This is a genomic window from Pseudanabaena sp. BC1403, assembly GCF_002914585.1.
Lineage (GTDB): Bacteria > Cyanobacteriota > Cyanobacteriia > Pseudanabaenales > Pseudanabaenaceae > Pseudanabaena.
Genome location: NZ_PDDM01000015.1, coordinates 57,672 through 145,172 on the forward strand (window position 1 = coordinate 57,672; position 87,501 = coordinate 145,172).

At 42.3% G+C, this 87,501-nt stretch carries 77 protein-coding genes and 1 pseudogene (1 of these 78 cut by a window edge); 37 read left to right on the forward strand and 41 right to left on the reverse strand.

Going from position 1 to position 87,501, the window contains the following annotated elements; translation table 11 throughout:
* The 5 genes from CQ839_RS14530 to CQ839_RS14550 form a co-directional block, all read left to right on the forward strand.
* Nucleotides 1-1,562: the 3' portion of a DUF4157 domain-containing protein gene (locus CQ839_RS14530; RefSeq protein WP_258040743.1), read on the forward strand. Its footprint begins 496 nt before the window's first position; the window shows 1,562 of its 2,058 coding nt (coding positions 497-2,058); the start codon falls outside the window, past its left edge; it ends in the stop codon at nt 1,560-1,562.
* Nucleotides 1,563-1,801: 239 nt separating this feature from the next.
* On the forward strand, nt 1,802-1,996 hold the full coding sequence (locus CQ839_RS14535) for a YbjN domain-containing protein (protein ID WP_219817787.1): 195 nt from the start codon (nt 1,802-1,804) through the stop codon (nt 1,994-1,996).
* A 278-nt stretch (nt 1,997-2,274) separates the two neighbouring features.
* The gene (locus CQ839_RS14540) at nt 2,275-2,727 is read left to right on the forward strand and encodes an Hsp20/alpha crystallin family protein (protein ID WP_103669010.1); all 453 of its coding nucleotides are present in this window, start codon (nt 2,275-2,277) and stop codon (nt 2,725-2,727) included.
* Between the two features lie 313 nt (nt 2,728-3,040).
* Entirely contained in the window at nt 3,041-4,603 is a 1,563-nt protein-coding gene (locus CQ839_RS14545) for a serine/threonine-protein kinase (protein ID WP_103669011.1), read from the forward strand.
* Between the two features lie 191 nt (nt 4,604-4,794).
* Entirely contained in the window at nt 4,795-6,279 is a 1,485-nt protein-coding gene (locus CQ839_RS14550; RefSeq protein ID WP_146048744.1) for a glycosyl hydrolase family 57, read from the forward strand.
* 258 nt (nt 6,280-6,537) lie between these two features.
* On the opposite strand, the gene nadB is transcribed toward CQ839_RS14550, so the two are convergent.
* The 4 genes from nadB to CQ839_RS14570 form a co-directional block, all read right to left on the reverse strand.
* The gene (nadB, locus tag CQ839_RS14555) at nt 6,538-8,118 is read right to left on the reverse strand and encodes an L-aspartate oxidase (RefSeq protein ID WP_103669013.1); all 1,581 of its coding nucleotides are present in this window, start codon (nt 8,116-8,118) and stop codon (nt 6,538-6,540) included.
* 526 nt (nt 8,119-8,644) lie between these two features.
* On the reverse strand, nt 8,645-10,912 hold the full coding sequence (locus CQ839_RS14560; RefSeq protein WP_103669014.1) for an ATP-binding protein: 2,268 nt from the start codon (nt 10,910-10,912) through the stop codon (nt 8,645-8,647).
* A 9-nt stretch (nt 10,913-10,921) separates the two neighbouring features.
* The gene (locus CQ839_RS14565) at nt 10,922-11,803 is read right to left on the reverse strand and encodes a substrate-binding domain-containing protein (protein ID WP_103669015.1); all 882 of its coding nucleotides are present in this window, start codon (nt 11,801-11,803) and stop codon (nt 10,922-10,924) included.
* A gap of 103 nt (nt 11,804-11,906) precedes the next feature.
* Nucleotides 11,907-12,860 (reverse strand): ABC transporter permease subunit, encoded by a 954-nt coding sequence (locus CQ839_RS14570; RefSeq protein ID WP_103669016.1) that lies wholly within the window; start codon nt 12,858-12,860, stop codon nt 11,907-11,909.
* A gap of 390 nt (nt 12,861-13,250) precedes the next feature.
* On the opposite strand from CQ839_RS14570, the gene CQ839_RS14575 reads away from it, so the two are divergent.
* Entirely contained in the window at nt 13,251-14,165 is a 915-nt protein-coding gene (locus CQ839_RS14575) for a TIGR04168 family protein (RefSeq protein WP_103669017.1), read from the forward strand.
* Between the two features lie 99 nt (nt 14,166-14,264).
* On the opposite strand, the gene CQ839_RS14580 is transcribed toward CQ839_RS14575, so the two are convergent.
* The gene (locus CQ839_RS14580; protein WP_103669018.1) at nt 14,265-15,203 is read right to left on the reverse strand and encodes a MoxR family ATPase; all 939 of its coding nucleotides are present in this window, start codon (nt 15,201-15,203) and stop codon (nt 14,265-14,267) included.
* Between the two features lie 164 nt (nt 15,204-15,367).
* Here CQ839_RS14580 and CQ839_RS14585 point away from each other — a divergent pair, with 164 nt between their 5' ends.
* On the forward strand, nt 15,368-16,732 hold the full coding sequence (locus tag CQ839_RS14585) for a DUF3084 domain-containing protein (RefSeq protein ID WP_103669019.1): 1,365 nt from the start codon (nt 15,368-15,370) through the stop codon (nt 16,730-16,732).
* Between the two features lie 22 nt (nt 16,733-16,754).
* On the forward strand, nt 16,755-18,146 hold the full coding sequence (locus tag CQ839_RS14590) for an MFS transporter (protein WP_103669020.1): 1,392 nt from the start codon (nt 16,755-16,757) through the stop codon (nt 18,144-18,146).
* Between the two features lie 8 nt (nt 18,147-18,154).
* Here the strand turns inward: CQ839_RS14590 and CQ839_RS14595 are convergent, their stop codons facing one another.
* From CQ839_RS14595 to CQ839_RS14605, 3 genes are all read right to left on the reverse strand, one after another.
* Nucleotides 18,155-18,868: a glycoside hydrolase family protein gene (locus CQ839_RS14595; RefSeq protein ID WP_103669021.1), complete on the reverse strand. Its 714-nt coding sequence runs from the start codon at nt 18,866-18,868 to the stop codon at nt 18,155-18,157.
* A gap of 161 nt (nt 18,869-19,029) precedes the next feature.
* A complete protein-coding gene (locus tag CQ839_RS14600; RefSeq protein ID WP_103669022.1) occupies nt 19,030-22,185 on the reverse strand; it encodes an efflux RND transporter permease subunit in 3,156 nt (1,051 codons plus the stop codon).
* A gap of 5 nt (nt 22,186-22,190) precedes the next feature.
* Nucleotides 22,191-22,853 carry a cobalt transporter gene (locus tag CQ839_RS14605; protein ID WP_103669023.1) on the reverse strand — a complete coding sequence of 221 codons (663 nt, stop codon included), beginning with the start codon at nt 22,851-22,853 and terminating at the stop codon, nt 22,191-22,193.
* Nucleotides 22,854-22,989: 136 nt separating this feature from the next.
* On the opposite strand from CQ839_RS14605, the gene rppA reads away from it, so the two are divergent.
* The 3 genes from rppA to CQ839_RS14620 all read left to right on the forward strand — a co-directional run bounded on the left by rppA (nt 22,990) and on the right by CQ839_RS14620 (nt 25,466).
* Nucleotides 22,990-23,688: a two-component system response regulator RppA gene (rppA, locus tag CQ839_RS14610; RefSeq protein ID WP_103669082.1), complete on the forward strand. Its 699-nt coding sequence runs from the start codon at nt 22,990-22,992 to the stop codon at nt 23,686-23,688.
* A 35-nt stretch (nt 23,689-23,723) separates the two neighbouring features.
* Nucleotides 23,724-25,103, forward strand: a complete 1,380-nt coding sequence (gene rppB, locus CQ839_RS14615; RefSeq protein WP_103669083.1) for a two-component system sensor histidine kinase RppB — start codon at nt 23,724-23,726, stop codon at nt 25,101-25,103.
* 72 nt (nt 25,104-25,175) lie between these two features.
* On the forward strand, nt 25,176-25,466 hold the full coding sequence (locus CQ839_RS14620) for a hypothetical protein (protein WP_103669024.1): 291 nt from the start codon (nt 25,176-25,178) through the stop codon (nt 25,464-25,466).
* A gap of 70 nt (nt 25,467-25,536) precedes the next feature.
* Here CQ839_RS14620 and CQ839_RS14625 read toward each other — a convergent pair whose 3' ends face one another.
* Both CQ839_RS14625 and CQ839_RS14630 read right to left on the reverse strand, forming a co-directional pair.
* Nucleotides 25,537-26,178 carry a hypothetical protein gene (locus tag CQ839_RS14625; protein ID WP_103669025.1) on the reverse strand — a complete coding sequence of 214 codons (642 nt, stop codon included), beginning with the start codon at nt 26,176-26,178 and terminating at the stop codon, nt 25,537-25,539.
* A 210-nt stretch (nt 26,179-26,388) separates the two neighbouring features.
* Entirely contained in the window at nt 26,389-27,456 is a 1,068-nt protein-coding gene (locus CQ839_RS14630; protein ID WP_103669026.1) for a hypothetical protein, read from the reverse strand.
* 435 nt (nt 27,457-27,891) lie between these two features.
* Here CQ839_RS14630 and CQ839_RS14635 point away from each other — a divergent pair, with 435 nt between their 5' ends.
* Nucleotides 27,892-29,043 carry a UDP-sulfoquinovose synthase gene (locus CQ839_RS14635; protein WP_103669027.1) on the forward strand — a complete coding sequence of 384 codons (1,152 nt, stop codon included), beginning with the start codon at nt 27,892-27,894 and terminating at the stop codon, nt 29,041-29,043.
* A 174-nt stretch (nt 29,044-29,217) separates the two neighbouring features.
* Nucleotides 29,218-29,595 carry a response regulator transcription factor gene (locus tag CQ839_RS14640; protein WP_103669028.1) on the forward strand — a complete coding sequence of 126 codons (378 nt, stop codon included), beginning with the start codon at nt 29,218-29,220 and terminating at the stop codon, nt 29,593-29,595.
* Nucleotides 29,596-29,635: 40 nt separating this feature from the next.
* On the opposite strand, the gene CQ839_RS14645 is transcribed toward CQ839_RS14640, so the two are convergent.
* Nucleotides 29,636-30,256 carry a rhomboid family intramembrane serine protease gene (locus tag CQ839_RS14645; protein WP_103669029.1) on the reverse strand — a complete coding sequence of 207 codons (621 nt, stop codon included), beginning with the start codon at nt 30,254-30,256 and terminating at the stop codon, nt 29,636-29,638.
* A gap of 174 nt (nt 30,257-30,430) precedes the next feature.
* Complete coding sequence (locus tag CQ839_RS25165; RefSeq protein WP_181016208.1) at nt 30,431-30,589, reverse strand: hypothetical protein; 159 nt, start codon at nt 30,587-30,589, stop codon at nt 30,431-30,433.
* Between the two features lie 495 nt (nt 30,590-31,084).
* On the opposite strand from CQ839_RS25165, the gene CQ839_RS14650 reads away from it, so the two are divergent.
* Nucleotides 31,085-31,603 (forward strand): RNA-binding protein, encoded by a 519-nt coding sequence (locus CQ839_RS14650; protein WP_103669030.1) that lies wholly within the window; start codon nt 31,085-31,087, stop codon nt 31,601-31,603.
* A gap of 342 nt (nt 31,604-31,945) precedes the next feature.
* Here CQ839_RS14650 and CQ839_RS14655 read toward each other — a convergent pair whose 3' ends face one another.
* Entirely contained in the window at nt 31,946-33,265 is a 1,320-nt protein-coding gene (locus CQ839_RS14655) for a YdcF family protein (protein WP_146048745.1), read from the reverse strand.
* Between the two features lie 432 nt (nt 33,266-33,697).
* On the opposite strand from CQ839_RS14655, the gene lipA reads away from it, so the two are divergent.
* Nucleotides 33,698-34,558 carry a lipoyl synthase gene (lipA, locus tag CQ839_RS14660; RefSeq protein WP_103669032.1) on the forward strand — a complete coding sequence of 287 codons (861 nt, stop codon included), beginning with the start codon at nt 33,698-33,700 and terminating at the stop codon, nt 34,556-34,558.
* A 271-nt stretch (nt 34,559-34,829) separates the two neighbouring features.
* Here lipA and CQ839_RS14665 read toward each other — a convergent pair whose 3' ends face one another.
* The 6 genes and pseudogenes from CQ839_RS14665 to CQ839_RS14690 form a co-directional block, all read right to left on the reverse strand.
* On the reverse strand, nt 34,830-35,990 hold the full coding sequence (locus CQ839_RS14665) for a 5-(carboxyamino)imidazole ribonucleotide synthase (RefSeq protein WP_103669033.1): 1,161 nt from the start codon (nt 35,988-35,990) through the stop codon (nt 34,830-34,832).
* A gap of 159 nt (nt 35,991-36,149) precedes the next feature.
* Nucleotides 36,150-36,798 (reverse strand): annotated as a pseudogene (locus tag CQ839_RS14670) (YhcG family protein); the annotation flags it as partial.
* A gap of 67 nt (nt 36,799-36,865) precedes the next feature.
* Entirely contained in the window at nt 36,866-37,222 is a 357-nt protein-coding gene (locus tag CQ839_RS14675; RefSeq protein WP_103669034.1) for a DUF86 domain-containing protein, read from the reverse strand.
* Complete coding sequence (locus tag CQ839_RS14680) at nt 37,212-37,532, reverse strand: nucleotidyltransferase family protein (RefSeq protein WP_103669035.1); 321 nt, start codon at nt 37,530-37,532, stop codon at nt 37,212-37,214. Before CQ839_RS14680 ends, CQ839_RS14675 begins: the two co-directional genes overlap by 11 nt.
* Nucleotides 37,533-37,654: 122 nt before the next feature.
* A complete protein-coding gene (locus CQ839_RS14685) occupies nt 37,655-38,053 on the reverse strand; it encodes a type II toxin-antitoxin system VapC family toxin (RefSeq protein ID WP_103669036.1) in 399 nt (132 codons plus the stop codon).
* Nucleotides 38,050-38,328, reverse strand: coding sequence for a prevent-host-death protein (locus CQ839_RS14690; RefSeq protein ID WP_103669037.1), 279 nt, complete (start codon nt 38,326-38,328; stop codon nt 38,050-38,052). Before CQ839_RS14690 ends, CQ839_RS14685 begins: the two co-directional genes overlap by 4 nt.
* 243 nt (nt 38,329-38,571) lie before the next feature.
* Here CQ839_RS14690 and CQ839_RS14695 point away from each other — a divergent pair, with 243 nt between their 5' ends.
* Both CQ839_RS14695 and CQ839_RS14700 read left to right on the forward strand, forming a co-directional pair.
* Complete coding sequence (locus CQ839_RS14695; RefSeq protein ID WP_103669038.1) at nt 38,572-38,892, forward strand: hypothetical protein; 321 nt, start codon at nt 38,572-38,574, stop codon at nt 38,890-38,892.
* The gene (locus CQ839_RS14700) at nt 38,811-39,254 is read left to right on the forward strand and encodes an HNH endonuclease (protein ID WP_103669084.1); all 444 of its coding nucleotides are present in this window, start codon (nt 38,811-38,813) and stop codon (nt 39,252-39,254) included. The genes CQ839_RS14695 and CQ839_RS14700 overlap by 82 nt, the downstream gene beginning before the upstream one ends.
* Before the next feature lie 44 nt (nt 39,255-39,298).
* Here the strand turns inward: CQ839_RS14700 and CQ839_RS14705 are convergent, their stop codons facing one another.
* The 3 genes from CQ839_RS14705 to CQ839_RS14715 all read right to left on the reverse strand — a co-directional run bounded on the left by CQ839_RS14705 (nt 39,299) and on the right by CQ839_RS14715 (nt 44,029).
* A complete protein-coding gene (locus tag CQ839_RS14705; RefSeq protein ID WP_219817788.1) occupies nt 39,299-41,215 on the reverse strand; it encodes an AAA family ATPase in 1,917 nt (638 codons plus the stop codon).
* Nucleotides 41,216-42,150: 935 nt separating this feature from the next.
* Nucleotides 42,151-43,701, reverse strand: a complete 1,551-nt coding sequence (locus CQ839_RS14710) for a trypsin-like peptidase domain-containing protein (RefSeq protein ID WP_103669039.1) — start codon at nt 43,699-43,701, stop codon at nt 42,151-42,153.
* On the reverse strand, nt 43,694-44,029 hold the full coding sequence (locus CQ839_RS14715) for a CU044_2847 family protein (RefSeq protein WP_103669040.1): 336 nt from the start codon (nt 44,027-44,029) through the stop codon (nt 43,694-43,696). The genes CQ839_RS14710 and CQ839_RS14715 overlap by 8 nt, the downstream gene beginning before the upstream one ends.
* 166 nt (nt 44,030-44,195) lie before the next feature.
* Here CQ839_RS14715 and CQ839_RS14720 point away from each other — a divergent pair, with 166 nt between their 5' ends.
* From CQ839_RS14720 to CQ839_RS14730, 3 genes are all read left to right on the forward strand, one after another.
* Nucleotides 44,196-44,942 (forward strand): hypothetical protein, encoded by a 747-nt coding sequence (locus tag CQ839_RS14720; RefSeq protein ID WP_146048746.1) that lies wholly within the window; start codon nt 44,196-44,198, stop codon nt 44,940-44,942.
* Nucleotides 44,943-45,207: 265 nt separating this feature from the next.
* On the forward strand, nt 45,208-46,368 hold the full coding sequence (locus CQ839_RS14725; RefSeq protein WP_103669042.1) for a cache domain-containing protein: 1,161 nt from the start codon (nt 45,208-45,210) through the stop codon (nt 46,366-46,368).
* Nucleotides 46,361-47,659, forward strand: coding sequence for a hypothetical protein (locus CQ839_RS14730; RefSeq protein WP_103669043.1), 1,299 nt, complete (start codon nt 46,361-46,363; stop codon nt 47,657-47,659). The genes CQ839_RS14725 and CQ839_RS14730 overlap by 8 nt, the downstream gene beginning before the upstream one ends.
* A 47-nt stretch (nt 47,660-47,706) precedes the next feature.
* Here the strand turns inward: CQ839_RS14730 and CQ839_RS14735 are convergent, their stop codons facing one another.
* Complete coding sequence (locus CQ839_RS14735; protein WP_103669044.1) at nt 47,707-48,228, reverse strand: adenine phosphoribosyltransferase; 522 nt, start codon at nt 48,226-48,228, stop codon at nt 47,707-47,709.
* 317 nt (nt 48,229-48,545) lie between these two features.
* Between CQ839_RS14735 and hpxO the strand changes: the two genes are divergently transcribed.
* From hpxO to puuE, 3 genes are all read left to right on the forward strand, one after another.
* The gene (gene hpxO, locus CQ839_RS14740) at nt 48,546-49,715 is read left to right on the forward strand and encodes an FAD-dependent urate hydroxylase HpxO (RefSeq protein ID WP_103669086.1); all 1,170 of its coding nucleotides are present in this window, start codon (nt 48,546-48,548) and stop codon (nt 49,713-49,715) included.
* Nucleotides 49,712-50,212 carry a 2-oxo-4-hydroxy-4-carboxy-5-ureidoimidazoline decarboxylase gene (gene uraD / locus CQ839_RS14745; RefSeq protein WP_103669045.1) on the forward strand — a complete coding sequence of 167 codons (501 nt, stop codon included), beginning with the start codon at nt 49,712-49,714 and terminating at the stop codon, nt 50,210-50,212. Before hpxO ends, uraD begins: the two co-directional genes overlap by 4 nt.
* Before the next feature lie 98 nt (nt 50,213-50,310).
* On the forward strand, nt 50,311-51,219 hold the full coding sequence (gene puuE, locus CQ839_RS14755) for an allantoinase PuuE (RefSeq protein ID WP_103669047.1): 909 nt from the start codon (nt 50,311-50,313) through the stop codon (nt 51,217-51,219).
* Nucleotides 51,220-51,350: 131 nt separating this feature from the next.
* Here puuE and tmpT read toward each other — a convergent pair whose 3' ends face one another.
* The 3 genes from tmpT to tatC form a co-directional block, all read right to left on the reverse strand.
* Nucleotides 51,351-51,989 (reverse strand): thiopurine S-methyltransferase, encoded by a 639-nt coding sequence (tmpT, locus tag CQ839_RS14760; protein WP_103669048.1) that lies wholly within the window; start codon nt 51,987-51,989, stop codon nt 51,351-51,353.
* A gap of 417 nt (nt 51,990-52,406) precedes the next feature.
* Nucleotides 52,407-54,017, reverse strand: a complete 1,611-nt coding sequence (cimA, locus tag CQ839_RS14765; RefSeq protein ID WP_103669049.1) for a citramalate synthase — start codon at nt 54,015-54,017, stop codon at nt 52,407-52,409.
* 95 nt (nt 54,018-54,112) lie between these two features.
* Nucleotides 54,113-54,943, reverse strand: coding sequence for a twin-arginine translocase subunit TatC (tatC, locus tag CQ839_RS14770; RefSeq protein ID WP_103669050.1), 831 nt, complete (start codon nt 54,941-54,943; stop codon nt 54,113-54,115).
* Nucleotides 54,944-55,213: 270 nt separating this feature from the next.
* Here tatC and CQ839_RS14775 point away from each other — a divergent pair, with 270 nt between their 5' ends.
* From CQ839_RS14775 to CQ839_RS14785, 3 genes are all read left to right on the forward strand, one after another.
* Nucleotides 55,214-55,609 carry a hypothetical protein gene (locus CQ839_RS14775; protein WP_103669051.1) on the forward strand — a complete coding sequence of 132 codons (396 nt, stop codon included), beginning with the start codon at nt 55,214-55,216 and terminating at the stop codon, nt 55,607-55,609.
* A gap of 281 nt (nt 55,610-55,890) precedes the next feature.
* Nucleotides 55,891-56,118, forward strand: a complete 228-nt coding sequence (locus CQ839_RS14780) for a hypothetical protein (protein WP_103669052.1) — start codon at nt 55,891-55,893, stop codon at nt 56,116-56,118.
* A gap of 98 nt (nt 56,119-56,216) precedes the next feature.
* Nucleotides 56,217-57,086, forward strand: coding sequence for a HEAT repeat domain-containing protein (locus tag CQ839_RS14785; protein WP_103669053.1), 870 nt, complete (start codon nt 56,217-56,219; stop codon nt 57,084-57,086).
* A 40-nt stretch (nt 57,087-57,126) separates the two neighbouring features.
* Here the strand turns inward: CQ839_RS14785 and CQ839_RS14790 are convergent, their stop codons facing one another.
* From CQ839_RS14790 to CQ839_RS14800, 3 genes are all read right to left on the reverse strand, one after another.
* The gene (locus tag CQ839_RS14790; RefSeq protein ID WP_103669054.1) at nt 57,127-57,285 is read right to left on the reverse strand and encodes a bestrophin family ion channel; all 159 of its coding nucleotides are present in this window, start codon (nt 57,283-57,285) and stop codon (nt 57,127-57,129) included.
* A 62-nt stretch (nt 57,286-57,347) separates the two neighbouring features.
* Entirely contained in the window at nt 57,348-57,764 is a 417-nt protein-coding gene (gene ruvX / locus CQ839_RS14795; protein WP_103669055.1) for a Holliday junction resolvase RuvX, read from the reverse strand.
* Between the two features lie 118 nt (nt 57,765-57,882).
* The gene (locus CQ839_RS14800; RefSeq protein ID WP_103669087.1) at nt 57,883-58,524 is read right to left on the reverse strand and encodes a bifunctional 4-hydroxy-2-oxoglutarate aldolase/2-dehydro-3-deoxy-phosphogluconate aldolase; all 642 of its coding nucleotides are present in this window, start codon (nt 58,522-58,524) and stop codon (nt 57,883-57,885) included.
* 331 nt (nt 58,525-58,855) lie between these two features.
* On the opposite strand from CQ839_RS14800, the gene bcp reads away from it, so the two are divergent.
* From bcp to CQ839_RS14815, 3 genes are all read left to right on the forward strand, one after another.
* Nucleotides 58,856-59,311: a thioredoxin-dependent thiol peroxidase gene (gene bcp, locus CQ839_RS14805; RefSeq protein ID WP_103669056.1), complete on the forward strand. Its 456-nt coding sequence runs from the start codon at nt 58,856-58,858 to the stop codon at nt 59,309-59,311.
* 75 nt (nt 59,312-59,386) lie between these two features.
* Entirely contained in the window at nt 59,387-60,262 is an 876-nt protein-coding gene (gene folP / locus CQ839_RS14810; RefSeq protein WP_258040745.1) for a dihydropteroate synthase, read from the forward strand.
* A 158-nt stretch (nt 60,263-60,420) separates the two neighbouring features.
* Nucleotides 60,421-61,524: a phosphotransacetylase family protein gene (locus CQ839_RS14815; protein WP_103669058.1), complete on the forward strand. Its 1,104-nt coding sequence runs from the start codon at nt 60,421-60,423 to the stop codon at nt 61,522-61,524.
* 65 nt (nt 61,525-61,589) lie between these two features.
* On the opposite strand, the gene CQ839_RS14820 is transcribed toward CQ839_RS14815, so the two are convergent.
* The 6 genes from CQ839_RS14820 to CQ839_RS14845 all read right to left on the reverse strand — a co-directional run bounded on the left by CQ839_RS14820 (nt 61,590) and on the right by CQ839_RS14845 (nt 68,274).
* Nucleotides 61,590-61,820 carry a TIGR02450 family Trp-rich protein gene (locus tag CQ839_RS14820; RefSeq protein WP_103669059.1) on the reverse strand — a complete coding sequence of 77 codons (231 nt, stop codon included), beginning with the start codon at nt 61,818-61,820 and terminating at the stop codon, nt 61,590-61,592.
* A 40-nt stretch (nt 61,821-61,860) separates the two neighbouring features.
* Nucleotides 61,861-62,106 carry a DUF3134 domain-containing protein gene (locus tag CQ839_RS14825; protein WP_103669060.1) on the reverse strand — a complete coding sequence of 82 codons (246 nt, stop codon included), beginning with the start codon at nt 62,104-62,106 and terminating at the stop codon, nt 61,861-61,863.
* 76 nt (nt 62,107-62,182) lie between these two features.
* On the reverse strand, nt 62,183-62,521 hold the full coding sequence (locus CQ839_RS14830; protein WP_103669061.1) for a YbaB/EbfC family nucleoid-associated protein: 339 nt from the start codon (nt 62,519-62,521) through the stop codon (nt 62,183-62,185).
* 657 nt (nt 62,522-63,178) lie between these two features.
* The gene (locus CQ839_RS14835; RefSeq protein WP_103669062.1) at nt 63,179-64,093 is read right to left on the reverse strand and encodes an EAL domain-containing protein; all 915 of its coding nucleotides are present in this window, start codon (nt 64,091-64,093) and stop codon (nt 63,179-63,181) included.
* A gap of 193 nt (nt 64,094-64,286) precedes the next feature.
* The gene (gene thrC, locus CQ839_RS14840; RefSeq protein WP_103669063.1) at nt 64,287-65,594 is read right to left on the reverse strand and encodes a threonine synthase; all 1,308 of its coding nucleotides are present in this window, start codon (nt 65,592-65,594) and stop codon (nt 64,287-64,289) included.
* A 283-nt stretch (nt 65,595-65,877) separates the two neighbouring features.
* Nucleotides 65,878-68,274 carry a GH36-type glycosyl hydrolase domain-containing protein gene (locus tag CQ839_RS14845; protein ID WP_103669064.1) on the reverse strand — a complete coding sequence of 799 codons (2,397 nt, stop codon included), beginning with the start codon at nt 68,272-68,274 and terminating at the stop codon, nt 65,878-65,880.
* Nucleotides 68,275-68,409: 135 nt separating this feature from the next.
* Here CQ839_RS14845 and CQ839_RS14850 point away from each other — a divergent pair, with 135 nt between their 5' ends.
* From CQ839_RS14850 to recF, 3 genes are all read left to right on the forward strand, one after another.
* Nucleotides 68,410-68,988, forward strand: a complete 579-nt coding sequence (locus tag CQ839_RS14850) for an EndoU domain-containing protein (protein WP_103669065.1) — start codon at nt 68,410-68,412, stop codon at nt 68,986-68,988.
* 231 nt (nt 68,989-69,219) lie between these two features.
* Nucleotides 69,220-69,546 (forward strand): YacL family protein, encoded by a 327-nt coding sequence (locus CQ839_RS14855; protein WP_103669066.1) that lies wholly within the window; start codon nt 69,220-69,222, stop codon nt 69,544-69,546.
* 152 nt (nt 69,547-69,698) lie between these two features.
* On the forward strand, nt 69,699-70,829 hold the full coding sequence (recF, locus tag CQ839_RS14860) for a DNA replication/repair protein RecF (protein ID WP_103669067.1): 1,131 nt from the start codon (nt 69,699-69,701) through the stop codon (nt 70,827-70,829).
* Nucleotides 70,830-70,883: 54 nt separating this feature from the next.
* Here recF and CQ839_RS14865 read toward each other — a convergent pair whose 3' ends face one another.
* Both CQ839_RS14865 and CQ839_RS14870 read right to left on the reverse strand, forming a co-directional pair.
* Nucleotides 70,884-71,264 (reverse strand): AbrB family transcriptional regulator, encoded by a 381-nt coding sequence (locus CQ839_RS14865; RefSeq protein WP_103669068.1) that lies wholly within the window; start codon nt 71,262-71,264, stop codon nt 70,884-70,886.
* Nucleotides 71,265-71,773: 509 nt separating this feature from the next.
* Nucleotides 71,774-72,481, reverse strand: coding sequence for a M15 family metallopeptidase (locus CQ839_RS14870; RefSeq protein WP_103669069.1), 708 nt, complete (start codon nt 72,479-72,481; stop codon nt 71,774-71,776).
* Nucleotides 72,482-72,956: 475 nt separating this feature from the next.
* Here CQ839_RS14870 and murA point away from each other — a divergent pair, with 475 nt between their 5' ends.
* Together murA and folK are read left to right on the forward strand one after the other, a co-directional pair.
* Entirely contained in the window at nt 72,957-74,348 is a 1,392-nt protein-coding gene (gene murA / locus CQ839_RS14875) for a UDP-N-acetylglucosamine 1-carboxyvinyltransferase (RefSeq protein ID WP_103669070.1), read from the forward strand.
* Nucleotides 74,349-74,402: 54 nt separating this feature from the next.
* Nucleotides 74,403-74,957: a 2-amino-4-hydroxy-6-hydroxymethyldihydropteridine diphosphokinase gene (gene folK, locus CQ839_RS14880; RefSeq protein ID WP_103669071.1), complete on the forward strand. Its 555-nt coding sequence runs from the start codon at nt 74,403-74,405 to the stop codon at nt 74,955-74,957.
* Between the two features lie 179 nt (nt 74,958-75,136).
* Here folK and CQ839_RS14885 read toward each other — a convergent pair whose 3' ends face one another.
* Together CQ839_RS14885 and uraH are read right to left on the reverse strand one after the other, a co-directional pair.
* On the reverse strand, nt 75,137-77,020 hold the full coding sequence (locus CQ839_RS14885) for an iron uptake porin (RefSeq protein ID WP_258040746.1): 1,884 nt from the start codon (nt 77,018-77,020) through the stop codon (nt 75,137-75,139).
* A 197-nt stretch (nt 77,021-77,217) separates the two neighbouring features.
* Nucleotides 77,218-77,577 carry a hydroxyisourate hydrolase gene (gene uraH / locus CQ839_RS14890; protein WP_103669072.1) on the reverse strand — a complete coding sequence of 120 codons (360 nt, stop codon included), beginning with the start codon at nt 77,575-77,577 and terminating at the stop codon, nt 77,218-77,220.
* A 130-nt stretch (nt 77,578-77,707) separates the two neighbouring features.
* Here uraH and CQ839_RS14895 point away from each other — a divergent pair, with 130 nt between their 5' ends.
* The 3 genes from CQ839_RS14895 (at nt 77,708) to CQ839_RS14905 (ending at nt 86,722) form a co-directional block, all read left to right on the forward strand.
* Nucleotides 77,708-78,100 (forward strand): gamma-glutamylcyclotransferase, encoded by a 393-nt coding sequence (locus CQ839_RS14895; protein WP_103669073.1) that lies wholly within the window; start codon nt 77,708-77,710, stop codon nt 78,098-78,100.
* Between the two features lie 327 nt (nt 78,101-78,427).
* Complete coding sequence (locus CQ839_RS14900) at nt 78,428-83,914, forward strand: ATP-binding sensor histidine kinase (protein ID WP_103669074.1); 5,487 nt, start codon at nt 78,428-78,430, stop codon at nt 83,912-83,914.
* Between the two features lie 540 nt (nt 83,915-84,454).
* On the forward strand, nt 84,455-86,722 hold the full coding sequence (locus CQ839_RS14905) for an ATP-binding protein (RefSeq protein ID WP_103669075.1): 2,268 nt from the start codon (nt 84,455-84,457) through the stop codon (nt 86,720-86,722).
* 123 nt (nt 86,723-86,845) lie between these two features.
* On the opposite strand, the gene CQ839_RS14910 is transcribed toward CQ839_RS14905, so the two are convergent.
* Both CQ839_RS14910 and CQ839_RS14915 read right to left on the reverse strand, forming a co-directional pair.
* Nucleotides 86,846-87,073, reverse strand: coding sequence for a type II toxin-antitoxin system HicB family antitoxin (locus CQ839_RS14910; protein WP_103669076.1), 228 nt, complete (start codon nt 87,071-87,073; stop codon nt 86,846-86,848).
* 2 nt (nt 87,074-87,075) lie between these two features.
* Nucleotides 87,076-87,303 carry a type II toxin-antitoxin system HicA family toxin gene (locus CQ839_RS14915; RefSeq protein WP_103669077.1) on the reverse strand — a complete coding sequence of 76 codons (228 nt, stop codon included), beginning with the start codon at nt 87,301-87,303 and terminating at the stop codon, nt 87,076-87,078.
* Nucleotides 87,304-87,501: the final 198 nt, after the last annotated feature.

Sequence of the window (87,501 nt, forward strand, 5' to 3'; positions counted from 1 at the left end):
CAATCCAACGAGAAGAGTCAATGGAAGAAGAGGATGAAGAATTGCAAATGAAGTCTTTGGTGCAGAGACGTGAAAATATTGGTGGGGGAGAAGCATCAATAGATTTAGAGTCATCAATTCAAAGTGCAAGGGGTAGTGGTCAGTCTCTCGATTCCAATCTGCAAGCAAAGATGGGTGAAGCAATGGGAGCAGATTTTAGCGGTGTAAAAGTCCATACAGATTCACAGTCCGATCAATTAAATAAATCGATTCAAGCAAAGGCTTTTACAACTGGACAAGACGTGTTTTTTCGGCAGGGGGCATATGAGCCGAGTAGCAAAGGTGGTCAGGAGTTGATTGCCCATGAGTTGACCCATGTCGTTCAGCAAAATGGCGCTCAAAATGTAGCAAATAGATCTACAAATAAATCTAAATTGTCGAGAAAACCAGAGCGATCGCAAGGGACTCAAGTTCCTGCCTCCCCGATTAAGCTTTCTTTGTCTAGTCTCAGTCACGATCAAACTATCCAAAGACTAAGTTTACATGACACTGACTGGAATAAAGTTACAAGATTTAGAGCAAGTGAAGGGGGAGTTGGTGGAGTCATATTTGTGTCAGACAACAAATCCACGCTCGTTGTCAAGCCTAACGTTAGAGAGAAGGATGAGGAGATGATTGCGTCCCATCTCCACGGATCGATGGCATCAACTAAAAAAAATGACAGGGGAGGGAAGTGGAATATCGCGAATTTAGATAGGCGCTTTGCAATCCACAAAGATGTGGTCGGAATCCAAGCTCGAGCCGCTCATTTTATGGATGATTTAGATCCTCGCACTCTTACATTATTGGAGGCTGTGGCAGTTAATACAACGATGATTCAAGAAGCAGCACAAGGAGTCAGCGGTTTCGGTGAAATAATGCAAGATCAAACAAAAGATGGAGGTCATATTAAATCTGCAAACGATCGCATAATTAGCAAAAAAGATAAGGTAAACAAAAACAGTCCTCTCAAACTTCTTACCCAAGATCCTTCCTTTGCCATAGCATTGGGTCGTCTTGCCGCAGCAGATATCTTTCTTGGAAACTTTGATAGGATTGTGGGATCGGCAAATCTTGATAACTTACTTATGAATATGTCCCAAGGAAAGATATATCCAATTGACAATGTCGATCCAGCCAGTAGGGTGAAGTTTACAGAGCAAGTGGGTGCTCAAAAAATCACTCTACAGGACTGGCTGAATCATCCTTTAGTCACTATGTTTATTGGTGGGCATTATAACGCAATTGCTACAGAAGCGTGGGATTCAGGTCAGAACAGTATTAATACTCATATAAAATTTATTGATGAAATCATTACTGGAGAGAAAGCAGGTGCAAATCCAAGGGAATATAACGTAAACCAAAATGAAAGAGTCGCGGTTACAAATAAGCTAAATAATCACTTGCAAGTAATCATGGCTAACTTTGCGCAGGGATTAGCGATCGGAAGACAAGAGATAATAAATACTGGACCGCTTCAGAATACAGGTCAGTTGAATAATGATAGTGTAACGCTATACAACGATCGCTTGAATGCATTGTAATTGCTATAGTAGGCTCAATAGGCGTTTCGGGGAGGTGCTCTAGCGTAAATGGCTGAAATACTTGAAGCACAATGGTTTTAGCCTCGGAGGTCTTTGATGTCTGAAATACCCATCATTAAAAGCATTGAGCCGTTTATCAAGGTTGAACTCCCCGAAACACCTATAGAGCCTTATATTTTTAGCTGTGGCGGGTTTGAAAGCAAATTGCTGTAGATACTTATATGCAATGTGATTAACTGTTGGGTATCTTTTCAGATGGAGAGATTCGTTCTAAAACCAGCATCGATGTCAGTGGCGATCGCATTACATTTGCATTATTAAGGAAATTGATCTATACCAACGTTTTGACAATGGATCAATACCTCCCAGCGATTATGTCGGTGATTTATGGTAATGCTAATCCCAAACAGGCGATCGCACAAATTGAGAATTAGTGCGATCGCCGATCACATAGAGTGGGCTTTACTTAAGCTCCTGACCCCCTCTCTGAGTAATGGTTCTAGTGATTTTAATTGTTGTTACCCAATAGGTCTGATTTAAAAAGCCTTTTCGGAGAACCACACTTCAAAAGTGTGGTTCTCCTACTGCTCATAGCTTTGCAGTTATTTCATAATGAACCTGTGAACGAAATCGAAGCACGAAATATCAACTTAATTCTTAATCTACTTCTGAACGTTCCATCGTTGTTTTGAAATAGTTAAAGGTGATATTTATGTTAGTACGTTGGCAACCTTTCCAAGAAATGGAAGAAGTTCGTCGTCAATTTGATCGCTTATTCCGTGAGTTTGCACCATTAGATCAGGAAACCACGAAAGGCGGATGGGTTCCTGCTAGTGAGCTACGGGATGATGGCGACTATTTAACTCTGAGACTCACACTTCCTGAAATCGAAGCAAAGGATCTTGACATCCAAGTGACCAAGGATTCGATCTCAGTTGCTGGTGAACGCCATTTAGAACGCAAGGAAGAGTCTAACAAAGGCTATTACTGGAGTGAAATGAGCTATGGTAAATTCCGACGTGTATTTGCTTTACCTGTAGCGATCGAACATGAACAAGTGAAGGCAGATTACACCAATGGCATCCTCACCTTGACTTTACCTAAAGCTAATGAAGTCAAAGCTTTCAAGGTCAACGTCACTGGCGATCTGCCTGCTTCTTCCTAATTAAAGAAATGGTGTGCAAAGCACACCATTTGTATTACAGCAGTCCATAATTCTACTTATAACTGACGTGCCATCCCCAGACTTCCGCCATCGTAGGAATTCCTGCCCCGTAACACCAGTTATAACAACCCCAATAAAAAGAAGGTGGCGCTTAGCGCCACCTTCTTTTTATTGGGAATCTAGGGATAATGATCTATGAGAAATTGACCCTGTAATCTCTCAATTTCTTGCGATCTTATAAATTATTTAGAATTGCTATATAATTTGTTCATTCTAGAATGGCTATTAACAGGTTTGACTGGGGAATATAACGATGGAACTACATCCAGAGCTTACAGAATATGGCTATGAAATAATCCAAGTATTGGGGCATAATTATGGCTCTGCACGAAGCACTTACCTTGCCAAAAAAATTGCCAATCAACAATTGGTAGTGGTCAAGTTATTTCGATTCCCTAAATCAGCAAACCAGTTCTCAACCTACGAGAAAGCTATTGCCCGTGAAGCGCAGATCTTGAGCCAGCTTCAGCATCCCATGATCCCTTGCTATCTCAACAGGTTTGATATCCCAGATGGCTACTGTATTGTGCAGGAGTATATCGAGGCGCAATCCCTCGCTAACCAACATAGCTTTAACCTACAGCAGATCCAACATATTGCGATCGCGGCATTAGAAGTTCTAGTTTACCTTCAAAGCCAGACTCCGCCAATTATTCATCGAGATCTAAAACCAGAGAATTTATTGGTTAGTGACGACTTAAAACTTTATCTAGTTGATTTTGGCTTTGCCCGTATAGGAATGACGGATGTTGCTATGAGCAGTGTTGCAGCAGGCACATTTGGCTTTATGGCTCCAGAACAGTTGCGAAATAGTAATCTCAGCAAGGCAACTGATCTGTACGGTTTGGGTATGACCCTAGTGTGCTTATTGACAGGCATTCGATCGATTCAAATCGATCACTTGATTGATGAAACCAATCAGATCGAGTTTCAGCATTTGCTAACCAATGTGAATCCGCGCTTTGTGCAATGGCTGAAAAAAATGACAGCTCCGCGATTGAAGGATCGTTATAGTGAGGCATCGATAGCTTTAGCTAATCTACATCAAGTTGGAAATATTGGAGCATCTGCTAAAGCTATTACTAGCAGATGGCGAAGAATGCCGATTTATCTATTGCCAGTTACCGCGATCGCATCTCTATTTGCGATTTTCCCCAATCCTTCCTCAGAAAATCTTTCCAGTAATTCCCAAATTACCCCCTCCTCAAGCCCTGCATCCCTTCCATTACCTTCCCTTTATCCCTGTAATAAGTATCGTCATTTAAAATTGACAAAGACAGAGGCGCAAGATGTAAGCGATTCCATCGTAAAGTTGCAAATTTACCGCAAATGTCGAGGATGTAATTTTAGGGGTGCTCGATTTATTTCTGAAGATTTAATAGGTGTGGATCTCCAGAATGCGGATTTAACAGGTGCGAATCTCATTCAAGTTAATTTGTCAGGATCGAATCTCAAAGGGGCAAAACTTGAAGGAACAGATTTTTCGCAGGCTAATTTGGAGAATGTAGATTTTTCGGAGACAACTTCCAACTGTGCAGACTTTGGTCAAGCTGAGTTACAAAAAGCAAAGCTAGTCAGAGCAAACCTCAGAGCAGCAAACTTTTCTCAAGCAAATATGGCAAGTTCCGATCTGTCATATGCAAACCTGACTTCTGCTGATCTAACTCAGACGGATTTATCGAAAGCTAATCTGAATTATGCTAATTTAACGAATACAAACCTGTTACAAACAGTTCTCAAAAATGCAACCATGCAAGAGGTTATCATTAAAAATACAAAAATTGAGCAAACAGATTTTCCCAATGGAGACAATTAGATGGGCTCAAGTTTTTGAAATCAGTCCCCTTAAAGTCGAGAATCCTAGATTCTGCCTACATAGCAGGTGGGATCTAGGATTCTCGACTTTGGGCTTTAATTATGATTAGCTACTTACATACTGTTTTTTCGCAAAGCGATGTAGGCTAATCTGAAAGTCGCTGTAAATTTAATATTGAGGTTTTACAAGTTTTGATTACAACTACACCATCAAGCTTTGTCGCCTCTGATTTCCCAGCTATTTGCGGAAACGAAGACGTAATTCAACGCGCTGTGCAAGATGATGCACCAGTATTTCTATCTAATAACAATCTTCGCCTTGAAGAGATTACCTCAGCCTTTGCCTGTGCATTGCATATGCATCAGCCGACTATTCCCGCAGGAGCAAATGGAGCGCTAATTTGTAATCTGCAAAATATGTTTGAACATCAGGGCGAAGGTGATAACCACAACGCTTCTGTGTTTGCATGGTGCTATAGCCGTATGGGAGATTTTATCCCCCAATTAGTTGCAGAGGGCAGCAATCCTCGGATTATGTTGGACTATTCAGGAAATCTGCTCTGGGGATTGCAGCAAATGCAACGCCATGACATTTTGGATAATCTTAAACGCATTACCTGCGATCGCCAATATCAACCCTATGTAGAATGGCTGGGTACGATGTGGAGTCATGCGGTAATTCCATCTACGCCAATTCCCGATGTGAAGCTACATATTCAAGCATGGCAAAGTCATTTTGCCTCGATTTTTGGCATTGATGCTCTGAAGCGTGTTAAAGGTTTTTCTCCGCCAGAGATGCATCTTCCCAATCATCCCGACACTCTCTATGAATACATCAAAGCACTAAAAGAATGTGGCTATCGTTGGCTCATGGTTCAAGAACATTCCGTGGAATGTCTTGATGGTTCAGGACTAACTCAAGATCAGAAATATTTACCTAATCGCTTAGTGGCGATGAATTCCAATGGCGAATCGATTAGTATCACTGCGCTAATTAAAACTCAAGGCTCAGATACGAAGCTTGTCGCTCAAATGCAGCCTTATCATGAGGCAAAAGGTCGTAGCAAACAGATGCTTGGTAATATTTCCGTACCTTCTCTCGTTTCGCAAATTGCCGATGGTGAGAATGGAGGCGTGATGATGAACGAATTTCCCCGTGATTATCCTTTGGTCTGGGATCAACTTAAAAATAATGGTCGTGGAAGTTCAGGTGTTGTGGGACTAAATGGAACTGAATATCTCGAAATGATCGAAGCGGCTGGTGTCAGTCCCCTTGATTACCCTGCCATTCAAGCAGTTCAACAGTATAAAGTCTGGAATAGGGTAGATCAAAGCTGCGATCGCAATAATCTCAATACTGCCGCAGTGGAAAGTGCAATTACCGAGCTAAAAGCGAGCGACCATCAATTCCACATGGATGGCGCATCATGGACAAATAGTATGAGTTGGGTGCATGGCTACGAAAATGTATTGGAGCCAATGAATAAACTCAGTGCCAAGTTCCATGAAAAATACGATCCACTCGTAGCGCAAGATCCCTCAATTACTACGCGATCGGATTACCAGCAAGCTTTGCTCTACAATCTCTTGGTTCAAACCAGTTGCTTCCGCTATTGGGGACAGGGAACATGGACAGACTATGCTCGTGAACTCTATCGACGTGGCGAAGCTTTGTAATTCAAAGTTAGCTGTAGCCCAGATTTTGCTTTGTCCCAATCCTCAAAATGACAACACCATTTTAAGAATCCAAAGGTCTTACTAGCTGATGTTATACCAATTCACAAAAGTGTGACAACACTTCTGTATCCCCCAACCCCTTCTCCTTGCAAGGAGAAGGGGAGCCAGAGCTTTTTCTTGTTCCCCTCTCCTTTGCAAGGAGAGGGTCTAGGGTGAGGTTTTAGAAACTTCCACGTAATATCAGTTAATAACTCTCTTTTAAAGCAAAGCATTAGAGCGTCTGATTTCTTGACCTTCGATAATTGTGTGGAGCTGCCAACTAGGGTCAGTATCAGGGAAATCGGAACGATAATGAGCACCGCGACTTTCGGTGCGAAATAGAGCCGATCGCATTAACAAATACGCATAGTCCGCCAGATTGCGGGTTTCGATCCATAGGCGTGAAGGTTCAGCAAGTTCCGCTAATTCAGTTTGCCATGCAGAAATTTGGGTCAAAGCAATTTCTAATTCAGATTGAATTCGACAGATTCCTGCCGCTTGCCAACTCAGATTTTGAATCCCATATTTAATCTCTTGAATAGTTGCCGAATAATTATGATCTTCTAATTTGGGTGCGATCGCCTTCGGAACATTAAAAACATGAGTTTGCTGAGAGCAGACCTGTTCTGCCAAACGTTCCCCAAATACAAAGCATTCCAAAAGAGAATTGCTCGCTAGGCGGTTAGCGCCATGTACGCCTGTACTGGCAGTTTCCCCAACTGCATACAGCCCCGCAATGGAAGTGGCTCCATAGGAGTCCACGACAATACCGCCCATACAATAATGGGCTGCGGGAGTTACAGGAATCGGGGCGGAGAAAATATCAATTTGCCACTGCTGACAGATTTTGATGATATTGGGAAAGCGATGGGCGATTCTCTCACTAGGAATTGACTGTAAATCCAGAAATACTGTGGGTTCTTTGGTTTTCTGGAGATGGTTAAATATGGCTCGACTGACAACATCTCTAGGAGCTAGTTCGCCCTTGGGATGATAATTAAATGCAAAGCGATCGCCTTGATGGTCGATCAAATGCGCCCCTTCTCCACGCACTGCTTCGCTGATGAGAAATCTTGGGGCGTTAGGCAAAGCGAGGGCAGTTGGATGAAACTGTACAAATTCTATATCTCGAATCATGGCTCCTGCACGCCATGCGATCGCGACACCATCACCTGTGCTCGATGGTGGATTAGTATTTTGCGAAAATACTTGAGCACCGCCACCTGTTGCCAAGACTACCACTGGCGAAATCAAGCAGCTAATTTCCTGCTCTTGATCTAGATAAAAAACACCGCCACAGCGTCCTTGTTCTAAGTAAAGATCTAACACTAGGGTAGTACTCAAAATCTCAATACTAGGACTTTGCAGTACTGCTGCTGCAAGTTTTGACACCAACGCTCGACCTGTAGTATCTGCTGAGTGCAATACCCTACGTCTCGAGTGGGCAGCTTCTAAGGTTAATGCCAAGCTGCCATCTTCATCGCGATCGAAGTCTACGCCCAAGGCGATCAGTTGTTGAATTTGTCGAGGTGCGGCGTTAACCAATACATCTACTGCCTCGGTTTCACATAAACCAACTCCAGCGACCAATGTATCTTTGCCGTGAAACTGGGGTGCATCATTTTTGTCGATAACTGCTGCAATCCCACCTTGCGCCCAGTCACTAGCTGAAGTTGACAAGTTATCTTTAGTCACTAAACCAACCCGCCAGTTTGGTGCTAAATCTGTAAGTCGTAGCGCAGTATAAAGTCCAGCAGCACCGCTGCCGATGATCAAAGCATCAAACCTTGTTTGGTTCATTAAGTAAAGCCATGTAGTCAATAATCGACATTATCTCACTAGATCAAGATCATTGTTTTGGGGCAATTATGATTTCTACAGCAGCAGTTCTCATTATAAAAATTGGTTGTTTGAAAGCCCGCCGTTGGCGGGCTTTCAAACAACCAATTTTGGTGTTTCCAGCGCCGAAGGCGCTGGAAACACCAAAATTGGTTTCATAATGAGAATTGCTGTTTCTACAGCAAACAAGGAGAAGGTCTAGGGGTGTGTTTCGTGGAACGCAGATGATAATCTCTTGCTGGTAGCGAAGCAGGGTAACCACGGGGGAATTGCCCCTAACCCAAAATTTATGCCAAAGCACAAAGTGGCGTAGCCACTTTGTGCTTTTAAAACCCTTACAGGGTTTGCTTTTTATTTCACAGAAGTGTTGTCACACTTTTGTGAATTGGTATTAGAGGTTTCCGTAGGGGCAGCGGATGGTGCGTGCCAGCCCCCAACCTATGTCATTACAGGAATTCCTTCCACGTAACGTTAGGAATTAAGTTGCTTAAAGTATGTTCGGGCAAAGGCTTTGGATCAACATATTTAGCTCTTTGAGCTTTACAGGTTTACTGATATATTCGGTTGCTCCAGCATTTAGGCATTTTTCGCGATCGCCTGGCATTGCTAATGCTGTCATGGCAACAATCGGAATATGATTGCCTCCCAATTGCCGAATCTGCTGGATTGCCTCTAAACCATTCATAACTGGCATCTGAATATCCATCAAAATAATATCAGGATGATGTGTTTGGTTCATATCAACTGCTTCTTGTCCATTTTCGGCAACTATCAAACGATATCCATGAGCTTTGAGATAGCTAGAGATGGTTTCGATGTTTGCCTGATGATCTTCTGCTAGCAAAATTAAGCGCGATCGCATGGATACTTCCTCAGATTTAAGTTCTAGATTGAGCGGATTCTGTGCGATCGGTTTAGGAGTAATTCGAGGGGATTCGTCACAGGGGAGAGCAACTGTAAATTGACTTCCTCTTCCAAATTCGCTACTTACTTCTACTGTGCCTCCATGCAGTTCCACAATGCGTTGGACGAGGGCAAGCCCTAGTCCAGTACCCTCATATTTGCGGTTTAAAGAGCTATCAATTTGCACAAAGCGCTGAAATAGTTTATCAAGATGTTCAGGAGCAATGCCAATGCCAGTATCAATTACACTAATCCGAACGGAAGACTGATTAGTGCTTTTAACAGGCGGTTCATGGGTCACCGTCAAGCTCACACTTCCATTCTCTGGAGTGAATTTCACAGCATTGTTGAGTAGATTAATTAGAACTTGGAGAATGCGCCGTTCATCTAACATGAGGTTAGGTAGATTTGGGGCAATCTCTGCGGAAATCTGAATCTGCTTTTGAGAAGCTTGGGGTTGAATAAATGCGATACTGGACTGGCAAAGCTGCGAGATCGCAGTTGATGTATAGCTTAATTTCAAATATCCAGACTCAATCATGCTTAAATCAATGATGTCGTTGATGAGACTTAATAAATGATTGCCGCTACTCTCGATAGTTTGCAAAGCATCTCGCTGTTCATTATTAATCTCCCCAAACATTTCTTCTTGCAAAATTTCCGTCATTCCCAAAACGGCATTGAGAGGAGTACGAAGTTCGTGACTCATTGTAGCAAGAAACTCGTCCTTGAGACGATTTGCCCGAGTTAATTCTTCGTTGGTGCTTTCTATCTTTTGCAACTGTTGACTCAGTTGTTGATCGCGAGATGTGAGCTGCTCAGCCATACTGTTAAAACCTTCAGCTAAGATCCCCACTTCATCTTGGGCATCAACAGCAATGCGGATCGCTAAGTTCCCTGTGGCTAGCTCTTCGGCAGCTTTGGTCAATCTTTTGATGCGGCGACTGAGAGATTGGGTAATCTGAAAACCTCCGATGGTTACGGCTACGATCAAAATACTTCCCAATGCACCAAAGCTACCTACAACAATCCATAATCGCTGTCCAGCCTGTTCTATCTCTTGTGTAGATTTCAATACAGCAATTTTGAGGGTTGCTTGATCAAAGCTTGGGAGTTCAATGGTTTTAATCAAGTATTCTGAGCCTCTAACCATGATCTTTGTGGGAGGATTATCAGCTTCAGGAAATTGCCAAGCCCGATCGCGATCAAGCGGCAAGGTCGCAGCGGTTATGCGATCGCGCTTAAAAGTCACCAGTTCGATGGATGTATCACCACGAATTGACTGGAGCAGGGTGTCGTCAATGGCAATCCCATCAACTAATCCAGCTAATACTTTTTGAGATGATTTGATCGAGATCAATACCACCATTGTTGTTGGAGATCCATCCTTGCCAAAAGCAAAGCCAGACAACTCCAACCCTGTCTTGGCAGCAATGTTGATGGCGGTGTCCTCTAATGTGATCTGTCCTAAAGTTCCTAGCTGAGAAGACACTAAAATTTGACCATCCGCGTCAATAATTCTTAGCAAATCTAGTTTTAAAGCAGCTTGAAGGGGTAGCACTTTTCTGAGGAGTAAGTCACGATCGCCAGCCTCAACTGCATTGATAACTTCTTTCTCTTCACTCACCAAGCGAGTTTTTAATTTGAGTGTTTCTTGCCTTTGCTTAAGTGATTCTTGCAGTAACCCACCTAGATCTATGATTTCCTTCTGAGCCGATTGTTCTAAATTGTTTCTGGCAAAATAACCAAAGCCGACAGTTCCAGCAGTCCATAGGCTTAGGAACGCCAATAACAGAGGTGATAGCAATTTGAGGGAAACTGGTAACCGCGTATATCTAGCTTTGATTGCCATACATTGCTCTTATTTTTTTGCGCTGGAGTTCACAGCAATAAAACCAGACTGCTCTATGGCATTTATTCCTGACGAACTGAAGATGTATTCTATAAAAGTTTGGGTAGCCTCTGAAGGATTTTTATGCCAAATCATTGAAATCTCTCTCACCATTACATACTTACCTGCTTTGACATTTTCTGGTGTCGGTTCAATCCCATTAAGGATGAGGCGGTTAACGGGCAGCTTTTGAGAAACTGCCTGAGCAACAGAAAAAGTGCCAATACTGTAAGGTGTGCTTTGGATGGTCTTGATCAATTCCCCCTCTTTACGGAGCACGACTGCTTCTGGTGAATTCTTTAACTCTGATCCTAGGTAATGTTTGCGAAGTAGTCGTTTGGCTGATTCATCTTCTGGGCGATCGAGCAGCACTATTTTTGCATCGGGCCCCCCTAGTTGCTTCCAGTTGGTTACAGTTCCACTATAAATGCCTTTGAGGTCTTCGGTGGTAAGATTCTTAACACCCGTAACGCTAGGGTGAGTGGCAACCACAAGCGCATCTTTGGCGACTTCACGGACTTCCAAAGTCCCATCATTTTCTTTTGGCTTTAATACTTTAGAAATTACCCCGACATCGACAACTTTCAGTTTAACCCCATCAATGATATTTTCAGATTGCCCTGGTTCTAATTGCGTAATTTTGACAGTGTTGGCAGTACTTGTGTAGCTAGTTATAAGTACATTTAGCAGGTTGACGGTGCTGCTTGACCCGCCCACTTTAAGCGAGGCTTGGGTTTGATTTGCCGCAGTTGTGGTCGTTGTTGGTTTGGGGGCAATAGTTTCGGGCGTGCAACTAGAAAGTCCTTGCAACGCGATCGCACTTAAAGTGAGGACAACTAATTTTTGAAGCATTCTGTAAATTTTTTTTAATTTCAGTATGATACTTTATTTTAAAAGCCAATTTCTAGGAAAATCCACCAATGGCGGGTTTTCCTAAAAATCGGCTTTATTAGTTTTAGCGCTCAACAATTTGGAACTGGCGATTGAGTAAATTCATGCTTGCGGAAATGCTCAAACTCATGGCGAGATATACTCCCATGATAATCAGAATCACATTTACAGGTCTGCCAGTTTGATTAATTGTTGTAGATGCTATTCGATAAATATCGGTATAACCGATCGCGATCGCCAGACTAGAATTTTTAGCAATGTTCACATATTGACTAGTCAACGATGGAATAATGACGCGCAATGCTTGTGGTAAAACAATTTTTCGCATTGTTTGGAAGTTACTTAATCCCAAAGCTTTAGCAGCTTCCGTTTGACCTTTAGGAACTGAGAGAATTCCACCACGCACAATTTCAGCAATGAAGGCACTGGAAAACATGGTTAAGCCTAGGACTAGAGCGCAAAACTCCGAACTCAAAGTCATTTTTAAAGCCGCGATCGTGATGCCATCTTTAGCGAGAGTAGCAAATCCCAACGAGATGCGATCGCTAGCAGATGGAAGCGTCAAAAAGATGGCTGAGTACCAGAAAAATAGTTGTAATAGTAGTGGTGTATTACGGAGGATTTCCACATAAACCCGCGCAAGTTGCTTGACTAGCCAATTATTCGACAGCCGCGAAACTCCAACCGTTACTCCAACAACTGTGGCGGAAATAATACTGACAGCGATCGCTTTCAGAGAATTCAGCAATCCGACCTGCAAAGCAACCGTATAACTATCCGAAGCCTTATAAGGGAATGGCGAATCGGCAATGTCAAAGGAGGCAGGATCGCCGAGAAAATCAAAGCTAATCGCTAGCCCTGAATTTCGCATGTTTCTAGCAAGGGTATTCCATGCCAAAATGCTGCAAGTAATTACGATCACTAAAAAAATTAATTGGGTGATCGTGCGCCAATTCCAGAAATTTGTCTTTAAATTATTTTGCCAACTTGTCGCGAACTTCGTATTACTTGCAGGCATTGCCCGAATCGCTCCTAAAACTTACTTTTAATACCAATTCACAAAAGTGTGACAACACTTCTGTGAATTAAAAACCAAACCCTGTAAGGGTTTTAAAAACACAAAATGGCTGCGCCAATTTGTGTTTTGGTATAATCTATGGATTTAGATTAGTTAACATTCTATTTTATTTTGTTGTGATTGCGATCTATTTCATTCCCAAACAAGTATAGCGGGTTTCATTTTGCCGTAGGCAAAATGAAAACTCCAAACCCTTATTATGTTTTTTTTTGCAAATGACTGCGTACTTATTTTATGCTACCAAAAGAGAGTTGCACCGCAACTCTCTTTTGGTTTGACTGGCTGTAGCTATATGATAATTATGTAGTATCCATTTTTAGCAATTAGGTCATGTCAGATTCGTTAATCAAAATAGCCGTTGTTGGGGATGTTCATGATTTGTGGCAGCCTGTTGAGGAGCGCTTAGCTCTCCAGTCTTTGGGAGTTGATTTAGTTCTATTTGTCGGTGACTTTGGTAATGAGTCAGTAGAAGTTGTAAGGGCGATCGCTAATCTTGATATTCCTAAAGCAGTTATTTTAGGCAATCATGACTCATGGTATAGCGCCTTAGATAATAGCAACAATTCCAAGAAAAACAAATGCCCATACGATCGCACTAAGGAAGATCGTGTGCAACAGCAATTAGATATTTTAGGCGAAATGCATGTCGGTTATAGTTGGTTAGACTTTCCTGAATTAAAGCTCTCCGTGGTCGGCGCACGTCCATTTAGTTGGGGAGGTTCTAAATGGAAAAAAGAAGTTTTTTATCGCGATCGCTATAACATCCAAAACTTTGCAGAATCGTCAAGACGTATTGCCGAATCTGTTGCTAATGCTGCCTATGACAAAATAATCTTTTTAGGGCATAATGGCCCTTATGGACTGGGAAATAAGGAGCATTCTATTTGTGGCAAAGATTGGAAGGTTGGCGGCGGTGACTATGGAGATCCCGATTTTGCAGAAGCGCTTTCTCAATCCTATCAAATGAAAAAAATAGTTCCCTTAGTTACATTTGGGCATATGCATCACCATTTGCATCTCAATTCTCATCGTACTCGTGACGCGATCGCAACTAACAATATGGGGACTATTTTTCTGAATGCCGCTTGTTCTCCGAGAATTGTCAAAAACAATGATACAGATTGCCGTAACTTCTCTATCGTCAGCTTAGAATCTGGTCAGATCACCCAAATATCTCTTGTATGGCTAAATTCGCACTGTCAAATAGTTAGCGAGAAGATTTTATACCAATTCTCGAAAGTATAGCCACACTTTCGAGAATTAAAACTAAACCCCAAAATGCAAAGCGCCCACTTAGTGGGCGCTTTGCATTTTGGGGTTTTAAGCTTTTTTGCCTACTCCAATTTAAGGAACGGATACAACATCTAGTAATCGCTGAATAATCTTCTTAGGTGATCGCCTTCCTGCCGCCATAATGCGATGTCCTAAAACGAAGGGGGCAAGGAACTTCACATCATCAGGTAAAACATAATCAGACTTGCGATCGCGATCGAGCATTTGCTTAATAAAGGCATAACTCTGAGCTGATCGCAGCAACGCCGTCGTACCTCTAGGACTTACGCCAAGGGTGATTTCTTCATCATTACGAGTCGCACGGACAACATTAACAATATATTGGCTAGTCGCATCACTGACAGGAACTTTGGCGCAAAATTGCCGAATTTCTAGTACTTCTTCAGGAGTGATACAAGCTTCTAATTGAGCAGAACCAATTTTTCCGACCTGCATCCGTTTCAGCATTTCCAACTCTTCTGCTTCGTTGGGATAGCCAATGCTGAAAGACAAGGCAAAGCGATCAAGCTGAGCCTCGGGTAAAGGGAAAGTCCCTTGATATTCAATCGGGTTTTGAGTTGCGATCGCAAAAAATGGTGAGGGAACTTTCCGTGATATGCCATCAACGGTGACTTGACTCTCTTCCATTACCTCTAGCAATGCTGACTGGGTTCGTGGAGTCGCCCGATTAATTTCATCAGCTAGCAACACATTTGCAAATACTGGCCCTGGCAAAAACTGAAATTCACCTTTTTGGGGATTCCAAATATTTGTCCCCGTAATATCGGTGGGCAATAGATCGGGAGTGCATTGCACACGCTGAAATTTTCCAGATATAGAAGCAGCCAGTGATTTGGCGAGTAAGGTCTTGCCCACTCCAGGCACATCTTCTAGTAATGCATGACCACCTGAGAATAGTGCTACCAAGACCAGCTGGATGGCCTCATCTTTACCAACGATCGCCTTCGCCAGATTATCAACTAACTGTTGTACTTTGAGTTGCTTTTCCATGTTCCCCATCAAGCTTGTGAAGATCGAATTTTGCAATATTTGTCATACTAGCCTATTGCGGCTCGCTTGCCCACGAAAGCAGTAGAGGCAATTCATGAATTGCCTCTACTGCTTTCGTGGGCGTGGATCTGCTAGAATCTACAGTGTGAGGACTAAGGAGTTACATGGCTGGATATACGCTGATTTTAGCGATTTTGATCTTAGGAGGCATGATCGCAACTTTAGGCGATCGCATTGGCACTAAGGTTGGAAAAGCACGGCTTAGTATATTCAAATTGAGGCCGCGTGACACTGCCACAGTCGTCACAATCGCTACAGGAGGAATGATTTCCGCCTCAACCTTAGGAATTTTATTGCTATTAAGCGGACAGCTACGGGATGGATTATTTCGCCTCGAAAGTATTCGCTCAGAGCTATCTAGTAGCCAAGAACAAAAGCAAAAAATCGAAGTCGAACTAAATGCCGCGAAAACCGAACAGGAAAAAGCTCAACAACGTTTAGGGGAAATTAATAAGTCTTTAGTTCAAGCTTTGCGGAAACAGGCGGAGACTCAGGCCTTATTACAGTCAGTCGAGAGCAAATTTGCCCAAGCTGACGAGCAACTCCAAAAAGCCTCGCAGCAGGAAGCCGACCTTCGCGATCGCATCCAGAGCTTGAGTGCAGAGCAAGAAAATCTCCAAGCCGAAAGTAATCAGCTTCGGGATGAAAAAGATCGAATATCCACAGAGCTTGCCAGTATTTCCCGCGATCGCGAAACTCTAAAACAAAGAGTCGATGAATCAGAGCAACGCTTAGTAGAAATCGAAAAACAACGGGTAGCTCTTGGCTCAGAAGTTGCATCTTTAGAATCCGCTAGGGAGCAATTGCTGATCAGTCTTGAAGCTCTACGTAAGGGTAACGTTGCTATTTTTGCCGACCAAATTTTATCAATAGGGGTTGTGCGCCCCAATCTGAGCCAAGCTGAGTTACGTCAAGCCAGTAGCCAACTAATCCTCCAAGCCGAGCGAAATGCCCGTGAACTGTTAGATTTTCTTCCTAATCAAGCCCCCCAAGAACCAGTCATTAAAATTACGGAAGCACAGATCGAGGGACTACTCAATCGGATCAAAGATGGAAAAAGCTATGTGATTCGTATTCTTTCCGCTGGTAATTTTCTAAAACGCGAAACCAGAGTTGCGATCGCTGCTGATGTCACCCTAAATCGCCAAATATTTGCGGCTGGCGCGGAAATTGCCTCCCTACAATTTGCCCCTGACCTATCACCACAGGCCCTCGCATCGAGGGTTGAGCAACTATTTTTGTTAGTTAGTTTTCGTGCTCGTCGTGAGGGAGTTCTAGCTAACCCAATTACAGGCAAAGTCGGCAATTTCCCCCCTGACGCTTTGACTGAGCTTTTTAAAGTAGTGAGTGAGCTTAAGACTCCCTATGAAATTAAGGCTGTAGCCAAGGAAGCTATTTTTCCTGCGAGTTCTCTGATTTTAGAGCTAGTTATTCGTCAAAATGGTGTTGAAATTGGGCGATTTAGTTAGCAATTTGCGGTTTAGTTAGATTATGACAAGCTTTACTTTCTTTCAAAGTCTACGAAATACTGCTTTTGCAAGACTCTATGCTGCTCAAACAATTAGTTTGTTTGGTGATGCTTTAACATGGTTAGGGTTAGCTTTACTGGCTTTTGAGTTGGCGGGGAAAGATAGTGGAGTCGTCCTTTCGGTAGCGCTGACTTTAAGAGTGACGGCTTTTGTGATCTTATCTCCACTAGCAGGGGCGATCGCCGATCGCCTAGATCGCAAGAATATTCTCATCATTACCCACATAGCGCGTATGGCGATCGTGGGAACACTCCCATTTGTAAATGCAATTTGGCAGATTTATGTCTTAGTTTTTGCTCTAAATGTATTCAATGCTTTTTTTACACCCACCTATCAAGCCACCATTCCTTTAGTAACTGGGAAAAAAGATTATGCACAGGCGATCGCGCTTTCGGCGGCTACCTATCATTTATTAGGGGTGCTAGGTCCTGGGCTTGCAGGAGGCATCTCGAATTGGTTCGGAGCAAGACAGATATTTTTTTTAGATGCAATTTCATTTTTTATCGCCGCAATTTTAATTTTTACAATTCCCAGTCAACTTAAAGTACAGCAAAATGAAAATATTGAGGCAAATGCAGGTGTTGTTCGTAAAATTTTAAACGATATTAAAGAGGGAACCACCCGCCTATTTGGAGATCAATTTATTCGATATGCGCTCTTATTACAACTTGTAGCCTCGATCGCTGGCGCACAAATTTTAGTTAATACAGTTGGCTATGTGCAGGGAAATTTAAAGTTTGGCAACTTGGAATATGGTTGGGTGATGTCTGCATTTGGGATTGGCGCAACTATAGCTGCCCTGATGGTTGGGGCTATTGGCAAAAAATGGGAACGCACAACCTTAGCCGCTTTAGGCGCAGTCCTGATTACGGCAGTAATCCTTCCTGCTAATTATGTGAGCTTGGCTCCTTTAATGTTGCTGTGGGCGATCGCAGGTATAGGGCAAGTTCTGGTAAACCTTCCGACTCAGACTTTAATTGCCGATCTCATTCCTAGCAACTTACAAGGTCGAGTCTATGGCGCACATTTTGCATGGAGTCATCTATGGTGGGCGATCGCCTACCCGATCGCAGGTTGGTTAGGCAGTCACACTGACAATCAATCTTTTTTGTATGGAGGCTTAATCGGATTTGTGCTGTTTGCGGGAGTGCAATTACGATTAGCGCCAAAAAACCACGAACATGAACACGAATATTTATCCCACGAACACGAGCATTATCATGATAACCCTCATCAGCACGAACATCCTGAAGGAATATTGGTAACTGAGCCACATATCCATACTTATGAGCATTTACCGATGCGCCATCGCCACGCTCACTATGCGGACATTCACCATTTACACAGCTACTAAAAAATGATTCAGTTTTTGACAACTCTGCGCATAGAAGCAAGTTCTTCAGCTAAAAATTTGCGATAAAGCTTGGGTAAAAAAGGTGTCATTAAATTATCTTCAATTCCGTCGCCTAAGCTAGTCCAAACCCCAGACAACTCAACCAAAGCATCTTCAACCCGATCTTTTTTAAGTAAAGTTAGGATGTCAGTATTCCATTGGTGATGATCTTTTAGCCAGCGATAGACAACTATATCTTGGTATTCTGGCTTAAAGCTATAAATTACACCATCAGGAGTTTCATAGGGATTGGGATGATATTTAGAAGCTTTTTCTAGCCAAGTAGAGGTTAGAAATTGGTATCGCCCTGATGCTGTCGAACATTTCCCTTTATTCACTTGAGTTTTGATCGGGATACATTGATCAGGGTGTTGACTCAAATCATGGACATGATCGCCACCGTATAAAAGCGCATAGGTGTTTTTACCACTGGACTCGCTTGCAGAAATAGTTCTCATCAAAGCACGAATATGGGGATCACCAGTGGTCATGACCAGTGGCGGTACATCTTCGGAAACTTGCAGATATTTGGTGTTTCTGAGGATATTCTGGGCATTTTGAATGAACCAGACTAAGGCAACTAGGCTCAGAATTGAGGCAATATCCCAAATCTTTTGCTTTTTGCTATATGCCTTATTTTCGCTATTTTGATTATTTTTTTGTTTAGAACGATAGAAGAACATAGAGATAATCTTTAAATAACCTGTCTGCGTTTCAAGGTATAGATTCCCTTAAAAAGGGAAGAGAATTTTCTTCTTCTCCATTTTAAGGGGGATTGAGGGGGATCTTAGGTAACTCATGGTATGACGGATAACTTGTGTGTGAGGGTTCCACCTCATACAGGTTATTTAACTAATACCTGAGAACGCTCATCTACCTCAATTTCTTCCTCAAGCTTGGTCGCTTGTTGTTTAGGAATCATGAACTTACCAAACTTGGCATAGATAGCAGGAATTACCAACAGAGTTAAGGCGGTAGAGGTAAACAAGCCACCTAAAACCACGATCGCTAAAGGCTGGAGAATCTCATTCCCAGAATCACCAGCTAACACTAGAGGCAATGTCCCCAATGCCGAGGTCAGAGCGGTCATCAAAATGGCATCAATTCTTTCTAGGGAACCTTTGACAATTGTTTCTTTGAGAGGGATGCCTTGGGCAAATTTGTTGTTGTAGTTGTCTACAAGCAGTAAGCCATTACGGACAGCCACACCAAAAAGGGTAATGAAGCCCACAAGAGAAGCAACGGACATGACCCCGCCACTGAGGATGATCGAGACTATGCCTCCCACCAAAGCTAAAGGCAGATTGAGCATAATCGCGATCGTAGCAGGGAGGGATTTCACCGAGAAGAACATCAAAACCGCAATGACGATCGCTGCCAAAATACTAAATATTAGCAAGTTATTTGTGGCTCGTTGTTCCGATTCAAACTGACCGCCATACTTGATGAAATAACCATTAGGCAACTTCACTTGTTGATTAATTTGAGCTTGAATATCACCGACCACACTGCCCAGATCACGCTCAGCAACATTGGCAGAGACGACAATCAGCCGTGAGACATTTTCTCGGTTCACAACATTAGCTCCCATACCATAATCAACCTTGGCTACATCTTGAAGAGAAATAGTTTGTCCAGTGGGGGTAGTAATAGGGATATTGCGAATCGCATCTAAGTTACTACGACTATTTTCTGCTAAGGATACGGTGATATCAATTAGTTGTTGGTTGTCAGCAACTTGGGATACTACTCGACCATTGAGTGCTATTTCCACCACCTCCGAGAGTTGCTCCATGCTAAGTCCATAAGTGGCAGCAGCAGGGCGGTTATATTGGATTTTCACTTGGCGAATTGGTAGTTGCGGTTCTAGCTGGAGATCGACAACCCCTTTAATCGGCTGAATCACATCCCGCACTTGTTCGCCAATCTTCCGAAGTTCGGCTAGATCGGAACCAAAGATTTTGACGGCGATCGCACTTCTAACACCCGATAGAACTTCATCCATACGATGCGAAATAAATCCACCAATATTTGAAGCTACTCCTGGCAATTTATTAAAAGCCTCTCGTAGTTGTTTAATGCTAGATTCTCGGTCTTCCAAAGCGCGATCGCTCAGTTCTACATCAACGTGAGCCATACTCACCCCTGCCCCGTCAGCATCACCAGGAGCGCGTCCAGCCCGAACTTGAACCCATTCGTAGAGGGGATTATCTTTGAGGGAAGTGTACAAAGCCATCCCAGCTCGGTTAGTCATATCTAGGGAAACTCCAGGGAATAAGACCATAGAGTTAACCATTGATTTCTCTTGAAATTCTGGCAGAAATACCCGTCCTAGGGAAGGAACGATCGCAAAGGCTGCCACGAGAGAGGCTAGAGCCACACCAAGAATGATTTGGGGCGCTCGAATCGATAGATTAAGTAAGGGACGATAGAGATTTTGCGCCCAACGAGAAATCAAGGTATTTTCTTGGGGTAGGGTTTGACCTGCCAACAAAATGGTACAAAGAGCTGGGGTGAGCGTCATGGCGACAATCAAGGAAGCGGCGATCGACAGCAAATAAGCCCAACCCATCGGCGCAAAAATATTTCCTTCTACCCCTGTCAAGCTAAAAATCGGTGCGAAGACCACAATAATAATTACTGTGGAAAAAACTACAGCTAGACGCACTTCGACAAAGGCATCAAATACTACCTTAAAAGAGGGTTTTGGGTACTCTTGTTTCTGATTTTCTCGAAGCTTGCGATAACAGTTTTCCATATAGACGATCGAGTCATCGACAAAACCGCCTAGGGCAACCACTAAACCGCCTAGTGTCATGGTGTTGATCCCTAAACCGAAAGAGCGCATCATCATCATCCCAATTAACAAGGACAGGGGAATAGCACTCAAGGTAATCAGAGCCGTGCGCCAATTCATCAAAAACAGCAGCATGATTACCGAGACAATAATAATCCCTTCCACCAGAGAACTGCTGACATTGCCGATTGCCGCATCAATAAAATTAGCTTGGCGAAATGTTCGTGCTAACTGGACATCCGCAGGAAAAGTCTTTTGCAATGATGCCATCACTGCTTCTACCGATCGCGTCACCGTGGGCGTGTCGATTTCGGGCTGCTTATTGATCATCATCACGATCGCAGGTTGACCATTAAAACTGCCATCGCCACGCTTTAAGGCCGCACCAGTCTTAACCTGAGCAACATCACGCAACAGGATCGGCTTACCATCATTGACCTTCACCACTGACTGTTGCAGATCGCTAATGGAATTGACTTTACCAATCCCTCTGACTAGCACCTCTTGACCACCACCAATCAGGAAACCCGCAGGAGCACTAGAGTTTGCACCCTTAGCGGCTTCAGCTACTTCGGTGAGGGATACATTTAGCGATCGCAATTTGGCAGGATCGACTAGCACCTGTTCTTGGCGTTCATCACCGCCATAGACCGTTACCTGAGTCACCCCTGCCACTGAAAGTATTTGATTTTTGAAGGTGCTGTCAACAAGGCTGCGCAAATCCATCAATGAGGTTTTGCCTTGACCATTGACCGTAAATGCATATTGCAAAATCGTACCTAGCGGCGAAGCGAGTGGCGAAATTTCTGGCGGATGCACATTTTCAGGCAGTTGGTTAGTGACCTGTTGTAATCGCTCTGTCACCGATTGACGCGCTTTGTAAATGTCAGCATCTTGATCGAATACTACATTCACCATTGATAGCCCCACCTTGGATGATGATCGCACAATTGTCACCCCTGGTAAGCCATTGACTGCGCTCTCAATGGGGATCGTGATTTGCGATTCCACTTCTTCGGGCGCAAGTCCCGTTGCTTCGGTGTGAATATCGACTTGAGGCGGTGCAAATTCGGGGAACACATCTAGGGGCATTTGTGTAACCGTGAAAACGCCCCAAAATGTGATAAGAACTGAGCAAATGACTATCAACCAACGCTGAATGATCGATCCTTTCAATATTTGGTCTAAAAGAGAGTTAAACATTTAAATTAGCCCTTCTTACCATTGCCACGAGTCACCGCAAAAACAAGCACACCTGCGGCGATTAATAATGCACCACCACCTGCGATCGAGGCTTGCATGATCGGAAATTCACCTTCGTGGCTATGGGGTTTACCCTCTGCATGGGCTTGAGCATGGGCTGGATCTGTGCTGTTTTTAGCTGCATCGGTTGCGGTCGCATCGGTTTTAGCAATAGGAGCTTTCGATGGACTCGCAGCAGTAGTATTGGGCTTAGTTTTACGAGACTCGGCATAGAGGGAGAGACTGCCTTGAGTAACCAGCTTTTCGCCAACGGACAAACCATCGGTAATCTCGATTAAATCGCCCTTAGTTGAGCCAGTTTTCACAGGTACTGGCTCATAGAAATCTTGATACTGCACAAATACTAATTGCTTGCCATCGGCATCCACCAACGCTGTTACGGGAATCAGCACCGCCTTACTACCACCCTTGTCGGAGGCGATCGCCTTGACCTCAATGCCCAACTGTTTATCGGTAGTGGCATTTACCTTTACTCTCTCAATGCCACCCGTTGCCTGAAATTCATCGCCATGTCCAACATGGGCAAGGGCGATCGCAGGGGTACTCAGGGTCAAAGCTGCCGCCAGTAATGGGCTAAATATGGGGCTAAATAGAGAAAACTTTTTCATGGGATATCCTCACAAGCACTTAATAATTCAATGAACTTAATAAATTCTTAAGTAGTTTGTCAGAGGCGCGATGAAATCGAGGTGAAAAGCAAATTGTTTCGCTACAATCAAGCTCGTGGTTGATTTGCCTAATGCAATGCGAATTTTGCTTGTAGAAGATGAAATAGACTTGGGGACAGCAATTAAGCAGGTCTTAGTTTGTGAAAAATATGTCGTGGATTGGGTAACTGATGGCGCTCAAGCTTGGTACTATCTCGAAAATCAATGGACAGACTATTCTGTAGCGATTTTTGATTTGCTATTACCAAAACTGTCAGGGCTAGAACTCTGCCAAAAATTGCGATCGCATCAAAATCCTTTACCCGTACTAATGCTCACTGCCCTCGGTCAACCCGAAAATCGCATCGCAGGGTTAGATGCAGGAGCTGATGACTATTTGGTAAAGCCTTTTGTGATGGAAGAACTTTTAGCAAGGTTACGCGCATTACAAAGGCGATCGCCCCAATTGCAACCTCAAGCGCTTACAGTTGGCAAATTTTCCCTAGATTATGCGAATAACGCCCTATTAGTAGCGACAGATGCTCAAGAGCATTTACCACAGGCGATTCCCTTAACAACTAAAGAATTTCAAATTCTCACCTATCTCATGCAAAATTGCGATCGCATTATTTCGGGGAGCAAAATCCGTAACCAACTCTGGGATCTTGATGAAGAACCAGTTAGCAATGTGGTCGCCGCCCAAATGCGTCTATTGCGGCGCAAGTTAGCTAACTATGGCTGTGATTGCCCGATTGAAACAATTCCCAGTCAAGGCTATCGATTTAATACCCATTAATGGGCGGCGCGAAGCGCCGCCCATCACGATCAATTATGAACACCCATCTATTATTTCGTCGTAGCCGAACTCGTCTCGCCTTTTGGTATGCGGGAGTGATGGCTGTAATCTTGAGTTTATCGGGATTTAGTATGTATCGCTTTCTGATTCAATCCAATTGGGAAGCGATGGAACGGGAAATGGAATCGATCGCAGGGACTTTACACGATAGTTTAGAACCGATGTTACCTGCTTCCGAAGCGCCAACTTCTATTTTACGGCGGATTTTGCCAGAACTCTGTTTAGTAGATCAGCCTTGTAATATCAGCCCCACGCTGATTCAACGCCATACCACAGGCATTAGCGATCGCAGTACTTATTACATTCGGCTCTTCAATCATCAAGGGAAACTCCTCGCCTTTTCACCTAGCCAAATTATTCCCGAACTGCCTCAGCATTTAATAACTACACCTTGGCAAACCTTTGAAAGTTCTCAGGGTATCCGCTATCACCAGTTCACGATTATCTTGCATAGCCATGATGTGAAGAATCAAACCCATCGACACAGTACTCAACCATCTTGGGGATACTTGCAACTCGGTCGGAATTTAGAACCATTTGATGCGGAAGTAAAGCGCATCAAACTAATTTTAGCGATCGGTTTTCCGATCGCATTGTTGTTAATTGCCCTCTCTAGTTGGTGGCTATCTAAATTAGCAATGCAGCCCATTTATCAGTCCTATCAACAGCAGCAACAGTTCACCGCCAATGCTGCCCACGAATTGCGATCGCCTCTAGCAAGTCTCCTCGCTACCGTCGAAGCGATCTTACGAGTACCGCAAGTTAATCCCGAAGATACGCAAACAATGCTTTACAAAGTAGAAAAGCAGGGAAGGCGTTTGAGTAATTTAATTGCTGATTTACTATTTCTATCTAGCCTTGAGCAAAACTCATCCCCAAAGCCTTGGCAACGCTGTTGCTTAAATGATTTGATTAGCGACTTGACCGAAGAATTTTTAGAACTTGCCGCAGCATCTAATATTGATTTAACTAATCAAATGCCCGATCACGAGATTTATGTTTTGGGCAATGAATCTGAACTTTATCGCCTTGTTTCCAACTTAATTGCCAATGCAATTCAGTACATGCCTAGTAATGGTCTTGTTGAAATCAGCCTATTTGAAGAAGATCGCAAAGCATTAATTACTGTGAAAGATACGGGAATCGGGATTGCTCCAGCCGAACAAACGCGCATTTTTGATCGCTTTTATCGTATCGATAGCGATCGCTCTAGTAAAACAGGCGGAACGGGATTGGGCTTGGCAATTGTGCAAGCGATCGCCAAAAGACATAAGGCAAATCTCAAAGTTACTAGTCAAGTTGATAAGGGCAGTCTCTTCACTTTGGAATTAGAGATCGCCCCGTATAGCAAATAGAGCTTTTGACAGAAAATCTAGATACTTGCACTAATACTCCTGCACACTTTAGTTTTTAAGTAAAATACATCTATGGCAAAAATATCTCTGTGCGATCGCTGTAATTTTTACTCTCACAGCCAGCTTTTGGTCTGTGCAGTACATCCTTATGGGCCAGAGTGGGGACTTTGCTCAGATTTCATCTCGGCGGAGCTATGGGAACCCGACGATCCCCATAGTTATGATCCTGCTATGGAAGCAGAATGTGGCTGGCATCCAATCTTTACAGGTAAATGTCCAGAATGCCGCACAGCCTTTTCGCGAATGAGGATGCCGCCAGAGCAATGGCGCTGTAAGTGCTGTGGCTGGGAAGATGATTTATAACCCAAACCCTAATGTTTGCGCCCCTGCGGGGCGCAAACATTAGGGTTTGGGGATTCTTTGCGAATTTTGATTACTCTTTGAAATGGCTACCGTAGATATCGCGCCCCTTAACATTGTTAATCGTATTCAACACTGCCTCCGAAGCTGCCATAATATCTCTCTCTTCGCCACCGAGATATAAACGCCCAAAGCTACCAACTGCCACAATTTCCAGAATATTAATCGAGGCAGCTTTTTCGGCTTCGTTAGCCGCAAGAGCCGCATAGGCAGCAGGTTCCACTTCCATGATGTACAGAGTTTGCCCAGACAACAACATCTGCCCTCGCCGAAAGCGATTAATTAACTGGGTTTGATGTGCGTCAATATTACGAATAATTTGACTAGATAGTAATCTAGGCTTAATCCGATCTTCTTCGGTTACGCCCAGCATCTCCAAAATGGCTCGACCAGCGGCTTGGGTTTCTCCTTGACTTGACGAATGAATTTCTAGTAGTCCATACAAGCGCTCAACAATTTGCACACCTGGACGTACTGAAGTTGATTTCAGAGCTACATCGGTAATGCGGTTAATTTCAACACCTGGGGAAATCTCGATCCAGAGGGATGTGTCACCTGGTAAGGGTAAAAATCCTTGTGCGACCGTTCCTAAATAAGCAGCATGTTGTTTTTGAAGATTGTCTAAGTAGACGTAGCTGCGTAAATCGATAGCCAAAAAAATTTTCTCCCACGAGGCTTTTACTGGGCTTTTCTAGCTGTCTGAATCAAAAAATTAGTTAGCTACCCAATATGTAATTTTATAGCAATAGCAACAAAAAGAGAGAGGACGCTTCGCACCCTCTCTCTTTTTTGTTGCTACGCAAAATTAAACCCAAAACCAAGATATTTACCGCCCGCTACGCGGGCGGTAAATATCTTGGTTTTGTTATAAGCCTGCTTGAGCTTTAGCCACTACTTGACCATCTTTAAACTCAATGATTGCATTACTACCTTGAGGGTTTTTCCAAGAATAAACCTGCCCAATACTATTGTTTGAGTTATTCTCGGCGATAACCTTACCAGATGTACCAAAAACTTTTTCCACCTGCTCAATAGTCATTCCTTTTTGAATGCGATTAAACTTTTCCAAGGTTATAACCTGTTCTTGTTCCTGCTCATTTGGATTGGTGATCGGCTCAACCGAAGAAAGATTAGCTTTGGGTGTAGTTTGGGGAGTCGTGGCAGATGGTTGGATAGTCTCGGTAGGAATACTTTTTGCTGTAGTTGTTATATTTTTTGCTTCTTTATTTTGAACTGATGGGGTTGCTAATGATGAGGAATCACTTGACTCAATAGCGGCTTTTGATGTAATAGCCCTGACTGATGCACCAATTCCCAATCCTAGAGCGACAATCGATAAGCCTACAAACAACAACTGCCAATAATTACTATCAGATTGAGGTTGCGATCTATTAGCTTTGACAATATCAGTTGATGCAATTGTTAAGGCATTAGTAAGAGGTTGCTTCTCCTTATCAGAAGCTAAAAGATGTTTTTTAGCTTCTGAATTTGTTGGTGCAATTTTCTTGATCGCATTCTGCAAGACAGAATGCTTAGAAAGCTGTGGCTCTGGCGATCGCGCTTCTTGCTGCTTACGATCCAGATCTGGATCTATTTCTGTAAATGATGTCAGTGACGATCTTGGAAGATCTAGCATAAATTGCTCCGTCCATAGCAGTTGCTGCTCATGCGTTTCTTCACCATTGCGCCAACAGTGAATCCTAAATTTAGCTACCGATTCTATATGCAAATTTTGAAGTTTGCTATGGACTAATGTCAGCAATTTTTCTTTGTCAATGGCAGATTCTGTCCGAATTTGTAGCTCTAAAGTGCTATCGACAATATCTACGGCAACATGAAGCTGCTCGATGTTAAGGGGCTGTAACGCCTGACAAATAATTTCGGCGATCGCCTTTGGATCTCGTTTATGGGCAAGTTCGGCAATCGAAAGCATACTTGACAATTGTCCTAGGCTAACTAATGAATAGCTTTATAGCTCTTCTTGGCTATCTTAATTTCAATACATTACACTTGCCGACTAAAAGCTGTGATCGGCTAAATTGCGTGATTACATCAAAATACGTTCAAATTTTGGTGCAAGTTTTGCGTGATTTATCTATGAATATACACTATATATCTGTAAATTTCGCTTAGGACACAAACCTCAAAAAAGGTTGGCGCGGCTTTGTGGCATTATCCTTTGTTGAGGTTTGTGCTTTAACTAATTCAAGCCTCTCTACAGCAATCCTCAAAACACAAACATTCCATGTATGTGTTTCTCGACACATACAACTAAAGGAATTTCAGTCATGTCCATCACAAACGAGATAAATCCTGATAGGGTTAATTTGGAAACTGTAACTCAAATTTTTTCTAACCCAGAGAATTCATGAAAGTACTGGTAATTGGTGGCGACGGTTATTGCGGATGGGCGACAGCTTTACATCTTGCCAATAAAGGATATGAAGTTGGTGTGCTTGATAGCTTAATTCGTCGGCATTGGGACAATGAGTTAGGTGTTGCGACGCTCACACCGATCGCCTCTATTCAAGAGCGCATATACAAGTGGCAAGCTGTTTCAGGTCAAAAAATTGACTTGTTTATTGGTGACATCACTAATTATGAATTTTTACAGAATACATTCCGTGTTTTTGAACCTGATGCACTAGTCCATTTTGGTGAACAACGCTCAGCACCATTCTCGATGATTGATCGCGAACATGCTGTACTTACCCAAGTCAATAACGTAGTTGGAACGCTCAATTTACTTTATGCGATTAAAGAACATAATCCCGACTGCCACCTAGTTAAGCTGGGGACGATGGGTGAGTATGGCACTCCTAATATTGATATCGAAGAAGGCTATATCACCATTGAGCATAACGGACGTAAAGACACGCTTCCTTACCCTAAGCAACCTGGAAGTTTTTATCACCTCAGCAAGGTTCATGATAGCCACAATATTCAATTTGCTTGTCGGACATGGGGCTTGCGGGCGACTGATCTCAACCAAGGCGTAGTCTATGGAGTGCTTACGGAAGAAACTGGCACTGACGAGTTACTGATTAATCGTCTCGATTATGACGGCGTATTTGGTACAGCACTTAACCGTTTTTGCATCCAAGCTGCAATTGGACATCCTCTGACGGTCTATGGTTCGGGCGGACAAACCCGTAGTTTTCTCGATATTCGGGACACGGTGCGCTGTATTGAACTAGCGATCGCTACGCCTGCGGAGGCTGGCAAAATGAGAGTATTCAACCAATTTACCGAGCTTTTCTCGATTCGCGATCTTGCTTTTATGGTGCAGAAAGCTGGGCAAACTCTTGGGATCAAAGTCGAAGTCCAAAATATTGACAATCCACGAGTTGAGCTAGAAGAGCATTATTTCAATGCCAAAAACACCAATCTTCTCGATCTGGGCTTACAACCTCATTTTCTATCCGATGCCTTAATCGACTCCTTACTCAACTTTGCAGTCAAATATCGCGATCGCATTGACCAGAAGCAAATTTTGCCAAAGGTAAAATGGCGCGGCTAATATCGCTGTTGCCCAGTACCAAACCCAAAATAAAGTGGCAGCGTTTCGCGCCGCCACTTTATTTTGGGTTTGGGGTTTGTGTTTAGTCCCTGCGATAGAAGATTTAAATTAAAAAAAGAAGTATCTTAGATTACATAACAGAGTTATTGTCAAGCCCTTCTTACCGAACCTACCATGACAGCTTCAACAAAAACCTTGCGAGTTTTGGTGGTGGATGACCACGAACTGACCCGATGCACTTTACAGCTAGCTCTTTCACTACAATCTTGTATTGGCACTGTAGAGGTTGCAACTAATGGCAAAGAAGCGATCGCCAAAGTTCATAAACACGAACCAGATGTCGTAGTCATGGATCTGCACATGCCAGTGATGGACGGATGGACAGCATCCAACGCCATCAAAACCGAATATCCTCATATTAAGATTGTTGCTTATTCAGCCGCCGATGGAGGAAAAGCTCAAGCTCTTTCCAATGGAGCAAACATTGATGCTTTTTGTGACAAAGGAGCCTGTACTCGTAGTTTGCTAGAAGCAATCAGAAGCGTTGCTTAAACCCAATAAAAAAGAGTCGGCGTTTTACGCCGACTCTTTTTTATTGGGCAGTTTTGCTTGGTGATAATAGTTTTGCCGCAATGATGCCACCAATAAAACCAAATAAATGCCCTTCCCATGAAATATAAGATCTGGTCGGCAATACACCCCAGATCATTCCTCCGTAACCGATCGCAATTGCAATCGAAATAGCGATCGCCACGAAGCTTTTTTCAAAATATCCACGGAATAGCAAATAGCCAAAATAGCCGAAAATCACCCCACTTACACCAATATGGGTGGAACAAGGTCTACCAACTAACCAAGTCCCTAAACCACCCACCAATGCCGACATAAAAGACACAAAATAAAAATCTTTAATGTTTCGCAACATCACAAACCATCCAAGGACAGCAAATGGGGCTGTGTTAGCCAAAACGTGATAGAAACCTCCATGCAGAAATGGCGCAAACAGAATACCGCGCAAACCAATAAAGCTATGTGGGACAATTCCTAGAGCATTAAGACCACGGCTCAAGCCACAGCCATTGGCAATTACTAAAATCTTTTCAAGGAGTACTTCATTTAAGATGACGATAATCCAAAAAGTTGCTACCAAACCCGCCAAGATTTTAACTTGAGTTTTTAGCTCTCCACTAATAGTTTGCAGCTGTTGCTTCACGATTTTTACCCCACGAAAGTGATTGCATCTCTAACCGATTAGATTATAAATAATCTTTACTACGTCTTTCCCAATAAATAGTTAGTGGTGAGCCTTCGCGGCTCACCACTAACTATTAGGTTATGTTTTGGCTATAGCCTGATACATCCTACGGGTGGGGCAAGATCTATCAGTCTAGAGTTTCTCAATAATTCGTACATTGATGTATTGATCGTTTTTTAACTTTTCTTTGATCCGCTTTTCCACATCCTGTTCTTGTTTCTTTTGAGCATCATTAAGAGCCTGACCAATCCATAAACAGTAACTAAGAATAAAAATCCCGAAAAATTCCATGTAAATACCATGCAAATTTATGGAAGCGGATAATACTATAGTTAAATTTTATTCGTCAAGTAATTAACCTCAAAAAACATCAAAACTTAATATTTAAATCATGGCTGTCTCAGCTTCAAAAGAAACAAGAGAGATTTGCAGCGCTAAATGCTGCAAATCTCTCTTGTTTTTGATTGCGCCCGAAAAATCAGTTCTAAATTACAAAACCAAAATTGGTTTTGTTGATGTCCAAGTTCGCGATCGCTATATATGCTTTTTGATATTGATTGAATTTTGATACTTTCATTACATTTTATTTTTAAGACAAGCATTTTGTATGTTATGTTGATACATGGCACAAGAGTGTCGTATCAAGTTGATTAATCGCAGGTAGCACGTAATCAATAGCTCCAATTTAAGCTAACAAGTAGCAAACAAGTTTTTTAAACAAGTTTTTTGTAGCGGCTGCTCTAGTCACCTGCTGAAGATTTTATAGCGTAGAGGTTTTCTATTATCATGTCCATTCGCCTTTATGTTGGCAACTTGCCAGCAGAATTAGATCGCCAAGCTCTAGAAAAAATTTTCAATGAATCAGGTGATTCAGTATCGTTGAAAGTTATAACTGATCGCAAAACAGGCAAATGCCGTGGTTTTGGCTTTGTCACTGTCGACTCTGATGAAGTTGCTGACGTAGTCATTGAGAAGTTTAATGGCTATGATTTCAACGGTGCTGTATTAAAGCTAGAAAAAGCTTTGCCTCGTACCAAAGGTAAAGCCGAAGATGGTTCTGATTTGGAAGATGTTTCTTCTGATGACTCCTCTCAGTCAGAGAGCGAATCTCCAATAACAAGTACAGTTGCTGCACCAGTTAAAGCCGCAGCAAAACGCAAAAAGCGTAGCAATAACAACAAGAAAACTACTGGAAGTGTATCTAGTTCTAGTGGATCTTCTGAAGCTCATCAACCTGACCCACGTTGGGCATCTGACCTAGAGCGTTTAAAACAGCTTCTAGAAGCTCAGGGCGCAGCTAAGTAAGAAATAAACAATAAAAAAGCCTCGCTAAGCGAGGCTTTTTTATTTAACCGAAAATAGAGTTGCGGTGCAAAGCGCCGCAACTCTATTTTCGGTTTTATACCAATTCACAAGAGTGTGACAACATTTCTGTGAATTAAAAAACAAACCCTGTAAGGGTTTTAAAACAGCAATTCTCATTATGCAACCGATTTTGGTGTTTCCAGCGCCTTTGGCGCTGGAAACACCAAAATCGGTTGTTTGAAAGCCCGCCAACGGCGGGCTTTCAAACAACCGATTTTTATAATGAGAATTTCTGGTTTTAAAAGCACAAAATGGCGTAGCCGTTTTGTGCTTTGGTATTATTTAGACTGGTTGCTTGGGATAATAAGAACGCTCATCTGTTAACGGTGGACGCAGCCAAAATCTGAGGGTGTAAAATACTAATTCTTTAACTTCAGTCCACACTCGCTCAGATTTGACGAAAGCTTCGGCGTTAAAAAGAAAATACTGTGGTTTGAGTCTAAACTGCTTACCAATTGGCCAAGGACATTGCTCGCCTAGGTTACTGTGGCTATCGGATGGATAGCTAGCAGTTGTTAATGATGCATTAAGATCTTGGTTTCTAAAAGACAAAAAAGCACGAGTTGCTTCAGTGGGAGAAGTGATTAACAAGATTCTTCTGCTGTTGCGGGTATCTTCAGCAATTAGCTTGTTTTTTTCTAGAGATTTGATTAGTTTGCTAATTTCATCGCCACTGCTTCGCACCGTTATGCCAGATGGCTCAATAATCACAAAAGAACGAATTGAAGAGATATTTGGGAAACTAGTCAAAGCACTACACATTTGATCAGCTTCGGTTAGGTCAACTTGAGGGATACCTTCGCTAGGGGCGGCTCTATTGGTAAAGTAGCCCTCATAGCGAGGGTCATACTGCAATCCAATGTTGGGTATGCCCACTCGGCTAGCGATCGCATCTCTGACATTTTCTTTGGTGCGCGTTGGCGGTGATTCTGGTGGAGTAAGACAGGCGTACCCTTTTGTCGGGGGGTATGATGTTCGTCTACCCCCACTTAAGATGATGTATGGTTTCTTTTGGATATCAGCCTCATTCCATAATCTGATTGCTTCTTGGAGACGTGGCTCATAGGGAGGATTTTCGGCAAGGACGACAATGAGATCGTAAACTCCTCGCCTAAAATCCAATAGTTCTTGTTCTGTCAAATTACGAACTGGACGACGATAAGACTGCTCGATCGCATTTGAGCCTTGTTGTTCTAAGTAACAGGTAAATAGTTCTGAGGTAGCGTTGTTAGTGGCGATCGCAAAGATCAGTAAAACTATTAATATTTCTTTCCTAACTGTAGCAACTTTCTCGTTAGCAGCTTTATTGTCAACCTTTTCCCCACTTTTAACGTTGAGATTTTTGAGTCTGAGCCAATAGTTAAAAAATAGCAATAGCAGCAAAAGCCCAACTAGCGTAAATGGGAACGTGAGAAACTCAACAACAGTTTTGGGGATCGGCTCTTCCACAAATCTGAAGTTCGCAAAAATGATCGCAATTAACGCTGTAAATATTACTAATCCAAATAGACGAAACCAGTCCTTGGGAATAGCCCTAAACAGAATTACAAAAATTGGGATTGCAATAATCCAAATCAGAATATTGGTTAATAGATCAAACACTACCCCTCCAAAATTCTTTACTGTTGCTTGTTCAGTAAAAAACAAGAGAGAATAGGCGCGTCGCGCCTATTCTCTCTTGTTTTTTACTTGTGTCCCACGCATCATGACGGCTATTAAAATGTATCAGTGCAATATGCTAGTCAATAGGGGTACATCTGTAAAGGGTTTTAATCAGGTTTTATGAGACTTTTTCTGACAAACCTACAAATTTGAGGTGTGACAAAGACAGCAATTCTCAATATGAAACCGAATTTAGTGTTTCTAGCGCCAAAGGCGCTAGAAACACTAAATTCGGTTTTTGAAAGCCCGCCGTAGGCGGGCTTTCAAAAACCGAATTTTATAATGACAATTGCTGATACAAAGCGTTGCTTCTCATTTATAAGTTTTAATAGGAGAGGTACAAAGTACCTCTCCTATTTTTTATATAACGATATGCCCGCCAAAGAAGAGTTACGGTTACCCAGTTGGTTGCGACCACAAATCGGCAAAGCTAGTGAAATCTCTGAAGTTCAGCAAATTATTAAGCAGCGAGGGATTCATACTATTTGTGAAGAGGGGCGATGTCCAAATCGAGCGGAATGCTATGCCCAAAAGACGGCAACTTTTTTGTTGATGGGGCCAACTTGTACTCGTGCTTGTGGTTTTTGCCAAGTCGATAAAGGTCATCAACCGATGCCACTCGATCCTGATGAGGCGAGAAAAGTGGCGGAGGCGGTAAATTTATTGGGCTTAGATTATGTGGTGCTGACTTCGGTAGCACGAGATGATTTGGCGGATCAGGGAGCTGGGTGTTTTGTGGATACGATGCAGGAGATTAGGAGATCGCGTCCAAATGTAAAAATCGAAGTACTCACTCCCGACTTTCGGGGCGATCGCCGTTGCATTGAGATGGTGACTTTGGCTGAGCCAGTTTGCTATAACCATAATATTGAGACAGTAAGGCGTTTGCAGGGGAAAGTGCGGCGTGGTGCTAAGTACGAGCGATCGCTATCGGTTTTGGCAATGGTGAAGGAGATCGATCCGCGCATTATTACAAAATCAGGGCTGATGGTGGGGCATGGTGAAACCTTGGAGGAGCTAAAGGAGACAATGCAAGATTTATATGCGATCGGATGCAGTTCCCTGACAATTGGGCAGTATTTGCGTCCATCCCTTGAACATTTGCCTGTGCAGAAATATTGGACTCCTGAAGAATTTGACGAGCTAGGAGCGATCGCAAAACAGATTGGGTTTGCCCATGTGCGATCGGGAGCTTTGGTACGCAGTTCCTATCATGCCAGCCAAACTGTATAAAAGGTGGTGCTTCGCACCACCTTTTATACGAAATTACGCGAAAAAAAAGCGGGTAAATGGCAACGTCAGTAAATCCATTTCCCGCCAACTCTTGTTCAATGAAACAATTGAGACGCATATATAACTTCCCACGAAGCTAAAAGGGTTTTCATCGGCTAAAGCGCTTATTTGAAATGCTTTCTATATAAGCATTTTGGCTTGATTCACCAAATTCCCAAATATGTAAGGATGCGCCCCGCAGGGGCGCATCCTTACATATTTGGGTTTGGTATTAATTGCTATACCAAATGTGTTCGATGCGATCGCTAATATCTATAGCAATATCGTGAGTTTCTGCCAAAATCGTAACGTGACCAAGCTTGCGCCCAATTGCCGATCGCGTTTTGTTATACCAATGTATATGCGTATTCGGGAAGCTTGCGATCGTCTTGCGTTTGTCTAAATAATCAGCATCTATACCCGAAGCATTCTCAAACCCCAGTAAATTAACCATTACAGCCACAGGTTCAATCATCGATACATTACCGAGTTGCCTTCCACTGACAACACGGAGTAACTGCTCGAATTGCGAAGTTTGACAACCTTCAATGGTGTAATGCCCTGAATTATGGGTGCGTGGCGCAATTTCGTTAACGCTAACTTCTCCTGCGGCTGTTAAAAAGAATTCGATTCCAAATACACCGATCGCATCAAGGGTGGTCACAATTTGCTTGGCAATGTTTTCCACTTTTTCTCTAACTTTGGGATCAACACGAGCTGGAGCGATCGTGCGACGACAAACTTGATTGGTTTGCAGAGTTTCGACAACTGGATAAATGACGATCTCTCCTGATTCCGATCGCGCCACAATGACAGCAAGTTCGCGCTCAAAGGGAATGAAAGCTTCTGCGATCGCAGGAGATTTATGCATACTTTCCCAAGCCGCTCGCAATTCTATTTCATTGCCAATAACCCATGTTCCTTTGCCGTCATAGCCATGTCGTCGCGCTTTGAGAACTAAGGGATAGCTGAGGTGATCGGCAGATGCTAAAAGTTCTAATTCTGTATCGACACTATAAAATTCGGGTGTGGGAATCTGATGATCGCGAAAATGTTGGCGTTGGTTCAGCTTATCGACGGAGATCGCCAAGGTTTCTAATTTTGGTAAAAACAATAAGCCGCGATCGCCAGTCTGATTGATGAGTTTTTGTAGAGAAACTAGATCGACAAATTCATTCTCAAAGGTAATTACTTGGCAATACTCAGCAAGCTTGGCTGTTGCGCTAGCATCAGCAACTTCTCCATAAATTACGCGATCGGCAACATTTACGGCTGTGTCATCAGAACTTGCAGCTTGAATAGCTAATTCAACGCCAAGATGTTTGGCTGCGATCGCCATCATCCACGCAAGTTGTCCGCCACCAATCACCCCAATTTTTTGCCGAGTAGCCACTACAAAATCCCTAAATCAATCTAAACCACAATTCTAGGTTACCGTGAGATTGGCGCTAATGAGTCCCTGTCCCATCGCTGTAAATCTCAATCTGATAAGTAATTGCTTTCCGTTTCTATCATTTCAACTGTTGCCAATTCTGCTTCTAATTGTTCGATCAAAAGCAAATCCTGTCCCAAGTTCCAATAGAAAACTACGAATGCTATCAAGTAAAGCTTTCTCTAGATCTCGCTCTTGGGCATTTTGCGCCAAAGTTAAGAAATCAAATGTGTAGGGATCTTTAATCAGTTGTTGGGCTAAATTGGATTGTGGCTGGGGCAAGGTTAACTCAAAATTGGTAATTGCTTTTCCCTGACGTTGGTAGAGTTTTGTCTCGATCTGGTGTTCCAACGGCTCGACTCCAACCATTGGCGATTGTTTCTTGCATGTACCAAATGCGCTCTGGTTTTGGTTTTACCTTGTCGAGCAGAATGCAATTATGAAACCAAGGAATTTGTGCAGCAACTTGCTGCACTATTTGTTCGTCTGCCCAAGTATCGGCAAATGCTCGCATATATTTTAGATTGCGAGACGAGAAGCCCTTCATTTCGGGAAATTCTTGTTTGAGGTCTTTGGCTAGGCGATCGATTACCTTGGTTCCCCAGCCTTCTTGCCCCTGTCGCTGCAAAATTTCGCGTCCAATTTGCCAATAGAGTAATACCAGTTCTCGGTTTACGGCTAAGGCGGCTTTGATTTGTGCTGAACGTATGCGACTTTTTAGATCTCGCAATAGTTGCTCGTAGTCTGCGGGGACAATTTGATTAGGCATAAATCTGAGAATGGAATATTACAAGTCGCGATCGCTACTTTCATATTTTGCCATCTAGCGATCGAGATCAATTAATTAGCAAATCAATTTCGTGTTGAAGAATGATTTCTAGTTCCTCAATCAAAGGAGGTAAATCTTTTGTTACGGTATCCCAAACAATACTTTCATCAATTCCAAAATATTCATGTACTAGCCGATTTCGCATAGTAATAATATCGATCCAAGGTAATCGGGGATAACGCTCTCTAATTTCTGTAGTGAGTTTGCTGGCTGCCTCACCAATGATTTCTAAATCTTTGACTAAAGCTAATAGGAGTAAGCGATCGCTTTCAAGCTCTTCTCTACTTTTACCGTTAGCAAATGTGATCGCTTCTTTTGCTGCGTCGATCATGTGATGTAGGCGAGTTATGTTATCAATTGCCATATTGCACTACAGCCTCATTAATCACGAGATCGCGAATATATGGACTTAATTCCTTAGGGGTTCTCAAATCGATTTTTCTACCTGAAAATAATACTGATAATTCGCGTTCCATACGTGCGAGGTCTAAGAAGCTAACTTTGCGATCGCTGAGAAAACTTACTAAAATATCAACGTCACTATCAGGTCGAAAGTCTTGCCGTAAAACTGAACCAAACAAGGAAAGTTTAGCAATCCCATTTTTTTGACAAAATTGCGTGATTTCTTCCTTAGAAATAGCAAAGGGTAAATTTGTCGCTTTTATAACTGTCATAGTTTTTTGTGAGAAATTTTGCGATCGCTACTTTCATATTTTGCCATAGGCTAGCAAACATTCAGTTTGACTTCTCTCTGACCCAGCGTTCGATTAAGGGGACTTCAAATTTATAGTACTCGTCATTCAATAAACGGATTCAAGATTTGAATATTACAACCTTCAAAATCACGAGTATTGCGCGTAACCAGAATTAGATCGTGAACTTCAGCAGTCGCAGCAATAAGAATGTCAGCTTGAGAGCGAGAAATTCCTTTTGTTCTGAAGTTGCCACGCATTAGCCCTGCACATTGAGCTATTTCAGGTGTTACTGGTAATATTTGGCATGAATAACTTAGAAAATGCTGAAACCAATCTTGAATCTTTGCATTCGGCTTTGCTGTTAGTCCGTAAGTGATTTCTTCAATCGTAATTACACTTATGGCTATGAACGTAATATTTTGACTCCAATCAACTACGCCAGAATTTGGGCGAGGTCTAGCTAGCTCACTGATAATATTTGTATCGCAGAGAAAGGTCATGGCAGCATTTCCGCAAAGGGGTTAGGTCGATCGCAACGTGGGCTAATCTCGAAGGTATAGTTTTCCGCAATACAAATCTGTCGTAATTCATCGAAGGTATCGGCTAGGGAAGTCCGTTTTTGCTGTTGTTGCCATGTGAGAAATTCTTGAAATAGGTCAGCACGAATTACCGCAGCAACAAAGCGATCGCGCTGATAAATTAGTTGAGGAGTTTGTCCAGAAGCATTAACAACTTCCAAAAATTGTTCTTGTGCTTCTTCAATTTTCCAAGTCATAGGTTTTTAGTCCTTACGATAAATAGGTTTTTTACATAATATTCGCGTAATACTCATGAGCTTTGCCACAAAATAAATGCGCGATCGCTACTTTCATATTTTGCCATAGGCTAGCAAATATTCAGTTTGACTTCTCTCTGACTCAGTAATCGCTTAATGGCATTTTAAATTTGTACTGGTTATTGACTTTCTCGATATTGCGCTATCCTAAATAAAGTTTCTTAGAAAGATACGAGGTGAGAAATGATTACCCAATCAATGGTGCAGCCATCGTCACTTATACCTGTAGGGATGAATATTGTTCCTTTAGGTAATGTCTTTCTATTTCGTCTCACAGATGATTTGCAAGATCGCCTAGAAAATCTTTTAGATCGAAAGAAAGCAGATGCCCTCACCAATGAGCAAATCGCTGAACTTGAAGGTATTACGGAACTGTCTCGCATTTTTACTCTGATTAATGCCCAAATTGCTGAAAAAGCCTCATGGTGTCCTCTCAAGCCCGAAAATTTGTCCGAGAACGCGCCCGAAGTCTCTGTGAATACTGCCATTCACCAGAATATCTAAACAGCGATCGCTTTACAATGGAACATCTTCTACCACAATCTTTAGGCGGTACTGATGATGTGGATAATCTGGCTCTTGCTTGTTCTCGATGCAATAGTCGCCGTTATAATTTCATAACTGGTATCGATCCTGAGACGGAAAGAGAAATAGCTCTTTTTAACCCACGGCAACAGAACTGGGCAGAGCATTATGTTTGGTCGGTTGATAGATTACAGATTGTTGGCAAAACCGCAGTTGGTCGTGCTACTTGCCACAGATTAGATCTCAATGACGATCGCCACAATGACAGATTTATCATCCGAGCGAGAGCGTTATGGCTCAGAGGTGGTTGGCATCCTCCCGATGGTGATCCTTGTTTGTAAACTGCGATCGCTACTTTCATATTCTGCCATAGGCGAGAATATATTTAGCTTGACTTCTCTCTGACCCAGCGTTCGATTAAGGGGACTTCAAATTTGTATTGGTTATCGATTTTCTCGATGATGTGATAGCGGAGCATTCTTTGTAGAGATTTTTGGGCTGCTTCGTTGGTGGGGTGGGGTTGTTGTCCTTGGGCTAGGGCTAGGAGTTGTTGTTGTCCTGCGGTGATTTCGGTGGGGTTTGTGCCTGTGAATTGTTCCCAGACGTTGGTGAAGTAGCCGATGCCGTTGATGTAGGCTTCGGGGATGGCGGACTGGAGGAGGGTGGGGGTGACGAGTTGGGTGTGAGTGGTGTTGGCTAGTTGTACGAGTACCCAGCCGAGGAGTTGGAGGAGGTAGGGATGGCAACGGGTGAGGGTGAGGATTTGGTCTACGATGCCTGTGTCATATTCGAGGGTGAATTCGGGATCGGGATTGAGGAGTAGTTCTCTGGCTTCGTCGGGGTTGAGGTAGGTCATCTCGATGGGCATGGCGCTAATGAAGTAGCTGCTCCAATTGGTTCCGAGTTCGTCTAGGGTTTGGACTCCAGAGAAGAGGAAACTGAGGCGCGATTGATGTTGGATCAGGCTGCGGAGTTGATCAAAGAGCCTGTTGCTAATACGTCCCTGTTCCATTGCTATGCCGATCGCTTCAAATTCATCGATATTCAGCAGGATACGTCTGTCGCCTAGTTGGGTTAGGGCGGTGTCGAGCCAGTCTTCGAGTTGGGTGTAAGGACTGAGGCGAAATTCTTCGCGTTTGGGTGGGGCGGGTAGGAGTACTTGTTGGCTACGGGCATCGCGGTGGATGGCACGAACGATGGTGAAGCAAAAGTCGGCTTCGCTTTGGCTGGCGGATTGGCTTTGGAGGTCGATGTATACTGGTAAAACGTCACTGGTTAGGAGGCGCGGTAAGTTGAGCAGGAAGGAGCTTTTGCCACAGCGTCGGGGACCATGCAGGATGATGGTGGGACGGTTGCGATCGAGGATTTGGCGGACGATTTGATCGGCAAAGGCGGAACGTCCTTTAAATAGTTGCGCTCTGTCGCGGGTGAGGGGATTGCCATACTGAAAGGGGTTAAGGATTTCGCCTTGGGATTGGCGTTGGAGTTGTTCTAGTTCTTGCTGGATGATGGTTTGCCACTGTTTGATTACGTTTTGCCAGCGTGGGATGGCTTTGCTTTTGACTAGTCCTGATAGTTGGGAATTTAATGTGGATAGTTGGTCAAGGATGCGTTCTAAGCCGCGTTCGCGGAGGGCAATACTTCCTGCTTGGAGGGCTGCTTCGATATTTTGAGCATATTTTTGGAAGGTGGGGAGAAGTTCAACGTTGAGGGATTTAGTATCTAATAGTTCAGTTTGGTATAGGGAGGGAACGAGTAGGGGTAAGATGGCGTGGTTGGGTGTGGCTGTGGTGATGAGTTCGGGAATGGTGTGAATGGCGGTTAATTGATCGGCGACTAGTTGCGGTAAGGCGTTTTTAATTGTTTGTTGGAATCCATAGAGGGGCTGCTTTTGGATGGATTGAAAAATTGGTAGGGCTTCTAGGGGATTTTGGCGAAAGGCGGCGATGAGGATGCGATCGTGATTGGGTAAGGGGAGCCAGAGTAGTTCGCTAGTAAAGGGTGGTAATCTTCTTAAAACATCGAATGGATATTGTGTAACACGATAAGAGATAGTATTTACTAGTTTGAATATAAATGATATAAATTCAGGGTAAATTCTATAATAAGCAAGTAATGTAATTGAGAAAGATAGCAAAATCAGCCAACTTTCATCCTCAATTCTAAATGCAGTCATAATAATAGCAGCAATTATTCCCAACCATTTTTCTTTCGTAGTAGAAAGACTCACTCCAACCAGCCAACAGGCGAAGAAAAACATAGGTAATGGTAAAGCACCTATATTTGTAATGATGCTCATCATAACGCCTACAGTTATGCCCAAAACAATACTTACAAGAATGATCCCAATGTTATAACAAACGCTGTAACAAATTCTGTACGAATAGTTCGTAATATTTTCAACGTTATATCGAATGCTATAATTAACTTTTTGAGATATGTAACCAGATCTAAATGTAAGAAAAGAATACACAATGCTAATAATAATATTGCTGGCAATATCAATACTGGTTAATAAAAAAGCACAAACAACAACCGAAACTGAGAGTGTAATAGTTATTCCAATAACATTTATCAATATTTTTTCTAATTCAAAGGCTTTTCGATATGAGAGTAAAATAATACCTAAGCATCCAGCAACTGATAAAGTAAATACCCAGTTTTGAGTTCCTATCCAAATACAACTGACTGAAATAAGTATAAAGACAAATATTAGTAGTCTTTTTTTTGTTAATAGTGAGCTATGTTCTAAACTTAAAAGAGTAATTGTTAGGATAAATCCTAGACTGCTAATTAATAATAATCCTATAAAATTCTGCGATACAAGTAGTGAGAATTCAATAAATTTGATCAGACCTGTAACAAAGAAAGTAGGGTTTACTAAATAAACTAGGGCAAAAATTAATGGAAAATGAAAATCTATTTGGAAAACTAGACTTATACCATAAGTTGCCAAAAGAATAATTGGGAATAATAACAAATCCAAGGATCGACCATAAAAGATAATCTCTATAATAAGAGGCAAGCTAAAAAGGCAAACAATTTGAATGAATTGGAATAGAAAGCGCCGATTTGTCTGACTAAAAAGAATATCTTGAAAGGTTGTGTCTGGTCTGTATCCATAACGCTCCTCAACAGGACTCCATTCATTCATCCTCTCCTGCAACCGAGAAGGAAAAAACATCGCCCAATACCACAACTCCCAACTCTCCCTCAACCACAACTTCAAAGCCTCATTCATCGCAAACCTCGCACAAACTCCGCAAACACATCACTAAACAACTCCCCATTAGTTCCCAACAACCCATACCGTTGCAACCAATCCCGCGTCACAGGAGCCGCCGCAGTTGCCGATTTCCCCGCCGCCACTCTCAAAGCATGACGTTCCAAATCAGACAGATCATAAAAAATCCCCGCCCAATGCGAATGCACCTGAAATAGAAACTCCCTTTTTACCACTTCCACATCACCATGCTGCCAAATCAACGCCGCCGCCATCTGTGTATAAAAAGGCAACCGCCCCGCCAAATTATTAACCAAATTCAGCGTGTCCGTCCCACAACTAGAAAAGCCATCTCGCAATAACTTCTCCCATGCCTCAATCTCTAACGCCCCCAACACCGTCGTACTAAAAATATTTCCAAACGGTGAAGTTAAACCCAAATTTTTATAAATCTCACTAAGCGGATGCCGACTCGCCACCACCAGCGAAAACAAACCCGCCCCAGCCTTCGATCGCCAATCCTCACCCCAATCTTGAAACTTATCCAACCGATAACCAATACTTTCCAACTCATCCAAAATCACAATCAATCGATAACCCTCATCTCTCAGTTCCAGCAAAGCATCCTCGACCTCATAGGGATCGATATTATCACCCCTACCCCAAGGCGCTGTCCCAACCTGTGCTTTAATACCACGCCTCAATCCTTCCATCAGTCCATAAGGATCGTGAAACTTACTATCTTGCAAATCCAACAACACAATTAACGGCTGTTGCGAATCCTGAAAGAAAACTTGCGGACGTTCCTTGATATAGCGCAAAAACGAACTCTTGCCACTGCGCCGCAACCCGACAATATTCACACATTGCGCCGAAATTGCCCCAATCCGATTTTTGACATCGGCGATCGCACTCACCCGACCATAAAAGCGATCGGGCGACACAGGCGCACCATACTGAAACGGATTCACATCACCCCGTTGCTGCTGGTGAAACTGACGATTTTGAGTCGCAAGATCGGGAAAATACTCAAACACTGTCGCGATCGGAATTCCACCACCACCCAAGGGCAAACTGCGATCTTCCGTATATTTAACAACACCACAAACCTTACCCGTAGCAGGATTGAGCAACGGCGCACCACTTAACCCCGAGCGAACCCTGCCATCACTAAACTTAATCTTCGGCGGCACATCACCATTCAGCCCATCGTATCGCAACGTTACAGGCGCACCATTCGGGTCAATATCAGGATAGCCATAGGCAAAAAGATCGTCAAAAGCAGCGATCGCCCCATCCAACTCCACACAGGCTAAAGCTTCCAACGTCTCAAATTGCAACAGAGCCAGATCGACAGGATCGGGAAAAGACTGTAAAACCTTCGCCACTGCAAAATCCTCTTGGTTTTGCCATCTCACCTTAATCGGGCGATCGCCAGCATTTTTAACCACATGATGACAGGTCAAAATCAGCCCCGCCGCCACAAAGAAACCTGTACCGTGAGTATTATCAATACTTAGCTTCACCGTACAAGTATGGAGATTGTCAGGACTGAGACTAGCCAATGGTCTTCACCGTCCCTATTTCCTTTGTCCATTCTAGCGAAATTTCTAGATTTGCCTTACCACTACCTTTGACCAGTACGGCTGTTAACTGACCCGCCTCAACCGCTAACTCCATACCAAACTTCACCGTCGCCTTATTAGGTTTAGCACGATTAATCGGCTCAGCGATCGCTTGGACAATTCCGCCGAGCGCATCAGTTACCGCTTTAAACTTACTGGCTTCATTTGCCACATCCTCACGCCCAGTTTGTGTTACCTCAACCAGAATCGTAGTTCCATCTTCCAGTTGTACAGGGATATTTTGAGTGCGAGTTTCTGAGTCATTCATTTTAGTTTCAAGCTTGTTAACATCAAAATTTTAGTTTAGTTGATTTTCTCAATAAAACCACAAAAAAATGTCATATAGTTCTGAAGAAAAACTCAATAGACTTCATTTACAAAAATAACGCCAGAAGCTGATAATTATTGTATCTAGTCATTGTGGTGAGCATGATATGGGAATAATGAAGGCTAAGGTTGCGACAAAACTGAAAGTGCGCCCAGTGGATTCAGCACAACTCACAAAACCTAACGAAACGATAGATGTCCCCGTTGGTAAAACCTATGGATTTGATAAATTTGAACCTGCTGACAATGGACATGTCAAAGTAATTTTAGCGGCTGGTAGTGGAACTTACTTCGTTTTTCCACCACATTGGGAAGGACTAGTACCTGACGCTCCTCAAATTGTCAGTAAAAAACAAGCTGAATCATTCTTTGGCAGACAAATTACAGATGCTCAACTTCAAGATTTGAACTCCTGTTTAGTTCGCTACAAGATTACTACCGCGCCTAGATTGCGGCATTTTCTTAGTCAAATTGCCCACGAGTCTGGTGGCTTGCAATATACACAAGAATTTGCCGATGGTAAGGATTATGAAGGTCGCCAAGATTTGGGGAATGTGAATCCAGGTGACGGACCAAAATATAAAGGGGCTGGAGTGATTCAGCTTACAGGGCGGGCTAATTATCAGGCTTTTAGTAAGGCGATCGCTGATCCTAAAGTGATGGATGGAGTCGCCTATGTTGCATCAAAATATCCATTTACCAGTGCTGGGTTTTGGTGGTCTAACAACAATATGAATGCCCTATGCGATCGCGGTGCAAGTGTCGAAGAAGTGACTTTACGTGTGAATGGTGGCTATAACGGTCTAGACGATCGCAAATATTACTTTGACAAAGCTCGCGGTATTTTTGCCTAACAGCAAAGGAAAAGACAGTGCTAAGCACTGTCTTTTCCTTTGCTGGATTTGATTTTTAATGCACAAAAGGGTCGGCACACTTTTGTGCATTGGGGTTTAGACATCAAAAAAAATAACAACTACAACAATTTGCGACCAAACAAACTACTATAAATTTTTGAAACTGTTGCAAAGCAACAGTTTCAAAAATTTATTAATTATGGCTTGAGCACAATTCGCTTTAAGAAATGGAATCAGCCTCCTGTAGATTAACTGCAAGCAAAATATGAATATTAAGTGGAAGTCTCAACTGTTGTTGTTTATGGTGGCTATAACCACTTCGATCGTGTCGGCATATTCGGGGTTTCAGGCTAACAATGCCATGATCGAAAGTGCGAAGAAACGAGAACTGAATGTTACATCCACATTGATCCAGAGCAACATCGCCGAACAGATTAACAAAGCCTCCGCCCGCGCTTCATTAGTGTCTTCATTGCCATCGATCAAGCAAGCTTTTCGGGCAAAAAACCGCGAAGAGATCGCAAATCGTCTATTGCCAGCCATGATTGTCCAACGCGATCAGTTTGGAATCAGAGAGGGGCAGTTTATCTTGCCACCTGCGATCTCTTTCTTGCGTATCTATGCTCTTAAGGATGGACATGGTGAAGATCTGAGTGGATTTCGTCAGATGCTACTGGTAGCTAATCGCACTGGGGAACCTCAACGCGGTATGGAAATCGGTCGGCGCGGGCTTAGCATTCGCGCAGTCTATCCAGTCAAAGATGATGAGGGGTTGATCGGTAGCTTTGAAATAGGCTTAAGTTTCTCATCGGTGCTCTCACAAACTAAGACAAATACAGGCTTTGATGTGGGTGTGTTCATCGACGATAAATTGATGACTGAGGTCGCCAAATTGCAGCCTCGTCCAGATAGTGAGCGCATCATTGGTGGATACCAAGCCGTCGAAGTCACAGACTGGGCGGCTCTCAAGCCACTACTATCTCCCGCAGTCTTTGCCAAGGCGCGTGATGTTTCTGTTGAACTTCTCACCGTCAATGGCAATGACTACGGACTGGTCTTAGTGCCCGTGCTGGACTACAAGGGTGAACGTATCGGTGCGGTAGTGGCAGTTCGAGACTTTAGTGAATTCCAGAATCAGCAAAGGTGGGCACTCACAGGCACAGTTGCAATGGCAGGATTACAGATAGTGTTGCTGACTGGTGCTTTGTTAATCGTGGTTAATGCCATGTTGCTCAAGCCCTTTGCCGCGATCGCAAGTGCCAGCAACGAACTAGCCGATGGAAATCCAGCCCCTGATCTCGAAGATTTGGCAAACCGCCGCGATGAGATTGGCGGCATGGCGCGATCGCTACAAACTCTTGTTGTCTCTAAAGGGAATGGAAAGGGCAATACTAAAGATGCTGTGAAGGAGTCAAAAAATGCGTAGACCATGGAAATTTTCGCTATCCCACATCCTCACCATTTTTTTATTGTGCATTTCCTTCACTTTTGCTACCTATATTGGGGCAGGAGCAAACATCGCAACGACCGCTATCTTTGCGCAATCTAATCCTGAAGCGACAAATAATCCCACAACACCTGCACCTAATCAGTCAGTGGCAAACCCCACAGTTACTGATGCAGCAAAGCCTCCAGCAAACAAAGATGGTGCTGCTAATCCAACAAAGCCGCCAGTTAAAGATATCGCCAAAAAAACTACTACACCAGACGAAAACCCACTGGGGATGAATAATCTTGTTCCTTTTCCTTCTAATGTGGCTCTCCCTATAAATGTAGGTGTAGCCTTATTTGTAAATAACATCAGCAAAATCAGCGAAGCTAGTAATACCTTTGAGAGTCAGTTTGATTTAAGGTACAACTGGAAAGATCCTCGCTTAGCCTTCGATACTGGCGAGATGGGAACTAATCGTTTGGAGTTTGGACAAGAAGCTGCTGTAGCAAAATTAGCCACCATCTGGAACCCGCAGATTAAAATCACTAACATCATCGAGAAAGATGCTCAAATCGTTCCAGGCTTATTCATTCATTATGATGGTGAAGTAGAGCTCATCCAGCGTGTCAAGGCGACCTTTGAGACCAAATTAAATTTAGATGCTTTCCCCTTTGACACCCAGTCTCTGCTAGTAGCCATGTTGTCATCTAAATACAATTCTAATCAGATTGCAATGACTCAGGATCAGAATGATCTGAACGAATCAGGACTCGATCCAGACCTCAAAGTTAATGGATGGAAGCCACAGGGAATATCCTTTAAAATGACACAGCTACGCGCTTGGAATGGAGCATTTCTCCGTCAGATTGAAGCTCGCGTAGGTATGAAACGTATCCCGAATGCGATTCTAGGCTCGATCTTCACACCATTCTTCTTGACTTTAATCGTACCGACGATCTTTACATTCTTCGCAAATGTAGACTTAGCGCCCCGTCTAGTCGCATGGAGTGGCTCAATCTTGGCATTAGTGGCGCTTACCTTCACATTTTCAGTGCGATACCCTTGGCTCGGCAGCAACAGCCTCGTATCGCAGATATTCACCGCAGGACATGCCTTTCAGCTTGTCTCCGTACTTTTATCGATAACACTGTTTAACCCAGATGTAGCTAAAAAGATGGATCGGTTCATAGTTGCCGAACTCGTCAGCTATCTACGGTGGCTTGTTCCTGTCGGCTTCTTGGGGGTCTTGATCACTAAGTCTCTACTCACAGCTTTCGACTGGTAATGCGATCGCCTAGTCTAAAAAAAGCGGCGCTTCGCGCCGCTTTTTTGTTAATAATTTACTAAGGAAAAAATTGGCACTTCTGGTAATGCTTTCCTGCCATTGAGAAAATCCAGCTCAATCAAAAATCCATAGCCAATTAGTTCTGCCCCTGATTGCTCGACCAGTTTGGCGGCAGCAGCAGCCGTTCCACCTGTGGCTATCACATCATCGATAATAATCACTCGCTTACCTGAAGAGATCGCATCTTGATGCATCTCTAAGGTATCAGTTCCATATTCCAAAGCGTATTCAACTCGAAATACTGCTGCTGGTAATTTTTTGGGTTTACGGACAGGTACAAAGCCACAACCTAAAGCCATCGCCATTGGTGCGCCAAGGATAAAGCCTCGTGATTCAATGCCGATAATACAGTCAATCTCTCCAATATTCAGTTCTGCAAATTTTGTTTTAAAGCCTTGGATAACGGCTGTTAGTCCCTGAGGATGTGCTAACAAAGGCGTAATATCTCGAAACATGATGCCTTGCTGTGGAAAATCAGGAATATCACGAATAATGCTTTTAAAATCCATAGGGTTGCTTGCTGCTAGAGAGTCTCACAATTTTATCGGTATGCGCGATCGCATTTACAGCAATTTGTTTTCAAACCCGCCACAAATAAAAATATACAATCTATTGCGGGGCTTCGCCCTGCGCCCCTTTTTGTAGCAGGTTTGATCGACAACTGCTGTAACACAAGAGTATCGTAGTTTCATAACCTAAAAATAAAGAACCGATTTTTTGTGGCGCAGCGAAGCCACGCCACAAAAAATCGGTTCTTTATTGAAATTTTGATGTGCATCAAAAAACATGCATGTATACTGTATGCAAAGTATATGGGTTTGTTGCGATGTATGGCTTAAAAGCAATTGTCATCGGTGCAGGTATTGGTGGGCTTACTACAGGAATTGCCTTGCGACAAGCTGGTTATGAAGTAGAAATTTATGATCGGGTGCGCGATTTGCGTCCGATCGGCTCAGGAATCTCGCTCTGGTCAAATGGAGTCAAAGTCCTCAATCGTCTTGGTCTCAGCCAAAAGTTAGCTGCGATCGGTGGAGAGATGCATTACATGGAGTACCGCTTTCTGTCGGGTAATGTTCTTAATCATATTTCATTGCAACCATTAGTTGAAGAAGTTGGGCAACGTCCCTACCCTGTCGCAAGGCGGGATTTACAAAATGTGCTTTTAGAGGCTTTTGTATCTGCGGGTGGCAAGCTAACACTTGGGGCTAAGTGCATCGGTATTGTGGAAGGCTTTCGTGATGTCACGGCAAAATTTGAGGATGGCAGCACAGCCACGGGAGATCTATTGGTAGCCGCAGATGGTGTGCGTTCTCTCTTGCGTCAGTATATTCTCAACGAATCCGTAGAACCTAAATACGCTGGCTATGTTAACTGGAATGGGCTAGTTCCTATTAGTACAGATCTTGCCGCAGCAGATACTTGGTCGATTTATGTAGGTGAGCATAAACGCGCTTCGCTGATGCCTTTAGCAGGCGATCGCTTCTATTTCTTTTTCGATGTGCCATTACCACTGGGAACTGTTAACGATTGCGCTAATTACAAAAGCGAATTGAAGCAACATTTTCAAGGCTGGGCTGAGCCTGTACAGTTACTAATCGATCGCATCGAGCCTGAATCTGTAGCCCGTTTAGAAATACATGATGTCGGGCCGATCGCAAAGATGGTCAAAGGCAGAGTAGCTCTGCTCGGTGATGCTGCCCATGCCACTTGTCCAGATCTTGGTCAAGGTGGATGTCAAGCGATCGAAGATGGCTGGGTGTTAGCCAACTATCTGATATCCACGAATTTAAGCGTTCCCGACGCACTCCGACGCTACGAAACTGAGCGCAAAGTCCGCACCACTGAAGTTGTCAACAAAGCGAGAAATCGTGCCGAAACAATTCATGGGAAAGATCCTGAAATCACCCAAAAATGGTACGACCAACTCTCTCAAGAAGATCCCTTGGATGTAACTAAAGCGATCGCTAAAATTATTAATGGAGGGCCATTACATTGAGTTATACGATTATTATGCTCAACCAGATGAGCCAATCAGAATTTATAGAAGCCATCGGTTCTATCTTTGAACACACGCCAGAAATAGCCGCCGAAGCATGGCGATCGCAGCCTTTTGCCGATGTTCAGAATTTACATCAAGTGATGGCTGCGATCGTTTTGAAAATGAGCGATGATGCGCAATTAAAGCTAATCTGCGCCCACCCCGATCTTGGCAGTAAGTTCAAAATGGCAGAAGCTTCAGTACAGGAGCAATCTACCGTCGGACTCGATCAACTCTCTACCACAGAATACGATCGCTTCCAATATCTTAACCAAGCCTATAAAGACAAGTTCGCATTCCCTTTCATCATTGCTGTCCGCAACCACACCAAAGATAGTATCCTCAAAGCTTTTGAGCAAAGGCTGCTAAACAATCTGGAAGTTGAGAAAAAACAAGCGATCGCTGAAATTATCGAAATTGCTAGATGGCGGTTGGTTTTGGCAACTAGCAGTTAGGGAATTACGAATTAGGAATTACGAATTAGGAATTACGAATTACCCAATCACCAAGTACCAATCACCAATCACCAATCACCAATTACCAATATTCAACTATGACATACCCAAGAGACATGATTGGCTACGGGAGATTCATTCCCGATGCAAAATGGAAAGATAATGCTCGTGTTGCTGTCCAGTTTGTAATTAATTACGAAGAAGGCGGTGAAACATGTATTCTGCATGGTGACGGTGCATCTGAGACTTTCCTGTCAGAAATTGTGGGCGCAGTTCCCTTTAATGGACTGCGACATATGAATATGGAATCTTGTTATGAATATGGAAGTCGTGCAGGATTTTGGCGATTATATCGCATGTTTTGCGATCGCAATATTCCCGTAACTATCTATGGTATTGCTATGGCTCTTGCACGCAATCCTGAAGCCGTTGCTGCCATGCTCGAAGCTGATTGGGAAATTGCTAGTCATGGTTATCGTTGGATTGATTACAAGTATTTTTCGCCAGAACAGGAGCGAGAGCATCTGCAAAAAGCGATCGCAATCCATACAAAGGTTACAGGTGAGCGTCCTTTTGGCTGGTATACAGGGCGTACAAGTGAGCATACAAGACGTTTAGTGGTCGAAGAAGGTGGATTTCTTTATGATTCCGATAGCTATGCTGATGATCTTCCCTATTGGAATTATGAATATGGTAAGCCACATCTGATCATTCCCTATACCCTTGACAATAACGATATGCGATTTGCTACTCCTCAAGGATTTAATTCAGGAGATCAGTTCTTTGCCTATTTGCGTGATGCCTTTGATGTTCTCTACGATGAAGGCGAAACGTCACCAAAAATGATGAGCATCGGTTTGCATTGTCGCTTAGTCGGTAGACCAGGGAGAGCGGCAGCATTAGCGAGATTTTTGGACTATGTGCAAAGTCGCGATCGTGTCTGGATTTGTCGCCGTGTTGACATTGCTCATCATTGGCATAAATATCACAAACCTCTCCAAGCCTAAGTCATTCTAGTATCTTTGCGCTAGTAACTTAAATTCCTTTTGAACGACTTGTTATGTAGTTTCTCAACTTAGTGAAGTACGAGGTTGGGAAATTCTGTATGTTTGAATAGAGTACTTACAGTAAGCAAGTATTAATCACCTGTTAGCAACCATACATTCTCTCTTGCTGCACATTTCCCCTTGATTCCACCAGTCAAATTTGTGCTTGCCATGAGAGTTAAATCATAACTATCACTATAGTGCTGATTTACTTCCTCGTTACTGATTGAAAAAGGAGGCCCTTCCATCAGGCTTTGATCGTACTCATAGCAAATTAGCAATTGCGGCGCTTTATTTGTAATCTCTTTTAAGTGAGCTGTATAGCGCTTACGCATTGATTCTGGCAGAGCCACTAAAGCTGCCCTGTCATAAACTGCATCGACCAGACCAAGCATCTTGCCAAACAAATCAAAAATATCACCAACAAATATGTCAATATTTATTGCGCTGTAGTGATCTACTTGATCAACTCTTGATATTTTTGGCTCCACGCCAAGATCCGCAAATAATTGATCAATAGCTATTTTGCTTAATTCAGCGCCAGCAACTCGATAACCATTAGATAGTAGCCAAAGAATATCGAGAGTTTTACCGCATAATGGTAAAAATACACGACTACCCTTTGCTAAAGAAAGCTCTTTAAAATATTTGATAAGTAGTGGATTGGATTCACTTTCGTGGAAAGCAATATTATTTTCTTTCCACTTTTGGTGCCAAAAACTTGCATCCATAACTACCTCTTTAGAAATTTACTTACACACAACTTATACCAATTCACAAAAGTGTGGCAACACTTTCGTGAATTAAAAACCAAACCCCGTAAGGGTTTTGAAAACACAAAATGGCTACGCCATTTTGTGTTTTGGTATTATATAGAACTTACGCAAAAATGCCCTGAAAGCCTTATCTTACCATTAGGACATAAAACCCAAATTAATAAAGGCGGAGCTTTGCTCCGCCTTTATTAATTTGGGTTTTATACCAATTCACAAAAGTGTGACAACACTTCTGTGAATTAAAAACCAAACCCTGTAAGGGTTTTGAAAACACAAAGTGGCGCAGCCATTTTGTGTTTTGGTATTACATTGCTATAAGTTCTATTATAGTTTTGATGTAATTGCGTCCAGACTGTGAAATGGGACAAGAGCTTAAGATTTTGTGTATCGCACAGTAGATAGAAGTCCATATTCTAAACCTTCTACAAGTGCTTTACAGGAAGCATCGATAATATTGTTCGATACACCTGCCGTTGACCAACGCCTCTTGCCATTACTGAATTCGATCAATACTCTGGTAGTTGCTTTAGTTCCAGAATCACTATTGAGAATTCGTACTTTATAATCGGTGAGATAGAAATTAGCAATTTCAGGATAGAAGCTAATTAGAGCTTTACGAAGCGCGATATCAAGAGCAGCAACTGGCCCATTGCCTTCAGCGGCAGTAAGGTGCTCTTCATCTTTGACCATTACCTTAACTGTAGCTTGGGAATTAACCAATCCATTGCTGTGGACCTCGTCCGTAGCGCAGTGAACATGAAAACTGCTAATTGTAAAAAATTTAGGGCGATCGCCTAATGCTTCACGGACTAATAATTCAAAGCTTGCTTCCGCTGACTCAAACTGATAGCCAAGTAGTTCAAGCTCTTTTGTCATTTGCAAGATTTGCCGACAGGCGGGATCTTCTTTCCGAAGACAAATGCCAAAGGTTTCTACCTTGGAGATCACATTGCTGATACCCGCTTGTTCTGAGATAACTATGCGCCGATTGTTGCCGATACTTTCGGGAGCAATATGCTCGTAGGTGAGGGGATTGCGCTGTACGGCACTGACATGGATGCCACCCTTATGGGCAAAGGCAGAAGCACCGACAAATGGCGCATGGTCATCGGGAGCAAGATTAACGATTTCGCTGACTTGACGAGAGACTTCGGTGAGATGGGCTAGTTTCTTTGAATCAATGCAGTCATAACCCATTTTTAGTTGCAAATTAGGAATCACCGTGCAGAGATTGGCATTGCCACAGCGTTCACCATAGCCATTAATCGTGCCTTGTACCATTGTTACCCCATGCTGTACAGATGCGATCGCATTGGCTACAGCTAGTCCAGAATCATTATGGGTATGAATACCAATTTGCGGTGAGTGACTACCCCATTGACGCAACGAGTCAACAACCACTTCCGTGATTTTTGCCACGTCATCGGGCATAGTGCCGCCATTGGTGTCGCAAAGGACAAACCATTCAGCTCCAGCATCAAAGGCTGTTTTTAAGGTCTGTAAGGCATATTCAGAATTATTTTTGTAGCCATCAAACCAATGCTCAGCATCGTAGATCAAACGGCGATCGCAGCTTCTTAGATAGGCGATCGTATCGCTGATCATGGCAAGATTTTCGGTCAGAGTTGTTCGTAATCCTTCAATGACATGAAGATCCCATGATTTTCCAAAAATAGTGATCCACTTAGTCTCAGCGGCGACAATTGGCACGAGCATAGGATCATCCTTGGCTTTAATTCCTGCACGTCTTGTCGAACAGAAAACAACTAGTTCGGCACTGCTGAGGTGATACTCTTGCATCCGCCGAAAAAACTCACCATCCTTAGGGTTTGCACCTGCCCAACCACCTTCGATAAAGGCGACTCCCATTTGATCAAGTCGAACGGCAATTCGTACCTTATCATCTACTGACAGCGACAACCCTTCGCGCTGTGTGCCATCGCGAAGGGTTGTGTCGTAGATCAAGATATTTTGATTTTCCATTTTTTTATATAAAACCCCCAACCCTGTAATGGCTGCTCAGCAATCATTGCAGGGTTTGAATATAGTTTTTAATTGTGACTAGTACTTTTCATTGTTTATTTCCCCATAGCCTTAACTAAAAAAATGCCACCAAAGTACAAAATGGCAACTGCACCAGCGAGCAAACTTTGGGTCATGGGATCTGTGGATGGAGTTAGCACAGCACCGAGGATGACTGCACCAAGTACCACATAGCGCCAACCAGCAAGCATTCGGGTGGAATTAACAATACCTGTCATTGCTAACAAGGCTTGAATCACAGGGATCTGAAATGCTAAGCCAGTGCTGAATAAAAGCAATAGTACGAATTCAAAATAGCGATCAATTGACCAAAACTGCTCAACCACATCGCCGCCATAGCTAATAAAGAAATTGAGTGCAGCGGGGATCAATAACTCGTATGCAAAGACAATGCCGAGGACAAATAAAATACTAGAGCCAAACACGATTGGCGCGATCGCACGTTTTTCTTTGCGCGTTAGACCTGGAAGAATGAATCGCACAATTTGATACAAGATGGCAGGACTTGCGACTAATAAGCCACTATACCCAGCAACTTTGATCGATACAAAGAAGTATTCGCCAGGCGCAAGTTGCAAAAATTTTACTCCTTGGGCAGGTATTTCTAGTAAAGCCACAATTTTGTTGACGACAGCAAAGCAGCCAATTATCCCAACAAAAATTGCAATTAAGGCATAGAAAATTCGCGATCGCAACTCTTCGAGGTGATCGAATAAAGACATCTCAACATCTTCAATTACTTCGAGATCCTCATCATCAACAACTGGAGGATCGACAACAGCGATCGCAGCCTCATTTACTTCCTCAATGGCTTGTGTATTAGACAAATCCTTTGGTTGATCTGCTTCAGTTACCGTCTCTAGCATGGTGTCGTTACTAAAATCTACTTGTCGATTGCTTAACCCGATTGCTTAACAAACTATCAAATAATCGAAGTATATCGTTACTATAGCAACCAAATCCAATTTCAAAACCCAAAAAGCGTGAGGCGGTGCTTTGCACCGCCTCACGCTTTTTGGGTTTTATGTTAATTTTCTGACATTTAGCTAGAGCGAAACAATAAAAATGCTAGATTTAATGGGGGCAAGGAAATATTACATGTTGCAGTTCATCATGTTAAATTTCAGGGGAAGTAAATGGCTTCATTCAAAGTTTTCGGATTATTGGCGATCGCGAGTACTGTATTTTCTTTAAACGCAGACTCTCTGACAGCTCAAGTGACAATTGGCAATGGCTCTCCCAATGCCTTATCTCCTGCTCATCAGATGCTCCTGGAAATGCAACAGAGCAACGCTCCTGCCGTTGGTGGAGGCAGTATGCAGTTGTTCCGATTTACAGATAGAGCCGTCTCATTTGCACCTTTAGAAGGATTAGATCGACTCTTCAATTGGCAAGTTTCAGAGCAAGAGAGCGTTACGACGGAGAAAACTATGGGCGATCTCGTTGAAAAATTCAAGTTAAATCAACGTCAGCAAATAGTTTCCGATAGTCAGATGGTTCAAGCTATTAATCGCATTAAAATCCAGAATTAATCAGTATCAAAATGTTTTTTTGCAAGCCTGCCTTCGGCAGGCTTGCAAAAAAACATTTTGGGGTTTGCTGCGGCTTCGGCGCAGCAAACCCCAAAATTGGTTTCATAGAAATAAAAACAAAAATTTGTTAAGTGTGCTAGAGAACAAACACCCTTAACAAATTTTTCAATGAGAATTTTTTGATTTTTGTGGTTCTATTACTACATTTGCTCCCTAATCTGAGACAATTGAACTTATTATTTTTTTATCAATTTAATTTTTTTTAGACAATATAAATAATTATGTTTGACATTCCAGAACTGAACTCGCTCGAAGAGGCTACCCCTCAAGAATTAGCAGAAATGATCTCTGAGTTAGAGCAGTTTCGCGAAAGAATTGTAAATGATACCCTCGCTACGGCTCAGCGAGCTAAAATCATGAAAAGCCAAGCTCTGGCGATGTTGGAGCCAAACCTAGCCAAAATTGATTCTACCCTTCAGACACTTCGCCTACAGCAAAGTAAAGCCTAAATAATTTCCGCTACAGTGATGACGGACTTTGCTTTGTGAAGTCCATCTCATGACTGTAGCAGAAGACTTTTCTTTAATTTCGTCATCGACATTTAACAATGGATAATCCAGTTCTAGATATTCAAGCAGCGAACGATATTCTGATTCAACAGGTAAATGATCAGATTTCCCTTGGGACTTTCGACAATAGCGATCGCCAACTCCTCAGTCAACTAGTAGAAGGTCTAGGCGATCCTAGAGGTCTGGTTAGACTCAGATTTGCTGAAACCATTGGAGAAATTGGTGAATTGTTTACTCCATTTCTAACGGAAGCGCTAGCTAATCACCCCAATGTCGTCTTACGTAGAGCAGCGGCTAAAACCATGACGATCATTGCCGATCCAAGTGCAGTGCCAAACTTACTCTACTCTTTCCTTAATGATCCTGATACGGTAGTGAGAAGTTCATCGGCAGGAGCATTAGCCAGAACTGGAGAGGCTTCAGCTTCAGCTTTGTTAGGGATTCTGGAATCATCTGATCAACCTCAAGACATTAAGGGGCAAGCTGCATGGGCTTTAGCATTTATTGGCGCTGATGCAGCGGAACATCTGTATAAAGCTTTAAATTCTGAATCTCTAGATGTCCGCTGTGCGGTTATTGGTGCGATTGGTCATGTTGCTCAAGAACAGTTAGATGAGAAGTCCTGCAATATTCTCATTTCAGCGCTCACTGATCCTGAGCCAATTATTCGGACTGAAGCGACCGCTGCTTTTGGTCAAGTTAATTATCCTGCGGCGATTCCACATTTAATCTTGGCTTTACAAGACTCTGATATAGGTGTTCGTAAAGCCGCAATTAATGCGCTTGGCAAGATTGGCAATCCTACTGTCATCAAATCTTTGCAACCATTATTGAATGATGAAGAAGAAGTATTGCGAGTGTTAGCAAAATTAGCGATCGCCCAAATCAATCGTCAGGAACAAGAATAAATAAAATTAAAAAGGTAAAAATGGCGCTGAGCGCCATTTTTTATTTTGGAGAATACGCGATCGCTGGTTCGATATTGGCTGTCACACCTTCGCAAATCATATCGATTGGCAAATCATTCAAGTCATGTCCAAATGGATTTTCGATTTCGTTGCCAATTTTTTCTATTCCTAAAAGAATAAAACTAATACCAAAACACAAAGTGGCTACGCCACTTTGTGTTTTTAAAACCCTGTAAGGGTTTGCTTTTTAAATTGTGAAATTTAACGCTTGAGGGCTAACCATTGTTGCAAAATTAAGGCGGCAGCTTTGCGATCGATCATTTCTTTGTTGTGCCTTGTGGAAATGCCCTGCGATCGCATCATTTCTTCGGCTTCATAGGAGGTTAACCGCTCATCGACAAATTCTAAAACCATGCCCAGTTGTTTGGCAGCACCATTAGCAAATTTCTGGACATGCTTGGCTTGATGACCAAGAGAGCCGTCCATGTTGTAGGGTAAACCAATTACAAGGGTATCGATATCTCGCTCAATAATTAGCGATCGCAATATTGCCATATCTTCATCCCATGATTTACGAGTAATTGTGGTGATGCCATGTACAGATATGCCAAGGCGATCGCATCCCGCTACACCAATGCGCTTTCTGCCGACATCTAAACCTAATGCTGCATATTGCATAAATTAATTTTATAGCTGTCGCTAGTCATGTTATGACAAAATCAAAAAACAAAAGACAGTTGCGGCGCTTCGCGCCGCAACTGTCTTTTGTTTTTTTGGGACAGAATAGCACGACACATTATTGATCTTGAAATGGTTGAACTTTTTGGATTAAAGCTTGCGATCGCGCAATGATTGTTGTCCAGTCATCCTCCGCGATCGCTTCTGGTGAAAATAGATGACTAGAAATACCGACTGCGATCGCCCCTGCCGCCAGAAATTGATCGGCATTTTGAATGGTAATCCCGCCCGTGGGAATCAAGGGAATATCTCGTAAGATTGGCTGCAAACATTTTAAATACTCAATACCACCAACTACCTTAATTGGAAAAACCTTAACGGCTGCGGCTCCTGCTTGCCATGCGGTAATTATCTCTGTCGGTGTCAGAGCCCCTGCAATTACAGGAATATTATTCTCGACACCTTTAGCAATCATCTCAGGATTTGTATGGGGCGTGAATAAAAAGCTACAACCACAGGCGATCGCCTTTTCCGCACTATCTAGATCTAAGACTGTGCCTGTGCCAATTTTACAATCAGGTAATTCCTGCTGCAATTTGGGAATCAGTGATTCGGCGCGATCGGTATTCCAAGCAATTTCAATTAGCTTAATCCCACCTGCGGCGGCGGCAAGTGCCATTTCCCGAGCAGTCACAATATTGTCAGCGCGGATAACGGCGATAATGCGATGCTGTTGCAACAAACTGAGCCAAGGATTCACAGGATTTTTGCAAAAATTTGCATTTGCGATCGACTGCCAAAGATCATTACACAAAGCTTTGTTTTTGCAAACCCAATAGGTGGAGCAAAGAGTCGTCTACTGGGTTACATAAGTCTGCAAAACAGCAATTCTCATTATGAAACCGATTTTTGTATTTCCACCGCCGAAGGCGCTGGAAATACAAAAATCGGTTGTTTGAAAGACCTCCAACAGCGGGCTTTCAAACAACCGATTTTTATAATGAGAACTGCTATCTGCAAAAAGTTGAGATGTACTCTCAGGCATTAGTGCTTCATAATATGTTTTGGATAAAAACTTATACAGAATATCTATGGCTTTGAATGTTGGCGATCGCGCCCCAGATTTTAGCGTTGCTGATACGCTTGGCAACATCGTGACCCTTGCTAGTCTGAAAGGTAAGCGTGTGGTTCTATATTTCTATCCCCGCGATAACACCCCTGGATGCACTAAAGAGGCTTGTGGCTTTCGCGACAACTATGCTCAGTTTCAAGCCAAGAATACGCTGATTTTTGGTGTCAGTACTGATGATGCTAAGTCCCACCAAAAGTTTACCGAAAAGTTTGATTTACCATTCCCCTTACTCTGTGATGTCGATGCCCAAGTTGCTACAGCATACGAGAGCTATGGCAAAAAACAAATGATGGGCAAGGAATACATGGGGATCTTCCGCAATACCTTTGTGATCGATCCAGAGGGTAAAATCGAGAAAATTTATCTTGCGGTCAAAGCTGAACCCCATCCCGCCGAAGTTCTCGCGGACATCTAAGTAAATAGGAGGCGCTTTGCGCCTCCTATTTACTTGATAGCGCTAAGTGCTGTAAAAATTTCTGAGGTTGAAACATTGAATCCAAGCACAACTAAGACTGCCAACTCAACTAAATTAACTAACTGGAAAATTCGTGATCGTCAGTTTATTTGGGGTGCTCGCACATACCTAATGGGTGTTTTGAATCTTACGCCCGATAGCTTTAGCGATGGCGGTCAATTTAACTCACGGGATGAGGCACTGAAACAAGTCGCGCAGATGTTGCCCTATATCGACATACTCGATATTGGTGGTGAATCGACTAGACCTAATGCTCTGCCAGTTAGCGCCGAAGAAGAATGCGATCGCATTTTGCCAATTATTCAAGCCATTCGCGAAACCTATCCCAACTTGCCGATTTCCGTTGATACAGTCAAGGCAAGTGTCGCAAAAGCCGCGATCACCGCAGGAGCAGATATGCTCAACGATGTTTCCTCTGGGAGATTTGATCCTGAAATGCTACCTCTAGCGGGAAAGTTGCAAGTACCAATTTTTTTAATGCATATGCAAGGTGAACCACGCACTATGCAAGAAAACCCTCGCTATCGCAATGTGGTGGATGATGTTAAGCAATTTCTCGCTGATGCAATTTTGGTCGCCAAAGCTTGCGGTGTTCCTAAACATTTAATTGCGATCGATCCAGGGATCGGCTTTGGTAAAACTCTTGACCATAATCTTAAAATTTTAAAAAATTTGCGCAGCTTTAAGGAGATCAGCGCACCTCTATTGCTGGGCGTATCTCGCAAAAGCTTTATTGGTAAGCTTAGCGATCGCCCAGATCCTAATGATCGCCTGTATGGAACGATAGCCGCTTGTAGTTCTTGTATTGCAGGTGGCGCAGATATCTTACGAGTACATGATCCCAAAGAAATATTTGATGCTTGTCGCGTCAGTGACGCAATATTTCGATAGCGATGCTTTGTTACTCTATCGAGATATTGCATAATCTACATGCACAATTAACTAATATCAACAAGCATCCGTAACAGTCCATCAGTTACAATAGCCAAACGGGATGTACGCTTTAATACAACCCTGTAAAGATTGTAATCACTTTTTGAGGGCAAGACGTGCCACAGGCTAAGCATTTGCTGATTGGTTCCACCAGATCAGGCAGTGGAAAATCAGCAACAATTTTGGGATTAACATATAACTTGCAAGTTAAAGGTTACAAAATTGGCTATGGTAAGCCAATAGGTACTTTTACGACCAAAGAATTACCCGAATCAGCCGAACGCACTGAAGCTGATGTGGAATTTATTCGGCAAGTCCTCAATTTGCCGCAATCACTTTTACTCCCCACTCTACTTAATCTTGACCGAGCTGCTCTGCAACTCCGTCTATCTGGAGAAGACAAGGCTGATTACAGTAATAAGTTGGATGAGTATAAAAAATTAATTGAAGGCGATCTCGTACTTTTAGAAGCACCTGCAAATACTGCCGAAGGTGCAATTTTTGGGCTATCCCTAGAAGAAATGGCAGATCAACTCGAAGCTCCCATTTTGTTAGTAATGCGATTTGGCTCGCTATTAGTAGTTGACCATATCTTGATGGCAAAACGACGGTTTGGCGATCACCTATTAGGTGTGGTCATTAATGACATTCCTGATGAACAATATGAAACAGCGATCGAGATTCTCCACCCTTATCTCGAAAATCAAGGCATTCCTGTATTTGCCCTCATGCCCGAAAACCGCACCTTGCGAAGTGTCAGCGTCTCTGAAATCATAGAGCAACTTGGCGCAAACATCCTTTGTTGTCCTGAAAATATTGATTTAGGGAAAGTAATGGTGGAGGAACTCAAAATTGGCGCAATGGATGTCAACTCTGCCCAAAGCTATTTCCGCAAGTCCTATAACAAAGCCGTAATTACAGGCAGCAGTCGGATCGATCTTCAGTTCGCAGCGCTAGAAACATCGACAAATTGCTTGATTTTGACAGGTCGTCCCTTTGTTAGTGATGATGTCGCCCACAAAGCTATGGAATTGGGTGTACCAATCCTCTCAGTCAGTAAAGACACCCTGAGTACGGTTAGTATTATTGAATCTTGTCTAGGGCAAGTTCGTCTGCATGAAGGAGTGAAAGTGACTAGTATCTGCGACATGATGGGAAAATACTTTAATTTTGAGCGTTTCTTAAGGCTCATGAATATCAAAGCTTTAGCCTCAGCTTAGCCCAAAAAGAGGTGTCGCGGATAGACACCTCTTTTTTAGGCTAAGCATTTTTGTGAGCAGGCTTTTTACATTTCTTTTAAAGTTTTCCAACCAGGCAACCATAGCGATCGCCGCTTCAGAGCTTTAGCATTTAGCCAAAATCTTACAGAATCATCACAAGCTGCTTTTATCTCGGCAAAAACTAGTTCTCCTTCATTTTTGCGATTCACTACAACAAAATGTCGCCAGCCAAAAGTTTCTTGCATAGCAGTCCACTTAGAACCGATTAGATACGGAAATTTCTGTTTTTTAGGCATATTACCTCATAAAAAATACGGCTAGCCGCATTTTTTATGTCTAATCAATGTCGTCATCATCATTGTCATCGTCATCGTCATCGATGTAGTTAGGGTCATCGCCTAACATCAATTCACTTAATTCTTCAGCTTCGTCATCAAACTTTAAGCTCGACTCAGTACCTTCTCTAGCGATCAGGCGACCTGTGGACTCTAGCCAATCGAGAATAGATGCTTGCTGCTCGGTGGGAATAAGTGTGGCAGGCTGGTTGCGGCGCTGTACGCGCAAAGCGGGGTTGTTAATCATAAAAATATCAAATAAAAATTCTAGTCTCGTTCAAGAATTGTGCAAAGCACAATTCTTGAACACACTTCTTGAAAAGTTAGAAACCTGCGGGTAAACCCAGACCACCAGTGAGGTCTTCCATTTTTTGCTTCATTGTGCCTGTAGAAAGCTGATAAGCATCCTTTAGAGCTGCAAGTACCAAGTCGGACAAAACTTCTGCGCCTTCATTCAAAGCTTCAGGAGAAATTTCCACGCTTTGGGGCTCTTGGTTTCCGCTTAGTGTGATTTTTACTAAACCACCACCTGATTCTCCAGTTAAGCGCAATTCATCTAATTCTTCTTGTAGCTTTTTTGCGCCTTCTTGAATTTGCTGCGCTTTTTGGAAGGCTTCTTTCATTTTGCCTAAGCCAAATCCAAATCCTTTTCCGTCTGACATAGCAGTATCAGTTTTATCCTAAGTTTTCCTGTACATTATGTCACTAATCGTAACGGTTCGGTAAGTACGGTCATCTAGACAGCGATTCTCATTATGAAACCAATTTTGGTGTTTCCAGCGCCTTCGGCGCTGGAAACACCAAAATTGGTTGTTTAAAAGCCCACCGTTGGCGGGCTTTTAAACAACCAATTTTTATAATGAAAACTGCTGTTATCTAGATATCTGTCCATAGACGTGCATCAACAAATCTAGAAATATGTTTGACATTTGTATAGCTGTCGCCAAGTGTACTAGGACATAAAACCCCAGAATTGATTGACGACGCTTCGCGTCGCCAATCAATTCTGGCTCAATGGGTAATTCGGGGAGGCAAAGAAAGTAGAGAGTCAAGCAAAGCACTCAGCAAGCATTTACCCCACTTCTAGGCATTATGAACAAACTCAAAGAAGCTCAAATACAAGAAAGCTTTTCTTGAGATGTACCACGATGAGGTCGTAATTAAGACCGCTAAAGCTATCAAAAGCCTTGCATATCCGTAGCGGCTGATGATGTCATGTGAATACTGTGTCGATCAGATCGTTAAAGTTGGCGTTGCAAGTTTTACACTGGTATCGCTGGCATGATTGAGCCAAAAAACATTGCTTTTGAGAATTGGCATTATTTTCCGTCAAAAATTGATTGAAAAAAATCGATGATGATCTCCCAAGCATGATGCTCTGGGAAAATATTTATACCCAGTAAACTTTTGACAATATATAGAAAAATTAAAGTAGCTATGATTTTAAAAAGTATTACTCCAAATAATCTAAAGGTTTTTGGCTTGTCTTGAGGTTTACCAAGGGAATAGCCTTGTACTCCCTTGATGCCGAGATCACTTGCCAACTTTAAGGATGAATTGTCATCAATTCCCTTGAGAATGGTCTGTCTCTGAAAAGCTCTACTCGCATATGATATTGCTTTCGCTAGTTGCTTTTTATCAAGTGTTATAGGTTGTAAAGCAAAGCTGCGATCCAACTTAATCATCTTGATTGGCAACTCTTGTAGTTGTGATAAGGGAAAAAATCTACCTGTAAAGTTGTCAACTACGACATAGCAGCCCATCATCTGTAATTCTGTCATAAAAGGAAGTATCAGTGATTGTTTTTGGAAGAGAGTTTCTTCTTCTATCTCAAAAGCAAGTCTTTTCGGTGCAACTTTATATTGAGTGAACCACAAATTGAGTTGGGGAAGAAAGCCCTGATCCTCAAAAATATCGTTAGATAGATTAACTGAAAGCTTTACAGAGGTCTGCTGAGATAGTATGGCAATTGATTTTTCAACAACGATTCGATCTAGCTGATTGAGTAACTGAGTATTTTGAAGAGCACTCAATAATTCTTGAGGTTGTCGTAAGTTTCCTTCCTCATCTCGCCAACGCACTAGCACTTCATTATGGAGAACTCCTCCTGTATCTAGCTCATAAACTGGTTGGAACCAGATTACAAACTTTTCAGCCGCCAACTGAATTTTTGGAAATTCTTCTAGCTGGAGATTGATATGAGCAGTGGTAAGAGGATCAAATTCAGTTTCCATGTTACGGCTTATTATATAGCAATGTAAGAGATAGCTAAGACCAATCAAAACCCAAATTAATAAAGGCGGAGCAAAGCTCCGCCTTTATTAATTTGGTAAGCAAAGCTTACATTGCTATACCAGACCAAGATCAATCAAAAAAGAATAAGAGCAGTGAATAGCACTGCTCTTATTCTTCAGAAGCTTAATCAGACTAGACTGAAACTGTCTGCCACTCTAGCTTGTCCAATGTGTGTGAACGCTCAAGCGCTCGCTCGAAGCTATCAAGTTTAGGCTCAATCAAAAATGGTTCGCCAACATAGCCTTGGATTGCTTCTTGAGTCTTCAATCCATTCCCTGTGATGTACACAACTGTTACTTCTTCAGGATCAATTTTGCCAGCTTCGACTAACTTCTTAAGAACTGCGATCGTGGTTCCACCAGCAGTCTCGGTAAAGATACCTTCAGTTTCGGCAAGTAACTTCATCGCTTGGATGATTTCATCATCATTAACCATCTCAATATTGCCATTAGTCTTGTGCGCAATATCGATCGCATAGATACCATCCGCAGGATTACCGATCGCTAAACTCTTAGCAATGGTTTTAGGCTTAACAGGAGTAATAAAGTCGCGACCTTCTTTGTAAGCAGCAGCGATTGGAGAGCAACCTTCAGCCTGTGCGCCACTGAATCGAACGGATTTTTCATCTACTAGACCCACCTTCACAAATTCATTGAAACCTTTGTAAATCTTGGTGAATAGAGATCCAGAAGCTAAAGGCGCAACAATGTGATCGGGCAACTTCCAACCGAGTTGTTCAACAACTTCATAAGCAAGGGTTTTGGAACCTTCAGAATAGTATGGACGGAGATTGATATTTACGAAGCCCCAACCATGAGTATTGGCGACCTCTGAGCAAAGACGGTTTACTTGATCGTAGTTGCCATGTACCGAGAAAACTTTGGGATTGTAAATGGTTGTACCGAGAACTTTGCCAGCTTCGAGGTCAGAAGGAATGAATACACAACATTCTAAGCCTGCATGGGCTGCGATCGCGGCGGTGGAGTTTGCCAAGTTGCCAGTACTGGCGCAAGCAACGGTGGTGAAACCAAGTTCACGAGCGCGGCTGAGAGCAACAGAAACAACACGGTCTTTGAAGCTCAAGGTTGGCATGTTTACAGCATCATTTTTAATGTAGAGATTCTTGATGCCGAGACGTTTGGCAAGGCGGTTTGCCTTGATCAGAGGTGTCATGCCTGTGGAAACATCGATATAATTTTCAGTCTTAACTGGTAAGAAATCTCGATAGCGCCAAATCGAGAGTGGGCCAGCTTGAATCGTTTCACGACTGACTCTGGCGGCGATCACATCATAGTTATAGGCAACTTCTAGGGGCCCAAAGCACAATTCACATACGTGCATCGCCTTGGCTTCGTATTCTGCACCGCACTCTTTGCACTTGAGATTACTGAAGGTTTCAACGCGATCGCTGGTGTAAGGAGAAACAATCGTTGCAGTCATGTTCTTGGTTGCCTTTCTAGTCGTTAAAGGTTTTTATGAGATTTCTTTATTGACACAAACTCTAACACAGGGCTTTATAGTCGTCAAATATACCAGACTATTTTAGTCTGGTTTTAAATTTATACTTCTCCAATATTGCATCCTGCACTCTGGATCAAAAAGGAGGGGTAACGCAAAGCTTTACCCCTCCTTTTTGATTTTTGATTGACATTTGCTCTATAGCAAAAAAATATATAGCGAATGATTTCAGAAAAAAGAGGTGGCTTTGCGACCTCTTTTTTATTTAGAGATGAACAGCGATCGCAATCTCATTTCCTTGATAAAGCGCCAAATCAATAAACTGCCCTGTCACCACTTGACCGTTAACAATCATTTGTTTGGTATCACTATGATTAACTACAGTTAGCGAGAGAACCTTACCGCGAAACTTGCGCTGTGCCGTAAAGCCAGACCATTCAGCAGGAATTTTCGGATCGATAATCATGCCTGTGAAAGTGGGCTGGAATCCTAAAATATAATCAAGTCCAATACGTAACATCCACACCGCAGTACCAGTAAGCCATGAATGGCTTGCTTGCCCTTGAGTTTCGTGATCGGGGCTAGTTACATATTCAGGATAGACATAAGGCTCAGTTTCAAAGCGATCGCATTTTGCATCCGTTGCTTGTGAGGAATTAATCGGCATCATCCGACGATAGATTTCCCAACCAAATTCTGTGTCACCATTAAGCAGAGAAGCCAGCACAAACCAAGCCGAAGCATGGTTAAATACTGCACCATTCTCTTTCTTCCCTGGGACACAACGACTGATTAAACCAACCGTATCATCGATTTCTGTAAAAGATGGCGCAACAATCTGCATTCCAAAAGGTGTAGCCAGATGTTCTCGACTACTTGCCATCGCTTTATCTGCGCGATCCTTCGGCGCGAGTTCCGAAATCACAGCCCAAGATTGCGCGTTCAAAAAGATTTTGCCCTGTATTGCTGTCGATACACCAATCGGCTCGCCATTATCACGGAAAGCGCGAAGATACCAGTCTCCATCCCAACAGATGTCGTTAGTAACTTGGCGCAGATGCTCATAGAAGTTTTGAAATTTCTCTAAGGACTTGCGATCGCCTTGATGTTCACATACTGGCAGAGACTTATTCAACACATAGCCCAAGAAGAAAGCTCCCCAAGTAGTTTCGCCTTTACCCTGCGAGCCAACATGATCGAGCGTATCATTCCAATCGCCTGTAAAAATGCGGGGCATTCCCTTCTCGCCTGTATTTGCGATCGCAAAGTCTAGCGCTCTGACCAAATGTTCATAGACAGTACCTGAACTATCATCATGATAGGGAACAACTTCATCGAGAATCGAGAAATCTCCTGTTTCCTTGAGATATTCAACAATACCGAAGGGAATCCAAAGCGGCGTGTCGGAATGGTTAGTGCGTTCGCCAGTATTTGTGAGAACAAAGTAGTTGTGTAAAGTGGAACCATCCTGAAACTGGAAGTTGAGAGCCTTAATTAATCTTTCGCGCACTCTCTCAGGATCGACCATCACCACACCGAGAATATCTTGGAAGCGATCGCGCATTCCCGTCCCAAACAACAATCCCCCGTGATAGTAACCAGAATTTCTTGCCATATCAAAGGTGACAGCCGCCTGATACTGATTCCACACATTGAGCATCGCGTTAAATGCTGCATCGGGTGTTTGCACCTGCACACAGGATAAATGCTGATCCCATTTCTGTTTGAGTTGCAGGAATTTACTGTCAGAAACCTTCACAATCTCTCCCGCCTTAACAAGTGGGGTAGAGGGAATCTCTTTGGGCAAAATCTCCAAAACCACAGCAAAATCAACAGAACCATTTGCCGCCAACGCAATCTTCGACTGCAAAGCCACTACTGGATCGCCAGCGGTAATTTCGGTGTTTTGCATCACTCCTGTTTCTACTGCCACAGGATTTGATTCCGATCGCCATCTGCCAATGAAAGTGTCGAGGCTACTATCAAAACCAGCGATCGGCAAACTTTGTGAGAAATAAATTTGATACTTCCAATCAATATTTGGCTGCTTAACGGAAACGCCTTTATTCAAAACCCAATAGCGACGTGTGGCAACCAATGCTTGCAAGTCTTTGTCGAAATGAATATCCGTGAAATGTTTGTCATTAGGTTGATTGATCTGATCATTGAGAGCATTCCCCATCAACAATTCCAAAAAAGAATAAACTTCTAAATCTCGCACCTGTCCAGAAAGTTCCGTTAGCTTCACACGCCAAATTTCGGCATTGGTATCTGTCGGAACGAAGTAAGTGATTTCCCCACGAATTCCATTGATCTCAGTGGTGATTTTGGTGTATCCCTGACCATGACGACATTCATAGAAGTCATAGTTAAGATTGATTGTCGGTGACCAACTTAATGACCAATACTTCCCCGTTGCAGTATCTTTGACCATCACGTAACGTCCAGGACGATCCCAAGGGAGACAGTTATAGCGCATCCGACTGATGCGGTTATCGCGTGGCGATTCCAAAAAGCTGAAGCCTCCGCCTGTATGGGAAATCAGCCCTGCATATTGGCTATTCCACATATAGTTAAACCAAGGGCGCGGGGTGCGCGGATCTGTAATCACAAATTCCCGATTATCTTCGGTGTAATAGCCGTATTGGTTTGCGATCGCCACAGTTTAAAATATCCTTTCTTTGTATAATGATCGTATTTTGCTAGCACCAAAAAGCCGCTACAAAATACAACTAGATTGCGACATAGATTATCTCAATTTTTTATCTCAATTTTTAGAATAGCTTCAAATAAAAATATGACAAATGCAATGATTTCTAAGTTAGTAGTTGGGTTTGCGTCATTGGGGGCGATATTTGGCACTGTTTTCCTGAGTCCACAAGCAACCACACCTCAAACTCAGCATTCAGCGACTATCGTCCAAAACTACAGCTACACAACGATTGCTAAAGCTCCTGTTGCTAAAGCTCCTGTTGCTAAAGCGCTGACGATTAACAAAGCTCATATCTTTCAGGGAGAAATTAATCGCCGAGGTTTAGCAGTTGGTTATCACCATCGTCCGAATGGCAAAGATAGCAATAACGCCAGAATGGTCAAGCTTACAGGCTTGCCTAATAGACAAGGTGTTTATATTGGTCGCGTCGAAATCCGTAACCCCGCTAATGGTCAATGGGTTAGCAAGTTGTCCAGTTCTACTTTTTTCCCAGATCAGTGGTCTCAGGTTCAAGTCTTGTCAGAAATCCAAAGTGCTTTCGCCTCATCTAACAAATCTAAAGAACCTTGGCAAGGCACTTCCCCAAGTGGTTTAAAAATCGAAGGCTATTACAATCAAGTCACAAATACAATTACCACCGCCTATCCCATTTATCGTAGGTAAGTAGCTAGATTCTGTCCCGCCCGATGCGTTGACTGGTACGGAATCTAGTTTTAATAGTAGGGTGTGTTAGCGAAGCGTAACGCACCGTCAAAGCTAGAGAGTGCGTTACGCTATGGCTAACGCACCCTACAGTAAATCTTATTTGGCAGAAATCTGATTCTCCGACAGGCTGCTAGAAGTAATACAAAACAAGTTACTTTCTCATTCACAACATTTCCTCTAGAGCATAAAATGATCAATATCAAATTCTATCGAGATGCGAAAGGCTATTTTAAAGCTGATACGGAGTCTCAATATCAGCTACTCAGCCAATATTTTCAATCAGAAGTTCAAGGTGTTGCTGCTGTATGTGAAGATCTTTTAGTCACGATCGCAGAGATTGAAATAGGCGATCGCATTCAGTTAGAAGGAATTGGTAATGCTTACGGATTAAAACTTACAGCAGACCGAGCAATGCTCTGGAATGAGTTTAGCGAAGCCGAGTTAACTCTAGAACTTCCCTTAGCAGAATTCAAACAAGCTTTAGAGGATTGCTTGAAATTTTTACAATCTGCTTAGCCATAGCCCTGCACTCAAGTGCGGGCTAAAAGCTATAACCCGTTGAAACGGATTAAATTTCTTCAGTCGGTTTCAACCGACTTTAGCTTTCAGCCAAGAACTTGAGTTCTTGGTTTATGCTAGAAAGTCTGCCAATTGGATCATCTGCGTGCATGTATCTTAAATCTCTCCACATCAAGCAGTTTCGCAACTACATCGATCAAGAAGTTAACTTCACCGCTCCCAAGACGGTGATCGTGGGCAACAATGCTCAGGGTAAATCTAACTTGCTCGAAGCAGTTTTGCTATTGGCGACTTTGCGATCGCATCGTGTGAGTAAAGATCGCGACTTAGTGCGAAATGGTGAGGCGATCGGTGAAATTATCGCAACTTGTCAGCGATCGCGATCGCTTGAAAGCTATCCCATAGAATTATTGATGCGAATGCGGACTAGTGGCAAGCGGACTTTAAATGTAAATGGGGTGAATCAAGCAAGGCATTTGGACTTTTTGGGGAACCTGAATGCAGTCATGTTTTCGAGTTTAGATCTGGATTTGGTGCGGGGTAGTCCAGAGAGTCGGCGCAATTGGTTGGATACAGTATTAATTCAATTAGAGCCGATTTATATCAATCTTTTGCAACAATATAATCAAGTTTTGCGGCAGCGCAATGCTTTATTAAAGTCCATCAAACAAGGGCAAATCCAATATGAACCACAACAAATGTCGCTCTGGGATGCTCAACTAGTAACTGCGGGGACAAGATTAATCAGAAGGCGATCGCGTTTATTGGAAAGATTAACGCCGATCGCCCATACTTGGCATCAATCGATTAGCGGTGGCAGTGAACATTTAGAGATTACTTACGTTCCCAAATTTGCCTTCTCGCCGACGGATACAGTTGAACATATTCATCAAGCTTTTTTTGAGGCACTTTTGCAGAAAGCGATAGTTGAGCAACATCAAGGCACCAGCTTAGTTGGTCCCCATCGTGATGAGGTTTCGCTAACAATTAATGCTACGCCTGCGCGTGAATATGGCTCACAAGGGCAACAACGCACTTTAGTACTGGCGCTAAAACTTGCTGAGTTAGAATTGCTAGAATCAGTAGTTGGAGAACCACCATTATTACTGTTAGATGATGTACTAGCTGAGCTTGATCTGCAAAGACAAGATCATTTACTGAATGCGATCGGCGATCGCGTTCAGACAATAATTACTACTACTCATCTGGGCTCGTTTGATGCTCAATGGCTAAATTCTGCCCGAATATTTCAAGTAGAAAGTGGCAAAATTTTATTTTAAAACAGAAAAAACACAAGCTTGCTTTGCAAGCTTGTGTTTTTTTTGTTTTAAATATTATTCTTCGTCATCTGCACCAACTTGACGCAGATGAATATGTTTACGTCCAAGGCGAATTTCTAACTCGTCACCAGCTTGTAAACCCATCAATTGTGTGTATGCTGAGCCGATTAGTAGGTTACCATTTTTTTGTACACTAACGCGGTAACTAGCACTACGCCCACCTTTGCCACTACCTTTCGCTTCAAGCTCCACACCATCAGCTTCCATCAAGGCATTATAAAACTTCATCAAGTTAACGCGGGCTTGATTGTTCTTAGTAACGGTGGCATATCCACAAGCCTTAGCTTTTTCTTCTTTCGACAGATGTTCTAGTTCTTTGACTTTCTGTAACAATGCATCACCAGACAGTTGAACTGGTTGTTTAACTTTTGCCATTTGTTCTTAACAGTTTAAAATTTAATAACTGTACATTAGTATCTAAGATAATTGTACTAATAGTCAAACTTTTTTGTGAACATATACAACCTATTTATTTTTACTGATAACTATCATCTATATCTAATTAACTAACTTGACTAACAACAATTTGGTGAGGAGCTATTAAGGTAAAAGTAAAAAATTAATTTTGATAGTATAGAATTTTGAGGAAATCATGAAGGAAATTTATATCAATCTGAAACCTCAAAAAATACAAACCATGTTAAGCAGGAAAAATTCATTATTTCTCCTGAGTGGATATCTATCAATTACTCAATATAACAACCCTAAGTAATTTGAATAATAGTGCCCCAAATGCACAGTCTTACTCAAATCAAAAGCATCTACAAATGAATATACAAATGAATTAGGACAGCTAAATAAGAATCTTAATTTATTTATGAGAATAGATAGTTTGCTGGAGTTTCTCTTGAATTATCTAATTCCAGCAAACTTTTTTTGGGCTTTTACATAACTCCTCCATAAATCGCAAGTTGCTCGTTGCTAATCCATGCCCAAAGTTGATCTCCATAGGAAAAGTGCCACCATTCATTAGGATGTCGCTGGAAACCGCTATGGGTCATTACCTGATTTAACAATTCGCGATCGCGATTAAACCCCACCGCTTGAGCATTACGGAAACTGGCAAAATAATTGGGTACAGAGCGATCGCTAATCTCATCAATCGGTGAACCCATATTGATTTCTTGAATATTCCCCCCGCATTTGACGGGGGAAATATTCAAGGTTACGTCGATCGCAGCGCCTGTACTGTGAGGAGGGGGCATTTTCGGATCGTGGCTAGGAACTGCCCAAAATTTCATCACTTCCGCCATAAGTGAATTTTTTTGCTCCTCAGTAAGATCTTTTACTTCCAAATCCTTACTTTCGGCTAACTGCTCAAAACTGTAATCCACCATAAATTGCTGTACAGGAATTGGGCGATAGGCATCAAAGATTGCGATTTGATAATTGGGGTACATTGTTTGTAAATAGGCTTGAGATTTTTGTAATTTTTCTAAAATGCCTTGACGCACAAAAAAAGGAGAGCGATCGCCGTAGGGTGCGCCTAATGACATGTATGGATGAGGATTGATTTTAAAGATGTCATCTGGAATTGCCACCAGTGGCTCATTGCACTCAGCGATCGAAATTCTTTGATATGGCTTTGACATGATTTGCAGTAATTATTATTAAAAGAAAAAGTAAGGCTGTAGGGGCTTAGCATTTGCGCCACAATTCTTTAACGCATCACAGAAAAACCGATCTGCAAATGCTAAGCCCTTTGCGCTTTCGTAGACATATTGTCCCTGCGTTACAAGTTTTTGGGGAAAGCATTCCCAGATTAAAATAATCTAAAAAGCATAGATTTCTGTGGGAATGCTTTGCCCCTACATCAGGATCGGCTGGAGCGCGAATAAATGAAGACGCTAACCGCATTATTAGAATTACTGCATTACTTTTGACTAAATTGCCATATACGGCTCAATCATTAATAATGAGTAAATACACTTAGCGTACAAAAGTTAACAGTTTATCGGATATACTCCGCTAAACTTTTGGCTACGTTATTTTTGATGTGAGGAGGATAAGGCGATCGTTTACGCAAATAGTTCAACCAATACAACTACAACCAACAATTTACAGCCTATGCAATCGACGATGGATCTCGGTAATGCTTCACAACTTGCTTCACAAATCATTGAGCCTATCGACTTAACCACTCTCGAATCTTCTCAAATGGAACAAATCGAACTCAACGCCCCTGTCCTCCGCATCATTGGCAAATCGAAATTGTCTGGACATGTCCCCATTAGTGGTGCAAAAAATTCCATCCTTGCCCTCATGGCAGGTACACTTTTATCCTCAGAAGGATGCCGTATTCGGAATGTCCCCAACCTCGCTGATGTGCAGCGCATGAGCGACATTCTCGAAACCCTCGGTGTAAAAATTTCCCGTAATGGCGAAGTTCTCGATCTCGATACCAGCAACTTGACAACAAACTCTGCACCTTATGAATTAGTAAGTAAGATGAGAGCTAGTTTCTTTGCAGTCGGTTCACTATTAGCAAGACTCGGATCAGCAAAAATTCCTCTCCCAGGTGGCTGTGCGATCGGTGCGCGTCCTGTAGAACTGCATGTGCGTGGTTTGCAATCTCTAGGAGCATTTGTGCAGATCGATCATGGTATCGTTCACGCCCATGCAATGAGTCCCAATGGACGCTTGCAAGGCGCAAAGATTTATCTTGATTACCCAAGTGTCGGTGCAACTGAAACCTTGATGATGGCAGCGACCCTTGCTGAGGGACAAACCATTATTGAGAATGCAGCGCTGGAGCCTGAAGTAGTCGATCTAGCCGATCTTTGCATGGCGATGGGAGCAAAAATTAGAGGTGCAGGTACAAGTACGATCATCATTGATGGAGTCGAAAAGCTCCATTTTGCTGATTTCACAGCGATTCCCGATCGCGTTGAAGCGGCAACTTTCATGGTTGCTGCTGCGATTACGCGATCGACCTTATCGATGTCGCCTGTGATTCCTGCGCACCTTACTGCCGCGATTTCTAAACTGCAAGATATCGGTGTCACCGTGCGCCAAGATTCTGACAATATGATCACGGTTATTGGTGGCGACAACTATCGTGCTGTCGATATCGAAACCTTGCCTTATCCTGGGTTTCCTACCGATATGCAAGCGCAGTTTATGGCTTTACTGACCATCTGCGAAGGTAATGGCGTAGTCACCGAAACTGTATTTGAAAACCGCTTGCAACATGTTGCTGAGCTTAATCGTATGGGCGCAAATATTCGCCTTAAAAATAATGTGGCAGTAGTGACTGGCGTACCCCAATTGTCGGGCGCTCCCGTTATGGCAACCGATCTACGTGCATCGGCTGCACTGGTTATCGCAGGTCTAGCTGCCGATGGCGAAACCACTGTCATGGGCTTGCATCACCTCGATCGCGGTTACGATCGCATCGAAGAAAAGTTGCGCAATGTTGGCGCGAAGCTTTATCGCACAACTGAAGCGATTCCCGTATAATTCAATAAAGACGCTGCATAGCAGCGTCTTTATTATTTTTTGACATTAAATTGCATGACTGAGCTTTGCGCGATCGCCTTAGGTAGTAACTTGGGCAGTGAAATAGGTGACTCCGAAAAAATTGTCCGTTCAGCGATCGTACAACTTTCAAGTTTTTCCGAAATTGAGATAATTAGCGTTTCCCGCTGGTATCGCACTAAAGCGATCACTCTGCCAAACTCTGCCCCACAGCCTGACTATATAAATGGTTGTGCAATTTTAAAAACCAGTTTTCAGCCGCTTCAACTTTTACAAGCACTTTTCTATACTGAGCAAATGTTTGGTCGCGAACGCCGAGAACGTTGGGGGGCAAGAACTCTCGATTTAGATTTATTGCTTTATGGCGATCGCCAAATTGATACTCCTGAATTAGTAATACCGCATCCCCGAATGTGCGATCGCGCTTTTGTGTTACTACCTTTAGCGGAAATTGCTTCCGATTGGATTCATCCGATAGCGGGTGTGCCGATCAGTAAACTCGCTAAAAATCCCCTCGATCTTGATTTAAGTCATCCTATTGCTATTTCTAATTTGGCTACATTTAATCAGCTCCCGTTACGAGGCGCATGATATACCTGTCGCCAAAAAACCAAGAATTGATTGGCGGCGCGAAGCGCCACCAATCAATTCTTGGTTTTTATGTCCTAATACCAATTCACAAAAGTGTGACAACACTTCTGTGAATTAAAAACCTAACTCTGTAAGGGTTTTAAAAACACAAAATGGCTGTGCCACTTTGTGTTTTGGTATTAGAAACTAAACTGAGTGCGTAGATTACCTACAAATACAGTTGGGTTAGTTGAGAAACTATTGGGATTGAAAATGGCGTAGAACGCAGGAACGATCGCAATATTTTTACTGATTGGATAATAGTAAGAAAGTTCTAAATCGTATTGAGTAGCGCCATCACCACCACCAGAGAGCAAGAAATTGCGTCCACTGCTATAGCTATGGGGTACAACAAAAGAAAGCACAGCCAAAGCACTTTCCTTAAACAAATCGGGGAATGCTAAGCCAAATTGAAATGAATTAACATTAACGCTACCACCTTGAACAGCAGGATTGATCGGCGAAATATTGGTACTACCATATGAGTAGCGACCAAATACCCCAAATCCTTTGGTAACCAACCAATCAAAGTTCAAGATAATTGTATCAGCAGTAGCATTGTTAATTGCACCACCCACACCATCATCCGCGAACCCATAGGGCAAAGGTTCAGCCGTTGCACCACTGATGCGACCTCCATTAGCTTTAATATTGGAGCGGGTATACAAGAGACGAATGTTAGCATCACGACTTGGTGAATAGACTAACTCAGCACTGAGAGTATTGGTTCCACCAAATAGTCCTTGTTGAGGATCGCTGGATGTATTGTTGTTAGGAGCAGTAAGAAACTCTGTATTTTCTCCTAAATAGGCTGCTGTAAATCTGAACTGTGGATTGATCGTCCAAGTTACAACTGCACCCGAACCACGATCGACGGCATTTGATAGAGTACTTCCATTTGAGTTAAAGCTAGTCGCCCCTGTCAAGAAGTTAGTAAAACGGTTGCTATCAAAATAGCGATAGAAATTCAAACGAGGTCCGATCGCGACATTAACGTTACTAGAGACAGGGAAACTATAGAACAACTCACGGATATTGAATACGTTGGCAGTTGGTACACCTGTCTGATCAAGAAATGGAGTTCCCCAAGAGTTGGTATAGCCAGCAGATACAAAGTTATTAGCTGGGGAGTTGCCATTACCTGTTACCAGTTGGGTAACCAAGGCATCTTTACCTGTGAAAGATGTTGTCAGGTTTAAGAACAGGTAGTAACCAAATGTAATGTTAGGTCGTTGGGTTGTCACGCGCGAAGGAACTCCGCCAACACGAGTTGGAGGTGCAAAGGCTGAAGGCGTTAATGGATTGCGCTCAGCAATAACATCACCACCAGCAGTAGCACCAGTAAGATTAAAGAAGGCAAGTCCACTGAGCTTCGTCGTAGTTGAGAACTGTTGTGCTTCGAGCTTTGCAGTCTTCGCATCAAGCGCATCAACGCGACCACGAAGTGTAGCTAATTCGGCAGCAAATTCTTCTTGGAGCTTCTGCAAAGTCGCAAGATCTTCCTTGGAAACCTTGTCGGCTAATCCTGCGGAAATTATCTCATTGATTTTATCCAAACAAGCATTCAGCCCAGCCGCAAACTCATATCTTGCTAAAGACTTACTGCCGCGAAAAGTACTGTCGGGATATCCTGCAATACATCCATAGCGCTCTACCAAGGATTGGAGAGCTGTAAAAGCCCAATCAGTTGGTTTCACATCAGATAGCTGTGAAACTGATGTCACTGCTGCAACTTCAGTATTCTCAGGGAGCTTATCGACTGCAAAATTGCTAACTGGTGAAGCCGTGGACAGATTGGGCTGTAGATTAACAGCATTCTCTTGACGATCAATTAAATTACTAATCGATGAAGAAGTCTTTGGAGACAAATTGATTGATGAATTTGCCGTCGATAAATTTGCTGATGAATCTTTAGATAAATTATCTGAAACTTTTGGTACAGCCTTCGCGGGTGCGTCGTACAAATTAGAGAGCGCGACAAACATCGCTAGACATGAAAGCGAACTATTGAGAGCCTTAGACATAAATCCTCAAACCATTTACATGAGCGACAGACGGAAAATCGCAGTAATTTGGATACTGTATACAGTATCCAAATTACTGCGATTAAACTTTAGAGTTGCGATCGCTTTCTGTATTGCAGATTACAAAGCCCTATCGCGAGTTAAAACCCAAATCAAAGAAAGGCGGCGCTTCGCGCCGCCTTTCTTTGATTTGGGTTTTAACTGCCGCGATAGGTGCTGTAAGCCCAAGGTGATACTAGTAAAGGAACGTGGTAGCGATCGCTCTCATTAGCAATACCAAAGCGCACAGGAACAGTATTTAAAAAATTTGGTTGGGGTAAAGATGTTCCACAATTTGTAAAATAGTCATCGACATAAAAACAAATTTCGTAGATGCCTACTTTGATCTCTGTTTCATTCAGTAACAGATCATCTGTCCTACCATCTTGGTTTGTGTATAGGGTTTTGAGTAAGTTTTTTTGTCCATCATCTGCGATCGCCCATAGTTCAATTTGCATATTTCTAGCAGGGCATCCATGCACTGTATCAAGGACGTGAGTTGAGAGTTTCCCAGACATGATTTTTTTAGTAATATTTTAGTAGTAATCGCTTTGCAATGAATACTACAATATTGCACTTTGCTATTGCATACTGTATACACTAAACTAATATATTCAAGATTAATCCATAAATTCTAAGACCCTCTTTATGACAGTATCCAACGGGACAAGACGAGTATTTATTTGTGGTTCGGCTCTGCGCGGACAACCTGATCATGGAAATTTACAGGACGCAAAGTTTATCCGTCCTGCACAGACTCAGCCACGTTATCGACTCCATGCCGCAGGTGATGGTTGGCATCCTGCAATTTATGAAGTGGAGGAAGGTGGAGTTTCCATTCCTGGTGAAGTCTATGAGATGAAAGACGATGAATTTGAATATCTCGCCAGTAATGAACCTCCGCATATGTATCCTACGGATGTTTACTTAGAAGATGGAGAGGTTCTCACCGCTTTTTTCTATCCTCAGGAATTAATTGAAAAGTTCAACTGGATTGACATCTCTCACCTTGGTGGTTGGGCTGCCTACAAAGGTACATAGACCAATAAAGTGTTGTCACACTTCAAATAGAATCCAAAAGAAGAGTGGCGGAGCTTTGCTCCGCCACTCTTCTTTTGGATTCTATTGTTTTGTTTTAGCACTCACTCACGCAATTTGTCGCGAGCCTTCAACCCACTGTATATAAACCCAGAATTGGTGGGGTGGCTTTGCTGCCCCACCAATTCGCTCAAATCTGGAATGGTAATTTATTTATTTGCTTATCACTTATACTAATTTTAGGATGCTGCTTATCTGGGGGGATAATCTTTAGCTCTGATTAACTGTTTTTTGTATACATCATTTAAATTGGCATTACCGTCTAGATCCATGAATATTTCAGCCAAAATCCCCTCTCATTCATTCCCAATCATCCGTGGCTATGACATCTTTGAGCTACTGTATCTGGGTTCTCGCACGGCAGTGTATCGAGGGATATATACAGTAACTCAGCAGCCAGTAGTGATTAAGGTACTACGGAAAGAGTATCCAAGTTTTAGTGAATTGGTGCAGTTTCGCAATCAGTATGCGATCGCCCAAAAGCTCCCCATTAATGGTATTGTCAAACCCTTGCGCTTGGAGCCATTGGGATATGGCTACGCATTAATAATGGAGGACTTTGGTGGCGTTTCCCTTGCTACCTATGCACAGCAAACGACATTAGGACTGACGGAAATATTAGACATTGTCGTGCAAGTGGTGGAAATTCTCCACGGAATGTACCAACATCGTGTTATTCATAAAGATATCAAGCCGACCAATATTCTGATTCACCCAGAGAGTAAACAAGTAAAATTAATTGATTTTAGTATTGCTTCCCTATTGCCTAGAGAAATGCAGGAAATACAGAATCCCAATGTTTTGGAAGGAACATTAGCGTATATTTCTCCAGAGCAAACGGGTCGAATGAATCGGGGGATTGATTATCGGAGTGACTTTTATTCTTTGGGAGTGACTTTTTACGAACTATTGACTGGGCGCTTGCCTTTTGAGTCAGATGATCCAATGGAATTAGTGCATTGTCATCTTGCCAAACAACCAGTGCCAATACATCAATTGAATCCAGAAATACCCTTGGTTTTATCCCAAATTGCCGATAAACTGATGGCGAAAAATGCCGAGGATCGCTATCAGAGTGGATTAGGATTAAAGCACGATTTAGAAATCTGTCTAGGTAAATTACAAGAAACAGGGAATATTGAAATCTTTACTTTGGGCGCACGGGATATTAGCGATCACTTCTCCATCCCAGAGAAACTTTACGGTCGAGAAATAGAAGTTTCTACTTTGCTCAATGCTTTTGAAAGAGTGAGTATGGGCAACGCTGAATTAATGCTTGTAGCAGGCTTTTCAGGGATTGGCAAGACTTCTACGGTAAATGAAATACATAAGCCAATTGTGCGTCAACGTGGTTATTTTATTCAAGGCAAATACGACCAATTTCAGCGAAATATTCCTTTTAGTGCTTTTGTGCAAGCTTTTCGTGATTTGATGGGACAGATACTATCTGATCCTGATGGTCAGATGCAAACATGGAAAGCCAAGATTCTATCAGCAGTGGGTGATAATGGGCAAATTCTAATTGATGTAATTCCAGAATTGGAAAATATCATTGGCAAGCAGCCTATAGTAGCAGAATTATTAGGAAGCGCGGCTCAGAATCGCTTCAATCAGTTGTTTCAAAAGTTTGTGCAAATTTTTACTCGCAAAGAGCATCCCTTAGTAATATTTTTGGATGATTTGCAATGGGCGGATTTAGCATCCCTAAAATTGATGCAACTGTTGATGCAGGAGGCTAGACATTTGTTGTTGTTAGGTGCTTATCGGGATAATGAAGTATTTCCTACGCATCCGTTTGTATTGGCGGTCGAGTATCTGCAAAAGACCGAGTCAGTCGTAAATACAATAACGCTGCAAGCTTTAAGCAAAACTGATATGAATCAGTTAGTCGCCGATACATTGAATAGCGATCGCACTCATGCTCAACCTCTGTCAGATTTAGTGTATCAGAAGACACGAGGCAACCCCTTTTTTGCTTCACAGTTTCTGAAGGTGTTGTATGAAGAGCGGCAAATAATCTTTGATTGGGATGTTCAGCATTGGCATTATGATATTGCTCAAATCAGAGACTTAGCATTTACTGACGATGTAGTGGAGTTTATGGGGCTACAACTGGAAAGGTTGCCGATGGAAACTCAAGAGGCACTCAAGCTAGCTGCTTGTATTGGCGCACAATTTGATTTGCATACATTAGCGATCTTTAGTCAGAAGTCACCTGAAGATACAGCTGCTGCATTATGGGAGGCATTGCAAGAAGGTTTAATCATTCCAACGACAGAGGCGTATAAGTTCTTTACTCAATCCGCAAGTACTGATGCTAATAATACTAATACTGAAAGCTCAGTATCCTCACTCAACCCAGTTTATAAATTTCTGCACGATCGCGTGCAACAAGCTGCCTATTCCCTAATTCTAGAATCCCAGAGAAAGGTCACTCATCTCAAAATTGGACAATTACTGCTCCAAAATTCTTCGGAGAGTGATATAGAAGAAAAGCTATTTGATATTGTCGGACATTTGAATCTGGGCATTGAGTTAATAACTCAATCGAGTCAAAAGGAGACTTTAGCTCAACTTAACTTAAAGGCTGGTGAGAAAGCAAGAAATGCTACAGCCTATGTCGCAGCAAGGGATTATCTACAAACGGCGATTTCTCTATTAGAAAAAAACTGTTGGGAAAGCCAGTATGAGTTGACTTTAAATTGTCATGTTGATGCTGCTGAAGTAGCCTATTTAAATGCTGACTTTGATGCTATGGAACAGATGGCAACGCTTGTATTACAGAACGCTCAGACAGTTTTAGAGAAAATTAAAATTTACGAAATCCAAATCACGGCACTAACAGCCCAAAGTAATATGTTAGAGGCGATCGCAGTAGGAAGAAATGTATTAAGACAATTAGGGATTGAATTTCCCAATGAGCCCAACGATGCATTGATTAGCAAAACTCTACAACATCTCACTGAACAACTTCAAAACCGACAGATTGAAGAACTAATTGATTTATCAGTGATGACCGACCCCAAAACTCAGGCAACCATGAAGCTCTTAGTGATGCTATTCTCACCTATCTTTCAAGGGATGCCCGATTTGCTACCCATACTTAGCTCTACAATGGTAAGTTTATCACTTCGATTTGGGAATGCACCAGCATCATCAGTGGGGTATGTAATCCACGGGATGGTGTTATGTTCTTTTTGCGGAGAAGTCAAAGCTGGCTATAGCTTTGGGCGATTGGCATTGAACCTGCTTGAGAAATACAACTTGTCGAACTTCAAGTCGATCATTCCAACTATTTTTGGAAGTTTTATTCAGCATCAACAGGAATCCCTCTTAGCAACACTACCGACACTCAAAAAGGGCTATGAGATTGGAATGGAAATTGGGGATTTTCTTCATGCTGGCTACAGTGTCGTTGTTTATTTTTATACCATCTATTTTGGGGGCGTAGAATTAAGTAGTTGGGAAAATGAACTAGAAATTTACAGTGCTCTTATGGCACAATCAAAACAGCATTCTCCCCAGCTCTATTTAGATATGCATCGGGTGGTATTAAGGAACTTGAGAGAAGTCGTGAGTCAGCCAGATTGCTTGACGGGAGATATTTACGATGAACCAGTAATGATTCCCAAGCATTTTCAAGACAATGAACTCACTGCGATCGCTAATGCCTATATCTACAAGCTTCAGCTTGCCTATTTATTTGGAAATTATACCAATGCCTTAGCCTATCTAAACCAAGCACAACCATATTTAATGGCAGTGTCAGGAACAGTTCATATTCCTACTTTTCATTTTTACGCATCCCTAACATACTTAGCACTATTCCATATAGAGGCTGAAACTAGGAGAACAGAAATTCTGGAACAGGTAGAAATTCATCAAAATGTCCTGCACCAGTGGGCTCAAAATACTCCCATGAATCATCTGCACAAATGGTATTTAGTTGAAGCAGAACGACAAAGAGCATTAGGAAATAAAGCTGAAGCAATTGAATTTTATGACAAAACAATTTTTCTTTCCAAAGCGAATAAATTTCTTGGCGAAGAAGCCTTAGCCAATGAACTTACTAGCAAATTCTACCTAACATGGAATAAAGCTAAAGTTGCGGCAGTTTATATGCAAGACGCATATTACTGCTTTGCCCGTTGGGGCGCAAAAGCTAAAGTTAAGGATTTAGAAAAACGCCATCCTCAATTACTTGCTCCTATCTTAGAGCAGACCATTAACTCTCTTAAGATTAATGAAACCTTTGCCTTAACTTCTAACCATTCGAGTCAATCAACCAGCAAGTCAACTTCATCAGTTCTCGACATGGCTGGAATTATCAAAGCATCTCAAGCTATATCAAGTGAAATTGAACTTGACAAATTACTGAATCAGATTATGCAGGTGTTGCTGGAAAGTGCTGGAGCCATAAAATCAGTGCTGATGTTATTTCGGAACGAGCATTTAGTAATTGAAGCCACTGCAAATCTTGACCAAATCCAATTAATTCCGCAAACATCTGGTTTCCAGTCTGTTCCTATTACAGCTAGCAATGATATACCGCAAAGCATCATCAGCTACGTCAAAAATACTTTGGAAACATTAGTAATTAACGATGCTAGCACTCAAAGTGCTTGGGCAAATGATCTCTATATTCGACAAGAAAAGCCTAAGAGCATCTTATGCCTGCCTATCCTTAAACAAGGACAACTAATCGGTATCCTCTATTTAGAAAATCGCTTAACTATTGGTGCATTTACAAGCAATCGCTTAGAAATTTTGAATCTATTGGTTTCCCAAGCAGCAATATCTTTAGAGAATGCCCGTTTATATGCAGAACAGGAACATAGAGTGAGCGAACGGACTCAAGCATTAAGTCAGAAAAATGACCAACTTGAAAACACTCTGAAAGAATTACGTCGCACCCAGACTCAAATGCTCCAAAGTGAAAAGATGTCCGCTTTGGGGCAAATGGTAGCAGGGATAGCTCATGAGATCAACAATCCAGTTAACTTTATCCACGGCAACCTAACATACGTCAATCAATATATCCAAGACCTTATGCGATTATTGAATGCCTATCAAACTCAATATCCTCATCCTTCTCAATCAATTCAAGACGATCTAGAAGAAGTGGATTTAGACTTTCTCACTGAAGATCTGACAAAGATTCTGCAATCTATGAAGGTCGGGTCTGATCGCATTCGAGATATAGTGCTTTCGTTGCGTAATTTTTCACGATTAGATGAATCAGAATTTAAACCAATTGATCTCCATCAAGGTATTGATAACACCTTAATGATTTTGCAACATCGTCTCAAAGGTACGGCAAAACGACCAGAAATTGAAGTTGTCAAGCAATATGGCAATCTACCCTTAGTTGAATGTTGTGCAGGACAGCTTAATCAAGTGTTTATGAATCTGCTAGCAAATGCGATCGATGCTTTGGAAGAGGGAAATCAAGGACGAAGTTTACAGGATCTTAAGAACAATCCGAATAGGATCTTGATCATCACAGCTAAAGCTAAATCAGGTTTTGTAAGGATTACGATTGCAGATAATGGTGTAGGTATCCCAGAGGAAGTGCGATCGCGATTGTTCGATCCATTCTTTACTACTAAGCCTGTGGGTAAGGGAACAGGACTAGGTTTATCAATCAGCTATCAGGTCGTGACCGAAAAGCATGGGGGCAAACTATGGTGTGATTCTGTTCTAGGCAAAGGAACTAGTTTTATGATCGAGCTACCTGTATCTTTATTCCAGAATTAGTAAAATGTGATGACTTTTGGATGAAGATTTGCTGTTCTATTCGCAATTTTTGCTTCTATGTATGGTTTTAGAGGGTCGAGAAATGGCTATGACATAAGCTTTGAGATAACGAGCATTTTCTAATACCAAAACACAAAGTTGTACAGCCATTTTGTGTTTTTAAAACCCTTACAGGGTTTGTTTTTTAATTCACAGAATTGTTGTCACACTTTTGTGAATTGGTATACAATCTAATATTGCAAATTATAAAGATGTTATTGCATAAGATAAATGTGGGTATAGTATTTTTAAGTGAATTCGTTGATGTTACGTAGAAGAGATACAAAGGTTTAGCTACGGGGAGACAACCCTGCGCAGTCCAAGATACAGAAGTCTATGTAGAAACTTTTTATATAGAATTCAGTGAATTTAGATTTACTAAAAAAACAAAACATTAATTTCATTATAGTTTTGAAATTTTAAATTTGTATACAGCAATTTTAAAACTGCCTTATATATTTCTTCACCTTGTTAGTTATTCTTGAGCAAAAAACATAAAAAATGAAAATTAAAGAAAAGATCATTTGCGGCTATGCACTTGCGATCGGCATAGCCGTAATAGGATCGTCAATAGGAATAGCAGTAGGTAATTACTATCAACAAAAAGCGCTTCAGTCTCAACAAAATGCATCTCGTCAAAGGAAATTAATCAGTAATCTACAAATTGATATCTCATACAATCGTCCAGCAAAACAGCTCAATCCTTTTGTCTCAAACCCCTCAGCCTTTCGACAGGAAGGTCGAAAACTTATTGAGCGCTTAGACAAAATACAGACTTTCTTAAACAATCACAATCAGTCCAATCAACCTTCTAGTCTTGAAGGTTTAGATCCTCTACTACAAAAATATGAAGGAACTGTAAGTGTCTTTACTAAATATTCTAGAAAAATTTTGGACGAGGCTGATGTCCTACTGAGTAATGATCCTATAGAAGTTCAGAAAGTAGAATCCTTGGTAGCAACACTGGTTAAAAGCAAAGAGTTTGCCAAATTTATTGAGTTTCCAGATCAGTTAAGGAAATTTCATGAGCAAGCGGAAGTGCTTGAAAATATGGCTGAAGTAAGCTTAATCAATACTGAAAACATTCGCTCTCAAATAGTCTTTTCTGGCTTAGGCATCTCGGTTGTGATTGCTATTCTTCTGGCTATATACATAAGCCAAACGATCGCTAGTCCGATCCAGACTCTAAATAGAATTGCAATGCAAGTTACTAGAGAATCAAACTTCGATCTACAAGCCCCCATAGAAACTAAGGATGAAGTTGGGGTATTAGCCGATTCCATCAATCAAATGATTCGTTATGTGCAGGAACTCCTGCAAGAACAGCAAAATTATACAAGTGCTATTCAAGAGGCAAAAGAACTTGCCGATAATGCAAACCAAGCCAAGAGCGATTTTTTGGCAAACATGAGTCACGAACTCCGTACTCCACTCAATGGCATTCTCGGCTATGCGCAAATCCTGAATCGTTCTAAAGCATTACCAGAAAAAGAACGACATGGAGTCAATGTCATCTATCAGTGTGGCTCCCATCTACTGACCTTGATTAACGACGTGTTAGACCTCGCCAAAATCGAAGCTCGCAAACTAGAACTCACAGCAAAATCTGTCTACTTATCCTCATTTCTCGAAGGCGTGGTTGAAATCTGTCGAGTACGTGCTGACCAAAAAGGTATCAGTTTCATTTATCAACCTAGCATTAACTTACCTGAAGGTATTGTGGTAGATGAAAAACAACTTCGACAAGTACTGATTAATCTTCTTGGTAATGCAATTAAGTTCACTGACAAAGGTTGTGTTACGCTCAAAGTCGATGTGCTAGAGGCAGAAACAGATGTTTATATTCCCCGCCTTAAATTTCAAGTTATAGATACTGGAGTGGGCATTGCACCTGAAGAAGTAAACCAAGTCTTTATGGCTTTTGAGCAGGTAGGAGAACAGGAACGACAGGCTGAAGGTACGGGTTTAGGACTAACCATTAGCCAAAAGATTGTGCAGTTGATGGGAGGGGAAATTCAAGTCAAGAGTGAGATGGGAATTGGCAGCACTTTCTTCTTTGAATTGGCACTACCGATCGCAACTGATTTGAGACAACAAAATTCAGTTAGTCAAGGACGCACAATAGTTGGCTATGATGGTGCTAAGCGACATATTCTGATTGTGGATGACCGATGGGAAAATCGCTCAGTTTTGGTAAACCTTCTTGAACCAATAGGGTTTAGATTTACTGAAGCAGAAAATGGGCAAATTGGTTTAGAGAAAGCTAGACAGCAATTGCCCGATCTGATTATCACCGACTTAGAAATGCCTGTAATGAATGGCTTTGAGATGTTAAAGCAATTGCGAAACTCTGACGAGTTGAAGCATTTACGGGTAATAGTTTCTTCAGCATCTGTAGCAGAGGTAGATCAACAGATGAGTTTAGATGCTGGTGGAGATGATTTTCTGACAAAGCCAGTACAAGCGGAAGATCTGTTTACATTGATTGCTAAGCATTTACAACTGACATGGAAGTATGACGAAACTGGAACAATCCCAACTAGTGACATAGTATCAGACTTAGCAGAGTTGATTCCTCCTCCTTCAGAGGACTTACATTTTTTACTAGAACTAGCAAAAAATGGAATGTTGAAAAAATTAGCAGTTGAAGCTGAACAAATTGGTCAAAAAAGCGATCTCTATCGACCCTTTACTCAGCAAATTCTTCTGTTGGCAAAGAAGTTTCAGACTGAACAGATCAAGGCATTGATTCAAAAACATCTTAACTAATGTTTGAGCTTAAAGACTGAGATTACTGCGGGTTTTTATTTTGCCTTGGGCAAAATAAAAACCACGAATCTATGCCTCACATTCCGCTCTTAACCCAAAATCGCGATCGCCATTTCAAAAAAATCAAACAGCGATCGCACTTAAAGCTCTTACTTTGGCGATCGCCTTATTTTCATCTGGAAGTTTTTGACCATGCTTTTGGGCTGTCTCTAGCCACAAAGTTCTTACTGTAATTAACTCTTGTAAGGTTTCTTCTAGGGTTTCACCTTGAGCTAGGCATCCTTTTAAGGCAGGGATTTCAGCAACAAAACCACCTTCTTCACATGGATAAATTACTATTGGATATTTCATGATTATTCTCCCTCTATGAGTTCTACGACTCTTTTAACATATATAGCTTTGACTCGGTTGTTATGAACTGGGATGACTAAAACTATTTCATCTCTTTTGAAAATATGGTGACTGCCTGTAATTCTATCCAAATCAAAACTTTCTAGCTCTAAAAGTTTACGAATGTCTCCAAACGTCACATTGTTGGGGCTGTTTTTTAGGAGTTCAAGTAGTTTATCTTTCTTACTCATAACTTGATTTTACAACATCTAAACAGCGATCGCACCTCAATACCTAAAACCACGATCGCTACTTCAAAAAAATCAAACAGCGAGCAATTTACTGTGTCCAATCTTCTATTTGTAAGGAATGAAAAATAAATAACTTGTGCAAATTAGGATAAGCTCAGACAAAGAGAAAAAAGGAATAATTTTGGGTTATTACAGCGA

What these genes read in the sequence shown, in the direction of transcription:
- CQ839_RS14685 (WP_103669036.1), bottom strand. Translation starts at nt 38,053, where the DNA reads ATGACCTTTCTCTGCGATACAAATATTATCAGTGAGCTAGCTAGACCT.
- CQ839_RS14565 (WP_103669015.1), bottom strand. Translation starts at nt 11,803, where the DNA reads ATGCTTCAAAAATTAGTTGTCCTCACTTTAAGTGCGATCGCGTTGCAA.
- tatC (WP_103669050.1), bottom strand. Translation starts at nt 54,943, where the DNA reads ATGCTAGAGACGGTAACTGAAGCAGATCAACCAAAGGATTTGTCTAAT.
- CQ839_RS14725 (WP_103669042.1), top strand. Translation starts at nt 45,208, where the DNA reads ATGAATATTAAGTGGAAGTCTCAACTGTTGTTGTTTATGGTGGCTATA.
- CQ839_RS14595 (WP_103669021.1), bottom strand. Translation starts at nt 18,868, where the DNA reads ATGTTCTTCTATCGTTCTAAACAAAAAAATAATCAAAATAGCGAAAAT.
- CQ839_RS14900 (WP_103669074.1), top strand. Translation starts at nt 78,428, where the DNA reads ATGAATATTTCAGCCAAAATCCCCTCTCATTCATTCCCAATCATCCGT.
- CQ839_RS14680 (WP_103669035.1), bottom strand. Translation starts at nt 37,532, where the DNA reads ATGACAGTTATAAAAGCGACAAATTTACCCTTTGCTATTTCTAAGGAA.
- ruvX (WP_103669055.1), bottom strand. Translation starts at nt 57,764, where the DNA reads ATGCAATATGCAGCATTAGGTTTAGATGTCGGCAGAAAGCGCATTGGT.
- hpxO (WP_103669086.1), top strand. Translation starts at nt 48,546, where the DNA reads ATGTATGGCTTAAAAGCAATTGTCATCGGTGCAGGTATTGGTGGGCTT.
- CQ839_RS14825 (WP_103669060.1), bottom strand. Translation starts at nt 62,106, where the DNA reads ATGATTAACAACCCCGCTTTGCGCGTACAGCGCCGCAACCAGCCTGCC.
- CQ839_RS14675 (WP_103669034.1), bottom strand. Translation starts at nt 37,222, where the DNA reads ATGGCAATTGATAACATAACTCGCCTACATCACATGATCGACGCAGCA.
- CQ839_RS14705 (WP_219817788.1), bottom strand. Translation starts at nt 41,215, where the DNA reads ATGATGAGCATCATTACAAATATAGGTGCTTTACCATTACCTATGTTT.
- CQ839_RS14735 (WP_103669044.1), bottom strand. Translation starts at nt 48,228, where the DNA reads ATGGATTTTAAAAGCATTATTCGTGATATTCCTGATTTTCCACAGCAA.
- CQ839_RS14855 (WP_103669066.1), top strand. Translation starts at nt 69,220, where the DNA reads ATGATCAATATCAAATTCTATCGAGATGCGAAAGGCTATTTTAAAGCT.
- CQ839_RS14580 (WP_103669018.1), bottom strand. Translation starts at nt 15,203, where the DNA reads ATGGAAAAGCAACTCAAAGTACAACAGTTAGTTGATAATCTGGCGAAG.
- CQ839_RS14540 (WP_103669010.1), top strand. Translation starts at nt 2,275, where the DNA reads ATGTTAGTACGTTGGCAACCTTTCCAAGAAATGGAAGAAGTTCGTCGT.
- CQ839_RS14715 (WP_103669040.1), bottom strand. Translation starts at nt 44,029, where the DNA reads ATGAATGACTCAGAAACTCGCACTCAAAATATCCCTGTACAACTGGAA.
- CQ839_RS14865 (WP_103669068.1), bottom strand. Translation starts at nt 71,264, where the DNA reads ATGGCAAAAGTTAAACAACCAGTTCAACTGTCTGGTGATGCATTGTTA.
- CQ839_RS14605 (WP_103669023.1), bottom strand. Translation starts at nt 22,853, where the DNA reads ATGAAAAAGTTTTCTCTATTTAGCCCCATATTTAGCCCATTACTGGCG.
- CQ839_RS14585 (WP_103669019.1), top strand. Translation starts at nt 15,368, where the DNA reads ATGGCTGGATATACGCTGATTTTAGCGATTTTGATCTTAGGAGGCATG.
- CQ839_RS14775 (WP_103669051.1), top strand. Translation starts at nt 55,214, where the DNA reads ATGGCTTCATTCAAAGTTTTCGGATTATTGGCGATCGCGAGTACTGTA.
- CQ839_RS14630 (WP_103669026.1), bottom strand. Translation starts at nt 27,456, where the DNA reads ATGCTTTCGATTGCCGAACTTGCCCATAAACGAGATCCAAAGGCGATC.
- CQ839_RS14830 (WP_103669061.1), bottom strand. Translation starts at nt 62,521, where the DNA reads ATGTCAGACGGAAAAGGATTTGGATTTGGCTTAGGCAAAATGAAAGAA.
- puuE (WP_103669047.1), top strand. Translation starts at nt 50,311, where the DNA reads ATGACATACCCAAGAGACATGATTGGCTACGGGAGATTCATTCCCGAT.
- CQ839_RS14780 (WP_103669052.1), top strand. Translation starts at nt 55,891, where the DNA reads ATGTTTGACATTCCAGAACTGAACTCGCTCGAAGAGGCTACCCCTCAA.
- CQ839_RS14545 (WP_103669011.1), top strand. Translation starts at nt 3,041, where the DNA reads ATGGAACTACATCCAGAGCTTACAGAATATGGCTATGAAATAATCCAA.
- CQ839_RS14820 (WP_103669059.1), bottom strand. Translation starts at nt 61,820, where the DNA reads ATGCCTAAAAAACAGAAATTTCCGTATCTAATCGGTTCTAAGTGGACT.
- CQ839_RS14700 (WP_103669084.1), top strand. Translation starts at nt 38,811, where the DNA reads ATGGTGTCCTCTCAAGCCCGAAAATTTGTCCGAGAACGCGCCCGAAGT.
- uraH (WP_103669072.1), bottom strand. Translation starts at nt 77,577, where the DNA reads ATGTCTGGGAAACTCTCAACTCACGTCCTTGATACAGTGCATGGATGC.
- CQ839_RS14850 (WP_103669065.1), top strand. Translation starts at nt 68,410, where the DNA reads ATGACAAATGCAATGATTTCTAAGTTAGTAGTTGGGTTTGCGTCATTG.
- CQ839_RS14635 (WP_103669027.1), top strand. Translation starts at nt 27,892, where the DNA reads ATGAAAGTACTGGTAATTGGTGGCGACGGTTATTGCGGATGGGCGACA.
- recF (WP_103669067.1), top strand. Translation starts at nt 69,699, where the DNA reads ATGTATCTTAAATCTCTCCACATCAAGCAGTTTCGCAACTACATCGAT.
- CQ839_RS14895 (WP_103669073.1), top strand. Translation starts at nt 77,708, where the DNA reads ATGACAGTATCCAACGGGACAAGACGAGTATTTATTTGTGGTTCGGCT.
- murA (WP_103669070.1), top strand. Translation starts at nt 72,957, where the DNA reads ATGCAATCGACGATGGATCTCGGTAATGCTTCACAACTTGCTTCACAA.
- CQ839_RS25165 (WP_181016208.1), bottom strand. Translation starts at nt 30,589, where the DNA reads ATGGAATTTTTCGGGATTTTTATTCTTAGTTACTGTTTATGGATTGGT.
- folK (WP_103669071.1), top strand. Translation starts at nt 74,403, where the DNA reads ATGACTGAGCTTTGCGCGATCGCCTTAGGTAGTAACTTGGGCAGTGAA.
- lipA (WP_103669032.1), top strand. Translation starts at nt 33,698, where the DNA reads ATGCCCGCCAAAGAAGAGTTACGGTTACCCAGTTGGTTGCGACCACAA.
- CQ839_RS14730 (WP_103669043.1), top strand. Translation starts at nt 46,361, where the DNA reads ATGCGTAGACCATGGAAATTTTCGCTATCCCACATCCTCACCATTTTT.
- thrC (WP_103669063.1), bottom strand. Translation starts at nt 65,594, where the DNA reads ATGACTGCAACGATTGTTTCTCCTTACACCAGCGATCGCGTTGAAACC.
- tmpT (WP_103669048.1), bottom strand. Translation starts at nt 51,989, where the DNA reads ATGGATGCAAGTTTTTGGCACCAAAAGTGGAAAGAAAATAATATTGCT.
- CQ839_RS14695 (WP_103669038.1), top strand. Translation starts at nt 38,572, where the DNA reads ATGATTACCCAATCAATGGTGCAGCCATCGTCACTTATACCTGTAGGG.
- CQ839_RS14905 (WP_103669075.1), top strand. Translation starts at nt 84,455, where the DNA reads ATGAAAATTAAAGAAAAGATCATTTGCGGCTATGCACTTGCGATCGGC.
- nadB (WP_103669013.1), bottom strand. Translation starts at nt 8,118, where the DNA reads ATGAACCAAACAAGGTTTGATGCTTTGATCATCGGCAGCGGTGCTGCT.
- cimA (WP_103669049.1), bottom strand. Translation starts at nt 54,017, where the DNA reads ATGGAAAATCAAAATATCTTGATCTACGACACAACCCTTCGCGATGGC.
- CQ839_RS14915 (WP_103669077.1), bottom strand. Translation starts at nt 87,303, where the DNA reads ATGAGTAAGAAAGATAAACTACTTGAACTCCTAAAAAACAGCCCCAAC.
- CQ839_RS14690 (WP_103669037.1), bottom strand. Translation starts at nt 38,328, where the DNA reads ATGACTTGGAAAATTGAAGAAGCACAAGAACAATTTTTGGAAGTTGTT.
- rppA (WP_103669082.1), top strand. Translation starts at nt 22,990, where the DNA reads ATGCGAATTTTGCTTGTAGAAGATGAAATAGACTTGGGGACAGCAATT.
- CQ839_RS14885 (WP_258040746.1), bottom strand. Translation starts at nt 77,020, where the DNA reads ATGTCTAAGGCTCTCAATAGTTCGCTTTCATGTCTAGCGATGTTTGTC.
- bcp (WP_103669056.1), top strand. Translation starts at nt 58,856, where the DNA reads ATGGCTTTGAATGTTGGCGATCGCGCCCCAGATTTTAGCGTTGCTGAT.
- CQ839_RS14835 (WP_103669062.1), bottom strand. Translation starts at nt 64,093, where the DNA reads ATGGAAACTGAATTTGATCCTCTTACCACTGCTCATATCAATCTCCAG.
- rppB (WP_103669083.1), top strand. Translation starts at nt 23,724, where the DNA reads ATGAACACCCATCTATTATTTCGTCGTAGCCGAACTCGTCTCGCCTTT.
- CQ839_RS14600 (WP_103669022.1), bottom strand. Translation starts at nt 22,185, where the DNA reads ATGTTTAACTCTCTTTTAGACCAAATATTGAAAGGATCGATCATTCAG.
- CQ839_RS14620 (WP_103669024.1), top strand. Translation starts at nt 25,176, where the DNA reads ATGGCAAAAATATCTCTGTGCGATCGCTGTAATTTTTACTCTCACAGC.
- CQ839_RS14560 (WP_103669014.1), bottom strand. Translation starts at nt 10,912, where the DNA reads ATGGCAATCAAAGCTAGATATACGCGGTTACCAGTTTCCCTCAAATTG.
- CQ839_RS14910 (WP_103669076.1), bottom strand. Translation starts at nt 87,073, where the DNA reads ATGAAATATCCAATAGTAATTTATCCATGTGAAGAAGGTGGTTTTGTT.
- CQ839_RS14575 (WP_103669017.1), top strand. Translation starts at nt 13,251, where the DNA reads ATGTCAGATTCGTTAATCAAAATAGCCGTTGTTGGGGATGTTCATGAT.
- CQ839_RS14570 (WP_103669016.1), bottom strand. Translation starts at nt 12,860, where the DNA reads ATGCCTGCAAGTAATACGAAGTTCGCGACAAGTTGGCAAAATAATTTA.
- CQ839_RS14720 (WP_146048746.1), top strand. Translation starts at nt 44,196, where the DNA reads ATGGGAATAATGAAGGCTAAGGTTGCGACAAAACTGAAAGTGCGCCCA.
- CQ839_RS14785 (WP_103669053.1), top strand. Translation starts at nt 56,217, where the DNA reads ATGGATAATCCAGTTCTAGATATTCAAGCAGCGAACGATATTCTGATT.
- CQ839_RS14870 (WP_103669069.1), bottom strand. Translation starts at nt 72,481, where the DNA reads ATGTCAAAGCCATATCAAAGAATTTCGATCGCTGAGTGCAATGAGCCA.
- CQ839_RS14640 (WP_103669028.1), top strand. Translation starts at nt 29,218, where the DNA reads ATGACAGCTTCAACAAAAACCTTGCGAGTTTTGGTGGTGGATGACCAC.
- CQ839_RS14590 (WP_103669020.1), top strand. Translation starts at nt 16,755, where the DNA reads ATGACAAGCTTTACTTTCTTTCAAAGTCTACGAAATACTGCTTTTGCA.
- CQ839_RS14650 (WP_103669030.1), top strand. Translation starts at nt 31,085, where the DNA reads ATGTCCATTCGCCTTTATGTTGGCAACTTGCCAGCAGAATTAGATCGC.